The organism is Escherichia sp. KTE114 (genome assembly GCF_000407765.1).
Lineage (GTDB): Bacteria > Pseudomonadota > Gammaproteobacteria > Enterobacterales > Enterobacteriaceae > Escherichia > Escherichia ruysiae.
In genome coordinates, this window is the sequence record NZ_KE136626.1 from 3,442,090 (window position 1) to 3,557,432 (window position 115,343).

General features: G+C 48.8%; 114 protein-coding genes, 2 tRNA genes and 4 pseudogenes (1 of these 120 running past the window's edge). 35 read left to right on the forward strand and 85 right to left on the reverse strand.

Translation table 11 applies throughout. The features are described 5' to 3' along the window. Nucleotides 1-102 (forward strand): Hok/Gef family protein (locus WC5_RS24305; protein ID WP_032159900.1); only part of this gene is annotated, 102 nt, incomplete at its 5' end. 72 nt (nucleotides 103-174) lie between these two features. Here the strand turns inward: WC5_RS24305 and WC5_RS04890 are convergent. Together WC5_RS04890 and cybB are read right to left on the reverse strand one after the other, a co-directional pair. Continuing rightward, nucleotides 175-348, reverse strand: a complete 174-nt coding sequence (locus tag WC5_RS04890) for a YdcA family protein (RefSeq protein WP_000712683.1) — start codon at nucleotides 346-348, stop codon at nucleotides 175-177. A gap of 272 nt (nucleotides 349-620) precedes the next feature. Further along, entirely contained in the window at nucleotides 621-1,151 is a 531-nt protein-coding gene (gene cybB / locus WC5_RS04885) for a cytochrome b561 (protein WP_010349378.1), read from the reverse strand. Between the two features lie 188 nt (nucleotides 1,152-1,339). Between cybB and gap the strand changes: the two genes are divergently transcribed. Further along, nucleotides 1,340-2,341, forward strand: coding sequence for a type I glyceraldehyde-3-phosphate dehydrogenase (gene gap, locus WC5_RS04880; protein WP_000048678.1), 1,002 nt, complete (start codon nucleotides 1,340-1,342; stop codon nucleotides 2,339-2,341). Between the two features lie 95 nt (nucleotides 2,342-2,436). On the opposite strand, the pseudogene WC5_RS24960 reads toward gap, so the two are convergent. From WC5_RS24960 to hrpA, 6 genes and pseudogenes are all read right to left on the reverse strand, one after another. Then, nucleotides 2,437-2,659 (reverse strand): annotated as a pseudogene (locus WC5_RS24960) (aldehyde dehydrogenase family protein); the annotation flags it as partial. A gap of 90 nt (nucleotides 2,660-2,749) precedes the next feature. After that, nucleotides 2,750-3,436 (reverse strand): DUF2931 family protein, encoded by a 687-nt coding sequence (locus WC5_RS04875; protein WP_001253646.1) that lies wholly within the window; start codon nucleotides 3,434-3,436, stop codon nucleotides 2,750-2,752. Between the two features lie 10 nt (nucleotides 3,437-3,446). Next, complete coding sequence (locus tag WC5_RS25910; RefSeq protein ID WP_286132433.1) at nucleotides 3,447-4,061, reverse strand: hypothetical protein; 615 nt, start codon at nucleotides 4,059-4,061, stop codon at nucleotides 3,447-3,449. Between the two features lie 53 nt (nucleotides 4,062-4,114). Continuing rightward, the gene (locus tag WC5_RS25915; protein WP_016231712.1) at nucleotides 4,115-5,134 is read right to left on the reverse strand and encodes a T6SS phospholipase effector Tle1-like catalytic domain-containing protein; all 1,020 of its coding nucleotides are present in this window, start codon (nucleotides 5,132-5,134) and stop codon (nucleotides 4,115-4,117) included. A 526-nt stretch (nucleotides 5,135-5,660) separates the two neighbouring features. Further along, a complete protein-coding gene (gene ydcF, locus WC5_RS04870) occupies nucleotides 5,661-6,461 on the reverse strand; it encodes a DUF218 domain-containing protein YdcF (protein WP_001027915.1) in 801 nt (266 codons plus the stop codon). A 273-nt stretch (nucleotides 6,462-6,734) separates the two neighbouring features. Further along, nucleotides 6,735-10,637 (reverse strand): ATP-dependent RNA helicase HrpA, encoded by a 3,903-nt coding sequence (hrpA, locus tag WC5_RS04865; RefSeq protein ID WP_000139506.1) that lies wholly within the window; start codon nucleotides 10,635-10,637, stop codon nucleotides 6,735-6,737. Between the two features lie 200 nt (nucleotides 10,638-10,837). Here hrpA and azoR point away from each other — a divergent pair, with 200 nt between their 5' ends. Continuing rightward, nucleotides 10,838-11,443, forward strand: a complete 606-nt coding sequence (azoR, locus tag WC5_RS04860) for an FMN-dependent NADH-azoreductase (RefSeq protein ID WP_000048933.1) — start codon at nucleotides 10,838-10,840, stop codon at nucleotides 11,441-11,443. A 39-nt stretch (nucleotides 11,444-11,482) separates the two neighbouring features. Here the strand turns inward: azoR and WC5_RS04855 are convergent, their stop codons facing one another. From WC5_RS04855 to WC5_RS04835, 5 genes are all read right to left on the reverse strand, one after another. Further along, nucleotides 11,483-12,349: an aldo/keto reductase family oxidoreductase gene (locus WC5_RS04855; RefSeq protein ID WP_000097781.1), complete on the reverse strand. Its 867-nt coding sequence runs from the start codon at nucleotides 12,347-12,349 to the stop codon at nucleotides 11,483-11,485. Between the two features lie 210 nt (nucleotides 12,350-12,559). Next, entirely contained in the window at nucleotides 12,560-18,736 is a 6,177-nt protein-coding gene (locus tag WC5_RS25690; protein ID WP_016231714.1) for a pectate lyase-fold domain-containing protein, read from the reverse strand. Nucleotides 18,737-19,142: 406 nt separating this feature from the next. Further along, nucleotides 19,143-19,466 carry a YdbL family probable chaperone protein gene (locus tag WC5_RS04845; protein ID WP_000831644.1) on the reverse strand — a complete coding sequence of 108 codons (324 nt, stop codon included), beginning with the start codon at nucleotides 19,464-19,466 and terminating at the stop codon, nucleotides 19,143-19,145. 7 nt (nucleotides 19,467-19,473) lie between these two features. Continuing rightward, nucleotides 19,474-19,659 carry a YnbE family lipoprotein gene (locus WC5_RS04840; RefSeq protein ID WP_000706311.1) on the reverse strand — a complete coding sequence of 62 codons (186 nt, stop codon included), beginning with the start codon at nucleotides 19,657-19,659 and terminating at the stop codon, nucleotides 19,474-19,476. Then, nucleotides 19,656-22,295: a YdbH family protein gene (locus tag WC5_RS04835; protein WP_016231716.1), complete on the reverse strand. Its 2,640-nt coding sequence runs from the start codon at nucleotides 22,293-22,295 to the stop codon at nucleotides 19,656-19,658. Before WC5_RS04835 ends, WC5_RS04840 begins: the two co-directional genes overlap by 4 nt. A 207-nt stretch (nucleotides 22,296-22,502) precedes the next feature. Between WC5_RS04835 and ldhA the strand changes: the two genes are divergently transcribed. Beyond that, nucleotides 22,503-23,492: a D-lactate dehydrogenase gene (ldhA, locus tag WC5_RS04830; protein WP_000762228.1), complete on the forward strand. Its 990-nt coding sequence runs from the start codon at nucleotides 22,503-22,505 to the stop codon at nucleotides 23,490-23,492. A gap of 156 nt (nucleotides 23,493-23,648) precedes the next feature. Continuing rightward, the gene (gene hslJ, locus WC5_RS04825; protein WP_010349010.1) at nucleotides 23,649-24,071 is read left to right on the forward strand and encodes a heat shock protein HslJ; all 423 of its coding nucleotides are present in this window, start codon (nucleotides 23,649-23,651) and stop codon (nucleotides 24,069-24,071) included. On the opposite strand, the gene WC5_RS04820 is transcribed toward hslJ, so the two are convergent. Continuing rightward, nucleotides 24,068-24,334, reverse strand: coding sequence for a putative hemolysin (locus WC5_RS04820; protein ID WP_001203005.1), 267 nt, complete (start codon nucleotides 24,332-24,334; stop codon nucleotides 24,068-24,070). The two genes, hslJ and WC5_RS04820, sit on opposite strands and share 4 nt — an antisense overlap. 273 nt (nucleotides 24,335-24,607) lie before the next feature. Between WC5_RS04820 and nifJ the strand changes: the two genes are divergently transcribed. The 7 genes from nifJ to sitD all read left to right on the forward strand — a co-directional run bounded on the left by nifJ (nucleotide 24,608) and on the right by sitD (nucleotide 34,243). Beyond that, entirely contained in the window at nucleotides 24,608-28,132 is a 3,525-nt protein-coding gene (gene nifJ / locus WC5_RS04815) for a pyruvate:ferredoxin (flavodoxin) oxidoreductase (protein ID WP_000628218.1), read from the forward strand. Nucleotides 28,133-28,497: 365 nt separating this feature from the next. Next, on the forward strand, nucleotides 28,498-29,631 hold the full coding sequence (gene ompN / locus WC5_RS04810; RefSeq protein WP_000836967.1) for a porin OmpN: 1,134 nt from the start codon (nucleotides 28,498-28,500) through the stop codon (nucleotides 29,629-29,631). A 140-nt stretch (nucleotides 29,632-29,771) separates the two neighbouring features. Then, a complete protein-coding gene (gene uspF, locus WC5_RS04805; protein ID WP_001082294.1) occupies nucleotides 29,772-30,206 on the forward strand; it encodes a universal stress protein UspF in 435 nt (144 codons plus the stop codon). A gap of 587 nt (nucleotides 30,207-30,793) precedes the next feature. Beyond that, complete coding sequence (gene sitA, locus WC5_RS04800; protein WP_000286867.1) at nucleotides 30,794-31,708, forward strand: iron/manganese ABC transporter substrate-binding protein SitA; 915 nt, start codon at nucleotides 30,794-30,796, stop codon at nucleotides 31,706-31,708. After that, nucleotides 31,708-32,535: an iron/manganese ABC transporter ATP-binding protein SitB gene (sitB, locus tag WC5_RS04795; RefSeq protein WP_000983720.1), complete on the forward strand. Its 828-nt coding sequence runs from the start codon at nucleotides 31,708-31,710 to the stop codon at nucleotides 32,533-32,535. Before sitA ends, sitB begins: the two co-directional genes overlap by 1 nt. Next, nucleotides 32,532-33,389: an iron/manganese ABC transporter permease subunit SitC gene (gene sitC / locus WC5_RS04790; protein ID WP_001101728.1), complete on the forward strand. Its 858-nt coding sequence runs from the start codon at nucleotides 32,532-32,534 to the stop codon at nucleotides 33,387-33,389. The genes sitB and sitC overlap by 4 nt, the downstream gene beginning before the upstream one ends. Then, entirely contained in the window at nucleotides 33,386-34,243 is an 858-nt protein-coding gene (gene sitD / locus WC5_RS04785) for an iron/manganese ABC transporter permease subunit SitD (RefSeq protein WP_000968130.1), read from the forward strand. Before sitC ends, sitD begins: the two co-directional genes overlap by 4 nt. Before the next feature lie 212 nt (nucleotides 34,244-34,455). Here sitD and WC5_RS0122630 read toward each other — a convergent pair. From WC5_RS0122630 to ydaS, 48 genes and pseudogenes are all read right to left on the reverse strand, one after another. After that, nucleotides 34,456-34,575 (reverse strand): annotated as a pseudogene (locus WC5_RS0122630) (tail fiber assembly protein); the annotation flags it as partial. A gap of 19 nt (nucleotides 34,576-34,594) precedes the next feature. After that, on the reverse strand, nucleotides 34,595-34,888 hold the full coding sequence (locus tag WC5_RS04780; protein ID WP_000355609.1) for a hypothetical protein: 294 nt from the start codon (nucleotides 34,886-34,888) through the stop codon (nucleotides 34,595-34,597). 10 nt (nucleotides 34,889-34,898) lie between these two features. Then, nucleotides 34,899-35,603: a tail fiber domain-containing protein gene (locus WC5_RS04775; protein ID WP_016231717.1), complete on the reverse strand. Its 705-nt coding sequence runs from the start codon at nucleotides 35,601-35,603 to the stop codon at nucleotides 34,899-34,901. 9 nt (nucleotides 35,604-35,612) lie between these two features. Continuing rightward, on the reverse strand, nucleotides 35,613-35,894 hold the full coding sequence (locus tag WC5_RS04770; protein ID WP_016231718.1) for a hypothetical protein: 282 nt from the start codon (nucleotides 35,892-35,894) through the stop codon (nucleotides 35,613-35,615). Next, nucleotides 35,891-38,293: a prophage tail fiber N-terminal domain-containing protein gene (locus WC5_RS04765; RefSeq protein ID WP_016231719.1), complete on the reverse strand. Its 2,403-nt coding sequence runs from the start codon at nucleotides 38,291-38,293 to the stop codon at nucleotides 35,891-35,893. Before WC5_RS04765 ends, WC5_RS04770 begins: the two co-directional genes overlap by 4 nt. A 64-nt stretch (nucleotides 38,294-38,357) precedes the next feature. Continuing rightward, entirely contained in the window at nucleotides 38,358-38,957 is a 600-nt protein-coding gene (locus tag WC5_RS04760; protein ID WP_016231720.1) for an Ail/Lom family outer membrane beta-barrel protein, read from the reverse strand. Nucleotides 38,958-39,024: 67 nt separating this feature from the next. Then, entirely contained in the window at nucleotides 39,025-42,504 is a 3,480-nt protein-coding gene (gpJ, locus tag WC5_RS04755) for a phage attachment tail tip protein J (protein WP_001551065.1), read from the reverse strand. 60 nt (nucleotides 42,505-42,564) lie between these two features. Next, on the reverse strand, nucleotides 42,565-43,113 hold the full coding sequence (locus WC5_RS04750; RefSeq protein ID WP_001578257.1) for a tail assembly protein: 549 nt from the start codon (nucleotides 43,111-43,113) through the stop codon (nucleotides 42,565-42,567). Further along, nucleotides 43,110-43,853 (reverse strand): C40 family peptidase, encoded by a 744-nt coding sequence (locus WC5_RS04745; protein WP_024192234.1) that lies wholly within the window; start codon nucleotides 43,851-43,853, stop codon nucleotides 43,110-43,112. Before WC5_RS04745 ends, WC5_RS04750 begins: the two co-directional genes overlap by 4 nt. A 5-nt stretch (nucleotides 43,854-43,858) precedes the next feature. Further along, entirely contained in the window at nucleotides 43,859-44,557 is a 699-nt protein-coding gene (locus WC5_RS04740) for a phage minor tail protein L (protein WP_016231722.1), read from the reverse strand. Continuing rightward, on the reverse strand, nucleotides 44,557-44,895 hold the full coding sequence (locus WC5_RS04735) for a phage tail protein (RefSeq protein WP_000024051.1): 339 nt from the start codon (nucleotides 44,893-44,895) through the stop codon (nucleotides 44,557-44,559). The genes WC5_RS04740 and WC5_RS04735 overlap by 1 nt, the downstream gene beginning before the upstream one ends. After that, nucleotides 44,888-48,121 carry a phage tail tape measure protein gene (locus tag WC5_RS04730; protein ID WP_016231723.1) on the reverse strand — a complete coding sequence of 1,078 codons (3,234 nt, stop codon included), beginning with the start codon at nucleotides 48,119-48,121 and terminating at the stop codon, nucleotides 44,888-44,890. The genes WC5_RS04735 and WC5_RS04730 overlap by 8 nt, the downstream gene beginning before the upstream one ends. 163 nt (nucleotides 48,122-48,284) lie before the next feature. Then, entirely contained in the window at nucleotides 48,285-48,485 is a 201-nt protein-coding gene (locus WC5_RS25420; RefSeq protein WP_032284309.1) for a hypothetical protein, read from the reverse strand. A gap of 107 nt (nucleotides 48,486-48,592) precedes the next feature. Beyond that, nucleotides 48,593-48,952: a phage-derived protein YdaY family protein gene (locus WC5_RS04725; protein ID WP_122452218.1), complete on the reverse strand. Its 360-nt coding sequence runs from the start codon at nucleotides 48,950-48,952 to the stop codon at nucleotides 48,593-48,595. Nucleotides 48,953-49,102: 150 nt separating this feature from the next. Next, nucleotides 49,103-50,065, reverse strand: a complete 963-nt coding sequence (locus tag WC5_RS04720) for a phage tail tube protein (RefSeq protein ID WP_001551060.1) — start codon at nucleotides 50,063-50,065, stop codon at nucleotides 49,103-49,105. A gap of 26 nt (nucleotides 50,066-50,091) precedes the next feature. Beyond that, the gene (locus WC5_RS04715) at nucleotides 50,092-50,484 is read right to left on the reverse strand and encodes a phage tail terminator-like protein (RefSeq protein ID WP_000673077.1); all 393 of its coding nucleotides are present in this window, start codon (nucleotides 50,482-50,484) and stop codon (nucleotides 50,092-50,094) included. Beyond that, nucleotides 50,481-50,861, reverse strand: coding sequence for a hypothetical protein (locus WC5_RS04710; protein WP_016231724.1), 381 nt, complete (start codon nucleotides 50,859-50,861; stop codon nucleotides 50,481-50,483). Before WC5_RS04710 ends, WC5_RS04715 begins: the two co-directional genes overlap by 4 nt. After that, on the reverse strand, nucleotides 50,862-51,245 hold the full coding sequence (locus WC5_RS04705; RefSeq protein ID WP_016231725.1) for a hypothetical protein: 384 nt from the start codon (nucleotides 51,243-51,245) through the stop codon (nucleotides 50,862-50,864). After that, complete coding sequence (locus WC5_RS04700; protein WP_000634214.1) at nucleotides 51,245-51,640, reverse strand: hypothetical protein; 396 nt, start codon at nucleotides 51,638-51,640, stop codon at nucleotides 51,245-51,247. The genes WC5_RS04705 and WC5_RS04700 overlap by 1 nt, the downstream gene beginning before the upstream one ends. A 3-nt stretch (nucleotides 51,641-51,643) precedes the next feature. Continuing rightward, on the reverse strand, nucleotides 51,644-51,820 hold the full coding sequence (locus tag WC5_RS25580; RefSeq protein ID WP_000908084.1) for a hypothetical protein: 177 nt from the start codon (nucleotides 51,818-51,820) through the stop codon (nucleotides 51,644-51,646). 42 nt (nucleotides 51,821-51,862) lie between these two features. Beyond that, nucleotides 51,863-53,002 carry a major capsid protein gene (locus WC5_RS04695; RefSeq protein ID WP_000918487.1) on the reverse strand — a complete coding sequence of 380 codons (1,140 nt, stop codon included), beginning with the start codon at nucleotides 53,000-53,002 and terminating at the stop codon, nucleotides 51,863-51,865. A gap of 98 nt (nucleotides 53,003-53,100) precedes the next feature. Then, nucleotides 53,101-53,865 carry a DUF6651 domain-containing protein gene (locus tag WC5_RS04690; RefSeq protein ID WP_001551057.1) on the reverse strand — a complete coding sequence of 255 codons (765 nt, stop codon included), beginning with the start codon at nucleotides 53,863-53,865 and terminating at the stop codon, nucleotides 53,101-53,103. Nucleotides 53,866-53,969: 104 nt separating this feature from the next. Continuing rightward, complete coding sequence (locus WC5_RS04685; protein ID WP_001363932.1) at nucleotides 53,970-55,082, reverse strand: phage minor head protein; 1,113 nt, start codon at nucleotides 55,080-55,082, stop codon at nucleotides 53,970-53,972. Next, complete coding sequence (locus tag WC5_RS04680) at nucleotides 55,066-56,472, reverse strand: DUF4055 domain-containing protein (RefSeq protein ID WP_001551056.1); 1,407 nt, start codon at nucleotides 56,470-56,472, stop codon at nucleotides 55,066-55,068. Before WC5_RS04680 ends, WC5_RS04685 begins: the two co-directional genes overlap by 17 nt. A 2-nt stretch (nucleotides 56,473-56,474) precedes the next feature. Continuing rightward, the gene (locus WC5_RS04675) at nucleotides 56,475-57,776 is read right to left on the reverse strand and encodes a terminase large subunit domain-containing protein (protein WP_000625348.1); all 1,302 of its coding nucleotides are present in this window, start codon (nucleotides 57,774-57,776) and stop codon (nucleotides 56,475-56,477) included. Continuing rightward, nucleotides 57,757-58,851, reverse strand: coding sequence for a terminase small subunit (locus WC5_RS04670; RefSeq protein ID WP_000089448.1), 1,095 nt, complete (start codon nucleotides 58,849-58,851; stop codon nucleotides 57,757-57,759). The genes WC5_RS04675 and WC5_RS04670 overlap by 20 nt, the downstream gene beginning before the upstream one ends. A 3-nt stretch (nucleotides 58,852-58,854) precedes the next feature. Further along, on the reverse strand, nucleotides 58,855-59,064 hold the full coding sequence (locus WC5_RS04665) for a hypothetical protein (RefSeq protein ID WP_000126788.1): 210 nt from the start codon (nucleotides 59,062-59,064) through the stop codon (nucleotides 58,855-58,857). Further along, nucleotides 59,042-59,974: a GREB1-related protein gene (locus tag WC5_RS04660; RefSeq protein ID WP_001204037.1), complete on the reverse strand. Its 933-nt coding sequence runs from the start codon at nucleotides 59,972-59,974 to the stop codon at nucleotides 59,042-59,044. Before WC5_RS04660 ends, WC5_RS04665 begins: the two co-directional genes overlap by 23 nt. Beyond that, nucleotides 59,967-60,758, reverse strand: coding sequence for a ParB/Srx family N-terminal domain-containing protein (locus tag WC5_RS04655; RefSeq protein ID WP_001291094.1), 792 nt, complete (start codon nucleotides 60,756-60,758; stop codon nucleotides 59,967-59,969). Before WC5_RS04655 ends, WC5_RS04660 begins: the two co-directional genes overlap by 8 nt. 137 nt (nucleotides 60,759-60,895) lie before the next feature. Continuing rightward, nucleotides 60,896-62,353 (reverse strand): Trk system potassium transporter TrkG, encoded by a 1,458-nt coding sequence (gene trkG / locus WC5_RS04650; RefSeq protein ID WP_001097895.1) that lies wholly within the window; start codon nucleotides 62,351-62,353, stop codon nucleotides 60,896-60,898. A 137-nt stretch (nucleotides 62,354-62,490) separates the two neighbouring features. Next, entirely contained in the window at nucleotides 62,491-62,955 is a 465-nt protein-coding gene (locus WC5_RS26190) for a lysis protein (RefSeq protein WP_001551054.1), read from the reverse strand. Then, nucleotides 62,952-63,449, reverse strand: a complete 498-nt coding sequence (gene rrrD / locus WC5_RS04640; protein WP_001551053.1) for a lysozyme RrrD — start codon at nucleotides 63,447-63,449, stop codon at nucleotides 62,952-62,954. Before rrrD ends, WC5_RS26190 begins: the two co-directional genes overlap by 4 nt. After that, on the reverse strand, nucleotides 63,449-63,664 hold the full coding sequence (gene essD / locus WC5_RS04635) for a phage lysis protein EssD (RefSeq protein WP_000839599.1): 216 nt from the start codon (nucleotides 63,662-63,664) through the stop codon (nucleotides 63,449-63,451). Before essD ends, rrrD begins: the two co-directional genes overlap by 1 nt. A gap of 774 nt (nucleotides 63,665-64,438) precedes the next feature. Beyond that, nucleotides 64,439-64,513: transfer RNA gene (locus WC5_RS0122635), tRNA-Gly, on the reverse strand. Nucleotides 64,514-64,516: 3 nt separating this feature from the next. Then, nucleotides 64,517-64,592: transfer RNA gene (locus tag WC5_RS04630), tRNA-Thr, on the reverse strand. 353 nt (nucleotides 64,593-64,945) lie between these two features. Next, on the reverse strand, nucleotides 64,946-65,488 hold the full coding sequence (locus tag WC5_RS04625) for a DUF1133 family protein (protein WP_000640136.1): 543 nt from the start codon (nucleotides 65,486-65,488) through the stop codon (nucleotides 64,946-64,948). Then, nucleotides 65,485-65,775 carry a DUF1364 domain-containing protein gene (locus WC5_RS04620; protein ID WP_001551052.1) on the reverse strand — a complete coding sequence of 97 codons (291 nt, stop codon included), beginning with the start codon at nucleotides 65,773-65,775 and terminating at the stop codon, nucleotides 65,485-65,487. The genes WC5_RS04625 and WC5_RS04620 overlap by 4 nt, the downstream gene beginning before the upstream one ends. Next, nucleotides 65,775-66,374 (reverse strand): DUF1367 family protein, encoded by a 600-nt coding sequence (locus WC5_RS04615; protein ID WP_000940316.1) that lies wholly within the window; start codon nucleotides 66,372-66,374, stop codon nucleotides 65,775-65,777. Before WC5_RS04615 ends, WC5_RS04620 begins: the two co-directional genes overlap by 1 nt. A gap of 413 nt (nucleotides 66,375-66,787) precedes the next feature. Further along, nucleotides 66,788-68,416 (reverse strand): S8 family peptidase, encoded by a 1,629-nt coding sequence (locus WC5_RS04610; RefSeq protein ID WP_353602602.1) that lies wholly within the window; start codon nucleotides 68,414-68,416, stop codon nucleotides 66,788-66,790. Nucleotides 68,417-68,449: 33 nt separating this feature from the next. Then, complete coding sequence (locus WC5_RS04605) at nucleotides 68,450-69,418, reverse strand: IS5 family transposase (RefSeq protein WP_000654811.1); 969 nt, start codon at nucleotides 69,416-69,418, stop codon at nucleotides 68,450-68,452. A gap of 21 nt (nucleotides 69,419-69,439) precedes the next feature. After that, nucleotides 69,440-70,117: a hypothetical protein gene (locus WC5_RS04600; protein ID WP_016231727.1), complete on the reverse strand. Its 678-nt coding sequence runs from the start codon at nucleotides 70,115-70,117 to the stop codon at nucleotides 69,440-69,442. Then, a complete protein-coding gene (gene iteA, locus WC5_RS04595) occupies nucleotides 70,092-71,246 on the reverse strand; it encodes an anti-phage ATPase IteA (RefSeq protein ID WP_000385105.1) in 1,155 nt (384 codons plus the stop codon). Before iteA ends, WC5_RS04600 begins: the two co-directional genes overlap by 26 nt. Nucleotides 71,247-71,439: 193 nt before the next feature. After that, nucleotides 71,440-71,871 carry a DUF977 family protein gene (locus tag WC5_RS04590; protein ID WP_001403739.1) on the reverse strand — a complete coding sequence of 144 codons (432 nt, stop codon included), beginning with the start codon at nucleotides 71,869-71,871 and terminating at the stop codon, nucleotides 71,440-71,442. Between the two features lie 15 nt (nucleotides 71,872-71,886). Beyond that, nucleotides 71,887-72,648 carry a DUF1627 domain-containing protein gene (locus WC5_RS04585; protein WP_001551048.1) on the reverse strand — a complete coding sequence of 254 codons (762 nt, stop codon included), beginning with the start codon at nucleotides 72,646-72,648 and terminating at the stop codon, nucleotides 71,887-71,889. Nucleotides 72,649-72,670: 22 nt separating this feature from the next. Further along, nucleotides 72,671-73,417: an ATP-binding protein gene (locus tag WC5_RS04580; RefSeq protein ID WP_001551047.1), complete on the reverse strand. Its 747-nt coding sequence runs from the start codon at nucleotides 73,415-73,417 to the stop codon at nucleotides 72,671-72,673. A 6-nt stretch (nucleotides 73,418-73,423) separates the two neighbouring features. Beyond that, entirely contained in the window at nucleotides 73,424-74,281 is an 858-nt protein-coding gene (locus WC5_RS04575) for a YdaU family protein (RefSeq protein ID WP_001551046.1), read from the reverse strand. Between the two features lie 12 nt (nucleotides 74,282-74,293). Next, nucleotides 74,294-74,716 (reverse strand): toxin YdaT family protein, encoded by a 423-nt coding sequence (locus tag WC5_RS04570; RefSeq protein WP_001551045.1) that lies wholly within the window; start codon nucleotides 74,714-74,716, stop codon nucleotides 74,294-74,296. Nucleotides 74,717-74,738: 22 nt separating this feature from the next. Further along, nucleotides 74,739-75,035, reverse strand: coding sequence for a toxin YdaS (gene ydaS / locus WC5_RS04565; protein ID WP_001551044.1), 297 nt, complete (start codon nucleotides 75,033-75,035; stop codon nucleotides 74,739-74,741). 123 nt (nucleotides 75,036-75,158) lie between these two features. On the opposite strand from ydaS, the gene racR reads away from it, so the two are divergent. The 13 genes from racR (at nucleotide 75,159) to ttcA (ending at nucleotide 83,929) form a co-directional block, all read left to right on the forward strand. Beyond that, on the forward strand, nucleotides 75,159-75,635 hold the full coding sequence (gene racR / locus WC5_RS04560) for a DNA-binding transcriptional repressor RacR (RefSeq protein WP_001551043.1): 477 nt from the start codon (nucleotides 75,159-75,161) through the stop codon (nucleotides 75,633-75,635). A 308-nt stretch (nucleotides 75,636-75,943) separates the two neighbouring features. Next, entirely contained in the window at nucleotides 75,944-76,078 is a 135-nt protein-coding gene (locus WC5_RS25920) for a hypothetical protein (protein WP_000233813.1), read from the forward strand. Nucleotides 76,079-76,088: 10 nt separating this feature from the next. Then, the gene (locus WC5_RS23015) at nucleotides 76,089-76,241 is read left to right on the forward strand and encodes a DUF1391 family protein (RefSeq protein WP_001551042.1); all 153 of its coding nucleotides are present in this window, start codon (nucleotides 76,089-76,091) and stop codon (nucleotides 76,239-76,241) included. Between the two features lie 420 nt (nucleotides 76,242-76,661). Then, the gene (gene kilR / locus WC5_RS04555) at nucleotides 76,662-76,883 is read left to right on the forward strand and encodes a killing protein KilR (RefSeq protein WP_000560221.1); all 222 of its coding nucleotides are present in this window, start codon (nucleotides 76,662-76,664) and stop codon (nucleotides 76,881-76,883) included. Then, a complete protein-coding gene (locus tag WC5_RS04550; protein ID WP_001551041.1) occupies nucleotides 76,883-77,053 on the forward strand; it encodes a YdaE family protein in 171 nt (56 codons plus the stop codon). Before kilR ends, WC5_RS04550 begins: the two co-directional genes overlap by 1 nt. Before the next feature lie 74 nt (nucleotides 77,054-77,127). Next, a complete protein-coding gene (locus WC5_RS04545; protein ID WP_001314664.1) occupies nucleotides 77,128-77,403 on the forward strand; it encodes a hypothetical protein in 276 nt (91 codons plus the stop codon). Nucleotides 77,404-77,504: 101 nt separating this feature from the next. Further along, on the forward strand, nucleotides 77,505-80,156 hold the full coding sequence (gene recE, locus WC5_RS04540) for an exodeoxyribonuclease VIII (RefSeq protein WP_016231728.1): 2,652 nt from the start codon (nucleotides 77,505-77,507) through the stop codon (nucleotides 80,154-80,156). Beyond that, a complete protein-coding gene (gene recT, locus WC5_RS04535; protein WP_001551037.1) occupies nucleotides 80,149-80,958 on the forward strand; it encodes a recombination protein RecT in 810 nt (269 codons plus the stop codon). The genes recE and recT overlap by 8 nt, the downstream gene beginning before the upstream one ends. Before the next feature lie 56 nt (nucleotides 80,959-81,014). Next, complete coding sequence (ralR, locus tag WC5_RS0122640) at nucleotides 81,015-81,209, forward strand: type I toxin-antitoxin system endodeoxyribonuclease toxin RalR (RefSeq protein WP_001317028.1); 195 nt, start codon at nucleotides 81,015-81,017, stop codon at nucleotides 81,207-81,209. After that, nucleotides 81,202-81,390: a DUF1187 family protein gene (locus WC5_RS04530; protein WP_001551036.1), complete on the forward strand. Its 189-nt coding sequence runs from the start codon at nucleotides 81,202-81,204 to the stop codon at nucleotides 81,388-81,390. The genes ralR and WC5_RS04530 overlap by 8 nt, the downstream gene beginning before the upstream one ends. Nucleotides 81,391-81,489: 99 nt before the next feature. After that, nucleotides 81,490-81,705 carry an excisionase XisR gene (gene xisR / locus WC5_RS04525; RefSeq protein ID WP_000079604.1) on the forward strand — a complete coding sequence of 72 codons (216 nt, stop codon included), beginning with the start codon at nucleotides 81,490-81,492 and terminating at the stop codon, nucleotides 81,703-81,705. A 1-nt stretch (nucleotide 81,706) separates the two neighbouring features. Continuing rightward, entirely contained in the window at nucleotides 81,707-82,942 is a 1,236-nt protein-coding gene (locus tag WC5_RS24325; RefSeq protein WP_001551035.1) for a site-specific integrase, read from the forward strand. A gap of 51 nt (nucleotides 82,943-82,993) precedes the next feature. After that, nucleotides 82,994-83,929 carry a tRNA 2-thiocytidine(32) synthetase TtcA gene (gene ttcA / locus WC5_RS04520; RefSeq protein WP_016158372.1) on the forward strand — a complete coding sequence of 312 codons (936 nt, stop codon included), beginning with the start codon at nucleotides 82,994-82,996 and terminating at the stop codon, nucleotides 83,927-83,929. Nucleotides 83,930-84,023: 94 nt separating this feature from the next. Here ttcA and dbpA read toward each other — a convergent pair whose 3' ends face one another. The 3 genes from dbpA to zntB all read right to left on the reverse strand — a co-directional run bounded on the left by dbpA (nucleotide 84,024) and on the right by zntB (nucleotide 86,858). Continuing rightward, entirely contained in the window at nucleotides 84,024-85,397 is a 1,374-nt protein-coding gene (gene dbpA / locus WC5_RS04515; protein ID WP_000123716.1) for an ATP-dependent RNA helicase DbpA, read from the reverse strand. Nucleotides 85,398-85,426: 29 nt separating this feature from the next. Then, nucleotides 85,427-85,600 (reverse strand): proline-rich small protein YnaL, encoded by a 174-nt coding sequence (ynaL, locus tag WC5_RS25585; protein ID WP_001296046.1) that lies wholly within the window; start codon nucleotides 85,598-85,600, stop codon nucleotides 85,427-85,429. Between the two features lie 274 nt (nucleotides 85,601-85,874). After that, entirely contained in the window at nucleotides 85,875-86,858 is a 984-nt protein-coding gene (gene zntB, locus WC5_RS04505) for a zinc transporter ZntB (protein WP_016158374.1), read from the reverse strand. A gap of 257 nt (nucleotides 86,859-87,115) precedes the next feature. Between zntB and WC5_RS04500 the strand changes: the two genes are divergently transcribed. Continuing rightward, nucleotides 87,116-88,348, forward strand: a complete 1,233-nt coding sequence (locus WC5_RS04500; protein WP_000207189.1) for a sensor domain-containing diguanylate cyclase — start codon at nucleotides 87,116-87,118, stop codon at nucleotides 88,346-88,348. Nucleotides 88,349-88,368: 20 nt separating this feature from the next. Here WC5_RS04500 and smrA read toward each other — a convergent pair whose 3' ends face one another. Both smrA and WC5_RS26195 read right to left on the reverse strand, forming a co-directional pair. Then, entirely contained in the window at nucleotides 88,369-88,932 is a 564-nt protein-coding gene (smrA, locus tag WC5_RS04495) for a DNA endonuclease SmrA (protein WP_001046829.1), read from the reverse strand. Between the two features lie 442 nt (nucleotides 88,933-89,374). Then, nucleotides 89,375-89,506, reverse strand: a pseudogene (locus WC5_RS26195) (LysR family transcriptional regulator); the annotation flags it as partial. 78 nt (nucleotides 89,507-89,584) lie between these two features. Between WC5_RS26195 and WC5_RS0122655 the strand changes: the two are divergent. The 4 genes and pseudogenes from WC5_RS0122655 to uspE all read left to right on the forward strand — a co-directional run. Further along, nucleotides 89,585-89,722: pseudogene (locus WC5_RS0122655) on the forward strand (hypothetical protein); the annotation flags it as partial. Nucleotides 89,723-89,732: 10 nt separating this feature from the next. After that, nucleotides 89,733-90,248 carry a methylated-DNA--[protein]-cysteine S-methyltransferase gene (gene ogt / locus WC5_RS04490; RefSeq protein WP_000945003.1) on the forward strand — a complete coding sequence of 172 codons (516 nt, stop codon included), beginning with the start codon at nucleotides 89,733-89,735 and terminating at the stop codon, nucleotides 90,246-90,248. A 194-nt stretch (nucleotides 90,249-90,442) separates the two neighbouring features. Further along, nucleotides 90,443-91,195, forward strand: a complete 753-nt coding sequence (gene fnr, locus WC5_RS04485) for a fumarate/nitrate reduction transcriptional regulator Fnr (protein WP_000611910.1) — start codon at nucleotides 90,443-90,445, stop codon at nucleotides 91,193-91,195. Between the two features lie 151 nt (nucleotides 91,196-91,346). Beyond that, nucleotides 91,347-92,297, forward strand: a complete 951-nt coding sequence (uspE, locus tag WC5_RS04480) for a universal stress protein UspE (RefSeq protein WP_001262134.1) — start codon at nucleotides 91,347-91,349, stop codon at nucleotides 92,295-92,297. Nucleotides 92,298-92,346: 49 nt separating this feature from the next. On the opposite strand, the gene WC5_RS04475 is transcribed toward uspE, so the two are convergent. Beyond that, complete coding sequence (locus WC5_RS04475; RefSeq protein ID WP_000606103.1) at nucleotides 92,347-92,604, reverse strand: DUF2534 family protein; 258 nt, start codon at nucleotides 92,602-92,604, stop codon at nucleotides 92,347-92,349. Nucleotides 92,605-92,847: 243 nt separating this feature from the next. Between WC5_RS04475 and ynaI the strand changes: the two genes are divergently transcribed. Continuing rightward, a complete protein-coding gene (gene ynaI, locus WC5_RS04470) occupies nucleotides 92,848-93,879 on the forward strand; it encodes a low conductance mechanosensitive channel YnaI (protein WP_000559884.1) in 1,032 nt (343 codons plus the stop codon). Nucleotides 93,880-93,936: 57 nt separating this feature from the next. Here ynaI and WC5_RS04465 read toward each other — a convergent pair whose 3' ends face one another. The 3 genes from WC5_RS04465 to mppA form a co-directional block, all read right to left on the reverse strand. Further along, a complete protein-coding gene (locus WC5_RS04465) occupies nucleotides 93,937-95,862 on the reverse strand; it encodes a GH25 family lysozyme (RefSeq protein WP_016231729.1) in 1,926 nt (641 codons plus the stop codon). A 3-nt stretch (nucleotides 95,863-95,865) separates the two neighbouring features. After that, nucleotides 95,866-96,852 carry a glycoside hydrolase family 25 protein gene (locus WC5_RS04460; RefSeq protein ID WP_000710189.1) on the reverse strand — a complete coding sequence of 329 codons (987 nt, stop codon included), beginning with the start codon at nucleotides 96,850-96,852 and terminating at the stop codon, nucleotides 95,866-95,868. A gap of 282 nt (nucleotides 96,853-97,134) precedes the next feature. Then, nucleotides 97,135-98,748 (reverse strand): murein tripeptide ABC transporter substrate-binding protein MppA, encoded by a 1,614-nt coding sequence (mppA, locus tag WC5_RS04455; protein WP_001164864.1) that lies wholly within the window; start codon nucleotides 98,746-98,748, stop codon nucleotides 97,135-97,137. Between the two features lie 182 nt (nucleotides 98,749-98,930). Here mppA and mpaA point away from each other — a divergent pair, with 182 nt between their 5' ends. Then, nucleotides 98,931-99,659: a murein tripeptide amidase MpaA gene (gene mpaA / locus WC5_RS04450; protein WP_010344731.1), complete on the forward strand. Its 729-nt coding sequence runs from the start codon at nucleotides 98,931-98,933 to the stop codon at nucleotides 99,657-99,659. Here the strand turns inward: mpaA and ycjG are convergent. Beyond that, nucleotides 99,634-100,599 (reverse strand): L-Ala-D/L-Glu epimerase, encoded by a 966-nt coding sequence (gene ycjG / locus WC5_RS04445; RefSeq protein ID WP_010348996.1) that lies wholly within the window; start codon nucleotides 100,597-100,599, stop codon nucleotides 99,634-99,636. The two genes, mpaA and ycjG, sit on opposite strands and share 26 nt — an antisense overlap. 118 nt (nucleotides 100,600-100,717) lie before the next feature. On the opposite strand from ycjG, the gene tpx reads away from it, so the two are divergent. Further along, complete coding sequence (tpx, locus tag WC5_RS04440) at nucleotides 100,718-101,224, forward strand: thiol peroxidase (protein WP_000078459.1); 507 nt, start codon at nucleotides 100,718-100,720, stop codon at nucleotides 101,222-101,224. A 44-nt stretch (nucleotides 101,225-101,268) separates the two neighbouring features. On the opposite strand, the gene tyrR is transcribed toward tpx, so the two are convergent. The 8 genes from tyrR to pspA form a co-directional block, all read right to left on the reverse strand. After that, nucleotides 101,269-102,810, reverse strand: coding sequence for a transcriptional regulator TyrR (gene tyrR, locus WC5_RS04435; protein WP_010348994.1), 1,542 nt, complete (start codon nucleotides 102,808-102,810; stop codon nucleotides 101,269-101,271). A gap of 150 nt (nucleotides 102,811-102,960) precedes the next feature. Further along, nucleotides 102,961-104,019, reverse strand: a complete 1,059-nt coding sequence (locus tag WC5_RS04430) for a YcjF family protein (RefSeq protein WP_000138700.1) — start codon at nucleotides 104,017-104,019, stop codon at nucleotides 102,961-102,963. Next, entirely contained in the window at nucleotides 104,016-105,413 is a 1,398-nt protein-coding gene (locus WC5_RS04425) for a YcjX family GTP-binding protein (protein ID WP_000825802.1), read from the reverse strand. Before WC5_RS04425 ends, WC5_RS04430 begins: the two co-directional genes overlap by 4 nt. Nucleotides 105,414-105,531: 118 nt before the next feature. Next, nucleotides 105,532-105,846: a thiosulfate sulfurtransferase PspE gene (gene pspE / locus WC5_RS04420; RefSeq protein WP_000473120.1), complete on the reverse strand. Its 315-nt coding sequence runs from the start codon at nucleotides 105,844-105,846 to the stop codon at nucleotides 105,532-105,534. Between the two features lie 74 nt (nucleotides 105,847-105,920). Next, nucleotides 105,921-106,142, reverse strand: coding sequence for a phage shock protein PspD (pspD, locus tag WC5_RS04415; protein WP_001295585.1), 222 nt, complete (start codon nucleotides 106,140-106,142; stop codon nucleotides 105,921-105,923). A gap of 8 nt (nucleotides 106,143-106,150) precedes the next feature. Continuing rightward, on the reverse strand, nucleotides 106,151-106,510 hold the full coding sequence (gene pspC / locus WC5_RS04410) for an envelope stress response membrane protein PspC (protein ID WP_000907390.1): 360 nt from the start codon (nucleotides 106,508-106,510) through the stop codon (nucleotides 106,151-106,153). Further along, complete coding sequence (gene pspB, locus WC5_RS04405; RefSeq protein WP_001274965.1) at nucleotides 106,510-106,734, reverse strand: envelope stress response membrane protein PspB; 225 nt, start codon at nucleotides 106,732-106,734, stop codon at nucleotides 106,510-106,512. The genes pspC and pspB overlap by 1 nt, the downstream gene beginning before the upstream one ends. A gap of 53 nt (nucleotides 106,735-106,787) precedes the next feature. Further along, nucleotides 106,788-107,456, reverse strand: a complete 669-nt coding sequence (gene pspA / locus WC5_RS04400) for a phage shock protein PspA (RefSeq protein ID WP_000511032.1) — start codon at nucleotides 107,454-107,456, stop codon at nucleotides 106,788-106,790. Between the two features lie 166 nt (nucleotides 107,457-107,622). Between pspA and pspF the strand changes: the two genes are divergently transcribed. Further along, nucleotides 107,623-108,600: a phage shock protein operon transcriptional activator gene (gene pspF, locus WC5_RS04395; RefSeq protein ID WP_016231730.1), complete on the forward strand. Its 978-nt coding sequence runs from the start codon at nucleotides 107,623-107,625 to the stop codon at nucleotides 108,598-108,600. A 121-nt stretch (nucleotides 108,601-108,721) separates the two neighbouring features. Here pspF and puuE read toward each other — a convergent pair whose 3' ends face one another. The 5 genes from puuE to puuD form a co-directional block, all read right to left on the reverse strand. Then, nucleotides 108,722-109,987: a 4-aminobutyrate transaminase gene (gene puuE, locus WC5_RS04390; protein WP_000069263.1), complete on the reverse strand. Its 1,266-nt coding sequence runs from the start codon at nucleotides 109,985-109,987 to the stop codon at nucleotides 108,722-108,724. 37 nt (nucleotides 109,988-110,024) lie between these two features. Next, on the reverse strand, nucleotides 110,025-111,305 hold the full coding sequence (gene puuB, locus WC5_RS04385; RefSeq protein WP_000134879.1) for a gamma-glutamylputrescine oxidase: 1,281 nt from the start codon (nucleotides 111,303-111,305) through the stop codon (nucleotides 110,025-110,027). 1 nt (nucleotide 111,306) lies between these two features. Continuing rightward, on the reverse strand, nucleotides 111,307-112,785 hold the full coding sequence (puuC, locus tag WC5_RS04380) for an aldehyde dehydrogenase PuuC (protein WP_016231731.1): 1,479 nt from the start codon (nucleotides 112,783-112,785) through the stop codon (nucleotides 111,307-111,309). A gap of 149 nt (nucleotides 112,786-112,934) precedes the next feature. Continuing rightward, nucleotides 112,935-113,492, reverse strand: a complete 558-nt coding sequence (gene puuR, locus WC5_RS04375) for an HTH-type transcriptional regulator PuuR (RefSeq protein ID WP_001278727.1) — start codon at nucleotides 113,490-113,492, stop codon at nucleotides 112,935-112,937. Nucleotides 113,493-113,517: 25 nt separating this feature from the next. Continuing rightward, nucleotides 113,518-114,282 (reverse strand): gamma-glutamyl-gamma-aminobutyrate hydrolase, encoded by a 765-nt coding sequence (gene puuD / locus WC5_RS04370; RefSeq protein WP_010350587.1) that lies wholly within the window; start codon nucleotides 114,280-114,282, stop codon nucleotides 113,518-113,520. Nucleotides 114,283-114,494: 212 nt separating this feature from the next. Between puuD and puuA the strand changes: the two genes are divergently transcribed. Continuing rightward, on the forward strand, nucleotides 114,495-115,343 hold the 5' portion of the coding sequence (puuA, locus tag WC5_RS04365; protein WP_000449634.1) for a glutamate-putrescine ligase. It continues 570 nt past the right edge of the window; 849 of the gene's 1,419 nt are visible here — the first part of the coding sequence; the start codon lies at nucleotides 114,495-114,497; its stop codon lies beyond the right edge, outside the window.

Sequence of the window (115,343 nt, forward strand, 5' to 3'; positions counted from 1 at the left end):
ATACTGGCATTCACACTTCTGACCCGACAAACGCTCTACGAACTGCGGTTCCGGGACGGTAATAAGGAGGTGGCGGCTCTCATGGCCTGTAAGTCCAGGTAAGGGCCAGCGCGGGGAGTTTTCCCCGCGCATCTGGCGGCAGGTTCATTTTCTCATGGCACCCCTTTTTTCCTTTCAGTTAGTACATGTCTTTTTCGATGCGCTGATAGATCCATCGTTACAAACAAATTTGCCACCAGCAGTACAGTGGGATATTCCACCTTTTGCACCAGAACACGGCTTGCGCCCGGCATCGGCATAAAACGAAACAAGCATTCCCATAAACAAGATAAGTGCAAATTTTTTCATATAACCTCCATTGTTTACCAAATCTTATGTTCGGTATAAAAGTTATACGCTGGGTGGACTTGATTTCACTTAGCGAGATCAAAGATTGAGGAAAATGGATTTCAATCTTAACTGAAAGATAAATTGGTTAAATATGAACCAGATAAACACATAAAGGCTAATTATGGTTTTATTTGTCATACAAATAAATATAATAGATGCTTCCGATGTAGACCCGTATTCTTCGCCTGTACACGGGTCTGGTTTAGTACAGGCGCTTTCTTTTATTGTCGTCAGGAACGCTTACGCGGCATCATGCGCAGAAGCGTGTTGTCCTTCCAGAAATAGTGGTGTGCCAATGCAGCAGCAGCATGTAGCCCGATAACGAAATATCCCAAATTTGCCAGCGTTTCATGCCATGACTTTAAAATATCCACCAGATCGAAATTTGGCTCTGACGTGTAAGGCATCGTCACACCGAACGCAAACCAGGGATTGCCACGGTTATACATCATCACGATACCAATCAGCGGCAGCGCGATAAACAGCAGGTAAATGACCAGATGCCCGAGATGCGCGATCCCCGTTATCATCGGTTTCGGTTTAGGCACAATTGGCGGGGTTGGGTATTTCAGCCTTAGCACAAGACGAAGTACCATTAGTACGAGAATTGAAATGCCGCAGGAAACATGGATCATGTTGATGAGCGGCCGATCGCTACGTGGGAAAAAGCCACGAAACTCCATTGCACAATAGGCTGCAATAACCAGCAAAAAGACCAGCCAGTGAATGCCAATTTGTAACCTTGTGTATTTATTTTCCATAACATTTCCTGCTTTAAAACAATTTTCCGTTAACATAACCAGCTTTTCTTAAAATTTCATTAAATATTGTTCGCCCTTTTTCAGTACGTTACGTTTCGCTGCACGAATGTAGATTGCTCATCCCGCCATCCTGGTCTAAGCCTGGAAAGGATCAATTTTCACCCAAGAGTTCCTTACAGGAGAAAACCATGAGTAAAGTTGGCATTAACGGTTTTGGTCGTATCGGTCGACTGGTGTTGCGTCGATTACTTGAGGTCAAAAGCAACATAGACGTTGTCGCTATTAATGATCTCACATCCCCGAAAATTCTCGCCTATCTGCTGAAACATGATTCAAACTACGGCCCGTTCCCCTGGAGCGTTGATTTCACTGAAGATTCACTTATCGTCGATGGGAAAAGCATTGCGGTTTACGCCGAAAAAGAGGCGAAAAATATTCCGTGGAAAGCGAAAGGTGCAGAAATCATTGTCGAATGTACAGGCTTTTATACCTCTGCTGAAAAATCGCAGGCGCATCTGGATGCTGGCGCCAGGAAAGTACTGATTTCCGCCCCTGCCGGTGAGATGAAAACTATCGTTTATAACGTCAATGACGACACTCTGGATGGTAACGACACTATTGTTTCTGTAGCGTCATGTACCACAAACTGTCTTGCGCCGATGGCCAAAGCCTTGCACGACAGTTTTAGAATAGAAGTCGGCACGATGACGACCATTCATGCCTATACCGGCACCCAGTCACTGGTGGATGGTCCGCGTGGTAAAGATCTACGCGCTTCACGTGCGGCGGCAGAAAATATCATTCCCCACACCACTGGCGCGGCAAAAGCCATTGGCCTGGTGATCCCGGAACTGAGCGGCAAACTGAAAGGCCATGCGCAACGCGTACCCGTGAAAACAGGTTCGGTCACCGAACTGGTGTCTATTCTCGGGAAAAAAGTCACTGCCGAAGAGGTGAACAACGCGCTTAAAAAAGCGACAAACAATAACGAGTCATTTGGTTATACCGATGAAGAAATAGTCTCTTCCGATATCATTGGCAGCCATTTCGGTTCGGTGTTTGATGCCACGCAAACGGAAATTACCGCCGTGGGCGATTTACAACTGGTGAAAACAGTCGCCTGGTACGATAACGAATATGGGTTTGTTACCCAGCTTATTCGCACTCTCGAAAAATTCGCCAAACTCTGACAGATACAGGCGGAGAAAAATGCCTCCGCCTGTTTTACACATTATGACTGTAAATAGACTACCTGGGTTTGAAGGTACTCATGCAAGCCATGTTTACCGGTCACTAGAGCAGGCGACATTTTGTGGGCAATTAATAAAGAAGAACGGGAAGTTCCACGGCAGAATACCAGTGGTCACGCCAAGAGCACGTTTAAACAGAAGAATATGATCGCTTTGAATAATTTTTCCCTCATAACGCCGCGCCCACTTCGATTTCAGCCAATTGCTGGATTTTGCCCCTTACTCGACAATCAGCGCACTGATTTCACTGGCGCGTTCGCAGTATTGAAGTTTAACCCGTCAAAACAATCAGATTGATGCTCAAAAGGATCTCAAGAAGATCCTTTTGAGTTTTCTAATCGTTATGCCCTACCAGTTACCATACGGATAGGTTTTCCCTTTGATGAAATCTGGTGTCTTTCCGTAATAAACATACCCGTTAGGATGTTTCGTTACCCCTTTGCATATCAGCATATCATCCCCTGTCAGGGTAAGCTGCCGTGCTGGTTGCTGGAGTACGGATGGGTTCCCGTTATCCTCAAGCCAGATCCGTACAGTACCGCCTGGAGCAAGACCAACAGCCATTCGCTTCCGGTAGTAAGGTTTACCTGGATGATACGGATCAGGATATGCCGTAGCCATCTGCTGCCACGTCTCCCGGCTGAACCAGATCTCCGTTTCATACGCTTTCTTGTCAATAACCGAGTCCCAGCACACCGTCATTCGTACCGGCAGTGCTTTTCCCCGGTTAAAATACCCGCCATACCCCCCTATCAAATCATGCCAGTGCCCGACACTCAGATCACTGATGTCCATAGGATCTAACCGACGGAAGATACTTTCCCGAATATCCCCGTCCTCCAGGTACACCATCGTCACTAGTGCAGGCAGATTTTTCGGGTATATAAAGCTAAAATTCCAGTTATCGTAAGGCAGCTTCTTTCCCCACTGCTCCACGCCGTCTCCCAGCAGCGTCTTTACGCCTGCCCGGCGGTCATGGCAGCCTGAAAGCAGAATGCCCCCCAGCACGGCCACCATCAGCGGTAATCGTCTCATCCCTTCCTCCTCAGAACAGTTCGTCCAGCACGTCCACGTTCGCCCGCGCCCGGTCTTCCCACTGCTGCTGGTCATCCATCCTCCACACCGTCCGCACCCACCCTTTGCCCGGAGCCATCGGCCACACGAACGAGCGGTCGTCAGTCGGCGCATAGTGGTTTCGCAGAAAAACCTCTCCCGAGGACGGACTCACCCACAGGCTCAGGTCCGAGTCGATGTTCCAGTTCGCCGAACAGTGCAGATAACGCCCGATGGTTCGCATCTCCTCCGCCGTGAAGCCCTCCGGCTCTGCGCCACGCCGGATCGCACGCCCCTGGGCTGTTGCTTTGTCACACAGGGGAACCAGCTCAGCAGGAAGAGCTGTGTCAGGGTTTTGCGGGTCAATATCTCCAAATATTACCCCGGCGTCCTGTGCCGCATCGAGCATCACCCGCATACACACCTTTTCCCAGTCGTTCGGCACCGCCCTGCGCGTCATAAACACCGCCGCGCCGGCTTTCTTCTCAAAAATAAAAGCCCGAGCCTTGTCAAGGTTAACCAGCGGCCACGAAATCATTTTTGTCTCCACCTTATCGTGTGGCATCAGGTACTTCAGCGCCGGCAGTGAAAACAGCGCCTGACGCATCTTCTCCGCCTGACGGTACACCGCAGTCTGCGTCTCGTCCGCGCTCTCCGGTATCACATCAAAGTCCGCATCGTCAGCAGGGAAATCTCATCCTCACCCGCGTTGTAGCCCCCGCCAATGTCCGAATGCGCCCCCGGCAGTGCCAGCTCCGGCCACATCCCCGCGATGCTGTTCAGACTGAAGTTATAACGGCACTCGTGCATTGCGCTTATCTGAAACACCTTCTGCGCCACGGAAGGACGCAGCTCAAGGTTGACACCAGGATTACTGCGTCCGTTAATATCGTAGAAATTCAGCAGGCTCCCGATGGCTGCCACTGTGTCAAAAAGCCCCAGAAAGCGCACCTCTCCCGCAGGTTTTCCATGGTATCTGGACATATCCAGCCCGTTCTCTATTGCAGCCACTATCGCCGTATCCTGGTTCATCACCCGGTTGGCAAAGTGCCGTGCCGCTGCCGCGCCGCGACTGAACCCGAACACATCAAACTGCACCTTCGCGATCGCCGCTTTATCGCGGTTACGACTGATAAATATATTCAGTGCGGAAGCAATTTTCTCAAGAGCTTCATCGGTCTTGGTCACCACTCCCTCAAACCGCCGGATAAGGCTGCTGCCCAGCCCCATCCCCAGCAACGAGTCGCTTTTCCCATCTGCCGTCCCGATGCCGCTGACGTAGGCTTTCACCTGCGCCTCCATCTCATCTTCACCAAGGGCAGTATCAGATTTGTAAAGGTCATTGAGCCGGGAAATATTGGTGATGCCGCCCTGCCAGCTGGCGTTGCCTGCCCCCTCTCTGGCGTGTTCTTCATACTTCGCGCACGCCCTGGCTCGTTCCTCACCGACCAAACCGGCGCAGTGGGCATACGCCAACCGCAGATCGTCTGCGTTTGCCCGGTTATTCCCGGTACCATCAAAGAACACCCCCACCGTCAGCGTGATCCCTCTGACCGGCACCCGCCGGCACCGGATGACTTTTCCACTGCATAAAACATCGGTGTAGTGCGTGTTCTCCCCGGTAGTTTCATACCGGTGATAGCCGGTATTACCCGGCTCAGTATTCTCGCCTGCTGCCATAAAAAATCCATTTTGTCTGAAAGGTTAAATCAGGCACATCATACTCCCCCCTTCAGTTCTTAAATAAAATCAACGCTCTATCTTCTGCACAAGATGCAGTTGCCATATTCAAATGTATGGATTCCTGGTGTTCACCGACAGCAACGGAACCACTGATATGCTCTGTCACCCGGATTTAACGGGAGGATACAAGGTGCGGTGCCTGCCGTCCCTGAAGCGGAAGAGATACCGGAGTGCATCCGATCTGCTGAGCAATAGCATTCACAACAACTGAAGGTGTATTCAGGATAATGGCCCTGTATTGGTCATTCCAGCTAGCAGGGAAAGCTCGTCAGTAAGCAAACGCGACTCGTCCCGGTCAAAAAAGTCTGTTCCTGTGTAAACATCAATCATCGTAGATGACAGCATCGTGGAAAAACGATTCTGTGAAGGGCTTCATAAAAACAAGTGTGAAAGGAATAAAAGGCAGAAGTAAAAGTAAAGAGTCATGCCCGTTTGCCAACGGTATTTCACAAACGGGCAATTTTTAACGTAGTGAACGACTTTCCATCGCTTCAATAAGCACAGCGTCGTGTTTCAGCGTCTGCCAGGCCTGGGTGACTTCAGCGGCAAAGTCAACGTGAACGATAAAATCGCGCCCGCGTGGCCCATAGCCATTGCTATCATCACGCAAACGAGGTAGCTCGCCAGTAAGAAGCGATAAATAACGCTCAACTGGCCATAATCCTTCCAGTAGATTAGCAAATGCGACACTGTCTGCGTTATTCACTAATTGTGGTATAAATCCCGGATAACTTAACCAGCGTGGTGCATCGGGGTTGTCCCCGGTCATACGGCGGAACGTCGCCATCGTGCGCCGCTGCATGGTGGGGTCCTGCACGACAATAGCCGTGTGAACCCGTTCTTTGGCCTGATTCAGTAACGCGATACTGAAGCGGGCATTTTCTCCGCAGTTTGTTGACTGGTCTTCAATCAAGATTTTTTCATGTGGAATATGCCAGAACTGATGGGCAATATCTGCGAGGATGGTAGCTTCTGACCTGCCTGTTGTACGAATGGTGTTGTAATGCGGATGCTGGGCGATGGCACTGTATAAAAATGTTGTCGAGTGACCGATACCACCGCTAATCAGTAACGGAATTTGCTGATCTCGGGCAATCTTGCAAGCGGCGTCGATAGTAGGGATAACCGCATTACCTGCAAGGATCACGCAATCAGCCTGATACGGAGCAGCACCGGAGAAATCATCCTGCGCCAGCCATCGACCGATAACGTTTATGGCATCGATGGTTGCCGCCGAAAGCGTCGGAAACGGGGTAATATTCATGGTTCCTCCTTCTCGTTCCCTTAAGAATACTGCGTGAGATAATAATGAGAAGCGGAGCACTCTGAAAGGAGGAGGTCGTATTTCGTTAATCGCCTCTCCGCAAACCTGGCATATGTTTTACAGAAAAGCTGTAGATAAACATTATTCATTTTGCAGCAGAGAATTGTATTTCTCCTGAATCCCTGAACTTTTGCCCTTACCGTTTTCAGATTTAATAAAAAACCCGGCAGCATATGCTTACCGGGTTTTAGATTTATCAGGCAAATAGCAGCGTTATCCGCTAATTTGCTCCATCGCTTGCAGAATACGCTTATCTGAAATCGGATACGGCGTACCGAGTTGTTGGGCGAAGTAACTGACGCGCAGCTCTTCAATCATCCAGCGAATCTCTTTTACGTCTTCATCTTCACGACGTGCTGGCGGCAATTTGTTGATCCACTGCTGCCACGCCTGCTGGACGTTTTCGACTTTCAGCATCTGGGCGCGGTCGCGGTGTGGATCAACCGCCAGTTTCTCCAGGCGTTTTTCAATCGCCTGCAAATAACGCAGCGTATCACCCAGACGTTTGAAGCCGTTACCGGTGACAAAACCGCGATATACCAGCCCGCCCATCTGCGCTTTGATATCTGAAAGTCCCAGCGCCATCGTCATATCAACGCGCCCTTTCAGGCGTTTATTGATATTGAACACCGCTGTGAGGATTTGCTCGACCTGCTTCGCAATATCCACCACCGTGTCGTTCAGTTCGGCGCGCACTTTTTCATGCAGCGCAACAAAGCCTTCTTCCGTCCAGACTGGGCCACCGTTGGCATCGATCAATTTATCCACACCGCAGGAGATACAGTCGTCGATCAGCTCCAGTACTTTGCCATATGGGTTAAAGTACAGCCCTAACTTGGCTTTGTTTGGCAACTTTTCATGCAAGTATTTGATCGGCGATGGAATATTCAGCAGCAGCAAACGGCGAAGACCGTTCCACATCGCTTGCTTTTGTTCCAGCGGATTATCAAACAGTTTGATCGCTACGCTGTCGCGTTCATCCACCAGCGCCGGCCACGCTTTCACTTTGTAGTTGCCACGTTTCTGTTCATAGCTTTCCGGCAGTTGACCAAAACTCCAGATATGTAAGCCGCTCTGCTCAATACCGTCATCCGCCACTGCAGACAGCGTTTCCTGCACTTTGCCTTTCAGCGCGTCTTTCAAATCTTGTAATGAGCGCCCTTCTTTTAGCTTCTTGTTTTTGTCATCCACCACGCGGAATGTGATTTTCAGGTGATCGGGCACCTGATCCCAGTGCCAGTCCTCGCGGTCAACGGTAACGCCGGTCATCCGCCGCAGCTCGCGCTCAAGGCTGTCGAGCAACGGCAGCTCCAGTGGCGTGACGCGGCCTAAGAACGCTTCGGCGTAGTTTGGCGCGGGTACAAAATTACGCCGTACCGGTTTCGGCAACGATTTAATCAGAGCAATCACCAGTTCGCGGCGCAGACCGGGGATCTGCCACTCAAACCCACTCTCCTCAACCTGGTTAAGTAACGGCAGCGGGATATGCACAGTCACACCGTCAGCATCTGCCCCCGGCTCAAACTGATAACTCAAACGCAGCTTGAGATTGCCCTGATGCCAGAAGTTCGGGTAATCCAGCTTGCTGATTTTTTCCGCACCTTCTTTGATCAACATGCTCTTTTCAAAGTTGAGCAAATCAGGCGTTTCGCGGCTGACCTTTTTCCACCAGCTGTCGAAGTGGCGCGAGGAGATGACATCGTGACTGATGCGCTGGTCGTAAAACTCAAACAGCGTTTCGTCATCCACCAGAATATCGCGGCGACGTGATTTGTGTTCCAGCTCTTCCACTTCCGCCCGCAGTTTCAGGTTCTCGCGAAAGAATGCGTGGCGCGTCTGCCAGTCACCTTCCACCAGCGCGTGGCGAATAAAGAGTTCACGACATAACGCCGGATCAATCTGGCTGTAGTTGACCTTGCGCGCGGCAACAATCGGCAATCCATACACAGTGACTTTTTCCGTTGCCATCACCGCGCCCTGCGCCCGTTCCCAGTGCGGTTCGCTGTAGGTGCGTTTAATCAAATGCTGCGCAACGGGTTCCACCCATTCTGGATCGATACGCGCAGCAATGCGCCCCCACAGGCGGCTGGTTTCTACCAGTTCCGCCACCATTACCCATTTCGGTGGCTTTTTGAATAAACCAGAACCGGGGAAGATGGAGAAACGCGCGTTACGTGCACCGGTATATTCCTGTTTATCGGCATCTTTCATGCCGATATGCGAAAGCAAACCGGTCAGTAAGGCGATGTGAATTTCGCGATACTCCGCCGGTTCGCTGTTCACCGGAATGCCGAGTTCTTTCACTACCTGGCGCAACTGGGTGTAGATGTCCTGCCATTCGCGCACGCGCAGATAGTTGAGGTAATCGGTGCGGCACAGGCGACGGAAGGCATTCGAGGAGAGCGCCTTTTGCTGTTCGCCGAGATAATTCCACAGATTAACAAATGCCAGGAAGTCAGACTCTTTATCGTGGAAACGACGATGTTTCTCGTCCGATGCCTGCTGTTTGTCCATTGGACGCTCACGCGGATCCTGAATGGAGAGCGCGGAAGTGATAATCATCGCTTCACGCACGCAGCCATGTTTTTGCGCTTCCAGCACCATTCGCGCCAGACGAGGATCGACAGGCAGTTGCGAGAGTTGGCGACCGAGCGGCGTCAGTTTATAGGCGCAGGCCTGTTCATCAGTGGTGATCGCGCCCAGCTCTTCGAGCAGACGCACGCCATCCTGGATATTGCGTTTATCCGGCGCTTCGACAAACGGGAACGCGGCAATATCGCCCAGCCCCAGCGCAGTCATCTGCAAAATAACCGAGGCCAGGTTGGTACGCAGAATCTCCGGGTCGGTAAACTCCGGGCGCGAGAGGAAATCGTCTTCGGAATAGAGACGAATACAGATCCCTTCTGACACACGTCCGCAGCGACCTTTACGCTGATTAGCAGAAGCCTGCGAAATTGGCTCAATCGGCAAACGCTGCACTTTGGTGCGATAGCTGTAACGGCTGATACGCGCCGTACCGGGGTCGATCACGTATTTAATACCCGGTACGGTCAGCGACGTTTCCGCGACGTTGGTCGCCAGCACAATGCGCCGCCCGCTGTGCGACTGGAACACCCTATTTTGTTCGCTGTTCGACAGTCGTGCGTAAAGCGGCAAGATTTCGGTATGACGCAGATTCAGCTTGTTCAGCGCATCGGCGGTATCGCGAATTTCCCGCTCGCCGCTCATAAAGATCAGGATATCACCAGGAGTTTCCTGGCTTAGCTCTTCTACGGCATCGAAAATGGCCTGCAACTGGTCGCGTTCGGTGTCATCCGCTTCTTCAACAATCGGGCGATAGCGCACTTCCACCGGATAAGTGCGACCGGAGACTTCGATAATCGGCGCATTATTAAAGTGACGTGAGAAACGTTCAGGATCGATGGTCGCCGAGGTGATGATCACTTTCAGATCTGGACGACGCGGCAGCAACTCTTTCAGATAACCGAGCAGAAAATCAATGTTCAGGCTACGCTCGTGCGCTTCATCGATGATGATGGTGTCGTACTGCATCAGCAGGCGGTCTTGCTGGATCTCCGCCAGCAGGATACCGTCGGTCATCAGCTTGACCATCGTGTTATCACTTACGTGATCGCTGAAACGCACTTTGTAACCGATGCAACCACCCGGCTCGGTCTGCAACTCTTCGGCAATACGATTCGCGACGGTTCTTGCTGCCAGACGGCGCGGTTGGGTATGACCGATCAGCCCTTTAATTCCGCGCCCCAGTTCCATACAGATTTTCGGTAACTGAGTGGTTTTACCTGACCCCGTTTCCCCGGCAACGATGACGACCTGGTGGTCACGAATAGCTTCGAGAATGTCCTGTTTTTTCTGACTAACCGGCAAATTGTCCGGATAAGTAATCTCCGGACGTGCCGCTTCACGCAGCAGGACTTTCCCTGCCGCCTGGTCAATCTCTTTTGCCATTTCCTGGAAAATGGCCTGTTGTGCATCAGGATTTTTAACCTTTTTCACACCATGCAGACGGCGGGAAAAGCGCAGCCTGTCACGCAGCATTAGCGAATCCAGCCGCTGTTGCAAGACATTAAAGGTCAATTTTTGTTGTTCTGTCATAACGTTAGAGGGCAGTAGTCTGCCTGATTAATTTTCTTTTAAATGATAGATATAGAGTACCACATCGCGGCTTTCTATGCGTTGTTCAATAAATTCGAACATAGGCTTCGATTTATTGCGCTATCTCTGTGGCAGGATTGTGAATAAAGTGTCAACAAGCAACGGGGCATCGCCCATTCAAACATCTATAAGGAAACACCATGAGCAAGGTATTAGTTCTTAAATCCAGCATCCTGGCAGGGTACTCTCAGTCTAATTTGTTGTCCGATTATTTTGTTGAACAATGGCGCGAAAAGCACACTGCTGATGAAATCACCGTTCGTGACCTGGCAGCAAATCCGATTCCGGTGCTGGATGGCGAACTGGTTGGCGCTCTGCGTCCGAGCGATGCGCCGCTGCCCCCACGTCAACAGGAAGCTCTGGCGCTTTCCGATGAGCTGATTGCCGAGCTGAAAGCCCATGACGTTATCGTGATTGCGGCACCAATGTACAACTTTAACATCTCGACTCAGCTGAAAAACTATTTTGACCTGGTTGCGCGTGCAGGCGTTACTTTCCGCTACACCGAAAACGGTCCGGAAGGTCTGGTAACAGGTAAAAAAGCCATCGTGATTACCAGCCGTGGCGGTATCCATAAAGATGGGCCGACGGATCTGGTGACGCCGTATCTGTCTACGTTCCTGGGGTTTATCGGTATTACCGATGTGAAATTCGTCTTTGCGGAAGGTATTGCCTACGGTCCGGAAATGGCGGCGAAAGCGCAGGCAGACGCCAAAGCAGCAATTGACGCAGTTGTTGCAGCATAAGTTTTAAGAGGCCTCCTGCAAGTGCGGGAGGCTTTTTACTTAACCCGCCTTTTTCGCAATGCTGTCCAGTGTTGCCAACACATCATCAGATAACACTAATTTCCCTGCAGCCATATTCTCCCGCAAGTGCGCAATGGAAGATGTCCCGGGGATCAGCAAAATATTCGCTGAACGTTGCAACAGCCACGCCAGCGCCACCTGCATTGGTGTCACGCCCAGGCTTGCAGCAACATCCGAAAGTGTGGAGGATTGCAGCGGCGTAAAACCGCCGAGCGGGAAGAACGGCACGTACGCAATACCATCGCGAGCCAAAGTATCAATTAATGCGTCATCGGCACGGTGTGCAATGTTGTATTCGTTTTGCACACAAACGATTTCAGCGATTTTGCACGCTTCAGCGACTTGTGTCGGCGTGACATTGCTCAAACCGATATGTTTTACCAGTCCCTGCTGCTGCATCTCTGCCAGCTCGGTCAGGCTGGCTTCAATCGATCCTTCCGTCGGACCGTGACCATCCCCCAGCATTACGCGCAGGTTAACCACATCCAGCACATCAAGCCCCAGATTTCGCAGGTTGTCATGCACCGCCTTTTTCAGTTCTGCGGGAGAGAATGCGGGCAGCCAGGAGGCATCCTCACCACGGCGAGCGCCAATTTTGGTGACAATCGTCAGGTCGTCAGAATAGGGATGCAGTGCTTCACGGATGATCTGGTTGGTGATGTGCGGGCCATAAAAGTCGCTGGTATCAATGTGATTAACGCCCAAAGCAAGTGCCTCACGCAGCACGGTAATAGCAACATGGCGATCTTTCGGCGGACCGAAAACACCAGGCCCTGCCAGCTGCATCGCACCATAACCAAGACGGTTAATGGATTTTGTCCCGAGAATAAATGTGTTGCTGCTCATAACATCCTGCCCTTTAATAAAACGGATAAAGAAAAATCAGTATAGAAATGAAAAGAGATAAATGATGTGAAGGCATAAATAAGATTACTGGATGCGTAGCACTTATTTGACCTGAAAGACTGCCAAAACTCAGGCTGTATAAGATCGTATTCGGCAATAAAAAACCGCAACCAGTATCAGCGTTGCGGTTTTTGTGTCACATGCGAAAAATTAGAACGTTTTCTTAAAGTTCAGCATCACGCCTTTGTCGCTGATGCCGTCCTCTTTCCAGTGGTAAGCATCCAGATGCAGCGAACTTTCTTTGCTACTGTACTTCACGCCGACGCTTGCCAGGCTGTTAATACCGCCGCCCTTCTGCCCGTCGTCAACGTTAAACTGCTGACCACCTGTCCCGGCAAGGCTCGCCGTGCGCTGGCTCTTCGCATAACTCAGGTTCGGCCCGCCCTCCAGCGTGGCGTTCGCGCTCCAGCCGTCTTTCCCTGCGTAGTTCAGTTTCAGCCCGACGATGCTGTCCACCGCCGTTTCGCTGCCACTGTTCATATTCAGGTTAAAGTCACCGGCATTACGTTCCTGATAACCGCCTTCCAGCGTGTGGCGCAGTTTCACTCCGGCATACGGCGTGATTTTCAGCCCTTCGCGCGGTTCAAAGGTTTTCGCCCCTTCGCTGCGGAATTCCAGGTACTGCTGCTTCACGTCGGTATTGGCTGTTTTACTTACGTCGCCGTAAGCTACGGCACGGCTGCTGTCGAGGTTATGAACGTCATAACGCAGGGCGTTATTCCAGTTCACGCCATTCTCAAAGGTCATCTGATGTTGCAGGCCAAAGAACTGGCTGTAACCACCGGTCACGCCGTTGTCCCCGGCCTTGTCAGAACCGTTGCCATCCAGACGGGCGATGCCGTACTCCAGGCTCAGGCTCTGGCTGTCACTCAGGTCAAGCGTTTTACGCAGCGCCAGCATGTCGTATTGCGTGTCGTTGCCCAGTTCCGCGCGCGGATCGCCTTTTGCCACCACGTTGAACGCAAGACCATTGCCCACCTTCGGCGCGGCATCCGCCAGCATACTGAAGCGGTTGCTTAACACGCGGGCTTCGCGGAACACGGTGGTCGCCTGGCTGCCGCTGATTTGCTTCAGCGCACTGTTAAGCTCCGCCGTGGTGCCCACGTTCAGGCTGGTGTACAGCTCGTTATTGGTGTAGCCCGCGTCCAGCGCCTTCGCCACACCGTCAACGGAGGCATCCGTTGCGACATCGGTGTAGGTGTTTTTGGTCATCGTCACGTCTACGTTGCCGCTCGCATCCGTACTTCCTTGCGCATTCCACATCACAGTAGTGGACGTGATGGCGTTCGCGTCAGTGAGGTTGCTGCCCTGCACCACGTTATCAAAGTTAACGGTGGTCTCTGCTGTACCCGCAGCGAAGCCAGTGTTGATCTCCACGCCGTTCATGCTGGCGTTATTGACCATCAACCTGCCTGCGCTGCCGTCGGCGTTAGTGCCCACAACATAGCCGTTGAGGTTGTTGGTAGCGCCAGCTTCGCCACTTGAGTTATCAGCAAACGATGTCACCGTAGTATTTGGTACATCCGGCAATGTGTAATCGCCGTAATGGACTTCGGTGGTATTACCGTTGTTACCATTAACCCCTTCCACATTCACGCTGTCGCCCTGTTTAATCAAGCCAGATCCGGTTACGTCATCGGCGATAACTACCGTACCGTTGTTAACAACGTGGCCCTGTGCGCCCAGCTTACTGAAAGCAAAAGAGTTATTGGCATAGATATTAATGGTGCCGTTGTTCTCAATGACTGCGTCCGCCGTAGCGTTAGCATCCAGTTGCATACCAATCAGGCCGGTATCGGTCGTGCCTTCCGTTCCCAGGTTAATGATGCCTTCGTTGACCAGTTGCGCATTATTATTCCCTTCCATCGCCACGGCATTGTTGCCGCTGATGTTCATGGTGCCGTCATTCTGCGCGACATAGTTGTTATGGGTGAATTTCACCGCGCTGGCGTTATCACGGTCGAAATTAATCTCACCTTCGCTCATGTTCCAGAAGAACGCGTCGGTCGCCGCCGCGTTACTGGCGCTGACAACAATAGATTTGGCGGTTGAATCCACTTTACCGTTGTTGATAAAGCGCCCGTTATTCCCCCAAATATTAACAGCGCCGTTATTTGAGGAATCGATCAACGACATATGCCCGGTGTTGTACAACGTACCAGACTGATTCAGGTGAATAGCGTTTTTAGCATTATTAAGAATAAACTCACCGCTGTTATTAAATACGGCGTTATTGTTTATTTCTAACATGCCGGCATTGGTGCCACCACTGCTCTCGCCAAGAATCCATTCACCTTCGTTATTCACCACGGCTTTATTGGTTAACATAGCACCGTTTTTAACCGTGCCGCCCTGCTGGTTGTTGAAGGTGCCGTTTTGTTGAGTGATACGGCCGGTAATTACACCGCTGTTATTAACAGTACCGTCTTTCTGTACCAGTTTATTGATGGTCCCTGTATTGCTCACCAATGCATTACTGGCGCCAGCATATATCGTTACCTGGCCTGACACCGTACCGTCGTTATTCAGCGTGCCGCCGTTCACATCAATGTTGTTAATTTTACCTGCGTTATCAACTACGCCGCCGTCATTCAGTTTAATCATGTTACTGATATTTCCGGTTGCGGTATTATCCAGTTCACCGCTCAGAACTGTCAGCATCTGGCTGGTAACAGTTCCTGCGTTGGTAACGCTACCCGGCGTGGTATTGGTTATTACAACGGATTGAGTAAAGTTGGTTGACTGCCCTTCGGCGGTGATCGTATCTCCCCCGGTGTAGACAAGGCTAACTGCCGGATCGGTCGGGTTATACACACCGGCGGTTTGGCAATTGCCAAACGTACAGATAGTGCCGTAATTGATAATGGTGCCCAAACCGTCAGTATAAAAAGCCTGTCCGACATCGGTATCAATATTGATCACACCGGTTTTGTCATTAATCGCCACGCCGGTGCCAACAGCGCCCATTGCGAACAGTTGGTTATTCTGTTGCTTCGTGACGTTTTCATCCGTCGTCAGATTGATAGTGCCCTGGTTTACCGCTGTACCGCCGTTCAGCGCCAGCATACCAAAACCTTCATTGTTGACGTTGATTGTGCCTGTATTCAACCCGGTGGCATCTGCCCAGCCAGTCTCGGTCGACCCCACCAGCATACCGCCGCCCATTAGATACGGAGTATTCGTCTGCCAATAGGCTTCGCTGGTGATATTGCCATTATCATCCAGCGTCGGGATAAAACTATCGACGTTAATTTCTCCGGCATTAATGGCAGTACCTTTTGCTGAAGAAACGCCATAGGTTCCTGCGCCATGCAGATTAATCAGCGCATTAGCTTCGTTAGTGGCTTGCCCATAATTATCCGCCATTAAGGCGAAGAACACTCTGTTATACCAGGGAAGGGGGTAAGCCGCTTCGCCATCACCTCCTTGTGGCGTGGTGGCGGAAACTACGTTAATTGTACCGCCAGTCGCATTTGTCGCATTTGATCCCTCTCCGCTGGCGTGAACCATCGCAACCTTTGAGTCACTGGCCTGATTTTCTCCCGGCAACGCCGTTATGGTGCCGAAATTAGTGACGGTTCCGCCTGCGCGAGCCACCATCAACTCCTGTGAGGTAGCCGCATTAATGGTTCCGTAGTTATCAATATGCGTTCCGGAGTCATTTGCCATAAGAACGGCGTAAGGATAAATATATTGGGTATTGATTAAATTGCCGGTAACGTCAATAACGGAGTCTCTGTTGAGAGTGACCGTTGCACCATCCGAAGCTGCAACAAGCGTCACCTGGCCCCGCAGCGTGCTGGCATCCACGCTGGAGTGACCACTGACGTTAACCGTATTCACGCCAGAAACGTTAACACCGGTTACAACCTCCTCAGCGCCTGTTCCTGAAACGTTAATACCGCCCTGCAGATTAACGGTATTACCTTTACCAGTAACGTTGATCCCCCGCATATTGGCTTCCACCGTAGCCATCCCCTCATTGAATGAGAAGTTTATGCTGCCGTTTAAATCAATGGTGTTATTATCACCGCTAATATTTATCCCATCCAGCGGTGACGGTACGCGGGTACTTTCGGCCCCCATACTCGATATCAGGTTGATATTTCCGTCCAGGGTGATATCGCTACTATTACCCGTCATATTGATACCCGTTGCGCCCTGGAACAATCCGCTATCGTCTTTTTCCTGGATAACGTTGATATCTCCCCGCAACTCGACCTGCTCGCGATCGCCCGTAATAGCGACACCCGTACCATTTTTTGAGATGTCGATTTCGCCAACATTGGTAAACTGTACGTCATCGCCGTCGATCATGACGCCGTTCGAATTCTTATCCACAACGGTAATTTTGCCCGTGTTGCCGATGGTCGCGCGATCGCCGCTGACATCAATGCCGTGCGCTGCACCGCTAACAAACAGGTCGCCATTCTGGAGGACACGGGTATCATCGCCAGTTAACCGTGTACCCACCGCGTTCACCCCATCAACGGTCATATCCCCTGAAATTTCGAGGTTGTTTCCGTTGCCAGATAAACTTACGCCCGTTGCATTTTCACCTTCAATACTCAGCTCATAAGTTGTCAGCGTGATGCTGTTGCTGCTGCCGCTTACCTCCAGCCCGGTCGTGGCGTCGTTGACGGACATCTTGCCTGAAAGTGAAATACTGCCCTCATCACCGGCAACGTTAACGCCCGTACCACTATTTTTGGTGGTGATATCCCCCACGTTGACGAAGGTGGCGTTGTCGCCGTCGATCAGCACACCGAATGGATTGCCATCGTGCCCTGTCTCGCCAACCGTAATATCACCGATATTCATAAACGTGACATCACTGCCATCCAGCAATACGCCAATGGATTTATCATCCACTACGGTAATATTGCCTTTGTTACTGACAATGGTGCCGTTACCCTCGACGTCAATACCGTGTGCAGCGCCGCTGACGTAAAGATCGCCTTCCTGCTTGATAAGCGCGTCATCACCGATAATTTTGGTCGCCGCCGAGTTTTCACCATCGACGGTCATATTCCCTTTATTATCAATAACAGCATCGTCACCGTTAATCAGGCTACCTGTACCGCCGTTAGTAAATGTGGCGTCACCCTGGGTATTAATCGTCGCGTTGTCACCGTTGACAATAACGGCCGTACCGCCATCCACTTCGGTTTCACCATTGTTATTGATGGTGATGTTATCGCCCGTCAGGATACCGACAATGGAACCTTCGCCAATCGCAGTGGTTTTACCGTCATTGTTCAGAACAATATTATCGCCTTCCACGGTCATTACCGTACCGCCATTCAGCGCGGTGTTGCCGCCCTGGTCGGTAATAATGGCGTCACTGACTTTGATATCGTTGCCCGTGGTTCCATCAACTACCACACCAGCTTCTTTGGTGATGTGGATTTTGCCCTCGTCGTCGTAGCTCCAGGTGATTCCACCCGCTTTGTTAACACCTTCGAAGACTGCCGTGTTGCTGTCTTCATTTACCTTCCACTGTTTGACAATTGTCTGGCGACCGTCTTTTGCCGTCAGGGTATAGCTGCCATCCGCATTCTCGGTGTAGGTAAACGTTGCGTTACGGATTTGCAGCGTTTTTTCAGCTTGATCCCAGGTCACGTTGTTGTTGTATTTGATCGGGTCCGGTTTATCATCCGGTGGTACTGGCGTGTCTCCGCCATCGTCCGGCGGCACTGGCGTGTCACCACCATCATCTGGCGGTACTGGCGTGTCTCCGCCATCGTCCGGCGGTACTGGTGTATCACCGCCATCATCCGGTGGTACTGGTGTATCACCGCCATCGTCCGGCGGTACTGGTGTATCACCGCCATCGTCCGGCGGTACTGGCGGGTCACCACCATCATCTGGCGGTACTGGCGTGTCTCCGCCATCGTCCGGCGGTACTGGTGTATCACCGCCATCATCTGGCGGTACTGGTGTATCACCGCCATCGTCCGGCGGTACTGGCGTATTACCGCCATCATCCGGCGGTACTGGCGTATTACCGCCATCATCCGGCACCGGAGACCGATCGTCGTGATGGTGATTATTATCATCGTGTAGGGCATAGACCGCGACACCTGTTACTACCGCCGCCAGACCAGCGGCAGCCCAGGGTAAAACGGCACTGTCTTTAAGATCTCTACATTCTGCCGGTAAATTCTCAAGCTGTTCTTTATTTAATATGTGAATATTTGCCGGACAGGATATTTTGCTGGATTTCCGTGTTTCGTCGGCTGACTCGGTTGTAGTGGTATCCGCAGCCCATGTCTGGCTACTTAACGCCATCGCAACACAGACAGACAACAATTTTTTCCTTTGCATATATAACTCCTTAAAAATAGTTCTTGCATAACAAACTACACAAGACTTAAAGACAGAAAGCACTAAATGCTTGCAACGAAGCATTTAATAAACAAAATTTATTTTATTCATGCGGCGAATACTAAGATAGAACAGTTCAGAAATAACAATAAAACAATTATTAAATTATATTCTGCGAGAAAATCATTTTAAACAAATAATTAAAGACCGGAGAGAAAAAGACATTAATAATTCATTCATACAGAAAATAAAATATTAAATTTTATCTATTTTGATGATGAGTTGAAATTATTTACCGCTATAACAAGAGGATATATAAGAAATATTAATAACAATGACTTACACTCTAATAATGCTCAGTATTATAAAATAATGCCAATATAGATATTTTGTTTCTAATAGTGATTTATTTTCGCAACCATTTACCATTAATCCCCTGCACATATTCACCCGGCTTCGCGCGAGCGACAAGTTTTTGCCCTGCCAGTTTCGCTATCTCATCTGTGGATACATTATTCTGCTTTGCCAGTTGCTGGTAACTACGATTACGAGCTTCATTAATATCTCTTACCAATGCCTGTGTTTCGGCATCCGTTTCCAGCGCCACCAGGTAACCGTTAAGCGTTTCACCGACCCGCCCCTGACTTCTGGCTTCATTCAGGGTCAATGCCATCGCACTGCTGCTCATCAGGCCAATAATCCACACCATTATGAGTAATGTTCTTTTCATCATTACTTCAAAAAAGATCGCTACGGGTTTTAAGCAGGTCTTCAACATCTTTGTCCGCTTTGATGATGATCTCATGCTCAATTTTAACGTTCATATTAATGGTGATTGGCTCCTTCGGCGCAGCCACCTCTATGCGCGGAGTGCAACCAACCAACATAAAAGAAGACGCGAGCGCGGCTATCACTATTTTCATTGTTTTTCCTCACATTCTTTTCCTGACGGGCGGTCATTTTCCGGGATACGGGCATTCTGTTCCAGCCACGCCTGGAGATTATCGCCAAAGCGTAAACTGCGCCATAACGTAAAAATATTCTCTTCGTGACTGTAATTAAGATTCACAGTGCCTGTTTTGCCATCAACCCGACTATTACCGCTGATCGTTGCCTGCATGGTTAATACACCGAGATTATCTAAATTAATTTTTGTCGATGAACGGCTAATTTCCATATAGCGCAACCAGTTGATAGCAGTTCCGGCGGTCATATTGTCTTTTGCTACTGCATCCGCCGTGTCTTTATCCAGACGTAAAGTCATGGGGCCTGAGTTTGCCAGCCAACCATCTTTTACAATCCATTTTTCATTATTCAGCCATAATGGCAAAGCACCACTAAATGCCCCTGACATAGCGAATTGTTTCGGGTTGACGGCGCTAATCAGTTCACTGGATGAGAGATTATTCAGGCGCAATAGCGCCGGATCGTGCTGCGGCATACGTAATTGTTTCATCAGCACGTTACCGCCTAAAACATCAACACTCACATTGGTCAGTAGCAAGGGTTCGTCTTCGGTCCACGGATAACGCCCCTGAAGATCGGCAGTGATATTTTTTGCCGTCACAAGGTTAACCACTTCAGCAATACGTAATGATACAGGTCGCCGCGTCCCCAGGTGCCACGCACCGTCGCCAAAACGGAACGGTAGTACAAAGTCGACGCCGTTGACCTGGTTATCAGGCATCCAGGCGCTGCCACCTTTTAATACGCCATGCCCCCCCGCACGGAAGCCTTGATCAGGCGCAGCGGAAAAGGCTACCTGAGCATACAGCTCGCCATCGCGTAGGTTCATCTTCCAGTCAGGTGGCACCAGCGGCTGAAATACAGTGAGTGATTGTTTAGGCCACCAGGCGTTACCGCGCAGACGAATACCGTCCCAGCGGCCATTTACCCGTACCGGACCAATCTCGCCAGCATGTAAATCGCCTTTGAAGAGGAAATAAGTTGGTTCGCGCCCTTTAACACTAAATTTTAAGGTTGATGGCGGTAACACGCTGCCCCCCGTGAAAAGCGTTTGCCCTGCATCCAGCGAAAGCGCACCACTAAAAGACGGATTCTGAGCGTCGCGTACCCAGACAACGGGTTTATCAAGAATTAAGCGCGGCGTTTCCACCGTCATTGTGCCATATTGCAACTGGTCGAAACCGGTCGAAAGATCGGTAAGCGTAATCGTGCTGTCATGCCACTCACCTTTTCCTGCGACATCCCAGTTGGCATTCATCGGGGTAAAACTGCCTTTTCCCCAGTAACGCCACTGCCAGCGTCCTGCATCAGGGAGAAAATCGTTCGCCTGCCCATCCATATGCAGCACAAAGTCGCCCAGTTCATTTTCATGTGCCTGCAAAATAGCCTGCAAGCGCCCGTCAACACCACGTTGAGTGACTTTTACCCCCGCTAAAGGCCAGCGGATTTCATCGATGTCCAGTGAATCGATGACTCTCCCCTTTGAACGTAATAACGCGCCAGGCTCAAAGGCCAGCGTTGGGTCAGTCAGACTTCCGCTTAGCTGTGCCGGTAAACGGGCATATAAAATAAGATCCGCCTGTTTCGCTTCACCGGTCAGCTGCAGTGGCATCTGACTGTTATCCATGCTTAATTTTCCTGGGCCAAAATTAAGCACCGCATTGCCCTTACCCGCTTTTCCCTGGGTCAGCACACTCAGCCGACCACTGACTAATGCGTTCTCAAGCCCGGCCTGCCAGTTATCGACTTTGACACCCAACCGTCCACTAAGGGGAAAACCTGCATACGGCCAGCTCCAGCGACCATCACTTACCGTCAATTGCTGACGTGTAATTTCCCATGGTAAATCGAGCAATGGATCGCCGTTATCTCGTGCCATCACAATCAATTGCCCGCTATTTTCCTGCCACTCAAGTTCGGCATCCACCAGCGACGGTTCCTGCGGCAAATTCAACGTCGCAGTAGCATGGCCACTTACAGGAAGCCCATCCGGCACTAGCGGCAGGGTAAATTCTCCCACCAGTTTTACCGGCGGCTGATTTTCGAACGCGGCGACATCCAGCTCGCTGACTGTAAGTTGTTGCCCTTTAAGCTGGCCTTGAAATTTAACTTTTTCGCCCTGATAACGCAGTTGCTGGATATCAGAGGTTAACGCGAGAGAGAGTTTTCCCTGCCATTCCTGCCAGGGAGAAAAGATCAGTTTATCAATATTGATCCAGGTGTTAGGCAACATGGCTTGCCACTGCGCGAGGGTCTTCGGCGCGGCTGGAGAGGGTTCTTCCTGTGGTAATTTAGCCAGGCAATTAGAGTCAAGTTCTACGGCACCGACATTCAATAACCAGCGGCTGGGATGTGAAAGACTGGCGTTGGTGATATGTGCAAGCTGACAATCTCCCACCAGATAACGGAGATCGGGAATGATTAAACCTTTACGCGTAATGCGTGGGCTTTCATCTAATGCAATACGTGTACCGAGCGGTAGCCAGATGCCCGCCAGCGTGGGCACCCACAATCCGAGCGTCATCAGCAACGTCAACGGCACAAGAATAATCAGTAATAGCAGCGCGAGAACAGCTTTATATTTACCCAACATGGGTAGTTAATATCCTGATTTAGCGAAAAATTAAGCATTCAATACGGGTATTGTGGCATGTTTAACCGTTCAGTTGAAGGTTGCGCCTACACTAAGCATAGTTGTTAATGAATTTTTCAATATGGCTATAGCTTTCAATTATATTTTATATTTTGTAAAATATTTTTAGTAGCTTAAGCGTGATTCAACATCACTGGAGAAAGTCTTATGAAACTCGCCGTATATAGCACAAAACAGTACGACAAGAAGTACCTGCAACAGGTTAACGAGTCCTTTGGCTTTGAGCTGGAATTTTTTGACTTTCTGCTGACGGAAAAAACCGCCAAAACCGCCAATGGCTGCGAAGCGGTATGTATTTTCGTAAACGATGACGGCAGCCGCCCGGTGCTGGAAGAGCTGAAAAAGCACGGCGTTAAATATATCGCCCTGCGCTGTGCCGGTTTCAATAACGTCGATCTTGATGCGGCAAAAGAACTTGGGCTGAAAGTAGTCCGTGTTCCAGCCTACGATCCGGAAGCCGTCGCTGAACACGCTATCGGTATGATGATGACGCTGAACCGCCGTATTCACCGCGCGTATCAGCGTACCCGTGACGCCAACTTTTCTCTGGAAGGTCTGACTGGCTTTACCATGTATGGCAAAACAGCGGGCGTTATCGGCACCGGTAAGATCGGTGTGGCGATGCTGCGCATTCTGAAAGGTTTTGGTATGCGTCTGCTTGCGTTCGATCCGTACCCAAGTGCGGCGGCGCTGGAGCTCGGTGTGGAGTATGTCGATCTGCCGACCCTGTTCTCTGAATCAGACGTTATCTCCCTGCACTGCCCACTAACGCCGGAGAACTACCACCTGCTGAATGAGGCGGCGTTTGATCAGATGAAAAACGGCGTAATGATCGTCAACACCAGTCGTGGCGCATTGATTGATTCCCAGGCGGCAATTGAAGCTCTGAAAAACCAGAAAATTGGCTCGCTGGGGATGGACGTGTATGAAAACGAACGCGATCTGTTCTTTGAAGATAAATCCAACGACGTGATCCAGGATGACGTGTTCCGTCGTCTGTCTGCCTGCCATAACGTGCTGTTTACCGGACACCAGGCATTCCTGACGGCAGAAGCTCTGACCAGTATTTCCCAGACCACGCTGCAAAACTTAAGCAATCTGGAAAAAGGCGAATCCTGCCCGAACGAACTGGTTTAATCCTGCTGCTCCCCTGCAAACCAGGGGAGCTTATTCAGATAATCCCCAAAGATCTTTCATCCACTATTCTTAAAATATATTTTGTAGGACGGGTAAGGCGCGTCGCGTTGCATTCGGCAGTCAGCACCTGATTTATACCTTAAGTTGAGAACCAAAATGAAGAAAGTAGCCACGCTTGTTGCGTTAAGCCTGCTGATGGCGGGATGTGTAAGTAATGACAAAATTGCTGTGACGCCAGAACAATTACAGCATCACCGCTTTGTGCTGGAAAGTGTCAACGGTCAACCTGTTACCAGCGATAAAAACCCGCCAGAAATCAGCTTTGGTGAAAAGATGATGATTTCTGGCAACATGTGCAACCGCTTTAGCGGCGAGGGTAAACTTTCTGGCGGTGAACTGAAAGTTAAAGGACTGGCAATGACCCGCATGATGTGTGCCAACCCACAGCTTAACGAACTCGATCACACCATCAGCGAAATGCTGAAAGAAGGTGCGCAGGTAGATCTGACCGCCAACCAGTTGACGCTGGCAACCGCGAAACAGACATTAACTTATAAACTGGCAGATTTAATGAATTAATAGCTGCCACAGCTTCCGGCGGCAAGTGACTGTTCGCTACAGCGTTTGCCGTTGGGTAATGCACACATTCCAATAGCCGTTCCGTCAAGTTGACGGGCAACGGATAGCGAACCACCAATCATCGCGCAATTTGCTTCACCGCTACTGGACATGGACGCTTTTAAACCAGGCGCCACATGCGCCGCAGTTGCCTGCTGAACTGGTTCACTACTACACGCCGATAACAATAAAGCGGCACACCCGACCCACAACACTGCTCGCATCTTTACTTCCTCTAATCTTTAAACCAAACGACACAGCCGTAAATAATAGGCAGCACAGACGACTACGTCGAGAACAACTATGTGTGTTGCAACGCATTGTTACTTTTTTATGGCTATTTTTTTGTCCACTGTTTGATCAAAACATTCATTACGCTGATATGGGGGACACAAAAGCGAAAATGCAACAGAAAGCCATTTGCTAAAATTGAGAGATAACTACTGGGCACGCAGCTTTTTCGTGTGCCCCTCATTTGCGCAATGTAAGGGTGTCGTATGATCACAATTGATGGTAATGGCGCGGTAGCTTCGGTGGCATTTCGCACCAGTGAAGTTATCGCCATCTACCCTATTACCCCAAGTTCCACGATGGCGGAACAGGCCGATGCATGGGCCGGAAACGGCTTGAAAAACGTGTGGGGAGATACGCCCCGCGTGGTTGAAATGCAGTCAGAAGCTGGTGCTATCGCGACTGTGCACGGCGCTTTGCAAACGGGTGCTCTCTCGACATCATTTACATCATCGCAGGGTTTACTGCTGATGATTCCGACGTTGTACAAACTGGCGGGCGAACTGACGCCGTTTGTACTGCATGTAGCAGCGCGTACCGTCGCTACTCATGCGCTCTCTATTTTTGGCGATCATTCAGACGTGATGGCCGTGCGCCAAACCGGTTGCGCCATGTTGTGTGCAGCAAACGTTCAGGAAGCGCAGGACTTCGCTCTCATTTCACATATCGCAACACTAAAAAGCCGTGTGCCGTTTATTCATTTTTTTGATGGTTTCCGCACGTCCCACGAGATCAACAAAATCGTTCCACTGGCTGACGACACGATTCTTGAACTGATGCCGCAGGCAGAAATTGATGCCCACCGCGCCCGCGCGCTGAACCCGGAACATCCGGTAATTCGCGGCACCTCGGCTAACCCGGACACCTACTTCCAGTCACGTGAAGCCACCAACCCGTGGTACAACGCAGTTTACGACCATGTTGAACAGGCGATGAATGATTTCGCCGCCGCTACGGGTCGTCAGTATCAGCCTTTTGAATACTACGGGCATCCACAAGCAGAACGGGTGATTATCCTGATGGGATCTGCCATCGGTACTTGTGAAGAAGTGGTTGATGAGTTACTTACCCGTGGCGAAAAAGTCGGGGTGCTGAAAGTTCGACTATACCGCCCGTTCTCCGCCAAACACTTACTGCAAGCATTGCCAGACTCCGTGCGAACTGTCGCGGTGCTGGATCGTACCAAAGAGCCGGGCGCCCAGGCAGAGCCACTGTATCTGGACGTAATGACCGCGCTGGCGGAAGCCTTTAATAATGGTGAGCGTGAAACACTGCCACGCGTCATTGGCGGGCGCTATGGCTTATCATCCAAAGAGTTTGGCCCGGATTGTGTGCTGGCAGTATTTGCCGAACTTAACGCAGCCAAACCCAAACCCCGTTTTACCGTAGGTATTTACGATGATGTAACCAATCTGTCGCTACCATTGCCAGAAAATACCCTGCCAAACTCCGCGAAGCTGGAAGCCCTGTTTTATGGTCTGGGCAGTGATGGCAGCGTTTCCGCGACTAAAAACAATATCAAGATTATCGGTAACTCCACGCCGTGGTATGCGCAGGGTTATTTTGTTTACGACTCCAAAAAAGCCGGTGGTCTGACAGTTTCTCACCTGCGCGTAAGCGAACATCCCATTCGTTCTGCATATCTGATTCCCCAGGCTGATTTTGTTGGTTGCCACCAGTTGCAGTTTATCGACAAATATCAGATGGCAGAACGTCTGAAACCCGGCGGTATTTTCCTGCTTAACACGCCGTACAGTGCCGATGAAGTCTGGTCGCGGTTGCCGCAAGAAGTGCAGGCGGTGCTGAATCAGAAAAAAGCACGCTTTTATGTCATTAACGCAGCGAAAATCGCGCGTGAATGTGGACTGGCGGCTCGTATTAATACCGTAATGCAGATGGCGTTTTTCCACCTGACACAAATTCTGCCTGGCGACAGCGCCCTGGCTGAATTGCAGGGCGCGATTGCCAAAAGCTACAGCAGCAAAGGCCAGGATCTGGTGGAGCGCAACTGGCAGGCACTGGCGCTGGCGCGAGAATCCGTGGAAGAAGTCCCGTTACAGCCGGTCAATCCGCATAGTGCGAATCGTCCACCGGTGGTTTCCGATGCTGCACCTGATTTCGTTAAAACCGTTACCGCTGCGATGCTCGCCGGACTTGGCGATGCCCTCCCCGTTTCGGCGCTACCGCCAGACGGCACATGGCCAATGGGAACCACTCGCTGGGAAAAACGCAATATCGCCGAAGAGATCCCCATCTGGAAAGAGGAACTCTGTACCCAATGTAACCACTGCGTCGCTGCTTGCCCACACTCCGCTATTCGCGCAAAAGTGGTGCCACCCGAAGCAATGGAAAAAGCCCCTGCCAGCCTGCATTCGCTGGATGTAAAATCGCGCGATATGCGCGGGCAGAAATATGTGTTGCAGGTCGCACCGGAAGATTGCACCGGCTGTAATCTGTGTGTTGAAGTTTGCCCGGCGAAAGACCGACAGAATCCAGAGATCAAAGCCATCAATATGATGTCGCGTCTGGAACATGTGGAAGAAGAGAAAATCAATTACGATTTCTTCCTGAACTTACCAGAAATCGACCGCAGCAAACTGGAACGTATTGATATTCGGACTTCGCAGTTAATCACACCGCTGTTTGAATATTCTGGTGCTTGTTCCGGTTGTGGCGAAACGCCATATATCAAATTGCTTACTCAGCTCTATGGCGACCGGATGTTAATCGCTAACGCCACGGGCTGTTCGTCAATTTACGGCGGTAACCTGCCATCCACACCGTATACCACTGATGCCAATGGTCGTGGTCCTGCCTGGGCGAACTCACTGTTTGAAGATAACGCCGAATTTGGTCTGGGCTTCCGCCTGACGGTCGATCAGCATCGTGTCCGCGTGCTGCGTCTGCTGGATCAGTTTGCCGATAAAATCCCGGCGGAGTTACTGGCAGCGTTGAAATCAGACGCCACGCCAGACGTTCGTCGTGAACAGGTTGCCACGCTGCGCCAGCATCTCAAAGATGTGAGTGAAGCTCATGAACTGCTACGCGACGCTGATGCGTTGGTGGAAAAATCAATCTGGCTGATTGGTGGCGACGGCTGGGCTTACGATATCGGCTTCGGTGGTCTGGATCATGTATTGAGCCTGACGGAAAACGTCAACATTCTGGTACTGGATACGCAATGCTACTCCAATACCGGCGGTCAGGCGTCTAAAGCAACGCCGCTTGGCGCGGTGACTAAGTTTGGCGAACACGGTAAACGCAAAGCGCGTAAAGATCTCGGCGTCAGTATGATGATGTACGGTCATGTTTATGTGGCGCAGATTTCTCTCGGCGCGCAGTTGAACCAGACGGTAAAAGCGATTCAGGAAGCGGAAGCCTATCCGGGGCCGTCGCTGATCATTGCTTACAGCCCCTGTGAAGAGCATGGTTATGACCTTGCATTGAGCCACGACCAAATGCGCCAACTCACCGCAACCGGCTTCTGGCCGCTGTATCGCTTTGATCCACGTCGTGCCGATGAAGGCAAACTGCCACTGGCGCTGGATTCTCGTCCGCCGTCAGAGGCTCTGGAAGAGACATTGCTCCATGAGCAACGTTTCCGCCGTCTGAATTCGCAACAGCCAGAAGTGGCGGAACAGTTATGGAAAGATGCCGCAGCCGATCTGCAAAAACGCTATGACTTCCTCGCGCAAATGGCAGGAAAAACGGATAAAAGTGGCACCGAGTAGCATCGTCGGATAAGGATTATACGGAACGAAAAAAAGCCCGAATGAAAGTTCGGGCTTGTCTTTTTATTTGTTGGGAAAGAAATAACTATAGCAATGACCCAACGATAAATAATATCTGTGACAATAAAGGCATATAACCCACGCAGAATAACGCATCATTTTTTAAAAGTATAATTTTTATTTTGTATGTATAACCATCAAATCATTCACCAAACTAATCATCATTTCCCAGGAATTATTTGATTAAGGTTTTACTTAAGGCGTAACAAATGACATTTATCGGCTAATGGAACTTTTCCTTTAGGATGTTTTCACTTCCCAAACGGGGAGAGAAAGGCAAATAAAATAACTAAAGGATTTTTTCAATGAAAAGCAAAATACTGGCACTCTTAATCCCTGCCCTGCTCGCCGCAGGTGCTGTACATGCAGCAGAAATTTATAATAAAGACGGCAATAAATTAGATCTTTATGGCAAAGTTGATGGCCTGCATTATTTTTCTGATAGTTCTGCAAAAGATGGCGATCAGAGCTATGCACGTCTTGGATTTAAAGGCGAAACACAAATTAACGATCAACTCACTGGCTATGGTCAGTGGGAATACAATATTCAGGCAAACAATACTGAATCCTCAGAAAACCAATCCTGGACTCGTCTGGCATTCGCCGGATTGAAATTTGCAAATTACGGTTCTTTCGATTACGGACGTAATTACGGTGTAATGTACGACGTAGAGGGCTGGACCGATATGCTGCCAGAATTTGGCGGTGACTCCTACACCAATGCAGACAACTTTATGACCGGTCGTGCTAATGGCGTAGCGACATATCGTAATACTGATTTCTTCGACCTGGTTAATGGTCTGAACTTCGCAGTGCAGTATCAGGGTAATAACGAAGGTGCAAACAACGGTCAGGAAGGCACCAACAACGGACGTGATGTTCGTCATGAAAACGGCGACGGCTGGGGGCTTTCCACAACCTACGATTTAGGTATGGGCTTTAGCGCGGGCGCGGCATACACCTCCTCAGACCGCACCAATGACCAGGTTAACCATACTGCGGCGGGTGGCGATAAAGCCGATGCCTGGACTGCCGGGATTAAATATGATGCTAACAACATTTATCTGGCAACCATGTATTCCGAAACGCGTAATATGACACCATTTGGCAACAGCGATTACGCCGTTGCGAACAAGACCCAGAACTTTGAAGTCACTGCCCAATATCAGTTTGACTTTGGTCTGCGTCCGGCAGTGTCTTTCCTGATGTCTAAAGGGCGTGACCTGAACGCTGCTGGTGGTGCTGATAACCCGGCCGGTGTTGACGATAAAGATCTGGTCAAATACGCCGATGTTGGCGCAACATATTATTTCAACAAAAATATGTCTACCTATGTTGACTATAAAATTAACTTGTTGGATGAAGATGACAGCTTCTACGCCGCCAACGGTATCTCTACCGATGATATTGTCGCTTTAGGTCTGGTTTATCAGTTCTAATCCTGCCTGCCCGCCTCTCTGGCGGGCTTTTTCTACTTATTAAATCCTGCTTAATCTAAATTAAAAATGTGAACTCCGTCATTATACAAAAGACCTCATCTGGCGTTACACTTTATGCGGATACTAAAACAGGAGGTTTTATGAACAGAACGATTCTTGTCCCTATCGATATTTCCGATTCAGAATTAACTCAACGCGTGATTAGCCATGTTGAGGCCGAGGCAAAGATTGATGATGCAGAGGTTCATTTCCTGACGGTAATACCTTCGCTGCCCTACTATGCCTCTCTGGGTTTAGCGTATTCCGCAGAATTACCGGCAATGGATGACCTGAAAGCGGAAGCTAAATCGCAACTGGAAGAGATAATTAAAAAATTCAAGCTGCCGACTGACAGAGTGCATGTTCATGTTGAAGAAGGTTCGCCAAAAGACCGCATTCTGGAAATGGCGAAAAAGATCCCTGCTCATATGATCATCATTGCCTCCCATCGACCGGATATCACCACCTACCTGCTCGGCTCTAACGCCGCCGCCGTCGTGCGTCATGCAGAGTGCTCTGTGCTGGTCGTGCGCTAAAAACTAACGCCCGCACGTCGCTGCGGGCTTTTTGATTCATTTCGCAAATGTGCTGACATTTTCCCCTCTAATCCGTACCATACACGCCACAGTTTTTATATCAGATTTCTTATGCTGGACATTCCGGCATGACGCATACTCTTCTGATGCCATATAACGAATTGAGTCGCTTTTAAATGTCGCAAAATCAAGAAATTAGTAAGAAAGAACAATACAACCTGAACAAGTAAGGGCAAAAATCACAACTCTCTGACTCATAAGTATTTTACTTATTTTTCAATGTGTTAAATATCATCAGCGACAACAATAAGCTACGATAACCCACTCTTTTTTTGCCCCTTTTTTGCCCCTTTTGCAGCGCTTTGCCCCATTTTTGCCATCAACAATTTTCCTCATCAAGTCATTTCAAAGCCTACTAGCTGCCTTACTTTTTTCCTCAATAACGCGTCGCCAACAGGAAACAACCTAATCCCTGTTTTGGGCCCCAAAGCTGCTAATGATAATCATTTTCATTTTGTATAGGTTGTGCTATAAAACATAGCCGTTGCTATGTTTGTTCTAATTTTGCTCACTATAGGTACTAAATTATGTACTCAATAAAAAAAGTAACCATGCTCTTGGGGTGCCTCGCCCTCACCTGCTCGATCGCATTTCAGGCGAGTGCAACTGAAAAATTCAAGGTCATTACAACATTTACCATCATCGCAGATATGGCCAAAAACGTGGCTGGAGATGCTGCAGAAGTCTCATCCATAACCAAGCCCGGTGCAGAAATTCATGAGTATCAGCCTACCCCTGGCGATATTAAACGTGCGCAGGGGGCACAACTGATTCTCGCCAATGGTATGAATCTGGAATTGTGGTTCCAACGCTTTTACCAGCATCTTAATGGGGTTCCAGAAGTAATTGTCTCTTCGGGTGTGACGCCAGTAGGGATCACTGAAGGCCCCTATGAGGGCAAACCTAACCCCCATGCCTGGATGTCGCCAGATAATGCTCTGATTTACGTCGATAATATTCGTGATGCGTTGATAAAATACGATCCGGCAAATGCACAAACCTACCAACGTAATGCCGATACTTATAAAGCCAAGATTACCCAAACCCTTGCCCCCCTGCGTAAGCAGATTGCTGAACTCCCTGAGAATCAGCGATGGATGGTCACCAGTGAAGGGGCTTTTTCTTATCTCGCACGCGATTTGGGGCTAAAAGAGCTTTATCTGTGGCCGATTAATGCCGATCAACAAGGCACGCCGCAGCAGGTACGTAAGGTTGTTGATATGGTGAAGAAAAATCATATCCCGGCAGTCTTTAGCGAGAGTACGATTTCCGATAAACCAGCGCGTCAGGTTGCGCGTGAAACCGGCGCGCACTACGGCGGTGTACTCTATGTCGATTCCCTGAGCACAGAAAACGGCCCGGTACCTACGTATATCGACCTTCTGAAGGTTACTACCAGTACGCTGGTACAGGGAATTAAAGCCGGGAAAAGGGAGAAATAATGATGCAATCTGCGGGCATTGTCGTTAATGATGTTACTGTCACCTGGCGTAACGGGCACACAGCACTGCGCGATGCATCCTTCACAGTACCAAGTGGATCTATTGCCGCTCTGGTTGGGGTAAACGGTTCCGGAAAATCGACGTTGTTTAAAGCGATTATGGGATTTGTGCGTCTGACCAGCGGAAAGATATCTGTTCTGGGTATTCCCACGCGACAGGCGCTACAGAAAAACCTGGTTGCCTACGTCCCTCAGTCAGAAGAGGTTGACTGGTCATTTCCTGTACTAGTGGAAGATGTGGTGATGATGGGCCGCTATGGGCACATGGGTATGTTGCGTATAGCCAAAAAGAGGGATCGTCAGATTGTCACCGATGCGCTGGAACGTGTCGATATGGTGGATTTTCGCCATCGACAAATCGGCGAGCTTTCCGGTGGACAAAAGAAACGCGTCTTTCTGGCGAGAGCGATTGCACAGCAGGGTGATGTGATCCTGCTGGATGAACCTTTTACCGGCGTTGATGTGAAAACCGAAGCGAAAATCATCAGCCTGTTGAGGGAGTTACGCGCGGAAGGCAAGACGATGCTTGTCTCAACGCACAATCTCGGCTCAGTCACGACATTTTGCGATTATACGGTCATGGTCAAAGGCACCGTCCTGGCAAGCGGGCCGACAGACACCACTTTTACAGCCGAGAACCTGGAGCTGGCTTTTAGCGGCGTACTGCGCCATGTCACACTTAACGGCTCGGAAGAAAGCATTATTACTGACGATGAACACCCTTTTGTGGCACATCGACCGTCAGCGGTGCAGGGGGAAGCAAGATGAACGTGCTACTGGAACCCTTCAGCTATGAATATATGCTCAATGCGATGTGGGTCTCGGCGATGGTCGGCGGTCTCTGCGCTTTCCTGTCATGCTATCTGATGCTAAAAGGCTGGTCGCTGATTGGCGATGCGCTGTCGCACTCTATTGTCCCGGGTGTTGCGGGGGCATATATGCTGGGGCTTCCGTTTTCTCTGGGAGCCTTCTTTTCCGGCGGACTGGCAGCGGGCAGCATGCTGTTTCTTAACCAACGCACTCGCTTAAAAGAAGATGCCATCATCGGCCTGATCTTCTCCTCCTTTTTTGGCCTGGGGCTGTTTATGGTGTCATTGAACCCGACATCCGTGAACATTCAGACCATCGTCCTAGGCAATATTCTGGCAATCGATCCGGCGGATATCCTGCAACTCACTATCATTGGCATTCTCTCGATCATCGTGCTTTTTTTCAAATGGAAAGATCTTATGGTGACCTTTTTCGACGAGAATCACGCTCGTGCTATTGGATTGCATCCGGGCAGATTAAAAATCCTCTTCTTCACCCTGCTGTCGGTTTCGACCGTTGCGGCGCTGCAAACGGTTGGTGCCTTTCTGGTGATCTGTCTGGTGGTGACTCCCGGTGCAACAGCATGGTTGTTAACCGATCGTTTTCCCCGCCTGCTCATAATTGCTGTAACTATTGGCAGTGTAACCAGTTTCCTCGGCGCGTGGGTCAGTTACTTTCTGGACGGCGCGACAGGTGGAATCATCGTGGTGGCGCAGACACTGCTGTTTCTTTTAGCATTTGTATTTGCGCCCACCCATGGGCTTTTGGCAAATCGTCGGCGTGCGCATAAAGCGCTGGAGGATCGCTCATGATGGCATTATTACTGGAGCCACTGCAGTTCACCTTTATGAGTCACGCACTGCTGATTTCACTGGTAGTTTCCATACCCTGTGCGCTGCTGTCGGTCTTTCTGGTCCTGAAAGGTTGGGCACTGATGGGTGACGCGATGAGTCATGCGGTTTTTCCTGGCATCGTGCTTGCCTGGATTCTGGGGTTACCTCTGGCTACAGGGGCATTCGTCGCCGGAGTATTCTGCGCGGTGGCGACGGGATACCTGAAAGACAACAGCCGAATCAAGCAAGATACAGTGATGGGGATTGTTTTTTCTGGCATGTTTGCCGCAGGTCTGATCTTGTATATTGCAGTCAAACCAGACGTACATCTTGACCATATTCTTTTCGGCGACATGCTCGGGGTAACCATCGGCGATATAATCCAGACGGTGATTATTGCCGGGCTGGTTACACTTGTTATTAGCGTAAAATGGCGGGATTTTTTGCTGTTCAGCTTTGATTATCAACAGGCGCAGGTAAGCGGTTTGCATACGAGATGTCTGCATTATGGGCTGCTGTGCATGGTCTCTCTGACCATTGTGGCGACGCTGAAAGCGGTAGGTATCATTCTCTCCATTTCTCTGCTCATTGCGCCTGGCGCCATTGCGGTACTCCTGACACAACGCTTTCATATTGCGCTCCTACTGGCGATTGGCATATCGGTAATAGTGTCAATGACTGGTGTCTGGTTGTCCTTTTTTATCGACAGTGCACCAGCTCCGACGATTGTCGTCTTATTCGCGGTTGTGTTCATCATGACGTTCACCGTTACCAGCATCAACGCACGCACAAAGGGAAACACCCATACACAGGATTTGTCATCACCCAATTAGCACAACATCCGAGGGCAGCATCGTCCGCTGGCCCACAGAAGTCCGGAAAGTCATGGAAGGTCGTTGTTGGGAGGAGGTACAAATTCTCTCATGCAAAAAATACGTAAAATCGATAATAGCTGGAAATAATTCAATACATGCACTCTCGAAAGTGCATCAGCCAACCGCAGAACGTTATTGCATACAACGTTTCTGCGGCATAATCCCAATGATTACTCCCTGACAGGGTTCGTAGGCCACTCAATATCAGGTGCAGTTGATGTATCAACACGGTTCAGCAACACCCGATACTTCTTCAAGGCTTCCCGCAACGAGGTTTCTTCCTCCGTTGCATATACAGCTCACCTTTTTTCACCCACGATTAACCAACAGCCAGACCAGCAGACACGCCACCACCGGCACAGCAAAATCCATCAGGCTTGCCACATCCCACGCACGCGGATCAAAACCGCCCCACCACGGCATATTCATACGCTTGCCATGCCCGAACATTTCAATCCAGCGATATTCTGCCTGGGTATGTTCACGCGCAATGAAGAACGTACAACCAGCTATCGCCCCGTAAGCCCAGTTTCCGGTAAAAAGGCCAACCAGTACCTGCGCAGCCACAGCACAAAGCGCGTGAAGAAAAGGTGTTATATCCATTACTCCTCCTTTATCCGATATCGCTTCGGGAAACGGATAACAACTTTAATTCTGACTCAAGTTCATCAACTCTTTCAGTCAGCTTCTGGATATGGTGAATCAGTGGAACAACCAGACGTTCGTACATTACACCTTCGGCAACAAGGCCATTGCTGGAAATAGCTTCCGGTGCATCATCTTCGTTAGCTGGTCGCCAGTGTACAAACTGAGGGGCAATTTCTCCTACTTCCTCGGCAATCAATCCGTAGAATCCCCAGTCACGCCTGTCATTTTCGCATTGTGACCTGTACCATACAGGGCGCATCCTGAAAATGAGATCGGCGTGCTCTGAATCTATCGTCTCTACTGAATGCTTATAGCGGATAGACGATGTTGACCGCAGTACAGACGAAATTGCAGGGTCAGGATTAAGATAAAGGTTTGCCGCCGCTGTAGTCGTGGCCAAATTCCATAAATAAAACGCTTCACGACCTGTCAGTGGATAAAAATCTCCGCCATAATGACCACTTTCCAGATCGTTCACTTCCACTTTGTTTTTCAGCTTATTATCAACTTCAGTTTTTGTGTATCTGGTGCTGATATCCTGCTTTGCACTGGCCATATCAGTCTGAAGCGTTGATACTTTTCCGTTAATAGAGGAAATATCTTCCTTTGCTTTACTAACATCTCCCTTCAGCGTGGTGATGTCCCCCGGAATTACTGTCGATGTAGCCATTTGTCTCCCTCACATCCAGCCACGAAGTTGATGTTCAACTACAACCGCGTATTCATCGAATATTGACGATTTTTTTGCATCATTAATGATGCGCACGTTTACAAAATATCCGTCTTCCTTAACACATATCGGTTCGCCATCTTCAGTCAGTTCTCCGGTTTCTTTGTACACGTTACCTATCACGTCAATAAGAATATCATTCTGCATCGACTCGTCGTCATAATAGCCAGTGCTATCCATAAAGGCCGAAAAGTCGGCCCTGTCTGCAAATTTGAGTGTTAAATCTTTCATTTAATACTCGCCCCCATTTGTGCCTCAGTTAATTCTTTATGCCAAATGCGTAAATTTTTCACATGACCGAACAGGTGTCTGTTGCCACTGGAGGATTGTCCACCGATATTAATATTACCGGCAGTATAACGTTGCAATGTATGCAGAGACGGGGAGCTGCTACCTAAAATCCCATCAACAACAACCTGCAACTTTTTATCTTCTGTAAACTTAAAGCCAGTAACAAATTTCCTTTTCTCTCTATTCCCATATGCTTTATATTCTGTTTTTGTTCCTTTGCCATTGGTGATAATTAGCCTTTTACCACGAGTGGTAAAACCAAAATACATATAACTTTCATCAGAAACTTCAGTCGTCGCCCCTGTAATTGAGATATTAAGCAAACGCGCAGAGCCTTCTAAATTAGGCATTTCAGAATCCCAATTAACATTAACTTCCATGAGAACACTAACTGGTGGAGTTGCCCAGTTGAAAGGTATAGGTATGATTACCTGGTCACTTGCTCTCGTGGCACCGACCTCTGTTGTGATGATAAAAGATGAGGCGTTTAGTCCCTTTTCGAATTGAGGGGTTGTTAACATTAATTTATCGCCAGGCTTGATTGATCGTTGATGTGCTCCAAACTCAAAACGCCCATACATATTTTTTGCTTCTGGTGATTTGTAGGTAAACTCAACACGAATCCATCCATTAGACTCTCTGAATATGTTATAAGTTGCCGCCTCACCTCCAGAATAACTCAACATATCGCCAGTCTCGCAATCAATATATGCGCCAGCGGTCAGTGTGTTACTTGAGCCATCGTCGTTAACATATGATATTCTTGGACGCAACGTGATAATACCATCCCCACTTACTTTTTTAACTCTGCAGGATAAAGTAACTGATTCATTTGCCGAAACTGAAATAACCCTGGTATATCCAGTAGAAATTAATGTCGCCCTTTCAGTTGTGGATGTTTCTTTAACGCCAAACAAACCATAACTGAAACCATACTCATCAACTCCCGTGGTAATAGTTAAGTTAGCAGTGTCATAGTTCCACGATTCTGGTGTATTCGTATAAGAAAAAGTATTCGTTCTCTGACCTTCAATGAGCAGACCATCTTTTTCAAAACGAGGTTCATTTATCGCTGATTCAGCAAAACACCCAGACTTATCTATATACGTTGCAGTTGACGCCCTGGTAAATGAAACAACCTTTTCAGACGGCAATGTAATAACATCGTCACCAACTGTGATGCTCTTATATCCAGGAGCAAACCCGGTAATCATATCCAGTGAATCGTTAAACGGTATCCACACATCGGGAAGCGGCTGCAAAACTTGTTTATACGGCTCCGCAGCCTGGCTTGCATACTCTCTGGCTGCGTCTTCACTTGCTTTTGCAGCCGTCTGGCTTGCTGCCGATGCTTGCGCCGAGTTCGCCGCCGCAGTCTCGCTCGCCTTTGCGTTGGTTTCACTGGTTTTTGCTGCTTTTTGACTGTTAGCTGATGCAGTGGCAGAAGCAGCCGCCGCGCTTGCAGAACTGGCTGCGGCACTCTCGCTTTGGGCCGCTGCATCCTGACTGCTTTTCGCCGCAGTTTCACTGGCTTTGGCATTCGTTTCGCTGGTCTTCGCTGCCGTCTGGCTGGACTTTGCGTTAGTTTCACTCGTCTTCGCAGCTTTCTGGCTGTTAGCCGCAGCAGTTGCTGATCCAGCTGCTGAAGTCGCAGAACCGGCTGCCGCGCTCTCGCTTTGGGCTGCTGCAACCTGGCTGTTTTTTGCCGCAGTTTCACTGGCTTTGGCATTCGTTTCGCTGGTTTTCGCTGCCGTCTGGCTGGACTTTGCGTTGGTTTCGCTCGTCTTTGCGGCTGTCTCGCTATTTTTCGCGTTGGTTTCTGATTTTTTGGCTGCTGTCGCGGAGTTTGCCGATGCAGTCTTTGAGGTCGCTGCCGCCTGTGCACTATTAGCTGCATTCGTTTCTGAGGTTTTCGCCGCGTTCTTTGATGATGCCGCTGCAGTTTCGGATTTCTTTGCCGCCGCTGCGCTCTGAGAGGCGGCTTCGGCGTTGCGTGCCACTTCTTCCACCATTGCCTCAAAACGACGCAATGCCTCCGGCATGACATCATCTTCCGTCATGGCACCGAGAAAATCATTCAGCGTACCTGGTCTGGAGCCTTCATAGACGGTAATGGTCCCGGCATGTGAAGGCGGAAAACCTTCAACCAGCAGGGTGACGCTGTACTGGCCATACTCAACATCCATGCTGTAACGTCCGGCTTCATCCGGATTTTCAGAAGCCACCGTGTTCACCAGTACCGTGGTGCTGTTACGCTTTGCCTTCAGTTGAATAGTGCAGTTCTGTATTGGTTTTCCCGCACCATCTTTCAGCACACCTGAGATTTTTACTGCTGCCATATCCACTCCACAAAAAAGCCCGCCTGAACCGGCGGGCTGTCATAACACTGTGTTACCTGGCTAATCAGAATTTATAACCGACACCCACGATGAAACCGTCAGTGCGCCAGTCACCACTGCCGGAGCCTTCATAAGCAATATCAATGGCCACGGATTCGGTCGGGTTAAACTGCACGCCAGCTCCCCACGCCAGAGACGTGTTGCTGTGGCGACCGTCATCACTTCCGGTCAGCACATCGTGCGTTTTCCCCTTATTGTCAGTTACGCGGAGATAATCCCCGGAAAAAGTCGACACACGGCTGTAAGCCATACCCGCCATCGCATACGCGCTGAACCATTCATTCACGCGCACAGACGGCCCCACCATCACGCTGAACCAGCGGTTACGCACGGAATCTTCATGCCAGCGGGTATTGCTGTAACGGGTAAGCTGGCGATTCTTGTCTCCTGCATAGCTGAATGACGTCACCAGCCCCAGTGTGTCCGTAAACTCATAACGGTATTTCACGTTAATGCCCTTCAGGTCATCGTTGCCGGGCATATCAGTATGGGTCTGAAGATACCCGGCGCTTAGTGTGGACTGATGCTCTGCTGCGCTCGCTGGCGTACCAGCGGCGACCAGCCAGACTACTGTGGACAGAATAACAGCACATAATTTACGCATAATTACCTCTCGCTTTTCTGCAATAAAAAAGGCGCCATTTCTGGCGCCCGTATCTGGGTTATAAAATTCAGCTAATCGTGATGCCTGCAGTGGCTTTCTTCATCACAACAACCAGCAAATCGCTGATACTTGCTGTGGGATACCAGCCATTTACCCACCATGCTGATACAGAAAACTCCAGTGTCATTACGCCACTGCCTGCAGGCATATCAATAACACCCGTGTAAATCAGAGTATTATCCAGAGCCGTTCGGTTATAAATTTCAGCCCCGTTTTTCTTCACTATCAGGCGGCATGACGAATAAGTATCGCTATTCTCCCGTTCATGTCTGGCACCGCTGAAAGCCACCGCTGGAATAACAATTTGCCGGTCAAACGGCTGATCGTCATAAACCCTGACGGTAATGGTCCCTGATGGCCACCGCTCCGGTGCACGGGAGTCCCGGGGGAAAGCTTTGCCCACTGTTTTAACGAGATCGCCTTCAATCTGGTTCGCGGACAGTTTTCCCAGAACCCGACAGTTCTCGTTAATCGTGACGTTGTTGAGCGTCCCGGAGTTCGCATTCACGCTACCGCTGATATCGGCATTTTTCGCCGTCAGCCGCCCGTCCGGTGTCAGGGAAAATGCCGGAGGATTACCGCCGCTGGTAATGGTGGGAGCCGTCAGATATTTCAGGAACACTTCGTTCATGAATATCTGATCGCCCTGACCAACAAACATCGGCTTTGTGTTGCCATTCGCAGGATTAACCATCGCAATCCTGTCCGCCGCCAGCAGCACCTGACTCTGCATGCCGTCAGGGGTGTTCTCAATACCGGCACCAATACCCGCGATATAAAGGCGTCCGTCCTGCATCTGCTGCAGCTTCACAGCCCACATGCTGTTCAGGTTATTATTTGTATCAACCTGAACCTTCTGTATCTGCTGAATTGCCGCACTCTGGTCTTCCAGTTTCTTATTGACGGTCTGCGTGATTTCATTGCTGACATCCGTAATGGACGTCCTGATTTCAGCCAGGTCAGGCGCAAGCTGACCGTTATCAATCTGCGTCCACAGCTCCTGAGCCAGATGGCTTTTCCCTATCTCGCCTTTGAAAAAATCCAGATAGCCGGATGCATCATCACTCGGCTGGCCAACAGCCTCCACAAATGCCGATTTGCCAACGGTGTTCACACTGCGGATGTAAAAATAATAATCATGGCCCGGTTTGATATTGATACTGGCAGCTATCCAGTACAGCGCCGTGCCAAGATAGCGGGCTGTGGTTTCAACCTGCCTGATATCCGCAATCCGCTTTTCCGAGAACCAGAACTCAAACTGTACCGTCGGATCATAAACGGCAAGATGGGGCGTGGCGGTTATCTGAAAATAGCCCGGCGTCAGCTCAATCCGCGACGGCGCTGCCGGTGCGGCAATACGGAACGATACCGATGCCGGATCGCCCTGCTGCCCCCAGGCATTTGCCGCCCGGACTGTCAGCCTGTAGTTCCCTGGCGCCAGTTGCGTGAAGCGGTATGTGGTTTCCGTCGTCCGGGCCGTGCTGACCAGCCGCTCACTGCCGTCATCCGCTGCCACGGTCAGGCGAAGCATAAAGCTCACGCCCTTCACCACCTTCGGCGTATCCCAGCGCGCCAGCACCTGGTATTCCCCGCTGTCTGCGGTGACTTCGGCGGTCAGGTGCTGCACCGCTGGCGGCGTGACACCATTCACCGTGCCGCTCTGGTCGCCGTCAAAGTGCGCCCCGTTATCCACGATGGCTTCTTTTTCCGGTACATGCTGCACGGCAGTGATGGCATACGTGCCGTCATCGTTCTCACGGATACTCACACAGCGGAACAGGCGCTGACGCAACGTCGGCAACTTCAGCCCCCACACACTGTATTCTGCAACGCCGTCAGGAACCCGATTCACTTTCACCTTAAGTCCGTCGGTGACGGACTGAACCTCCACGCTGACCGGATTGCCACTTCCGTCAACCAGGCTTATCAGCGTGGTACCGGAGGATGGCAGCGTGATTTCACGGTCGAGCGTCAGCGTCCGGGTCTGGCTGTTCACCGCCAACACGCGACCACCGGTGCTGATACCGGCATAGTCATCATCGCAGATTTCAATAACATCGCCCGGCACATGGCGAAGCCCTTCTGCGCCCACGCTGAAATCCACGGTCTGCGTTTCCAGCAGTTCCGTTTTAATCAGCCACAGCCCGGCGCGGTGTGCCTGCCCCCGGCTGGTACAGCCAAAGGCATCCATCTTCGTGACATTACGACCGTAACGGGCAATGGCCTGCGTATCTTCAACAAGCTCTGTCGCCGTCTCCCAGCCGTTGTTCGGGTCAATCCAGTTCACCTCAACGGCATTATGGCGGTCCTTCAGGGCGCTGAAGCTGTAGCGGAACGGCGCGCCATCATCCGGCATCACCACATTACTGCGGTTATAGGTCCACACCTTATCCGACTGTCGGTCCTGCACGAACGTCAGCGTCTGCCCGTTCCATACCGGCATACAGCGCATCGCCGAGCAGAAATCACTGAGCACATCCCACGCCTTGCGCTGTGTGGTCAGGTACGCATTACAGGTGATGCGCGGCTCCGTGCCGCCAAAGCCGTCCGGCACTGACTGGTCGCAGTACTGGCCGATGACATACAGCGCCCATTTGTCCACATCCGCCGCACCAAGACGTTTCCCCATGCCGTAGCGCGGGTGGGTCAGCATATCCCACAGACACCAGGCCATGTTGTTGCTGTATGCTGGTTTTAACGTTCCGTCCCAGATACCGCTGTATTGTCGCGTCTGCGGGTTATAGTTCGACGGCACCTGCAGAATGCGCCCGCGAAGATGATAATTACGGCTCACCTGCTGGCTGCCGAACTGCTCCGAGTCCACCTGTACGCCGACCAGTGCCGTGTTCGGGTAGCACTGTTTCACATCGATGATCTCGGTGTATGACGACCAGAGCGTTTTGTTCTGCAGCTGGTCTGTGGTGCTGTCCGGCGTCATCCTGCGCATCCGGATATTGAACGGGCGCGGCGGCAGGTTATCCACCACCACCGAGGCCAGATACTGCGAGGTGGTTTTGCCCTTAATGGTGATGTCTTTTTCCGTCACCCAGCCACCGTTACGCTGTATCTGAACCAGCAGGCGGACTTCCGACGGATTCCTGTCTCCCTTTGAGGTGGTTTCCACCAGTGCCTGTACACCGAAGGTAAAGCGCAGACGGTCGATGTTTGCCGACGTGATGGTCCGGGTGATCGGCGTTTCATATTTCACTTCCGTACCCAGCACCGTCTCGGAACCGGAGGATTCAAATCCCTCCGGCGGTGACTGCTCCTGCTCACCTGCCCGGAACACCACCGTGACGCCGGAGATATTGGTATTCCCCTCACTGTCCAGCACCGGCGTACTGTTCAGCAGCACGCTTTTTAATCCATCCACCGGACCTTCAATCGGCCCTTCACTGATGGCGTCTATCACGCTCAGCATCTGGGATGATTTCAGGTTGTCCTTCGCTTCGCGCGGGATATGCCCCTTACTGCTGCCTTTACCCATTCCTCACGCTCCAGAAACGACAAAACCGCCCTGAGGCGGTTTCACACAAAACATTCTGCATCAACGACCAATCACCACAACCTGACCACCATCTCCTTCATCTGCCGTGCTGATCTCCTGCGAAATCACCCGTGACCCCACGCGCATTTCACCGTACAGAACCGGCAGAACATTGCCCTGGGCAACCATGTTATCCAGTGAGGAGAAATAGGTGTTCTGTTTGCCGTTATCCGTTGTCTGTGTACGGGGAGTTCTGGCTTTCGGTGCCAGCATCTGCGCCACACCACCGAGCACCATACTGGCCCCCGCACCATACATTCCTGTAATTGCGGCAGCCCCCAACCAACCTGCAGGGTTCCACCATGCCACCGCAATCAGCGCCGCCCCCAGCACAGCCTGAAAAAGACCGCCACTTTTGGCTCCCGCCAGACGCGGCACAATGTGGATCACGGCACCATTTGCCAGCGGTTCATTAAGACGGGCTGATAATTCAGTTTCACCTGCATCACGCCCGGCAATGCGTACCTGATACCAGCCGTCGCTCAGTTTCTGACGAAACGCCGGAAGCTGTGTGGTCAGCGCCCGGACTGCTTCGGCCCCCGTTTTCACACGCAGGTCGATGCGGCAGCCAAATCGTTGTAAATCCCCGTAAAGGCAGATTCGCGCCATGCCCGGTGACGCCAGAGGGAGTGTGTGCGTCGCTGCCATTTGTCGGTATACCTCTCTCGTTTACTCAGTTGTTCAGGAATATGGTGCAGCAGCTCGCCGTCACCACAGTAAATGGCGGCATGATTCGGCACCGATGAACCAAAACAGCACAGCAGCACATCACCCGGTTGTGCTGATGACAACGGCACCTGATACAGCCCTGTGGCCTCCAGATTATCCAGATAGAGATTCTGGTCGTTACGCCACCAGTCATCCTCACGATGAAAATCCGGCATCTCAATCCCCGCCAGATGGTAAGCGTCCCGGAACAGCGTGTAACAATCCGTCACCCCGTGCTCAAAGCGCCGCCCGGTAAGATGCGGCACACAGCGGAATTTATGAATCGCCCCCCGGCAGACCAGCCACCATGGCAAATCACTCTGCACCTGCAGCCGCCGGTCAGCCTCACTCAGCCAGGGCAGGCCACCGGGGTGGCTGTGGACCAGCGCCACAATCTCACCCTGCATCTCTGCCCGCAGCCAGTCCTCCGGCGACATCCGGAAATAATCCTCCGGCTCACCGGAGATATTCACGCAGGGAAAATATCTTTCCCCTTCCGACGTTCTCACCACGAAGCCGCACGACTCCGCTGGCGCACATCGCCGGGCGTGCGCCAGAATCGCTGATTCTGTCTCTGTCATGGGATTTACTGCGAAAATTTGTTAATGGAAAGGAAGCCGCCAAAGTTGCCGACATTATTGCGGAACTTACAGCCACTCAGGCATTTGCTGCATTTATCCTTCGTGATTTCGGATGTCGGCTGGTCATATTCATCCGCGACCGCCGGACCGTGATAACCGCACTCATCACCGCGATAGGTCCAGGTGCAGGTATTAGCAAGCATGATGCGCCCCGGAAAAACAGCGCCGTCCGTTTCCGTCGGCGTGGACAGTACAAAGGAGGCACTGACCGCGCTCAGTTCGCTGCACTGCTCAATACGCCAGCGGCTGATCACCTCCTGCTCCGGATCGGCGTCACTGTTTCCGTTGACGAAGTTCACCGCATCCAGAAAACGGGCGTAAACCTTACGCCTGACCACCGTTCCGCCGACCAGACTCTGCAGGTCTTCCGCCATCCCGGTGACCATGCCGTGCAGATTAGAGACTTTCAGCGTTGGCCTTGCACTGGCACCTTTGCCGTTCATCTCAAATCCACTCCCCTGAATGGGATAGGCCTGATACTGCCGACTCTGCCAGGTGACAGACTCTCCTTTCTCGTTCTGCTCATTGCAGAAAAAGTAGCGATCCCCGCCTACCTCGGTCAGGTCGATTTCCCAGAGCACCACGCTGGCCGACTGCTCCGCACGAATGCATTCATTCAGCGTTTCCTGTTGTATGTCCTGCATCAGATCACCACTTCGTCAAACTGACACGAAAAATCGGTATAGGTGATATGTTCTGTCGCTGACCACGTTCGACACACCACTCTGATTTTTCTGTTAATACCAGGCGGGCGCCAAAAAAAAGATTTATAGCCTTCATGCCGGGCTAAAAATTTTTCAAATGAATCACGTTCATTCGCCTCAACTTTGAAATCACAGGTGAAAACGCGCAGAGAATGATTAAGTCCATTTGGACTTCGTTGCTCATAACCATCGCCAAATCTTACAGTTTTTATCGATGGTTTATTTTCTGTTTTCATTCCATCCTCTGGTAACCAGTGAAATTCTTCCGTATTAGCCACTTAACATTCCCCCATCACGTCGCATATTTAACAGATTGCCCTGCACCCGCTGATCAACCATCCCCATAAGTGCTTTTATTGCCTGAGGGCCAATCTCTCCATTCTGGCCGTCATTTTGAATAGTGATTTGGTATACAGGGGCATAGGTAATATCTCCGCCTCCATTACCACTTTTACTATTAATAGCTCTGACACCAAGAGAACCATCGGATGTTCGTGTTAATGGCATAATGGCTTCCGGACCAGCCTCACCAAAAACACCAGCCCCTTTTGCAAAAGCAAAAAATTGCGGGGAATCATAAATACCGTTCGAATACGTGTTCAATGACGGAGACTCATAAACACCGCCCTTTGCATTCGGAATAAATTTACTAATAGCACTCCCGATAGTTCCTAAAATCCCCCCCGAAGAACTGTTACTAATGCTGTCGAAAATCCCAGTAATTGAAGCCTTTAATGCTATTCGACTAAGATCCGAAATCACGGAAGTAGCGAAAGAACGAAAATTTGCCTTGCCTGTCGTGACAAAATCACCCAGCGCATCGGTCATTCCATCAAACATCTGAGTCGTGGTTGATTTTATCTGCTCACTGATATCCTTAGTGTCATCCAGCCAGTTATTGAATCCCTGGGAGGCACCACTAACCCAGTCTCCTGCCTGAATATCGAGCTGCTCGTTTTTCTGTCTGACAATTTCTTTTTCTCGTTCCAGAGCATCATTCAGAGCCTGCATTTTCTCCTGAAAAACATGATTTGACATCCCACGGGATTTATCTGCATAGTCACGTTCAAGTTGCAGACGCTGATTGTTATATTCACGTTCAATCCGCAGTAATTCCTGCTGGCGTTGCTGATTTTTATCGCCAACCCCATAACCAGCAATCTGAATATCATATCCCTGTTGACGATTATCAATCGAAGCCTGCAATAAATCACGCCATGCAGCTATTTCGGCGGATTCCTTGATTAGCCTGTTATTTTTTTCAATCGCAACATTTTTCTCCATCAACGCGGTTATTTCTTCCCGGTGTAAGAGAAGCGATTTCTGATCCTGGGTTAATTTCGATGACGGTCGTGACTCCAGGTCGGCAATCTGCTGACGCCACTTAACCAGTTCCTGTTCAGAGGAACTTAATTTAACGGTTAATTCAGTTTGTGAACTTAGTAACGCATTCTGTTGATTCAGATGATCAATCATTCGTTGGGCAGCATCATCCGAATAACCTTTCGCCTTTGGTTGCTTTGGATCTTTATAACGCTCATTTATTTGAGCGATAAAATTATTATATTCTTCCTTTGAATACTGACTCTTTAGCTTTTCCAGTTTTGCAAGTTCACTAGCTCTCTGCTGCTCCCGGGTCTGATATTGTTTTGAAAAGGCATCTGCTCTCTGTCTGAGTTCAATTCCTTCCTGTTGTCGCTTGTTGTAATCGTTTATTGATGAATTTAGGACGTCCTGAGCAATTTTTTCTGCTTGAAGTACGCCCAATTGCTGCTTTAATCGTGCCAGCCTTTTATTTTGAGCTCCGCCATCTCCAATGCCACCTAACCCGAAAACTCCGGGTCGGGTATTTTTTTCTATTTCATCAATTTGACGGAGAACATCTGAGATTTTTTGATCAAGGGAGGCCTCACGGCCAATGTCCAGCATGGAATCCCATGCCCATTTTGCGGAGTCTGCGACAGCTTTCCATGCAGTCTCAAGATAACCAAGATTTTCTTTAATCTGGTTGGTGCGCTGGATCATTGAGGATGAGTATGCTTCTGTCGCAATGCGGGCGGCCTCCTGCTGGTTCCCTTCATCCTGTAGCGCCTTAATCTGGTTATAAGTCGCAATTGTCAGAAAATGGTACTGATCATTAAGTTTTGATATGGCACTGACAGGATCCTTTGCAATTTCATTGAAGTCATTAACCAGTTGTTCGGTTGATATTCCTGTTACTTCGCTCGTTTTTACTATCGCTGTCGTCACTTGCTCCAGCGAACTGCTCGCTACCTTTCCCGAACGCACAAGCTGGTTTAATACTGCCGCCGCAGCGCCAGTTGTCGAATCAGCCGCATTCCCGGCACGTTGAGCTATATCGGCCAATTGCCCGCTGGTTGTCCCCAACTGATTTCCGGTAAGAATAAGAGATTTATTAAATTCGTCCTGCTCCTGAGAGCCTTTATAGTAAGCCAGCCCTAAGACGCCAACGGCTGCTGCGGCCAGGGTAAAAGGATTAATTAATCCCAGCACATAAGAACCAACACCTTTGATCGCCGGGCCAATCCCACCGAACATATCTTTTAGCTGGCCGCCCTGCTGCATTAACACCATAAAAGGCGACTGACCAGTGGACAACCCAACAACAATATCCGTCATTTGTGCAGGCAACATGCGCATAGCAAAAGCCGTTTGTTTTGCCGACATTCCGGTTTTGCTTAATTGAGATTGAGTAACCTCAAGCTCACTCCGCATAGCACGAAGTTTTCCAGAAAGTTCCTCATACATTTCAGGAGAGAGCATCCCCTTAGCTTTTGCTTCATTGAGCTGTTTCTGTTGTTCTACCAGACGATTAAAAGCAGTTCCGACAGGGTCAAGTTGAGCAATCAGACGTTGCAAAGCAGCAACCTGTTCATCATGCGCTTTTGCTGCTTCTCGCTCTGCCTGAGCCTCTCCGGTAAGCTCTCGCCGTGTTTCCTGTATTTTTCGGCTATAATTCTCAAACTGAGAACCATTTATTTTCCCGGATGCAAACGCAGCATTAAGTTCATCCTGCTGTTGTTCAAGATTTCTTAGCGCCGCAGCCAGAGGGTCGATCTTGTCCAGCATTCTTTGAAAGGCCTGAGCCTGCGCTTCCTGCTGGGCGGCAGCAAGTTTTCCGGCCTTCTCGGCTTCTCTCTGCGCTTGCGCAACCCCGCTCAATTCCTCTGTGGTTTCATTAAGTTTACGGACAAGAAATTCATATTCTTCTTTATCAATAAGCCCTTTATCGAAAAATTTCTTTAATTCAGAATAGCGTCGACCGACAGTATCAATTGCGGCACCAACTGGATCAATAGCTGCTTTTAATTTTGCGAGCGCGTTCTTCTCATCTTCTGTTGCCTTAGTCACTTTCCCTGCGCTATTTGCAGCAGTTTCCCCGGCCTGCGTCATTTTGACTAATGAGGAGGTCAGATTGTCAGCATTATTTTTTGCTCCAGTGCTATCAATAATTATTGCGAGACGCGAGGTTTGCTCTGCCATTTATTAAAACTCCAGACAACAAAAAGCCCACCGAAGTGGGTTTCAGGCGACATAATAGTAGATATAGCGATTACGAGGCCACGCAATGCTTTTCTCCAGGAGCATCATCGATTTAATTAAAGACACCATCACATCTCTGTAACAGAGTGTACGTAATTAACAACTACACACACTGATCCTGAAAATACTGGTCATCCAGTGCAAAGATCACTGCTTCAAACTCATCGCGCTCAATCAATACCGGATGAGTGGCTAAATATTCATTTATCTCTGTCAGAGATAAAGGCAAAGGCACCCCGGTCATTCCAGCATAACGTCGGGCACGGGATATTACCGAATAGGCGTACAACAATTCCTTAAGCACCGGGTCTATTTCTGGTTCCGGTATCGGTGGCAACCTGAGTTTTTCTCGCTTCCATCTTGCCTTTTCCCCCCTTTCTCCCCCGAACTCCGATAACCACCGCTGGGCGGCTATGGCTTTTTTATCGTATCCTGCTTCTGCTGCTCTTTACCCTGGGCGATGCTGGCTGCTTCTGCAAGGATCTGCCAGTACAACTCTGGATTCTGCTTAAGCAGCGCGATCCCTCGTTCTGGCGTATATTCCAGTGCAACCTCAGCACCATTAACCAGTTCACCAACCCCTTTCCAGTCTTTCAGCAGATAACGAGCAGCATTATCAATGAGTAAATCATCAACAGAATCTACCTCGGAAACCTTTGAAATATCAAACTCCTTCGTTCCGACGTGCAAACTGGCATCCATTTTCTCAATGTGACGACGGATTAATGCATTACGGGAGCGATACTGATCGTTATCGCTGCTTGCCACCAACAGTTTTAACCCGTCTACAGGTTTTAAGTCCTTCATTGGCGTAAACCAGCGTTCTCCACCGATGATAATTTTCTGATTAAGAATAAACATCCATAACCTCATTCAATGCGTCCCCCTGTAGTGCAGTACCACAGGGGGAATAACGGAAAATCAACTAATCGCATCAGCACTGGCTTTTGCGATCACGGCAGTCGGGGAGCATTTTTTTCTGGTTATCGTAGGTGCTTCATCTGCTGCGGTAATGCTCAATTGAACCTGGATAATGTCAGTATTACCCCCATCAGGCCATTCACCTGACACCTGAACCTTCGGGAAACTGAAAGTGTATGCCCCCTCTCCATTCGAAAGCGTGAAGCTGAACGGAACTGTTTCTCCAGTCAGTGTTTTACTCCAGATTTCCCACGCGGCTTTAGACCATGAAAGCGTCACCGTACCGGACGGTGTAAAAGTAGTCGGAATATTTGCTCCTGCATAAGGCGAGCCAGTCCCGATACAACGCTGTGTCTGGAGTTTGTTATCGAACTGAATATCAAAACTGTCGATACAAAAACCGTTACCTCCGGCAACACCATTCAGGCTTACTGCTGAAACCTCCTTAAACGAATAGCGTAACTTTCCTGCACTATCCACAGGTTTGCCTTTGATAAAATTCGTATCATCGGCCTTTGTTTCCCAGCCCAGCCCGGCAAAGGTTACGGTCGCTGTAATATCGCCGTCGTTAGGGATCTGCATTTTCCATGAGCCAACCTGCGCTCCTCTGACGACAGAGGCAATTCCGACATCGGACGCATAGGTCGCCAGAGAAAATGTTATTCGCTCATTCCCCATTGTCAGAGAATCGCCTGACCATTCCGCGCCGAAACAGGATGCAAGAAAATCATCATGTTGACCCCAGCGAAATTTGGTACCAACATCACCGCCGACATCCACAGTGCCAGGCGTCGCCCCCTGAGCCATCCGGGAGCCACCAATCTCATTATTTTCGCCTTTATTCTGGGTGGGTTTTACTCCCCAGCTTGTGCGTTTTAATAAACTCCAGTCACCACTTGCTGGCGTAGTGCCTGCAACTGTCTCCCGGATAAATGCCGAGATAACCTTTGCACCTGAACTCACAGAAGCCTCCTATGTCATTAATTGCGCTAGAGCGCGCGATATGGAATTTGAAGATTAAGCTGGAACCAGCCATTCTTTTCGCCGACGGCTATTGAGGAAACAGCCTGGTAACTGAGACGATCGTCATCCTGAAACTCAAACAGTTCCCGCAATTTATCGGCTGTCTCAGTAATGAGTTTTGAACCAGAACCTGCGGGGACAAATAACTGAATAATGATTATCCCCGTGCGATAAACAACCGGCCCCGCGCCAATTTCATTAACCCCAGCCTGCCCGGGAATATTACTTAACCGCGCCCAGATTAACTTACCGGAAGGATCGAACGTTGGCCCGTTCGGATACAATACGTCTTTTCCATCAATAATCGTCTGTGCCGTCATTCTGGAAATAACCGTATTTCTGATTTCAGTAAACTTCATTTGTAAGCCTGTAAAACACCATAAAAAGCGTTGGCATACACGCCAGTTGGCGCTTGTTGTGAATGACCGTTTTCAAGAGCCTCTGCATAAGGAAGGTTATTCTGGATATAAATAACCCCGTAATTTGCAGCTTTCGAAATAACCCCGATCCCACGCTGAACAGCAATCGTACCGTTCGGATCCACGTTATCAGATATACCAAAATCGGGATGCTGTAACGACACCAGGTTGTTATTTCTGAAATGTCCGGTATCAACCGGAGCAGCAATATCAATAGCAGTAAGAATCTGCATAGCGATGTAGCGAATCTTCAGCCCTACATCTTCCTCAATCATCCCGGCAAATATTGACGGTTCTATATCCCATGCCTTTGCCATTTACGCTCTCCTTAACTGGATAGAGTAAACTGATGCGGAAGGATCTAAACTTGCTGTAATTACCTCGTATCGTTGTAACTGCCTTGATACAGGATCATAAATCTCAATAATATGGTCGACAGCTGGTTTATCCGTAACCTCGCATACCAGAGCGGTTAATTTAAGGTCACCATGCAAAATATTAATCCCATCAATTCTGCCCAGCTTATAACGTGTCAACACGCCTCGCCCGGTATAGATTGCGGTGGATTCGCCGCCAGTTTCCGTCACAGGATCCCAGTGCCGGTGCGTAACGTAAGAACCAGAAAAATCACTCACGGCGTCCGCTAAATCCTCATCAAAAGCAGCGGCAACCTCTGACTGAATCTCTTCACGAAGCCCCATTATCCCCCCCTCACAACCCTGACTTGTGAGCGACTAAGTCCGTACGGTTTCAGCAGTGCTATCGCAAGCTGTAAATCGGGTTCAAGCAATGCAGTGCTGTTTGCTGGCAACTCAGAAAATGATTTCGATACACTGACCCCGTCAGCCGACACGGCTTTACTGATAACAACGCCAGAATCATTTTTCTGCTGAAACAACTTACCGAATGAGGCAATTCTGGCTGCATATGCTCCCGCAAGTTTTACCTCTTCCGGAATACGGGATGGGTTAATTTTCAGGTTGAAGCCATTAAGCCAGGCATTAGCCATTAAAACAGCTTTATTTTTAGCGTTCTCACTCGTCCAGGCGTTCCCAAACGCATTATCAACGTCATCACAGGTCACGTAAGTGATCATGTGTTACTCCTGAGTTTTCCAGCCCATAGCCTTCCAGTTGTCAACTTCATCAGGATGAACATTAGCGATAGTTGGTGCGCCGGGAAACATCTGATAATCGGTCACCATAACCACTAACTCAATTTGCGTTTTTTGTGCGGCTTCACGCTGTGCTCTTTGCTCTTTAGTTAATCCGGCCATATGCCCCCCATTAAAAATGGGGCCGAAGCCCCGTTTGAATGTTTAACCAAGAATCAGACAACCATGTGCCGGCTTCACTGATGAAACACCCCATGCCAGTCCAACTTCATAGCGCACCTGGCGATACTGACGATACAGTGCAATCTGGAACGTAATCCCTGAAATCGGGTCCGTAACATTCATTACATCATCAGCATTATCGCCACCTTCCGGCATTGCCGGAGTACGGGATGCCAGCAGAAACGCGTTGCGATCAAACGCCATATTTGCAGTAAAGGCCCCAACAACTGTGATGGCAGTATCATCGGCCAGATCCTGACGCAGTCCGGGCGCTGCAAGAGTAATCAGATTGCTGGTCGCTGCTGCCACAACATACTGATTCGGATCACCAGCGAACGTAACAATCTGACCTGCAGAAATACTCCCCGAACCAGTATCAATGGAAATAAGAACATCGCCTTCTTTTTTCTCTCCATTCACGAGATAACCAGTTGCAGCAACCTTTGGCGCTCGTTTCACACCTGCCGAACTGTGAATATTGAATCCCTCCAGACGCCCCAACACGCCCTCACGCAGTAGCTGTTCAGTGCCGGATTCATTCACTTTAAACAATACAGACTGTTTTCCGCGCAAATTAGCAATGGCAGTGGAGCCAAGCACCATCTGCAGATCGGTTGTCGGTGCGCCGTTATCCTCCAGAACCTGACGAGCCAGAGCAGCATCAGAAAGATCATCTTTAACACCAAACGGCGTTGTCCCTGCGGTTCCCACGGCGCGGGAAGCACCGAAATACAACGCACCAAGATCAGCCTCAACCTCGTTTGCAAGGGCGCGAAAAGCCTGCTTGAACTGATCAGCCAGAATGGTGTTGTAAGTCCCTGAAGGACCAAGAGCCAGTTGTTCTTCACCATTCCATTTAACCGGTGCCATTTTGGATTTAGTAATTTTTACATCAACAGTGCCAATATTTTGATCACCGGTATTCGGAGCTGACGGCCCCGGTACGATATCTTCGGTTTTCGCCTCAGGCGCAACTGGCGCGGTTACCGTCTGATCTTTTGCTGCGGCGTCAGCTTTTGCGTTTTTTGCTACCGCAGGGATAAAACCTACCTGCTCACGGGATACAACATCCAGGGCGGTATAAATAGTCGGGATCAACCCGGTCAGGGTATTTCCAGCCATAATTAAATATTCCTTAAAAATTTGCGTAATTGTGAATAGATGGAGTAATGAGCTATCCAGCCCTGACACCAGCTCCCATCCGGAAGCTGACAAATGTGTTAATCAACGATTGTGATACCGTCTTTCAATGCGTTTTGCTTACCTGCAACATCCAGTGCATCAAAAGCAGAGCGTTTCATCGTTTTCTGACCAATATCATGCTGTGTCGGACGGGAGCCGCCGCCATTGTTGCCACTGGCTTTCAGGATGTAGTCTTTCTGAGGGTAATTTTCGACAAGGAACTCCAGCGCCTCATCAAACTGCGCCAGTTCGCCAGGCTTCGCGCGGGAATAAATTTTGTTGCCGGAAGCGTCATAAGCAACGATCCTCCCTTCTTCCACTTTGAATGCCTGCCCGAAGCGTGATTGTAATAAATCTGCCGGGATCGCAATTTTATCGGCAATATATTTTGAACCCGCAAAACTACCGCCAATCATAGAATCGTAAAGCTGCTTCTCCAGCATCTGAGAGCGTTGCTTTTCTTCATCTAATTGCTGCTGAAAATTTTTCGTAATTTCTGCCTTAACCTGGTCAACCTGTCCCGCATCGAGCAGCTTTTTCTGGTCGATTTTTGACAGCATTTCCAGTGCCTCGATCGCCTTCTTCGGGTCTTCGATAGCGGCAAACTTAGCCAGTTTTTCCTCTGCAGCTTCTTTAGCCAGGCGATGATTTTTTGCCTCGCTATTAAGCTCTGTAATTTTTTTTGTCGCCAGCGGTGCATCGAAGCCAATTTCTTTACCATCGTCGTGCACATAAACTGGCAGGCCAGCAGTATCAATTTCTGCGTATTGTTTTCCGTTAATCTCGACCGTTTTCAGTTTCATATTAGTACCTGGTTTAAGTCTTCCGACAGTTACGCTGCTCACCATCCGGATCGCAGCAATAAAAAAGGCCACCCGAAGGTAGCCTGTTGTAATAAATGATTTATTTAAATCCCTGCTTTTCTGAATACCTGTGCATCACGCTCACGGAGCTGCTTCAGCGTCAGCCATTCGCCTTTATCGGTGTAAAATTCATCTGGCGACATACCACCATCCCGAATCAGCTTTGCTCGGGTTTCCCCCACAATCTGTTTTTGTCTGGTGTAAGGCTGACGCAAAAACCATTCCCTGTAGGTTGTATCTCCGGCCACCACGCCATCCATGCTGGCCCGCTCAGCCGGGGAAATATCGCGAACATCAATACCCAGTTCCTTCGCTGATTTCAGAATGAACGTTTCCGTTGAGCGGCAGCAGAAATGAATTTTTCCCGGCCCCTGCAAATAAGGCACGCTGTGACCTACAGGTTTATTATTCAGCGTATATTTGAGGCGATCCCTGATTCGACATTGTGGCGTAGTACGATTATCAAGCGTTGATAACCATTGCTTACCCTTAATCAAATCATTATTCGCGCTGGCAAAACTCTCACGGGCAGTAGCAGCAAGATGTCCAACCGCTGTTTTTGCAATGCTGGCCGCATTAGCCCGGCTCATCTGCAATGCACCATCCTGAAATCCCTTACTGACATGTCCCCGAATTTTTCTTGCGATCTGCTCATTGGTATCCCCCAGCAAAAAACCCTGACGCACTGTATTTGTTATGCGTCTGAGCCGATCCGCCTCAAGATCTGAGGCCCACTCACTGAGCAGTCGTCCCTGAAATGGTCGCGCCATTGCAGCGGCATAAAGTGCATCAGGAGAGATACCAACCAGAGGGTGAACATCAGCAACAAAATCAGGTAGCATAGAATCAAACAGACTTAACTGATAACCAGCCTCATAAATTGCCAGCTCGTTCAGCTCTCCGGAGAGACTGGTAAACATGCTGTTAATAGCAGTGCGGTTAACCTCTCTGACGCTCGCCAGAAGTGACTCCAGGCGCTTAACGGTAAAACTACCTGGATCGAGGCTGTCCAGTGCTATCAGCAGGCGAGCAGTAAGTTCCGCATCGCTGTCATTCAGTATTTTCACCATTCTGGCAGCCACGCCAGTGCTATAGCGGGATATCCAGACTGCATGAGCAATTGATTCATCACGCAGCCGTTCATTCACGGTTTGCATCATTGATTTCCATCAGCATTACACTCTGATTTTTTAATTCATCGATCACTTCCTCTGGACGGGAATCCTGATCGATAAATTTCAACGCCTGCAACACCCGAATCGCATCAATCTGACGTATATCACCGCCCTGACGCAATGACTGAACAGCCAGCGCGGAGGATGAGTCAAACACCTGGGCAGATACATCCAGTTCAGTGCGCACATCCACATTGCCACCGCAACTCTCTCCGATCCATTCCGCCATTATCTGGAGAATATTATCGAGGGCATCTTCGAGGGAGTTCGCCATTGTATAAAGCGGCGAGTTTTCCTGCATTCGCTCTTCATTAGTCTGATCAACAGATTTGGTGGATGTATTTTCAGCACGCAGAAGTTTAGCGCCGGCATGACGCATCTGATTTTCCAGCTTCTCAAGTGATGTTTCGCCAGATTCTATCGCTGCGCCACTATGTTCAACATATTCGAGGCCATTTTTTGTTCTGTCCTCAAAAATCGTAGCGGTGGATGCACCAACCGTCAGTTCTTCATTCCTGTCCAGCCCGTAGGCCACCAGCAATGGAACGCGGGCAACATGAAGAATATTGTCCTGCTCGCTCTGGCTTTGCCAGTGCTTGATATTCAGCAAGCCAAGATTAAGCAATGGCGGTGTACCACGCATAAATCCTGTTTTCTTCGTGTACAGTGTTACCAGAGGAATATCATCACGGCTGGTATTCCATGACTCATGAAGCGTCCAGACAGATTCGCCATTAGTGCCTTCGCTACGTCGATAAATTTCAACTCGACGGGGCATAATATGGCGGATCTGCTCCACCTTCTTCTGCCCGAAATCATCACCATCAATAATGATGACCTCTTTTATACGCAAATCAGTGAGAACAACTTTCCCTTTTTCAACTTTCGATTTCCATCCAATAACCTGGCGTGGATTCAGCATCGTAACGTACGGACGACTACCGGCCGCGTTTTCATCGGCTTTTGTCCGAATCTCTTTCATATCCGTTCGTGGATAGTCCACCAGCGCATGTGCCACACCATACTGAAATGCGAGGCTGAAAAATTGCTGCGCCCACACATCCAGTCGGCTTCCCTCCATGTCGATATTTTCTGCATATTCTCTGATTTTTGCCGGCGTTTCCTCACTCAATACTGTCGGCTCTGCAAATATGCGCCCAATATTTTGCTTGATGCTTTCTTCATACACAGGAAGTAGCGTAGCCACAGACAGGCGTTTTTTATAAGCGTCTTCATCTTCGTTAGGCCATTTTGGGAGATAATTTTCCCCCTGCCTGCGCATTTCAAGCGTACCGCCCATCAGTGCGTCGTTAATATCCCACGCCTCCAGCATATCGTTATAGTCGAGGTTGGGTGTTGATATATCAGCCATAATTAAATCCGAAGTGATGTGACTCTTCCGGTCGGTTTGACAATAGGGAATTGCTTAACGATGAAATAACCTCCGGCATCATTCGGGTGATCATTGCCAGATTTTTTATCAGGCTCCCCCTTCTCATCCCAGACCTGTTGCTCCAGAGATTCGGCATATAACGGGCAACGCTTCACATTAACTTTATAGCGACGCTCACCATTGGCATTGCAGAACATTGCATTCATTGAGTTAACGCGATCTTTTACTGGCGGGTTCGAGCTGTTCACCACAACGTTAAAACCAGCCTGCTTAAGCTGGGCTATATCCGTCGTACTTGCGTTACTTGATTTTCTGGAATCCCCGGAAGCATCTGGATAAATATAAATTTCCCTCACTTTCCGGTAATCATTCCCATCATACAGCCAGAAGCGTTCTTTAATGATGCGGATCATATCCGGCGTATCGTAGGCATTGATGATTTCAGTTACCGCACATGGAAGCCCCAAACGCAGCACATGGACGATTCCCGCCATCTTTCCAACGTTAAAATCCATCCCAATATAAATCGGCTCCCCTGGCTGCTCCACTTCTTCGCAATTATTCAGTTTCCGGTCAAACTGATGGTAAACAGTACCACTTGTCAGGTTAGTAAACTGTCCTCGCAGATAGGCTTTAATCAGCTCTGGAGGGTATGATTCAAGAAGCGAAGGAATGTAATCTGCTGGCAGGTTCTTTTCATTATCGAAAGTAGATGCCTGCACCAGACCATACAGTGAGGCCAGCTCTGTTTTTTCACGCACGGCTTTAACAAACTGCTCGTAGACAAATTTGAATCCTTCCGGCGTGGTTGTAACGTCAATACCGTTGCGAAGTCCATCAATCTTATAACGCATACGCGCAATTATCTTGCGCCACGCCGTTCTGGCTTTTTCCTTCGGCAAAATGTCCAGTTCATCCACCAACGCATTACCAATTTTGAAACCGACGATCGTTTGTGGCTTCTCCATCGATCTGCAGATAGTGGTTCCCCGATACTGGCGTCCGTAATAAAAGTGAACCTCTTTATTTCCCTCATTAATTTTTACGTTCAATCCCCAGTCAGCAGCAACTTCTTCCACTGTAGGGTAAAAAATATCGCGAATTTGGGGATACGTTGGCGCAAAATATCCCTGATTTATACCTGGATGCTCCCAAATCCCCTTGCATATGCCGCCACACCCAACCCATGTTTTGCCCGAGCCAAAACCAGCAATATAGGCTTTAAATTTATGGGGCATTGAAAGAAATCGCGCCTGAGGCACATTAAGCGTCGGAGAGATCATCTTCATCACTCCTTACTCTGGCATCAACCACATTAATATTGATCGCCACAGGCTGGGGATGTTCATTATCTTCCACCGTTTCGATCTCTTTGCGCAGCTTCTGGTTTTCCATTCTGCGCCGTTCAATTTCCAGTTCCTGTAGCCGCTTATCTGCACATAAAGCCCCGCCAGCAGAAAGCAAACGCAACAATTCACGCCGGGCGGCAGCCTTATCCTCCAGCAGGATCTCAACGCCGAATTTTCCGAATTTTGCCCCTGCATATAATTGCCGCGCATCCCCATCAAGCAGAGTGGTATCAGCCATATAAAGCTGTCCCGTTCCCTCACCGCAGCACTTCGGGCAGTCCGGATTGGGTATGGCGTTATCAACAAAGCCGAGGCCTCCATATTCCGGTTCGGGTTTGCCATCTCTGGAAGCCTGCGCCGCTGCCTTGTCGAATTCTGCTATATCGCGCCACTGGTAGAGATGATTCTCGCCCCAGCAATAACGGCAGTTAACACGGCGAAATTGTGCAAGCTGATTGGGGTCGGCCAGGACAATAGCCATCAACTGACTCACTAGTAAATCCAGGTCTGCGGTATAGCGTTTCTGGTACTGATTGCGGAAGTAGCTGATAGCGCGAAAAACCCTGGCATTTCTAAGCATACGACTGGCGTTGCTGTTAGCTGTCGCACCTTGCCCCTCATAACCGGCTAGTCGGTACGCCTCTGTCGGCTTTTTACCCTGAGCAACAAGCATCGCAAACTTAGCCTGCTGGTCAGAAATGCCGAATTCATCGGGACAGAACGAAAATTCCTCCGCGTCGCCCTCATTCAGGCCCGCATCGAATACTGGCTTTTTTTCCTGAGATTTTTCGTTCCGCTTTTGTGCAGTCTGCGCAGATTTTTTCTGCGCACTTTTTTGCGCAGTTTTGCACATTTCTGTCTGCGCATTTTTCGGAGTTTTTTTGATGTAACGACGGGCTGTTGCGTAATTCAGTCCCCTTGCTTCACACCATGCCACCGGAGATATACCGGAGCGGGTGTATTCAGCAATATACTCCTGCTGCAACGCCCCCCAGTCCGGTCTGCTCATCAGTTAGTCCTGATTTTTATCCACCCTGAGTAGTTCGCGCAGAGCAAAGGCATCCCCTTTTCTGGCAAGCTTAAACAATGCCGCTCGTAACTCGGCTTCACCTTTCGCTCTGCCCTTACGGATGGCCGCATAAAAATCTGTCATTGCTTCCCGATTTTCTTTCAGTCGGTTCAGATCAACATCCAGAACGTCAGCGATTTGTTGTGCAGTCATCCGGCACGCTGCCAGAGACTCGACTTTCGAATACGGAATCATTTGTCACCCCCATTGATATGCAGGGTGTCTTCTTCCTGTATTTTTCGTGAAGGATTTTTACTGCAGCGTTGTTCCAGGTGACCTGATGGTGAATGCGTTTATGGCTGGCACCCATCAGTGAGATTTTTACGCACGACGGCGCATACATGACGGAGTAAAAACTTTTAACGTAGGTTCCGGAATCCAGATACAGCTCGGTCATTCCGCCGCTGTTTTTCTGCGTCTGTTTCTGCCCTAACTGGACAGCACCGATCGTCATAAACAATTCACCACAGCGACCGAGATTCGTGTACGTATTCACATCCTCGTTAATGCGCCCCATGAATGAGAACGGTCGATCAACCGAACAGATAAAGCTGTTCATTGCCTTGCGTTTCACCCACGAAGCATGGCCGCCATTGTCACCAAGAAAATCCCCGCCCTGCGACATAGCGATGGAAAGAGCAGGTATTGATTCGTAGTACGCCAGCATTTCAGAAAGGATCGCATCCAGTTTCCTTATCGGAAAATAGGCCTGGTCATAGTTGCGATCCACCCGAAACTGGAACTCGTGATAATCATCATCGAGCTGAATGAAGTATTTACACCCGACCAGTTTTGCCAGGTCGAAACAGGCATTACGGGCGTAAAAAATTGAGCGGCGGTCACAGAAATTATCGGCTTCGTCAAAACGACTGGCGATATCGGCTTTGGAAAACACCAGCACCTGTTCACCAAATTCAGCCATGTACTGATTCCGTGTCTTATCTTCATCATCAACAACGATAAAAATTTTCCCGGTATAGCCAGCACGACGCAACGTCCGGTAAGTCAGAACTTTGTCCGGTCGCCCGTGAGTCAGAATAAAGGCGCAAAAATCATCACGCATATTCCTCCTCCTCACCACCATGCATGATCTCCACCATGCGCTGCGTCATCCGGACAAATCCATTTTCAATAGCCTGCTGATAATCAATGATCACCAGCGCCGACTCCTCGAAAAAACACTGAATTTCAGAGGGGGCGTGAGCGTAATAGTCCGCAATTCTGCTGAAATTAAACACCGTGTGACGTTCTGCCGCACACAGGAGGAATTTCTCAATATCAGGCTCAAGGGACGCCGAACGTATCCGGCTGATCAGCTCCTGAGTTTTCGTATCGTCGTACAGTTCACTGATATCCGGTTTACCGCCCGACGGCTCATAAACAGGCGTATCAATTTTCGTCGTATACGGCTCCTCCTCATTTCCTGTACCGGGCAAAACATCCGTCAACAGTTCATCAATTTCTGTCGGGATGAAGCCTGTCAGGGAGACATCAAAATCAGCATTGATTAGGTCCGACAGCTCCATCCGCAACAGATCTTCATCCCAGCCAGCATTCATCGGCAGGCGATTATCTGCCAGGCGGTACGCCTTTTTCTGCTCATCCGTCAGGCCAGACAGAACAATGACCGGAACAGAATCCATTTTGAGCATTTCAGCCGCCATAACACGACCGTGACCCGCAATAATTTCGCCCTTTTCGTCAATCAGCACCGGATTAGTCCAGCCGAATTGCTTAATACTTTCTACCAGTTGTGCCACCTGCTCAGGGCTGTGCGTCCTGGCGTTGTGCGCATACGGTGACAATTCTTGTAATGGGCGATAGACTATCTTTAATTTCTCGCTCATACAGCCTTGCTTTATGAATAAAACGCACCCCAGCAGCCAGTGCTACTGGGGACGGAGGGGTTGCTGGTAAAGTTAGGTATTGGATCAATGAGTGAGTCAACATAATATTAAACTCACAATTATAAATCAGCCATATATTAGGAGCGCCAAAAAAAACCTGAAAACAATATAATAACAGGATAAATTTCAAGGCGACCAAGAATCATAGCTATGCACATTAAACATTTTGCAATGTCATTAAGCACTCCGAATGACGATGCAGTAGCCCCAAAACCTAATCCCATATTATTAATACATGCAGCCACTGTTGCAAATGATGTAAGAAAATCATATCCCATACCATTTAACACCAGTATAAAAAACACCGTGAAGAGAGTATAAAGAAAAAAGAAACTCCATACAGACCTCATTACACGATCTGTAACTATCTTCCCTCCTACATTTACACTCAACAACGCTCTGGGATGAGAAAGCTGATTTATCTCGTGTTTGCTTTGTTTGAAAAGTATAAGAAATCGAAGTGACTTAATTCCACCACAAGTTGAACCTATACATCCCCCAAAGAAACTTGACAACAGCAAAAACACTATCGTGTGCGTGGGCCAACTTGCATAATCCTGCGTAGCTAAACCATTATCAGTGAGCATGGAGCTGGCAAGAAAAAACGAATGAATAAAACTTCCATGCAAGTCATACATACCTATATGCCAGACCTGGAAAGAGGTAACAATGATCACCCCTAAGGCTATTAACAGAAAGAAACGAAGTTCAATATCTCTGATTAAAGGTTTTATCGTTTTCCTGCTAATAACAATATACCAAAGAGTGAAGTTGAAAGCCGATAGCAGGGAAAAAGAACCAGCCACCAGCTCAACCAAATAGTTATTAAAATATCCGATACTCTCGCTATGAGTTGAGAAACCACCAAGCGAAACTGTGGAAATCCCGTGACAAATAGCATCAAACAAAGGCATTCCTGCAAGTCTATAACAGACAATACAAGCAATACCTAATAAAGAATAAGTTATCCACAGTGTCCGTGACGTATCGGCCAGGCGGGGAGTGAGTTTGTCATCCTTAAATGGCCCCGGCATTTCTGACTGATAAAGCTTTGCACCACCAATACCCAATAATGGCAATACAGCAACCGCCAGAACAATAACTCCTAAACCACCTATAAAATTTAACTGTGACCGATAGTACAAATATGCCCGAGGTAATGAACTAACATCATCAATTACAGTTGCTCCTGTTGTTGTTATTCCAGAAACCCCTTCAAACAGAGCATCAATGAACGTTAAATTAAGTTCTGAGTCAATCCATAAAGGGAATGCACTAATAACAGAAAACAAAATCCAAAACATTACAATTATAATAAACCCATCACGGGTACGTAATTGAATGCCAGATTTCTTAGTTGTATACCACGCTCCGCCACCAATGCAAAAAAATATAACGAAAGTTATAAAGAAAACGAACAGGCTTTTTTCTTTATAAAACAATGCTACAACCATTGGTGGCAACATTGAAAGACTATAGAGCCAAACCAGGAACCCACACATATGAGTAACAACTCTTACATGAGATGTATTCATATCTAAATATTCTTTCAATTATAACCACCTTGCTGCAATATTATGATTATACTGTATAAAATTTAACTCCTCTTAGATCTTACTTCACTGTTCCTTATGAAACAATCATCAAAATGAATCATATTGTAGTTAAGATTTTACTTTAAACACTGCTCGGTTATGTATTGCTGAGCACCTTCAAGTTGGGCCTGCATCATTACCAGTCGTTCCCGGAGGGTGAAATAATCCCGTTCAGCGGTGTCTGCCAGTCGGGGGGAGGCTGCATTATCCACGCCGGAGGCGGTGGTGGCTTCACGCACTGACTGACAGACTGCTTTGATGTGCAACCGACGACGACCAGCGGCAACATCATCACGCAGAACATCATTTTCAGCTTTCGCATCAGCTAACTCCTTCGTGTATTTTGCATCGAGCGCAGCAACATCACGCTGACGCATCTGCATGTCAGTAATTGCCGCGTTCGCCAGCTTCAGTTCTCTGGCATTTTTGTCGCGCTGTTCTTTGTAGGCGATGGCGTTATCACGGTAATGATTAACAGCCCATGACAGGCAGACGACGATGCAGATAACCAGAGCGGAGATAATCGCGGTTACTCTGTTCATTGCTGACCCCACAAACAGATTTCACGCTCAATCTCACGACGAGTCATGAGACCTTTCCATTGCTTACCGCCAGCATATGTCCAGCGACGTAGCTGATCACATGCGCCTTTGATATCGCCCTGGTTTATTTTGCGAAGAAGCGTCGATGTTCTGAAATTGCCAGCACCCACGTTGTAAACGAATGAGTAAAGAGCGCCGCGCGTTGTTTCCGGTATATCGACTTTGATGTACGGGTTAATTTGTCTGGCGACCGTGGCAAGGTCTTTATTCAGGAGGGCTTTGCATTCTGCTTCGGTATACGTTTTACCGGGAATGATGTCTTTTCCGGTGTGTCCGTGACATACAGTCCATACACCAACGATATCTTTATATGGTATGTAGCTGACACCTTCCAGACCATCGTTACCACTTGGGCCAGTGATTAACACTGATGCTATAGCAATTGCTCCGCCACCAATAGCAGCAGCAACGGCTTTTCGTAATGATGGAGGCATTATTCACCTCTCGCAGCCTTGCGCTTATCTTCTTTAATCTTGAAATAAAGGTTTGTCAGGTACGTCAGCAGGCCAAATACCAGACTACCCAGCACACCGATTGCAGCCCACTGTGACGGAGTTACTCTATCGAGCAACTGTAAAAACCAGTAGCCAGCACTGCCTGCGGAGGTGCCATAGGCGACACCCGTTGTTAACTTATCCATGGATTTCATAACCCCCACCTCGCAGATGCGGGCGCTGTGTAATGGAAACAAAAAATGGCCACCAGCGGCCCGTAAAAAACACCCCGTCAAAAGCACCGGCATCCGCAGATGCCCTTTGCGTGGCGTTATTTGATGCGCGCCAGATGTGGCGCAAAGAAATGAAATAAGACTTATCGAAAATTAAGGTCAATTTGATGATTTAAACCACTTCTGAAGCTTAGTAGTATGAACATGTCCCCAGAAGGGGGCCAATACTTATTATTCTTCATGGACTTTGTCCCGCGGTCTTAATCCGACGACCGCGCTACTTTTTCACCCTCTCGCAAATTGCTATCTAAAGGACTTTGTCCCACGAGTATTCCAGGATGCTCGTGTCTTTTTTTGTCCTGAGGAAGGAATAAAAAAAACCGCCAAATATGGCGGTTGGTCACTGCATGAGATAAATCATTTTATTGTAATAAGAATCGAGGTGTCGGGTGCCTCCCGAAATATCCATCTCTACAACAGATATTGTGATTCCCCGCCAAACCACTATCTAAACCACCCTCGCACTGAGGAACACCTCTGCGGTGCTTTTACAACACCAGAATGATGCATCACCGACCCTGCCAGGAAATACAAAATCTCCACCGATAATGCACCATTCTGCTGCCGTAAAAAAATTAGCACTGTGACTACAACCGACCTCCAATCATAGTCAGAGAACGGATTGTCTTTTTAAAACAACCCACCCCACGTAATAAAAAATACGCCAGTGCCACGATACAATAAGGCTTGTTTCTCTGGAGCGGGTAGCGGGAATCGAACCCGCATCATCAGCTTGGAAGGCTGAGATAATAGCCATTATACGATACCCGCATATGGTGCCGACTACCGGAATCGAACTGGTGACCTACTGATTACAAGTCAGTTGCTCTACCTACTGAGCTAAGTCGGCATTGGTTCTTCAGGGGAGCGATATCACCGAGCAAAGAAGAGTTCCCCCTCAGAACCGTTTTCGATAATACGATTTAATATTCCAATCGCAACAACACGTTGCGTCAAGTTATGTAAATTTATTTATATGTTTTTATTTTATGTGAATAATTCACTTTCACTTAAAATATATACAACAACATATAAATAAATTTATTTTGAAGGCGATGATTAAATGTCGTTTCTGATATCACACCACAGAAACAACAAAACCCGCTCGATGGCGGGTTCTATTAAAGTTTAATTGCGCTTGATTCGCCTCGCGATACAGCTTTGCGAAGCGTAGCAAAATTGAAGCAGTTTATGCGTAAAAAATCAAGCCGTTTTTTGAGCGAATGATTCTCGCATGGGAATGTATAGCGCATACTCAGCAACGGCCAACCAATTAGCAATTCGCTTTTCGCATGTGCTAAAACACCACTCTGGGTGTGCATCATTTAGCAATTCAGCCATTTTGCGTTTGGTCATCCCCCGCCCCTCATACCGTTGCCGAAGGACGCTAATCAATCCTGGATGCTCTGCCAGCACCTCACTTATGACCCGATCAATACATAACGCCTCTGCATCAGTACAATGCGCCAGCCAGCTCTTTTGCTTACCGTTAATCATATCCCGCAAAAAAGCCTCAAGTTCAGACTTGTTCAGACCTGCTTTTTTCATCCTCCGGAGCGCCTCGTTAATTGCCGTTTTTGTCAGCTTTTTAGAGGCCAACAACTGGTTGAACATATTCCCCGTCTTACCGCCGCCAATATACGACCAGCGCCCCCACATGCGCAGTTTTCCCTGAATCCAGACACTTTCCAGCGTGGTGAGACGAAGGTGTTCCCCGCTTTTGCCTGTATTTGTTGGGTAAATCATAAATAACCTTCCTTTCTCCAGATTTCTTGCGTGCGAAAAACACCTTCTGCATGCATCAGGCGTAAATCTTCTTTGGTGTAATCGCTTGTTTTTACCCGCCCGTCGATTAAATCGTGGCATGAGCTACAGGCAATCGCCGCCTGCATATCGTGTGGTTTTGTCGCTGTTCCGCACGTTCCCGCCAGTCGGTAATGCGCCAGCACAGACGTTTCCGGATCGTGATTGCAGTAGCCAAGAATTCTGACGGTGCACATCCGCCCCCGCGCCGCTTTACGTAAATCCACCATTACGCAAACTCCAGCAGCTGCGCGGCCACATTTTCGACTTGTTCCGGAGAGGAAAATTTACGGAACAGAATCCAGTTCCACAGCACATTCAGAACAGATTTATAAACCTGCTGAAACTCGGTTTCGTCCATATTCGCAAAAGCGATAGATTTTGCCCGACGCCCGCGGCTACCGTCCGGATAAAAATGTTCGGTGTAAAATCCAGCCTGAATGGTTACCCACTCGCGAAAAGCCTCAAACGACTTTAGCAATGCCGTATCCCGGGTTCTGCGTGTCGCAACTGTATTCAGATATTGCTCTGCGGCATCACTCAGGGCTGGCGTGTGTTCCCGACCAACTGATTCGCACAGGTAATCAACGAAACCAGACAGCAGTTCTCGTTCGCGAGGCGTGATCGCCCCACCGACCGGAGTCCAGTAATCGAATCCCAGTTGCAGGAGTTTGAAAAAACGCTTGTGGAATGCGTAGTTACGCACACGCTTAAAGTCTGCGTGTATCCACTCGCCTATTTTGATTTGATGCAGAAAATCACAACTCTCCGGCGTCGCCGGGAGAAGTAATCCGGAAGAGGTTTGTTTGACCAGTTGTATATGCGCCATTTCTTAATCTCTCGATGGCGCAGCGCAGCAGATGCCAGTTGTTCAGGCTGACATATGAAGTATAAATAAACTGGCTCCAGTGTAAAGCCCCACCTTAATGGAATAAAAACCAAAAAACAGATTGCTGGGATACAAACAACGCTTATTATTAAAAGCGGTTAAACAAATTAAATTTTAATGTTATGCAAATCTGCCAGATCACCATAATATCTCATTTGAAAACCGCTGAAATAACAACCCTATCAGGGTTAATCATATTAAGGTGAGTAAATATGGAAAACAACAAATCTGCACATTACGTTCCTTTTTTATCTATAATACTTTTTGTATTTTGTTGTGTATGGGCGGTATTTTTATAAAACACACCCACAAATAAATCAAACCCGCTACAGCGGGTTTGATTTATATAGTTGTTATACGGAAACTGGCACACGAGCAGGCAATGGATAGTGAGCCCAGTTATTAGCATTTAAAGCTCTTACGCCATCAGCATAAACTTGTGTGTTTCCATCTAATGATTTTAAAGTTACTACAATAGTTACAGGTAAAGGCTCCATTAAGGCCGGTTCATTCGCTCTCAACGTTGTTTTAGCCTGAAGAGCCCAGTTACCCGAAGTAATTCCTTTATTAAATGCCTTGCGATGAATTTTTACTGGTAACCACTTTCCACCATGCTCAATTTGAGCTCTCTCATATCCAGATTGACCGTTTTCTCCTTCCATAGGCACTTTTCCTTTTATAGTATTATTCTCAATTAAGCCAAAACTTAGCTCTACGTTCGCGCGAACATATTCACTGCCGGCATTAGGGTTCAGTGGTGGTGCATATGCAGCAGTAATTACAATCTCACCTTTAAATTTTCCATTTTGAATAAGTGCCGATGGTATGGGATAGTTATCCTTTCTCCACCTCACCCCAGGAACCAAGAATGTTTGGAAAATCAGAGTAAACCTATCATCACTATCATATAAGGTCTCAATAACTTCATTAGGAATTCCCGCTCCCAAATAGCGTCTTTCACTTGGCGAGTAATCAGGAGAAGATAATTGAGCGGAATGAATTAATAATGCTTTAATCAATGATGGTGAAACATTAAAGTCTGTATTAGTGGCTATTCTCTGCCATGTATGCGCAGCTAAACTTGCCACAATTGGAGCAGCAAAACTAGTACCAAAATTAGAGCAAAGCCTATTATCTGGCCCTACGACCTTTAAACTGCTTGCTCCTACATTCCAAGGTCTATGAACCCCACCGCCAGCATGGATTATATCTGGCTTTGGAGTAAATACAGGCCCAGGGCCACGACGAGTATATGGTGTCGGTGTTCCAATTTCACTTAAAGCATCATTAGCTTCCATATGAGAAACTGAACCAACTGTTAGTGCTCGGACTGACTCTCCAGGAGAGGAAATTAAATCAGCACCTCCAAGCGGATCAGGATTTGGCCATGTACGTATAGGTTCATCTACATAATTACCTGCAGCAACTACAAACAAAATACCAAATTTATCGCTGAGCCGATCTAACTCCATCGCAAAATCACTAAACGTCTGCTCATTACATGGTCCGCCTCCCAAAGACAAATTCCAGACTTTTATATCTGGTCTTTTATTTACAGCATCTGCTAGCCTCAGAATTAAATCTGATATATAAGATCCATTTTCATCTAAGGCACAAACATCATGGATTTTAGATTTTGTATCAGGAATCCATGGATGATTGTCATTTAAAAAATGAGCGCCTGATATCAATGAAGACACCATAGTCCCATGTTCATAACTCGTATCAGGAGGAATTACGTATGTTTCCCTACTCACTACCCAAGGAGTAATTGTTGCCGCGATGGGGCTTACCCCAGTGTCAAATACAGCAACAATGGGTAATTCTTCTGATGGTACGGGAAAGCTATTTGTTTCAATGCCAACAGAATCACTTACACTAACCGGGAATGCTGAATATTTTGGTTCAGGAATTAACGTTCTTATACCCGGGTAATCAATGAGAATGTCTAATATATATCGGCTTTGTTGAATAAATAAGATTTCGTGCGAACGACCCTGTAGCTGGCTGGATTTTCAGGCAATACGCACGCTTTCTGGCATCCCAGCCTTTGTCATCCTGTTCAACGCACGCACCATGGCCATAGCTTCCGCTACCTGACCATCGTAGTCACGCAGCGTCAGTGAATCTCCCAACAACTGCTTCATTCTGTACATTGCCGTTTCCGCTATCGAGCGACGGTTATATTCCGTTGTCCATTTCCACCGTGCATTGCTTCCGCTCAGCCGCTGATTAGCAACGGCACGGTTGCGGTCTGCGTACTCACCGGGCCAGTAACCTGCTCCTTTTCGGGGAGGAATAAGCGCGCTGATTTTTTTGCGGCGCAGTTCATCGTGACAGAGCCGGGTATCGTAAGCCCCGTCTGCCGCGGCTGCCCTGATTTTTCTGTGAGTCTGCCGGATAAGGCCCGGGAAGGCTTCTGAGTCCGTGACGTTATTCAGCGACAGGTCTGCACAGACAACTTCATGTGTGTTGCTGTCAACAGCAAGATGCAACTTTCGCCAGATACGACGGCGCTCTTTGCCGTGCTTTCTGACTTTCCATTCGCCTTCACCAAAGACCTTCAGCCCGGTGGAATCAATCACCAGGTGTGCGATTTCACCCCGGGTGGACGTTTTGAAACTGACATTAACCGACTTTGCCCGCTTACTGACACTGGTGTAATCCGGGCAGCGCAACGGAACGTTCATCAGGGCAAAAATGGAATCAATAAAACCCTGCGCAGCCCGCAGGGTCAGCCGGAATACGCGTTTAATCACCAGAACGGTGGTGATGGCGAGATCAGAATAGCGCTGGGGCCTTCCTCGTGATGAAGGCGTTGCCGACTCATACCAGGCCTGAATCGCTTCATCATCCAGCCAGAAAGTGAGGGAGCCACGGTTGATGAGAGCTTTGTTGTAGGTGGACCAGTTGGTGATTCTGAACTTTTGCTTTGCCACGGAATGGTCTGTGTTGTCGGGAGGATGCGTGATCTGATCCTTCAACTCAGCAAAAGTTCGATTTATTCAACAAAGCCATATATATCTATCATTTGGGGATAAATCCATTATCCTTAATAAGGGAAGACCACATTTTTGTCTAATCTCATCATATTTAACTCCGTGTTGTTCTAATATAGAAATAACGTTTTCATAGTTGTTGTAAGTTGCATCTTCACCTGTGTACTCAAATAGTCGTACAAGGATGTTTGATGATTCAAACAAACCATCAGTGCCTCCTGGAACCTTCCTATTCTCATCCCAAGGTTCAATGCGCTCAATCGCGCTTAGATTAGCCAAAATCGCTTTAATATTCCGATGTAAAATGACTGACTCTAATACGTCAAAACAGCCGGCATGAGCAGCAACCAACATTTCATCTATTTTGGCATGACCGGCATTTTGCAATCCAGCCTCTTGAGCAATTTTGTTCGGCCTATGCGTTTTGGCTATTCCCTGGTCTCTTAATTTGAAAACCAAAGTACCCAAGCTTCCAGGGTACTCTGAAAGTTTGGATTCTAAATAATGTTTACTGGTTGTTAAATTTCTTACTAGCCCTTGTCTATATTCGGCTGTTACATCAACCAATACCTTTGCCCCACCGCCAGCGTTTACTATTGCACCCAAGTCACTACTGGAAAAAGGGATTCTTAACATTGGGTTTGTAACTTTTGCGTTACTAAACTGTGTACCCCTTCTGCTCATATGCTCCTGACTCCTTCAGAATGTTTGAAATTACTCTTGATGTAAGTTTGTACAAATTAGCAAGAACTCTGATAGAAAATAATTTTTTATCTTTAGAACGTAACCAACGAATTTCATCTTCGTAAGTGCTTAAATTTACACCTTCCATAAGCGATTGAGCAAGATACAAACGCCTATACAATTTATGGTGATTTATCACACTTGCACCTTCAATAACTGCATCCCTACGTGCATCCAAGCTCACCTGTTCAATTATTGCTCCGGATAATCCTTCCGATTTTCTTGATAAATCACTTAAATCTAGATCGCTACATATCATATTCTTTAAACGATTTTTCCAAATTAACTCTCTCTGATGTATGTCAGGCAGAGGCATTGGAATTCTGAAGCTAAATCGCCTCCAGATTGCAGGATCCAGAAGTTGCTCATGGTTAGTTGAGGCAATAATTACCGTATCCTCTGATGCCGCATCCATATTCTGCAATAGTGAAATGACAACTCGCTGAAGCTCACCTATATCTCTCTCATTACCTCTTGCTCCAGCTAAAGCATCAAATTCGTCTAAAAAAAGCACTGATGGCCTCTGCATTACATAATCGAAAACCTGTCTAAGATTTTTGCTGGTTTGTCCCAATAAACTACTAATCAAAGTATCGCAACGCACTGTAAGAAGTGGAAAATCTAAGCGGGTAGCGATGTACTTAGATAACATAGTCTTACCTGTTCCTGGCTTTCCATACACGAGCATACGACTCGGCAATGCTGCATCAGCTTTAACAAACTCATCATAACGTTGAACATTAGTGATAAACTCTTCAACACGGGTACTGATTGCTGCAGGCAGAAAAATCTCTGAACTGTCTAATTTAGGATAACTGACATCAACAGTGTTGAGTCGACTATCAATATCTACCGGTAATGAGCCCAGAGATATCCCACCTCCAGCCCTTTGAGCTCCTGCCAACGCCTGGGGAGCTCTAAGCAACCTTTCTCTTATCATTCTGGCTTGCTTGACCTCCCCTTTTTGTTCGAGCTTATCTGCCAGCAACCCAGCATAATTACTAGCCATCGAAGCATTTGCCTTTGTTGCACCTTCAATGATTTTTAACACTTCTGATAAATAATCCATTCAACACTCCCACAACAAAAAGCCACAGCAATCAAAAAATGAGCACGCAGAATCAAAATACTCTCTAATCGTAACGCATTTTGAGATTTTTGATACGTTTTTTTGGGATTATGTAACGCCAAATGGTCATTTTGTGTCAGAAAAATAAATCTTAGTACCGAGAATATGTAGCTTCCATCCTTCATCGTTCTATTCATCCCTGATCTCCAAGCCTCTCTCGAAAACCATTCTGATAAAACGCCAGCACACGCTGCATAACTTCACTCTTCCGGCACTCGCGACAGATTATGTTCAGACGCCTGTCGTAGCGGCGTATTTCTCCGTCTGGTAATGACCAGATAAGGTCCGGATCAACCACAGATGGTTTCTTCACCTTTGCCCTGGATAGTTTTTTGCGGGCATTTTGCCAGTCCTTACGAGCCTGTTCAGACGGGAATAACCCGTAACCAGAGTTGTATACATCGCCACTGGCAACCAGCTCTCTGGCGAGAACGCTCATCAGATATCTTGTCGCACCTGTCTTGGCCTCCAGTTGTCGTAACGTCTCGCGTCCACTCCGGCGTACTAGCTCAACAACCTGCCCTTTAATTTTTTCCCGCTCTTCTTGTGTAAATACTTTTGCCATAAGCGCCTCCGGCAATCACTTTTCCGATACAACACGGCGGGAAGAATCAGCAATCTGTCGAACAATATCCCGGTGCTTGTTCAGCTCCCGCAGCGCGGCGCAGACTCGCTCCCACTTCTGGACATGATTTTTCGCCCGACGCAGTTCGCGGTTTGCCATATGCAGCGATGGCAAAATCAGGTCATCAGCTCGCGTTTCAGTAAACGATGGCAGCGACTGCACAATGTCCGCCACAGTTTCTGTTTTAATATCTTCCTGTGTTGCAGCTTCCTGTACTGGTAACGCAACATCTGCTGGCTGAGGAAAGGCTTTAAAATCAGTTTCCGTTACCGATGCAGCTTTCGGCTTTGCTGGTAAATTATCGCCCGGTATGCAGTAACGAAATTTACCGTTCTGATTAACGCGAATCAGACGACCTTTGCTGATTGCCATTGCCAGCGTTGAAGCCACTTTGCGTGATGTGGTACCGAACCATGTAGCCAACTCATCCGCCGTTTGTGGTCCACGTTGTTCAATCGTCGCAGTTAAATCGCACTCCGAAATTTTCGCGACTGTTGCCGTGGTGGTTTCTTCCGGCGGTTCTGCCTGCTCTGGCTGTTCCTGCTGAACGTTGTTATCAGCCACACGCCAGGTGTATACGCTTTTATCAACGAAACCAGCCTTTTTCAGCTCCCACAGCTCGTTCAGTACCTCTTCACGACTGATATCAAGTCGCGCAGCCAGTTCTACCGACGTGGCTTTTCCCATTGCTTTCAGTGCGTCAAAAACAGTCTCCATTAAAATTTCCTCCCGGTAAAAATCACTTCGCAATTCCTGGCTGGACGACATTCGGACGCCAGCTCTCCCAGTTAAAATTCACCCAGCGTCCGCCGTTCATGGTCATGCGATCCATAATCCGCTCGCCGAGCAATGTTTTCATGGCCTCATAGTTCAGGTTTGTCAGCATCCCCACGCTGCGCATCGACGCTGTCCGGCGATCAACAATCTGGTGCAGCACCACCTGCTCGTTTTTTGTCTCGCGCTGAATGCCAATTTCATCAAGAACCAGCAGATCCACTTCGCACAGTTCCCGCAAAAATTTTTCGCCTGACTGCCCATCGTCATAGCTGGCGTGCAGGGCACTCATAACATCAGCCACGGTAACCACAATCACTGTCTGACCGTCTTTCAGCAGGCGATTCCCGATAGCTGCCGCTAAGTGGTTCTTCCCGGTACCAGGTTTTCCGCTGAACGCAAAATTTGTACACCCGGTCATCAGTTCATCAGCGATGGATTTCGCCTGACTCAACGCGTATCGCTGCGCTTCGTTCTGCACCTGGTAATTCGAAAACGAGCATTTGCGGTGCAATGGCTGGATGCCAGAGCGATTCAGAATTTTTTCCACCCGCAACTGACGATTCTGACGGTTGATCTCCTCACAACGTTTCTGGCCTTCGGAAAGTTGCCACTCGCGCCACTCCGCTACCGTCTTGAATGGCGCGGTTACATGTGACGGGGCCAGTCTGCGGATACGTTCAAGAACGTCGCCTGTCGCAATATTTTTCATGGACAGTTACCCCCTGAAGCCTGGCGGGATCGCACTATCCGGTAACGAGACGGTGTTAACCTGTCGGAGTAACGTCTCAGGTCGAACACCTTTCGGCGCGAACAAGCCCTGGTATTCATTGGCGATGCTGTGTCTAATCACCTGCTCAGGTGAAAAACCCTGCTGGCGGAATTTTTCCAGCTCCCGTATCGCCCCGTTAGCGCCCTGCTCCGTTCGAATCGGTTTTCGCAATGCCTGGCGAAATTCAACCCACTCACGCCAAAGCGAGACAGAAATCCAGTTCGGCAAAGCAATATCCAGAGGGTCAAACTTTTTGACACCTCGATTCCCCCGGGGGGGATTTAGGGGGGGATCTGTTTTTAGATCTTTATCTGTATCTTTATTAGTTGCCTTTGTGTTGACATCATGTTCAAACACCACTTCAACATCTGTTTGAACACCTGTTAAATTTCTCTCTTGTTTTGTTTGAACATCTGCTTCCTTTCTGCTTCTTCTGGCCTGAACAGATGCTTTTCCTGCGGCTGATTTTTTGGTTAATTTTTCCCTAACTGATGCCAGATCTTCCGCAATCCGAAGATGCACCCATTCCTCGCCGTTATCGCAAAAAAACTCCTGCAAGGATGGTTCAACATCAGCCCATCGCTCGTTAGTCAGACGGGCAATTTTTGCCAGCCTGTTTTTAGGTATTGGCTTTCCTGTTTGCCAGTAATTGAACATCAGCAACAAATACGCACCATGCTCCTCTGCTGACAAATGCATGGTGTCAGCCAGGTAATCAGCTATGTACAGTTGCATGTATGGTAATGCGGCCATAATTGCCCCGTATGATGCTGCCCGGTGGCTTAGAATAAGCACAAACAGCATGAAAACTTTTGCTTAATGAACAATGACAGAATCGTCGGAAGACCCGCCGCCGCTGAAATGCGCTTTCCGGTAAACGGCTTGGACTGCATCATCATGCGCATCAATTGCCGTACTTAACGCTTCCTGCGCCGCCAGTAATGCACGGCGTTCCAGGGTATCGAAGATGCAGAGTCGGTGACGCAGCTCGCGCGGAAGGATTGCCAGAATTGCTGGGATCAGCTTCTGAATTTTTTCCCTTTGCGCATTCGTTTCACCTTTCAACCAACGGTGATAGATATTCTGCTGATTGTTCCAGTCCTTGCCTGGAACCAGGGGCAATTCGCCGCCCCCCTGGCGCAGATATTCTTCAGTAATTGCATTGGCTACCCATGCCTGCCCTTTTTCGGCTGCCAGGGCAAACAACACCGATTCGATGTGCTCATGCTTGATTTTCATGAATCATTTGCCTCTTGATGTTTCAGGTATGATCAAATGAGGATTTGTTACTGTCATTTAGTTGCTTCACTGACATATTCTGCGAACAACATGCCGAACGTCGTAAATATGACCAGTCAATATCAGGACGAAGTTCTTCGCACAGCACCTCACCTCTTGTTGCACGTTCAATTGCTGGACATCTCTCGGCAGGCAATTGACGTACCCCTTTGATCCATTGATTTACGCTTGGAGGTGATACACCTAAAAGCCTAGCCATTGCTGTTTGCCCACCGACAACAGCACAAGCTTGCTTGAATGAATAGTTCTCTTTTTTCATCGAATGAACTCCAAAAACACACAGAGATATTAGGCGACGCCTAATACAAATGTCAATAGGCTATGCCTAATACAATGAGAGTAGGGATTGCCTAATGCAATGAGCATAGGAGAATATTAAGCAATGCTTAGTGGTAAAGACTTAGGCCGAGCGATAGAGCAGGCCATTAACAAAAAAATCGCATCGGGATCCGTCAAATCAAAGGCGGAGGTCGCACGCCACTTCAAAGTCCAACCACCATCAATCTATGACTGGATTAAGAAAGGCTCCATAAGTAAAGATAAACTTCCAGAATTATGGCGTTTCTTTGCTGATGTTGTTGGTCCAGAGCATTGGGGGCTTAACGAATACCCCATACCAACCCCCACCAATCCAGATACAAAAAGTGAACTTTTAGATATAAACAACCTTTATCAAGCAGCCTCTGATGAAATAAGAGCGATTGTAGCTTTCCTGTTATCTGGAAATGCTACAGAACCAGATTGGGTTGACCACGATGTTCGCGCCTACATAGCAGCGATGGAAATGAAAGTGGGTAAGTATCTGAAAGCTCTAGAATCTGAACGGAAAAGCCAGAACATCACAAAAACTGGAACTTAAACTTATATGGTCTGACGGAAAACTCCTGGATTCCGTTATTTAACCCCCCCATCACTTTCTCCAGTCGCCATCACCTATTAGGTTACGCTTAAAACATTAGGCATAGCCTATTGACAATCAATTAGGCATTACCTATAGTTCCAGCATACCACCCACCCCGCCCCACAGAACGCCAGGCAATACTTCGAGTTACCAGGCAGTGGTCAGGGGTTAAGTAGCCAGCCCGAGGCGTATGAACATGACGGCGGGATTCAAATTTTGCAGTGCAGCAGTTAGTTCCGCCACCCGGCGTTAAGGGGAGAGATAAGATGGTGCATTACGAAGTAGTTCAGTATTTGATGGATTGTTGCGGTATCACTTACAGCCAGGCTGTGCAGGCTTTACGTAGCAACGACTGGGATCTCTGGCAAGCAGAAGCCTCTATCCGCAACAACAAGATGTGAGGTGCGAAAAATGCAAAAAATCGACCTCGGCAATAACGAATCCATGGTGTGCGGCGTGTTCCCTAACCAAGATGGAACGTTCACTGCTATGACGTATACCAAAAGCAAAACATTTAAAACAGAAACAGGCGCACGTCGCTGGCTTGCCAGAAATACTTGCTAATCCATTATTTGGATTAATTCAATATTCTCGCTGTAGGGGTATAGCAGAAACCACCAAAGCCCGGAGGTGGTGAAATAAAACCGGGCACAACACGAAGGCGCATTTCCGATATCCATAAAGAGTCGGTCTTGTCTGTTAAATTTAAATGGTGGGAGTGCGCCTCCGGTTGTGGATAACAACACTGCTATGTGTAGTCTTGGCGGCATCAGTTTTTTCTTGAAGTTCGACTGATGCCCGCCCTTTTTAAAGTGAATTTTGTGATGCGGTGAATGCGGCTAAGCGCACGCGGCACAGTTAAAAGTCATGTTAGTCCTTATTGGTTTGGGTGGGAAAGCCGACTGTAATTGTTAACTGGTTGCAGTCACCTGGAGGCACCAGGCACCGCATCAACAAAGTTCATTTGTAAAAATGGAGATAATTATGATTGCACATCACTTCGGAACTGATGAAATACCACGTCAGTGTGTGACTCCTGGTGACTATGTTCTTCATGAAGGCCGGACATATATTGCCTCGGCAAACAATATTAAAAAGCGAAAACTTTATATTCGTAACCTGACCACAAAAACATGCATTACTGACTGCATGATTAAAGTCTTCCTCGGTCGTAATGGTTTACCTGTAAAGGCGGAGTCATGGTGATGACTAAGAAAATAAAATGTGCTTACCACCTTTGCAATAAAGAAATTGAAGAAAGCAAAAGTATCAAAAGACCACTTCATTTCATGCGTGGAGTTATCCAAACGACGGAAATGAAAAAATATTGTAGTGAAAGTTGTGCCGAAAAAGACCAGATGGCACACGAACTTTAATTAACTGACTATGCGAAACTGAATTTATGCCAGCAATGGCAGGGATTCGCTCAACCTTAATTAAGGAGAAAAACATGATTACCAGTTATGAAGCCACTGTTGTAACTACTGATGACATTGTTCACGAGGTTAATCTGGAAGGAAAGCGTATTGGCTACGTGATTAAAACAGAAAATAAAGAAACCCCATTCACTGTGGTTGATATCGACGGTCCATCAGGCAACGTTAAAACACTTCACGAAGGTGTCAAAAAAATGTGCCTGGTGCATACCGGAAAGAATCTGCCCGCAGAAAAAAAAGCCGAATTTCTGGCAACTCTAATTGCAATGAAATTAAAAGGTGAAATCTGAAAGAAATAGCCTGCGTATGGCGCAGGCTATGAACAGTGTGTATCCGGCAAGATCATTCACTGAACAAAACGAATTTTAATCTGAGTTGAGGTTAAAAAACAATGAGCACAAAACCACTCTTCCTGTTACGGAAAGCGAAAAAATCATCCGGTGAACCTGACGTCGTCCTGTGGGCAAGCGACGATTTTGAATCGACCTGTGCCACTCTGGACTACCTGATCGTTAAGTCAGGTAAAAAACTGAGCAACTATTTTAAAGCTGTTGCCACAAATTTTCCTGTCGTTAATGACCTTCCCCCTGAAGGTGAGATCGATTTTACCTGGAGTGAACGCTATCAACTCAGCAAAGACTCCATGACATGGGAACTAAAACCGGGAGCAGCGCCAGACGACGTTCACCACCAGGATAATGCTCAAGAAACCAACGAACTGGCGGGAGGCCAGGAAGAAAACGCGCAGGCAGACGCCCACGAGGATTGCCAGGATTGCGAAGTCTCTGTAGCCACTTTGCGGTTCACACAGCGTCTTCTGCACATTTTTACGTATGCGGCCGGGGATCGGAAATACCTGCATCATGCCACCCGAGAACAACGCGAACACATTACTGCTCTTGAGATGGATCAGGAAAACAGCTATGTCCAGAATCTGCTGTTGGCCATACGCGGCATGGCAGAACCGACAACTCTGGATAATGCCGCCCTGCTCCGCCTGACTGATGCAATTAAGGCAGTTTTCTCTATCACTAAAAAACATCAGCCCTATGAATTTAAGAATTTCATTTCAGCCTGGCTGGATACCGAACACATTGATCGCGGTCTTCTGACAAAAGAATGGCGAAAAGGGAATCGTGTTTCACGCATCACTCGCACGGCTTCCGGTGCTAATGCTGGCGGCGGGAACCTCACAGATCGCGGCGAAGGTTTCGTCCACGATCTGACGTCACTGGCGCGCGATATAGCCACTGGCGTACTGGCCCGTTCAATGGACGTGGACATCTATAACCTTCATCCGGCACACGCTAAACGCATTGAGGAAATTATCGCTGAAAATAAACCGCCCTTTTCTGTTTTCCGCGACAAATTCATCACCATGCCTGGCGGGCTGGATTATTCCCGCGCCATCGTGGTTGCGTCCGTGAAAGAAGCACCAATTGGGATCGAGGTCATCCCCGCTCACGTCACTGCATATCTGAACAAAGTACTGACTGAAACCGATCATGCCAACCCTGATCCGGAAATCGTGGATATTGCCTGCGGTCGCTCCTCTGCCCCGATGCCGCAGCGAGTAACAGAAGAAGGAAAACAGGATGATGAAGAAAAACTGCAACCATCTGGAACAACGGCAGATGAACAGGGAGAGGCTGAAACAATGGAACCGGACGCAACTAAACATCATCAGGACACGCAGCCGCTGGATGCTCAGTCACAGGTAAATTCTGTTGATGCGAAATATCAGGAACTGCGGGCAGAACTCCATGAAGCTCGGAAAAACATTCCATCAAAAAATCCTGTCGATGCCGATAAATTGCTTGCTGCATCACGTGGTGAATTTGTTGACGGAATTAGCGACCCGAACGATCCGAAATGGGTTAAGGGGATCCAGACTCGCGATTCTGTGTACCAGAACCAGCCAGAAACGGAAAAAACCAGCCCGGATATGAAACAACCTGAGCCAGTAGTGCAACAGGAACCGGAAATAGCCTGCAATGCCTGCGGCCAGACTGGCGGGGATAACTGCCCTGACTGTGGTGCGGTGATGGGCGACGCAACAAACCAGGAAACATTCGATGAAGAGAATCAGGTTGAAGCTAAGGAAAATGATCCGGAGGAAATGGAAGGCGCTGAACATCCGCACAATGAGAATGCTGGCAGCGATCCGCATCGCGATTGCAGTGATGAAACTGGCGAAGTCGCAGATCCCGTAATCGTAGAAGACATAGAGCCAGGTATTTATTACGGAATTTCGAATGAGAATTACCACGCAGGTCCCGGTGTCAGTAAGTCTCAGCTCGATGACATTGCTGATACTCCGGCACTGTATTTGTGGCGTAAAAATGCCCCCGTGGACACCACAAAGACAAAAACGCTCGATTTAGGAACCGCTTTCCACTGCCGGGTACTTGAACCGGAAGAATTCAGTAACCGCTTTATCGTAGCACCTGAATTTAACCGCCGTACAAACGCCGGAAAAGAAGAAGAGAAAGCGTTTCTGATGGAATGCGCAAGCACAGGAAAAATGGTTATCACTGCGGAAGAAGGCCGGAAAATTGAACTGATGTATCAAAGCGTTATTGCTTTGCCGCTGGGGCAATGGCTTGTTGAAAGCGCCGGACACGCTGAATCATCAATTTACTGGGAAGATCCTGAAACAGGAATTTTGTGTCGGTGCCGTCCGGACAAAATTATCCCTGAATTTCACTGGATCATGGACGTGAAAACTACGGCGGATATTCAACGATTCAAAACCGCTTATTACGACTACCGCTATCACGTTCAGGATGCATTCTACAGTGACGGTTATGAAGCACAGTTTGGAGTGCAGCCAACTTTCGTTTTTCTGGTTGCCAGCACAACTATTGAATGCGGACGTTATCCGGTTGAAATTTTCATGATGGGCGAAGAAGCAAAACTAGCAGGTCAGCTGGAATATCACCGCAATCTGCGAACCCTGGCTGACTGCCTCAATACCGATGAATGGCCAGCTATTAAGACGTTATCACTGCCCCGCTGGGCTAAGGAATATGCAAATGACTAAGCAACCACCAATCGCAAAAGCCGATCTGCAAAAAACTCAGGAAAACCGTGCACCAGCAGCAATTAAAAATAACGACGTGATTAGTTTTATTAACCAGCCATCAATGAAAGAGCAACTGGCAGCAGCTCTTCCACGCCATATGACGGCTGAACGTATGATCCGTATCGCCACCACAGAAATTCGTAAAGTTCCGGCGTTAGGAAACTGTGACACTATGAGTTTTGTCAGTGCAATCGTACAGTGTTCACAGCTCGGACTTGAGCCAGGTAGCGCCCTCGGTCATGCATATTTACTGCCTTTTGGTAATAAAAACGAAAAGAGCGGTAAAAAAAACGTTCAGCTAATCATTGGCTATCGCGGCATGATTGATCTGGCTCGCCGTTCAGGTCAAATCGCCAGTCTGTCAGCCCGTGTTGTCCGTGAAGGTGACGAATTTAATTTCGAATTTGGCCTTGATGAAAAGTTAATACACCGCCCAGGAGAAAACGAAGATGCCCCGGTTACCCACGTCTATGCTGTCGCAAGACTGAAAGACGGAGGTACTCAGTTTGAAGTTATGACGCGCAGACAGATTGAGCTGGTGCGCAGCCAGAGTAAAGCTGGTAATAACGGGCCGTGGGTAACTCACTGGGAAGAAATGGCAAAGAAAACAGCTATTCGTCGCCTGTTCAAATATCTGCCCGTATCAATTGAGATCCAGCGTGCAGTATCAATGGATGAAAAGGAACCACTGACAATCGATCCTGCAGATTCCTCTGTATTAACCGGGGAATACAGTGTAATCGATAATTCAGAGGAATAATTCAGTCTGGCGGTGTAATGCACCGCCAACTTGAAATATTTTTTATGAGAAAAATTATGAGATATGACAATGTTAAACCATGTCCATTTTGTGGTTGTCCATCAGTAACGGTGAAAGCCATTTCAGGATATTACCGAGCGAAGTGTAACGGATGCGAATCCCGAACCGGTTATGGTGGAAGTGAAAAAGAAGCACTCGAAAGATGGAATAAACGAACCACTGGAAATAATAATGGAGGTGTTCATGTATAAAATTACCGCCACTATTGAAAAGGAAGGTGGCACTCCTACTAACTGGACAAGATATTCAAAATCTAAACTAACGAAATCAGAATGCGAAAAAATGCTCTCAGGTAAAAAAGAAGCAGCCGTTTCCAGAGAGCAGAAAGTAAAACTGATAAATTTTAATTGCGAGAGACTTCAGTCCTCGTGAATTGCATTGTATTCAAATTAAAACTTCATAGCTGATTATTAATAATCAACATCGGGCGTCAATTTCAGTCTAACATTGGCGCCTGCCAGAGGTGATGCGATGGCACAAGTAATCTTTAATGAAGAGTGGATGGTTGAATACGGCCTGATGCTTCGCACTGGTCTGGGGGCCAGACAAATTGAAGCATACCGCCAGAACTGTTGGGTGGAAGGCTTCCACTTCAAACGAGTATCTCCTTTAGGGAAGCCAGACAGTAAGCGAGGGATTATCTGGTACAACTATCCAAAGATAAATCAGTTTATCAAAGACTCATGATATGTCTAAATTACCAACAGGTGTCGAGATTAGAGGTAGATACATTCGCATCTGGTTCATGTTTCGAGGAAAACGATGTCGGGAAACATTAAAAGGCTGGGAGATTACAAACAGTAATATTAAAAAGGCCGGAAATTTAAGATCGCTGATAGTTCATGAAATAAACTCCGGTGAATTTGAGTATTTAAGACGTTTTCCCCAGTCCAGCACTGGGGCAAAAATGGTGACAACGAGAGTCATAAAAACGTTCGGAGAACTTTGTGATATCTGGACAAAAATTAAAGAGACAGAGTTAACAACAAACACAATGAAGAAAACGAAATCACAATTAAAAACACTCAGAATAATAATTTGTGAAAGTACCCCGATATCACATATTCGTTATAGCGATATCTTAATCTACCGGAATGAACTGCTGCATGGAGAAACGCTTTACCTGGATAATCCAAGATCCAACAAAAAAGGAAGAACCGTGCGCACAGTTGATAACTATATCGCCCTGCTCTGTTCGCTGTTGCGTTTTGCGTATCAGTCGGGATTTATATCAACCAAACCATTTGAAGGAGTAAAAAAATTACAGCGAAACAGAATAAAGCCTGATCCGTTATCTAAAACAGAATTCAATGCATTAATGGAAAGTGAAAAAGGACAGAGCCAGAACTTGTGGAAATTTGCCGTTTACTCAGGACTTCGTCACGGGGAACTGGCAGCTCTGGCGTGGGAGGATGTGGATCTCGAAAAGGGAATAGTGAATGTCAGAAGAAACCTGACGATACTTGATATGTTCGGTCCCCCAAAAACAAATGCCGGGATCCGGACAGTAACACTACTGCAGCCTGCTCTTGAAGCACTGAAGGAGCAATACAAACTGACCGGGCATCATCGCAAAAGCGAAATCACTTTTTATCATCGGGAGTACGGCAGAACCGAAAAGCAAAAACTGCATTTTGTTTTCATGCCCAGAGTGTGTAACGGAAAACAGAAACCTTATTACTCGGTAAGCAGTTTGGGTGCGAGATGGAATGCAGCAGTAAAACGTGCTGGTATTCGCCGCCGTAATCCGTACCATACGCGGCATACTTTTGCCTGCTGGCTGTTGACGGCAGGAGCGAACCCGGCGTTTATAGCCAGCCAGATGGGGCATGAAACTGCGCAGATGGTGTATGAAATTTACGGTATGTGGATTGATGACATGAACGACGAACAGGTAGCCATGTTGAATGCGCGGTTATCGTAGTTGCAAAGTTTGCCCCCAATTTGCCCCATTTAGTACCAGAGAACTGAAATAATGAAAGAAAATCAACAAATTACAAAGAAAGAACAATACAACCTGAACAAATTGCAAAAACGTCTGCGTCGTAACGTAGGCGAAGCCATTGCTGACTTCAATATGATTGAAGATGGCGATCGCATTATGGTTTGCCTCTCCGGGGGTAAAGACAGCTATACCATGCTGGAGATTCTGCGTAATTTGCAGCAAAGTGCGCCAATCAGTTTTTCGCTGGTTGCCGTTAACCTCGACCAGAAACAACCTGGTTTCCCGGAACATGTTCTGCCGGAGTATCTCGAAAAGCTGGGCGTTGAGTACAAGATTGTTGAAGAGAACACTTACGGTATCGTGAAAGAGAAGATTCCTGAGGGCAAAACTACCTGCTCACTGTGCTCTCGTCTGCGTCGCGGTATCCTTTACCGCACCGCAACGGAACTGGGTGCGACGAAGATCGCGCTGGGTCACCATCGTGACGATATCCTGCAAACGTTGTTCCTGAATATGTTCTACGGCGGCAAGATGAAAGGTATGCCGCCGAAGCTGATGAGCGATGATGGCAAGCACATCGTTATTCGCCCGTTGGCCTACTGCCGCGAAAAAGATATTCAACGCTTTGCCGATGCGAAAGCATTCCCGATTATTCCGTGCAACCTGTGCGGTTCACAGCCTAACCTGCAACGTCAGGTGATTGCCGATATGCTGCGTGACTGGGATAAGCGTTATCCGGGGCGAATTGAGACGATGTTCAGCGCGATGCAGAATGTGGTGCCGTCTCATTTGTGCGATACCAGTCTTTTCGATTTCAAAGGCATTACCCACGGTTCCGAAGTGGTTAACGGCGGTGATCTGGCGTTCGATCGCGAAGAGATCCCACTACAGCCTGCGGGCTGGCAGCCTGAAGAAGATGAGAATCAGCTGGATGAATTACGGCTGAATGTGGTTGAAGTGAAATAACCAGGATAACGCCCGATGCGCAAACTTATCGGGCTACTCTTGCATAGGCCGGATAAGACGCAACCAGCGTCGCATCCGGCAATTCAACATTTCGTTATTTTAATAATCGCACCCGGCACGTTTTCCCTTTAATCTTCCCGCCCTGTAACTGCTTCCATGCCTTATGGGCGACACTCTGACGCACTGCGACATAGACATGCGCCGGATGCACAGCGATTTTGCCAATATCTGCGCCATCAAGACCAATATCGCCCGTCAATGCACCTAACACATCGCCCGGTCGCATTTTGGCTTTTTTCCCGCCATCAATGCACAACGTCGCCATCTCTGCTTCCAGCGGCACAATGGAACTACTGGCTGGCGGCGTTTGCCAGTTAAGTTTTATCTGCAACATGTCAGAAATGATATTGGCGCGCTGTGCTTCTTCCGGGGCACAGAAACTGATCGCCAGTCCGCTATTTCCTGCACGCGCTGTACGCCCGATGCGATGTACATGAACTTCAGGATCCCACGCCAGTTCAAAGTTCACTACCAGCTCAAGAGATTTGATATCCAGACCGCGCGCTGCGACATCGGTCGCTACCAGTACACGGGCGCTACCGTTAGCAAAACGTACCAGGGTCTGATCGCGGTCACGTTGCTCCAGATCGCCATGTAACGACAATGCACTTTGCCCTACTTCATTCAGCGCGTCACACACAGCCTGACAATCTTTTTTAGTATTACAAAACACAACACAAGACGAGGGTTGATGCAAACTTAATAACCGTTGTAATAACGGAATTTTAGCCTTGCTGGATGTTTCATAAAATTGTTGTTCAATAGGCGGTAAAGCATCTGTCGAATCAATTTCTATCGCCAAAGGATCGCGTTGTACACGACCGCTAATCGCAGCAATTGCGTCTGGCCAGGTCGCCGAAAACAAAAGCGTCTGACGAGAAGCAGGTGCAAAACGGATCACATCATCAATGGCATCACTAAATCCCATATCCAACATGCGGTCGGCTTCATCCATCACCAGCGTATTCAACGCATCCAGCGATACCGTGCCTTTTTGCAGGTGATCGAGCAAACGACCCGGCGTTGCCACGATAATATGCGGCGCATGTTGCAGCGAATCACGCTGAATACCGAACGGTTGACCACCGCACAAGGTCAAAATTTTGGTATTTGGCAGAAAACGCGCCAACCGACGCAATTCCCCGGCAACCTGATCCGCCAGCTCACGCGTAGGACACAGTACCAAAGCCTGGGTCTGAAACAGCGACGCATCAATCTGCTGTAACAACCCGAGGCCAAATGCCGCCGTTTTGCCGCTGCCGGTTTTCGCCTGCACGCGAACGTCTTTTCCGGCAAGGATCGCAGGAAGCGCGGCGGCCTGCACCGGCGTCATGGTTAAATAACCCAACTCATTAAGGTTAGTGAGCTGGGCGGGAGGCAAAACGTTCAGGGTAGAAAAAGCGGTCACAATCTATTCTCGTGGTCATCGACGCAAAATTAGCAGGCGCGTATCCTCGCAGATCTACGCTCACGATGCGACAATTTAATCGGTTCTTCATCTGGCGGCGGATCGGGCATAGGTTGCGGACGAGGAATCGGATCAGGCACTGGAACAGGATCGCCAGGAATCGGTTCAGGGACAGGAATTTGCAAATAAATGAGTGTCGTCATATTTCCCTCCGGTCATTGGGTGGACTCTTAAAGGGTAGACGCTGACAAATAACAGGCAAAAAAAAGCCGACTCATCTAAGTCGGCGTCGTACGAATCAATTGTGCTATGCAGTAATTCAAAAAAGGAAGTAAGACAATATGGAGCGCAACGCCCATCGCTTGACGTTGCATTCACCTGCGAGGAAGATATTGCCCTGAATGGGTAGAGAGTTTATTGACTTCGCTCAAACTTTACGGCGTTTTTGTATACAGGAAGTAGACAAATTTTCTTTTGTTACAACCATTTACTACGATGCAACCATAAAGCAACACCACCAATAAGAACAACTAACAGAATACAAAAAAGCGAAAAGCCGAATTGCCATCCCCCACCAGGAATACCACCAAGGTTGACGCCAAATAATCCCGTTAAAAACGTACTGGGTAAAAAGACCATTGCCATCAAGGACATTGTATACGTGCGACGCGCTAAATTTTCCTGCATGACCTGGGCGATTTCATCTGCCATCACGCCAGTTCGGGCAATACAGGCGTCAATCTCATCCAGACCACGTCCGAGACGATCGGCAATATCCTGCATTCGACGGCGTTGGTCGTCATTCATCCACGGCAGGCGCTCGCTGGCAAGACGAGCATAAACATCACGTTGCGGCGCCATATAGCGACGCATAACAATTAATTGTTTACGTAGTAGCGCCAGGAAACCGCGCGGAGGAATTTGTTGATCGAGTAGATTATCTTCCAGGTCGATAATTTTATCGTGCAGTTGTTCTATAAACTCACTGGAATGATCGGTCAACGCATCACACACATCCACCAACCAGCCGCCGCAATCGGTTGGACCAGTGCCCTCTTCCAGATCGCTAACCACATCATCCAACGCCAACACTTTACGTTGTCGGGTCGAGACAATTAACCGTCCGTCCATATAAACACGCATGGCCACCAGCTGGTCGGGACGTTCATCAGTACTGCCATTAATGCAGCGCAAAGTAATCAGCGTCCCTTCGCCAAGACGACTGACTCTGGGCCGTGTACTCTCTCCCGCCAGCGCATCGCGCACATTATTTGGCAGCAGTGGTGTCGTCGCCAGCCACTGGGCGCTGTCATGGTGCACATAATTGAGGTGGAGCCAGCAAGGATGCGCTTCATCTATCTCATCTGTATTTTCCAGCGGTTTAACGCCACCTTTGCCATCCAGAATCCAGGCAAATACTGCATCCGGGACATTTACGTCCGCTCCCTTAATCACTTCCACAGTGCCTCCCATCATCAACGGATTATTTTGTAGTCTAGTCTTCTGGTCATGTTACGCAAAATCTCATCACCCCATTACCCTGAAATGATTAATAAAATCCTGTCAAAATTAAATACAGAAAGCAAAATACTTTTCCTGATTTGAAAACGTGTGAAGCGTTAAATAGCGTCTATCATTATCAGAATTATCTGATCATTTGTCGTGGCATTTTTGCGATCAGGTAGCAACAAAAGATTGATAAAAATAACGGGATTTCAATGACTACGCACAACTTCAATACCCTGGACTTATTAACCAGTCCTGTCTGGATCGTTTCACCCTTCGAGGAACAATTAATTTATGCCAATAGTGCTGCGCGACTGTTGATGCAAGAACTCACTTTTAGTCAGCTACGTACCGGCCTCTATTCCATCTCCTCGCAAAACGAACTGCCTAAATACCTTACAGACCTGCATAACCAGCTTGATATTGTAGAAATCCTCACTGTCCAGCGTAATGGTGAAGATACAGCATTAAGCTGTCGGTTGACCCTCAAAGAGATTAATGACATAGAGAAAGTAATTATATTTGAAGGAATGGAAACACCCGCAACTCTGGGTTTAAAAGCCAGCCGCTCTGCGAATTATCAACGTAAAAAACAAGGGTTTTATGCGCGTTTTTTTCTGACTAACTCCGCGCCAATGTTGTTGATAGATCCCTCGCGTGATGGCCAAATCGTCGATGCCAATCTGGCCGCGCTTAATTTCTATGGCTATAACCATGAAACAATGTGTCAGAAACACACCTGGGAAATTAATATGCTTGGGCGTCGCGTTATGCCTGTCATGCATGAAATTTCACGTTTACCCGGCGGGCATAAGCCCCTCAATTTTGTCCATAAACTGGCAGATGGTTCCGTTCGACACGTACAAACTTATGCTGGACCAATTGAGATTTACGGTGACAGGTTAATGTTATGCATCGTACATGATATTACTGAGCAAAAAAGGCTCGAGGAACAGCTGGAACATGCGGCCCACCATGATGCGCTAACGGGATTACTTAACCGTCGACAGTTTTACTACATAACTGAACCAGGACAGATGCAGCACCTGGCAATCGCTCAGGACTACAGTTTGCTGCTCATCGACACCGATCGTTTTAAACATATCAATGACTTATACGGTCATCAGAAAGGGGATGAAGTGTTATACGCACTTGCCCGTACACTCGAAAGCTGCGCCCGCAAAGGTGATTTGGTGTTTCGCTGGGGTGGTGAAGAGTTCGTCTTATTATTGCCCAGAACCCCTCTGGATACTGCACTTTCGTTGGCTGAAACTATCCGCTTGAGCGTGGCAAAAGTGAGCATTTCGGGCTTGCCGCGCTTCACCGTCAGTATTGGCGTGGCGCATAACGAAGGAAATGAAAGTATTGATGAACTGTTTAAACGGGTCGATGATGCGTTGTATCGGGCAAAAAATGATGGACGCAACCGCGTGCTGGCAGCATAAGCCACGGAAGCGTCCCGTGATCAACGGCTGCGTTTAGCGTGGCGCTCCCAGTTTTCCTGCTTCGCCTGCGCCGTTTTACGGAGTGCGACGTAACACGCCCCGCTGCCGCCATGATGCGGTAGCGCGGTACAATATGCCTGAACATCATCAAACTCGGTCAGCCAGCGCGCCACATAGCTGCGAACAATGTTGGCGTGCGATTTATCGTCCCGCCCTTTGCCATGAATAATCAGCACGTTACGCAAACCATCCGCCAATGCCTGTTGAATAAAACTAAACACCATTTTGCGGCACTCTTCCACCGGCTGACGTAGAAGATTCAGGCTGGCCTGCTGCGGATATTTACCGCTGCGTAACTTATCCAGCACCCCATGTTGTAGCCCTTCCCGCCGAAACTCCAGCGGCTGGCTTAGTGGGATGATGTCGAGAAATCCAGTGGTAAGGAAATTATCAAGTTGCAGCGTGTCGATACGCTGCGGCGCACGTTGGTTACGCGTTGGATGCCAGTGGACATCTGTAGCGCGCTTCAGTGGCTGGACATCTTCCATGGCGTCAAGAAACAGCGATTTGTCGTCAAGGTTCATGTAACCTCCTATGCACCTTCACACATCTGATATTTGCTGCATCGTTCACTTCGCAGATTGAAACAATACTTTGCTCCATACCTGCTGGTGTCTGCACAGGCGGGGCATTTTATACTAGCCTGGTGACAGTATCGAACAGTTTAGGCCGGGTTTAATTCAGGCATCCGATCAGGGTGATTTATTCATAGCAGGAACTAACAAAAATGCGATGAAGAGCAGAACGCAGATTAGCGATGCATGATTATGCAATCACGAGACGAATGATTTAACTTATATTTTCGTGAAATCTGTCACTGAAGAAAATTGGCAACGGATGGGCAAAACCGTTATAACACTGTCACCGGTCACGAGGAACCCAGGCCGGATTTAAGACGCGGATGCACTGCTGTGTGTACTGTAGAGTCTGGCGGATGTCGACAGGCTCTATTTTTTTATTCATTTTTTAGCTCTGTAAATAACTACATTCTCGCCGGGATTGAGTGATGAATGGCGAGTTCAGTGGTACCAGGCGGCTATCACGCTGCTGAATCAAATAACAGGTCGCCTTCGGTAAAATTTCGCTGACTGGAATTATTCCAGCCTCGATCCAGGTGATGGAATACCCCCATTTATTCAGGCAGAAAAATCAAAAAATCGCTTTATGCGACCAGATCGCGACAAACCAGACGCGAAACCAGGTACTTACTCTTTGTTAGTCTTAATCTTTTTGGTGGTATGGCTGCTAATGTTGCTGGCGTGGTATCTTATCGGTCAGCCTATTGGTTCGGGGATTTACCCACGTTTGTCTTAAGAGAGAACGGATGCTGAGATTACTTGAAGAAAAAATTGCCACACCACTGGGACCTCTGTGGGTGATTTGCGATGAACAATTTCGTCTGCGGGCGGTTGAATGGGAAGAGTACAGCGAACGCATGGTGCAGCTGCTGGACATCCATTATCGCAAAGAAGGTTATGAGCGCATTTCTGCCACCAATCCAGGGGGCTTAAGCGACAAACTTCGTGACTATTTTGCCGGGAATCTTAGCATTATTGATACCCTTCCTACCGCCACAGGAGGCACGCCATTTCAGCGCGAGGTCTGGAAAACACTGCGCACTATCCCCTGCGGGCAGGTAATGCATTACGGTCAACTGGCTGAACATCTGGGTCGACCAGGCGCAGCGCGTGCCGTTGGCGCAGCAAATGGCTCTAATCCGATCAGCATTGTCGTCCCTTGCCACCGTGTTATTGGACGAAACGGCACGATGACAGGATATGCAGGCGGAGTGCAGCGAAAAGAGTGGTTATTGCGCCATGAAGGCTATCTGCTGCTATAAACCTTAAACAATTTGTGCCGATTTGTTCACAGTTTTATGTAAAGTTACCCTTAACAATTTAAAGGTTTTCAAAGGGATAGACATAAATTTACATCTATTATCGGAATTCTCCGCTGTTAAGGTTTGCTTAGACTTACTTGCTCCCTAAAAAGATGTTAAAATTGACAAATATCAATTACGGCTTGAGCAGACCTATGATCCCGGAAAAGCGAATTATACGGCGCATTCAGTCTGGCGGTTGTGCTATCCATTGCCAGGATTGCAGCATCAGTCAGCTTTGCATCCCGTTCACACTCAACGAACATGAGCTTGATCAGCTTGATAATATCATCGAGCGAAAGAAGCCTATTCAGAAAGGCCAGACGCTGTTTAAGGCTGGTGATGAACTTAAATCGCTTTATGCCATCCGCTCCGGTACGATTAAAAGTTATACCATCACAGAGCAAGGCGACGAGCAAATCACTGGCTTCCATTTAGCAGGCGATCTGGTAGGTTTTGACGCTATTGGTAGCGGCCATCACCCAAGTTTCGCCCAGGCGCTGGAAACCTCAATGGTATGTGAAATCCCGTTCGAAACCCTGGACGATCTGTCTGGTAAAATGCCGAATCTGCGTCAGCAGATGATGCGTCTGATGAGCGGTGAAATCAAAGGCGATCAGGACATGATCCTGCTGTTGTCGAAGAAAAATGCAGAAGAACGCCTGGCTGCTTTTATCTACAACCTGTCCCGTCGTTTTGCCCAACGCGGCTTCTCCCCTCGTGAATTCCGCCTGACGATGACTCGTGGCGATATCGGTAACTATCTTGGCCTGACGGTAGAAACCATCAGTCGTCTGCTGGGTCGTTTCCAGAAAAGCGGCATGTTGGCAGTCAAAGGTAAATACATTACCATCGAAAATAACGATGCGCTGGCCTTGCTTGCTGGTCATACGCGTAACGTTGCCTGATTTTTCCGCATAATCAACTATCCTTCTGTCATATCATTAAATTTTTCTGATTTATTGATCTGGCAGAAGGTTCATCACTGTTTCATTCACCAGATATGGGTTAATCTTTTAATTACAAACTGCGTTGACAGTTGTTGTAAGGAGACCCTGTATGGCTATGTATCAGAACATGCTCGTTGTTATCGACCCTAACCAGGACGATCAACCGGCATTACGGCGAGCTGTTTATTTACATCAACGGATTGGTGGCAAAATTAAAGCCTTTTTGCCGATTTATGACTTCTCATACGAAATGACTACCCTGCTCTCTCCCGACGAGCGTACCGCTATGCGTCAGGGGGTGATCAGCCAGCGTACTGCCTGGATCCATGAGCAGGCAAAGTATTATCTCAACGCTGGCGTCCCGATTGAAATTAAAGTGGTATGGCATAACCGTCCTTTCGAAGCCATCATTCAGGAAGTGGTTAGCAGTGGGCACGATTTGGTGCTAAAAATGGCGCACCAACATGACCGTCTGGAAGCGGTTATTTTCACCCCTACCGACTGGCACCTGTTACGCAAATGCCCAAGCCCGGTGTGGATGGTGAAAGACCAGCCGTGGCCGGAAGGTGGTAAGGCGCTGGTGGCGGTGAATCTCGCCAGTGAAGAGCCGTATCATAATGCGCTCAATGAAAAACTGGTGAAAGAAACGATCGAGCTGGCGGAACAGGTAAATCACACCGAAGTCCATCTGGTTGGCGCCTACCCCGTAACACCTATCAATATTGCCATTGAACTGCCGGAATTTGATCCAAGCGTTTATAACGATGCCATTCGTGGACAACATTTGCTGGCGATGAAAGCCCTGCGGCAGAAATTCGGCATTAATGAAAACATGACGCACGTTGAAAAAGGTTTGCCTGAAGAAGTGATTCCAGATCTGGCCGAACATTTGCAGGCAGGGATTGTCGTTCTTGGCACTGTGGGACGCACCGGTATCTCTGCGGCATTCCTTGGTAATACGGCAGAACAGGTGATTGATCATCTCCGCTGCGATTTGCTGGTGATTAAACCTGACCAGTACCAGACGCCTGTCGAACTGGATGACGAAGAAGACGATTAATTGTTTATCAATTAATTGCAAGGCCCGATATCTCGGGCCTTTCTTTTATTTACTTCTCATCACCACCGAGGAAATAAATTCCCAGCGGGATTGCCAGCAATACAGTAAAGACCAGACTATAAACAAGAATCATCGATGACTGAATCACATACATTGATGTCGTCCAGTCAGAAAGCGGAATATTATATTGTTCGATAACACCGCCGATAGTCGCGCGAGTCACAACTGACGCCGCAATAATGAAAACCGCCAACAGACCAAAGAGAAACTTCTTCCCCTTTGCTGACTTCAGCTTCGTCATGATCATGATGTAATCCTTATGCAGACAAACTCTTTGTTACTTGTGCGTAACAATATCATGACATTTCCTCGTTGTCTGCCCCGAAAGCATGAGATTGTTGCCGTTCAAATCATCAACCCATTGATAAATTCGCTAATGTTGCTACTTCCTTCCCTGTCTATTGATGATATGAATGAATTATCGCGATAAAATACCCCCGCCAGGGGTTTCCGGCATGACATCAATTATCTGGAGGAGCCTGATAAAACAATGATCGCTGAACTGTTTACAAATAATGCGCTTAATCTGGTCATTATTTTCGGTAGCTGCGCAGCATTGATTCTGATGAGCTTTTGGTTTCGTCGTGGAAATCGTAAAAGAAAAGGATTCTTATTCCATGCGGTTCAATTTTTGATCTACACCATAATTATCAGTGCTGTCGGCAGCATCATTAATTATGTTATTGAAAATTACAAACTCAAATTTATCACCCCAGGCGTTATCGATTTTATCTGTACGTCACTGATTGCGCTTATTCTGACGGTTAAGTTATTTCTCCTGATTAATCAGTTTGAAAGGCAACAGATAAAAAAAGGTCGAGACATCACCAGCGCGCGGATTATGTCGCGCATCATCAAAATCAGCATTATCGTGGTGATTGTTCTGCTTTATGGCGAACATTTCGGCATGAGCCTTTCTGGTTTGTTGACCTTTGGTGGTATTGGTGGTCTGGCTGTCGGTATGGCCGGTAAAGATATTCTGAGTAACTTCTTTTCCGGGATTATGCTCTATTTCGATCGCCCCTTTAGTATTGGCGACTGGATCCGTTCACCGGACAGGAATATCGAAGGCACAGTAGCAGAAATTGGCTGGCGTATCACAAAAATCACCACCTTTGATAATCGTCCACTGTACGTACCAAACTCGCTTTTTTCGTCCATTAGCGTAGAAAACCCAGGGCGGATGACCAACCGGCGTATTACCACTACCATTGGTTTACGTTATGAAGATGCCGCAAAAGTTGGGGCTATTGTCGAAGCCGTACGTGAGATGCTGAAAAATCACCCTGCTATCGACCAGCGACAAACCTTACTGGTTTATTTCAACCAGTTTGCCGATTCGTCATTAAATATTATGGTCTATTGCTTTACTAAAACCACGGTCTGGGCCGAATGGCTGGCCGCCCAGCAGGATGTTTATTTGAAGATTATTGATATTGTGCAGTCACACGGCGCGGACTTTGCCTTCCCCAGCCAGACGCTGTATATGGATAATATTACCCCCCCCGAACAGCTTAAATAACACTCAACAAAACCGGATGACGATAATAATATTCGACATCCGGTTTTATTTATTACCTCAATTTACCGCAGCCAGAGCGACATTATTCTCACCCGCTTTAAACTGGGCATACTGTTCTTCAGTACCAAAGAAAACTTCTGACTCTGTGCTGTGACCAATGCCCGGCACCTTTTCGTTTCCTGAATATTGCCAAAGCGTCCAGGGATTACGCCCCTCGAGTTTCACACCAGCTTGTCCCCAATACCCCATCCACACCATATACTGGTCGAACCGACTGTCCATGAAATGGGACAAATTATTATGATTGCCATAAAATATTGGTATTTTATGGTAATTTTTATACATCAGGGCAGCAAAACGTAAAATATCATTCCGTGCATTCACCATTCCCGATTTTTTAAAACAAGCCAGTTGGGTTGTATCTTCACCTTCTGGATTCACCAGTAAAATACCGGGAGGCAACATTTTCGGGTCTTCAGGCAGCAGGCTTTTTGCTGTTTCCAGTTGCGCCTCAGGAGTGTGGCAAAAATCAAATTTAAAATAGCCTCCGCGATCAAATTTTGAATCTGCTAATTGCTTCCAGTGAGCCTTAAACGACGAGTCTGGCCCTCTCCAGCCAACCACTCTCACGTAGACAAAACGCGCAGGTGATTTCTCCTGAAACAATTTCCAGTCGATTTCGCCATCGTTAGACGAAATATCATGACCACTGATCGGGTAAATATCCGGTGTTTTGAAGATACGGATATCAGGTCGGTTGGGAATTGCACTTACGGGGCCATAAGGAATTTCAATAGGTGTTATATCTTTGTTCTTTGGTTCATCTGGCGCAGTAGGCGGTTCTTTAATAGAATATGCGGTCTTATCAACATTCGTAAATTCATCTGCATTCCCGGCTGATAATTGTGTTTTTTTATCCAGACGACTGGCCGCAGGATCGTTAATAAAGAAGAATCCCCCCGGTCCGGCTGGTTTTTCTGTTGCTCCTATCCAGGCATCACTGAGATGTATTCCTTTCCCTTCCTCGTCCAGTTTTTCATTGATTTTTATATATTGGTCGTTCACATAGATAAACAAACTTAATATTCGGGTAATGCCCGCGTAGTATTCCTTTTTACCATCAATTTTTACCATATACGATTTCCCGAAGCGTTCGTCGGCAACGCCATCAGCAACGCCTTTTATAAGGGTATCAAAAAATACACTGCCTTTATCTTTTTCCAGGGAATAAACTTCTGTTTTATCATCACCAGCGGCTATCGCATACGCACCTGGTTTACTATACGCGTTTGAATTCCCTGCGCCATCTGTCATGCCAAAAAGACCTGAACCAAAACAAGCATTAACTAAAGTCAAAACATGGAAATAACGCTTTGCCAGAATGTTGAGTTGAGCATTCAAAGCTGGCATTTCATACATGCCTTTTGAACCATCGATATCTGTAGCATTACTCAAAACAAATGCCGGTGCCTTATCAGAATTACCATTTTGAGTGCCAAAACGCCCATGACCTGAATAAGCAATTAACAAGCGAGCTTTCTTATCAAACATCATCCCTCTGGCAGGGAGATATTCTTTCAGAAAATAATTAATGTTATCCAGTGACGCATCCTGATCTTTCAGTAAAATAACCTCATCAAACTTTTGCCCATTAATAAGAAAATCAGCCATTCTTTGACCGTCTACTGCAGCTGCTGGAATATCTGCATGTAACAGTGGATATTTTGAAATTGAAATAATCAGCCCAATCGCGCGAGTTTTCGCTGCATCCTGATCTGGTATTTTTAATGCATCACTGATACGGATATCCAGTTTACCAGGAGCCTCAGGCCCATAATGGATAAAAAAATGACAATACTCATCAGGAACCATTGCACCATTTTTACAAATATCATCTGCACGTGCATCTGATATTCCATGTGATATTCCGGCAACAAATAGCCCCAGAACCGATATACATAAAGTAAGCCATCGTCTGTTCATAAGTTAAAATTCCTGCACGCCCAAAGTGGTATAAAATTCAGCAATTGGACCTTTATAAATACTGGCATCAAACTTCTTACTCGATCCTAAATTAAGCTGTGCTGCGTCGGTGAACTGCCAGATCGCCCATTTTGTCTGGTTGATTGAACGCGGTGTTTCACTGGCCTGAGCCTGATTAGAGTAATCAGCCAGCCACAGTTTGTGATCCGCAACCTGGGCAAAACTATTTTCCCCACCAACGGCATCTTTCCACCAGGCTCGCGCAGTGTAGATAACCGGTTTACGCCCTAAATCGGCTTCGACCTGTGCGGTAAACGCCTTGATCATCGTTATAATTTCAGCTGGTTTACGCTTTTGCCAACGATCCTTACCCGTTGATGAGTCCACATCCCACTCCACATCCACTGCCGGTGGCATATCCGTTGCGCGTAATCCCCCGTTAGCTTTAATAATTTTAACAAACGTCATCGCCTGCTTGCGTCCCCATGTTTCAGCGTCGTCTGCCGGTGTACCGCTGGAAAGAAAATGATATGCTCCACGGTGTAATTTTACCCCCCGTTCCGTATCCCCGGCCCGTTGCCAGAAACCGGAAAATTCGGGATCGACATAACGCGTTCCTTGACTGGACTTCATATACAGAAACACAGACTTATTTTTTGCCAACAGTTCGATTGGAAAACTCTTACCATTATGATGGCTGATATCCACTCCAAATAAAGAACTTGGTCGCGGTTGATTTAATACCGAGTCATAAGAGACATCGGCCGGAAATTTAAAATATTTTTTTACAGAAAAGGAATCAAACTCTTTATCACGTGAAGGATCCGATTCCAGAATCTTTACAAATAACTGCTGTCGTGAGAGATCATTAGTTAAGTTTTCCAGTCCCAGTGATGCGGCATCGGGAAGCGGCTCTGCGGCCAGACTAAAAGAAGAATAATGAGAGAGGAATAGAGAGATAACTAACGGAATAGCGGAGGCTTTTTTCATTTTACCACCCCATTTTTAGCTGTGTGTTTATTTTCATATGAAGATGTTTTACAAGTGATGAAATACACTTCACGTTATAAAAAAAGTAAAGCACAGCTTATATTTGGAGTATGTAATACAGCAGATAAATAAAATTTATGATTAGAGTTTGTACTTAATATAAACTGTAAATTTCACAGTCTCATCTTGAGAGCAATCTTTTATAGGGTAAATTTAAAAAAGAGAGGGATTTTATCGGGGTTGTAAAATCTGGCGCAACTTTTGCGCCAGATGACATCATAATCAATGTTTTACAATATACATAGTCCGGCTATAAGCCACATCTTCCGGGTTATTAATGGGATAACCTTTCAGCCACGGCTTGATTAGCCGTCCATTGGTATATTGATAAATTGGCGCAATCGGTGCTTGCTCCATGAGGATTTTCTCTGCCGTGTTGTAATCGGCGTTGCGTGCTTTAACGGTGTTTTCAGTCGATGCCTGGGCCAGCACTTTGTCGTATGCCGGATTGTTAAAGCGGGAAATATTTCCTGAGTGTGTTGACGTTAACAGTGTCAGGAAGGTTGATGGTTCATTATAATCCCCAACCCACGAGGCGCGGATAACATCAAAATTGCCGGTATTACGACTATCAATATAGGTTTTCCATTCCTGATTTTGCAGTTTGACATCTACGCCAAGATTCTTTTTCCACATCGACGCCACAGCGATAGCAATTTTCTGGTGATTTTCCGAAGTGTTATATAACAGTGTAAGTTTCAACGGTTTCTGTGGGCCATACCCGGCGGCGCTCAACAATGTTTTCGCCTGAGCATTCAGTTCTTCCTGACTCATTTGTTCAAACGGCGAAGGTTCTGGCGTAAATCCGGCAGTAACATCTGGCGTGAAATGCCATGCTGGTTTTTCACCCGTGCCCAGCACTTTTTCCGTCATCAGACGGCGATCAATTGTCATACTTAATGCCAGCCGCACTCGTTGATCTGCCGTCGGTCCTTTTTGCGTGTTAAATGCATAATAATACGTCCCCAACTGTGGCGGCGTGTAAACCTGCCCTGGAATATCCTTCAACAGCTTTTGATACATATTTTTCGGGAAGGATTCAGTGATATCAATATCACCTGCGAGATAGCGTTTAGTGGCAGCAGATTCCTGGTTAATCGGCAAGAAAGTGACTTTTTGCAGCACAGTTTTGGCGTTATCCCAATAATGAGTATTCGGCACAACGACCAGCTTTTCATTAACCACGCGCTCTTTAAGTACATAAGCGCCATTGCCGATCAGATTCCCTGGTTTCGTCCACTCTTTACCACTTTCAACGTTGGCTTTTTGCACCGGGAAGAAAGCAAAGTTAGCCGTTAAATTCACAAACCAGGGCAATGGTTTATCAAGCTGAATTTTCAGGGTATGAGCATCAACAGCGGTGACGCCTAGTTGGTCAGGCGTAGCCTTACCATCAATAATCGCCTGAGCGTTATTGATCCCTGCCAGCGCGGCAAACCAGGCAAACGGAGACAACGTTTTCGGGTTCACCTGACGCTGCCAGCTATAGACAAAATCTTGCGCCGTTACCGGCGTACCATCGGCCCATTTGGCGTTCTCGCGCAGGGTAAAAGTCCAGATACGATTGTCATTACTTTTCCACTGCGTGGCGACACCAGGCACAATCTCCCCTTTCTCGTTTTGATTCACCAGACCTTCAAACAAATCGCGAATGACCTGAATCTCTGGCAAACCCACGGCTTTCGCGGGATCTAACGAAGCTGGCTCATCTTTAATGTGGCGTACCAGCTCTTGCTTCTCTGCCAGTACTGTGCCGCCCGGAACTTCTGCAGCATACGACAGGGAAATGCTGCTGACTAACAGCGCACAACAAGTAACTGAAACAGAGTGCTGCATAAGATACCCTCAAAATGATGTTAAGATTGATGCGTAATTATTTGTTTCTCCTTGAAGAAATGCAAATAACTTCCGGCAAAAAAGTGATAAAGGATCGATAACATATCGTTGTCGAAAAGGATTTGATAATCCGCAAAATTTGCACAACACTGCCTGTAATACTTCTTATATTCGAGACGATTATGACCGTGACCCGCCCGCGCGCCGAACGGGGCGCTTTTCCGCCAGGAACCGAACATTACGGACGTTCATTATTAGGTGCGCCGTTGATCTGGTTTCCGGCTTCTGCTGCCAGCAGCGAAAGTGGTTTAATCCTGGCTGGCACCCACGGCGACGAAAATTCTTCCGTCGTCACCCTCTCCTGCGCATTACGCACGTTAACACCGTCTCTGCGCCGCCATCATGTCGTGCTCTGTGTGAATCCTGACGGTTGCCAGCTTGGTCTGCGGGCTAATGCCAATGGTGTGGATCTAAACAGAAACTTTCCGGCGGCGAACTGGAAGGAAGGTGAAACGGTGTATCGCTGGAACAGTGCCGCCGAAGAGCGCGACGTGGTCTTGCTGACCGGCGATAAACCCGGCTCCGAACCTGAAACTCAGGCGTTGTGCCAGCTCATTCATCGTATCCACCCCGCCTGGATTGTCTCTTTTCACGATCCTCTGGCTTGTATTGAAGATCCCCGACACAGTGAATTAGGTGAGTGGCTGGCTCAGGCATTTGAATTGCCGCTGGTGACCAGCGTCGGATACGAAACCCCCGGCTCCTTCGGCAGTTGGTGTGCGGATCTGAACCTGCACTGTATTACCGCCGAGTTTCCGCCCATCTCCTCCGATGAAGCCAGTGAAAAGTATCTCTTTGCAATGGCGAATTTACTGCGCTGGCATCCTAAAGATGCAATTCGCCGGTCGTAAACTGTAGCGCCGGCTCCACATCCACCGCCAGCCAGGTCGGTCCATCAAGATCGGCAAAACTGACCTGTGGCACCAATGGTAAAGCGGCGCTAATGGCGCGCGAGGTGCACAACATGCAGCCCAACATCAGGCTGAAACCCTGGGCGCGCGCTTCGGTCGCCAATGCCAGGGCTTCGGTCAGCCCCCCCGTTTTATCGAGTTTGATATTAACCATCTCATAGCGCCCTTTCAGCGCCTTCAGATTGCTACGGGTATGACAACTTTCATCAGCACAAATGGGTAACGGATGAATAAAATTCTCCAGCGCCGCATCGTCCTGTGCGGGAAGCGGTTGTTCCAGCATCGCGACGCCTAAATCAGCCAGCAACTGACATCGCGCTGCCAATCCCTCTGCGCGCCAGGATTCATTCGCATCAACAATCAACGTTGCATCGGGTACAGCCGAGCGAATTGCCACCATCCGCTCGCTAATAAGATGGTTATCCAGTTTCACTTTCAGCAATTTCGCCCCTCCTTGCCATAGTGCCACAGCACTGCTGGCCATTTGATCAGGCGTACCGATGACAACCGTCTGTGCAGTGGTAATGGTGTCGGGAAGCGTTATACCGATAAATTCAGCCAGAGTCTGCTGCTGTTTACGTGCACTGAGATCCCACAATGCGCAATCCAGCGCATTACGCGCCGCGCCCGCAGGCAGAATTTTTTGTAATTCTTCACGTGTCAGCCCTTTTTCCAGTTGCGGTACAACACTCATAATTTGCGCCATTACTGAAGCGTCACTTTCACCATAGCGCGGATAGGGAGTGCATTCCCCGGCACCTTTAACGCCATCTTCTTCCAGTTCAACAACTACCACACGCGCTTCACTGCGGCTGCCACGAGCAATTACAAACGGGGTATGTAACGGCCAGGCTTCCTCAAATACCTTTACGGTTCTCATCTTTACTCCTTGTTGCCGCGATGGACTGCGGATTAAGCGCAAATAGCGATTGCTGTGTTATTGACAGTTAGCATAAACTAGGTGTGACGTTAACTATATGTAAACAGGAAAGATAATCATGTCACAAATCGTTCATTTCCAGGGCAACCCGGTTACAGTCGCCAATTCCATCCCGCAAGTGGGTAGCAAAGCGCAGACTTTTACTCTCGTGGCAAAAGATCTGTCTGACGTCACCCTCGGTCAGTTTGCGGGTAAACGCAAAGTGCTGAACATTTTCCCGAGTATTGATACCGGTGTTTGCGCCGCATCAGTACGTAAGTTTAACCAACTGGCGACAGAAATCGACAACACCGTTGTACTGTGTATTTCCGCCGATCTGCCGTTCGCCCAGTCTCGTTTCTGCGGTGCGGAAGGTCTGAACAACGTCATCACCCTTTCCACTTTCCGTAATAGCGAATTTCTGCAAGCTTACGGCGTTGAGATCGCTGAAGGCCCACTGAAAGGTCTGGCTGCGCGCGCAGTTGTCGTAATTGATGAAAATGACAATGTGATTTTCAGCCAGCTGGTGAATGAAATCACCACTGAGCCGGATTACGAAGCAGCTCTGGCGGTACTGAAGGCGTAATTTATTATGCCTGATGGTATTGCGCCATCAGGCATTTTACGTGTTTACTCTTCGCTCTTCTTCTGGCTCAGGCCGTATTCACGCAATTTGTTGGCAATCGCGGTATGTGAAACGCCCAGACGTTTTGCCAGTTTGCGCGTGCTGGGATAATTGCGATAAAGCTGGGTTAACACCGAACGCTCAAATCGACTGGTGATTTCATCCAGCGAACCTTCCATCGCATCTTCACCCACGGCAACGGTTGTCGCGTCATAATCTGGCAGCAAAATGTCTTGTGGACGCAGTTCGTAGCCGTCCAGTTGCGTGAGTGCACGATAGATAGCATTTTTCAACTGCCTCACGTTACCCGGCCAGCCATAACGCGTCAGCACAGTATTCAGATCGGCAGCCAATTTCGGCCGGGGTACTCCCTGCTCGTCAGCAAAGCGGGCGACGAACAATTCGGTTAACGGCATGATATCCTGCGGACAGTCGCGCAGCGGTGGCAGATTCAGCGTCAACACGTTTAGACGATAATAGAGATCTTCCCGAAATACGCCTTTTTGCACCAGCTCAACCAGATTCTTTTGCGTCGCGCAAATCACCCGCACATCGACATGCACTTCGTGATCTTCGCCAACCCGACGGAAAGTGCCGTCATTAAGGAAACGCAGCAATTTAGCCTGCATCCGTGGAGACATCTCACCAATCTCATCCAGCAGCACCGAGCCGCCGTTCGCCTGCTCAAAGAACCCTTTCTTCCCTTCCGGGGCATGTCCAAACAGTTCGCTCTCAACGGCATCTTCCGGGATAGACGCGCAGTTCAGCGCCAGATAAGGTTTACCGGCGCGAGGGCTGGCCTGATGACAGGCATAAGCAAAGAGATCTTTACCAGTACCAGTGTCACCCGTGATCAGCAGTGGCGCGCTTAACATCGCCAGTTTCTGCGCCTGCTCGACAACGTGTTTCATTTTCGGGCTAACAGCGACAATCTGATTAAAGGCGCTGACATCCTGCGCAGCCACATTTTGCAACTGACGCCCCATACGAATCGTTGAGCGCAGCATCACTACCGCACCGGTCAGGACGTGTTGGTCGTGTTCATCCTGCAAATAAACCGGTGTTATCTCCATCAAGAAATTTTGCCCGTTAATCACCACATGTTCGTTATGCGAATCCTGCGGGTCACTCTCCAGCCAGCGTAAAAAATTAAATCCGTTAATCAATTGCGCAGCGGTATGATTGCGTAAACGATCAAGTTTTTGACCAAATAGCTGACAGCTCGCCGGATTCGCCATATCCACTTTGCTTTTCATATCGACAGAAAGCACGGGTTCAGGCAACGCCTCAAGCAATGCGCTCAACGCCAGATGTTCGCGCTCGGAAGGCATCCATGACACAGTGCGCACATCGGTAACACCTGCAATACGGCGAATTTCCGCCATCAGGCTGCTGAAACTGTCAAAATCCAGTTCGGCAAAATTGAGGTAAATCCGCCCGATTGGGTCAATCTCAATACCGCGTAAATCGATGCCTCTTAGAACCAGTAGATCGAGTAATTCGCGGGTCAGACCGAGTCGGTCTTCACAAAAGACTTCCAGACGCATGGGAACCTTCACCTGAGAAAAGAACAATTAATATGATGATATGACACTATTCGAGTGGCAGGAAGATTTCTGTCAACAAAGATTGACACAAAGACGGATTATCGGGCACTTCGGCGTAAAGATATCCGATCAGCACCCGATATTGCGTTATTATTCGCTGGTCGTTTTGCCTTTTTGCAGCGTCTCCTTTACCTGACCGATAAGCTGGCGACGAAAATCTCCCAGGCGAGGTTTGTCATCGTCGATCCACGGCAACGGACGGCAAAGTTCCATAGCTTTTATTCCCAGTCGCGCGGTCAGGAGTCCGGCGCCAATCCCCTGGGCAGCACGTGTCGACAAACGAGCGGCGAGATCTTGTGACATCCAGTCCATCCCCACTTCGCGCACCAGTTCGCTGGCACCGGCAAAAGCGATATTCAGCAATACCAGTTTGAACAGGCGCAAACGGCTGTAATAACCCAGTTCAATGCCATAGAGCGTGGCGATACGATTAATCAACCGCAGATTGCGCCAGGCAATAAATGCCATATCCACCAGCGCCAGCGGGCTGACAGCAATCATCAGGGTAGATTCTGCCGCCGAACGGCTGATTTCTCTACGCGCCTGCGCATCCAGCACTGGCTGAACCAGATGTGCGTACAGACTGACGACTTCACGATCGTTCTGCGTTTCATGGATTGAGGCATACCAGCGTTGCAGCGCCGGATGCGACTGATCGATGCCGGCCTGCTGTGCCAGTTTCTCGCAAAATACGCGCCCCTTACCCGTGCCGTGACTATGCAACAAATCGCGCGCTTCATCGCGTTCGTGCGCGCGCTGGCGCAAGCGCCATAAGCGCCGCCACTCTGTTACCACAGAGCCAACGCCAGCCCCGATAATCAATGCACCAGCCGCACAACCGCCCAGCGCCACCCAGTCCTGAGTTTGCCAGGCATTCATCGTCCACTGCACACCCTGACCAACAACGCTCACACCAAACAGCGCCAGCCCGCCTATGACCATTTTGCGCCACAAACTGCGCTTCGGACGCAGCGCCGCATCCATTACCGCTTCGACTTGCCCATCTTCTTCCGGCGCTTCGTCGAGCGTCGCCGGGGCAAAATTTTGCGCCTGATTTTCATCAAAGGTCTGCTGCGCCTTAAATTTAGGGTTCTGATCGACCTCCAGCGGACCGTCGAAATCAATACGTGGTTTTAACGGTTCGGTCATCGCAATTTATCTCCTATTAAAAATTCCAGCGCGGCATCAAGGCGAATATGCGGCAGCGGTTTATCGACATCCATCACCTGCGGGCGAAACGCTTCAAACTGGAAGCCTTGTTTATCCCAGAACGCCTGACTGGGCAAACGTGCGGGAACTTCACCTGGGTAAACGGTAAGCGGTGCGCCATCGCTCAGTCGATTACCGCGCAGAGCCGGGATTTTCTCACCGTTGACGTCGATGATGCCGCTGGTGGTCGCCTGTACTGAGGCCAGCCCCAGGCAGTCCATGCTGATCCCTTCAAATGCCGCATTTTGCCAGGCATCCTGAATTAGTTGTTGCAGTAATGAAACCATATTGGCGTGCTGATCGATGGTCACATGGTCCGCTTTAGTCGCGGCAAACAGCAATTTGTCGATAACTGGCGAGAATAAGCGCCGGAAAAGTGTACGTTGCCCGTAGTGGAAACTTTGCATCAACTGTGTCAGCGCCAGACGCATGTCATTAAATGCCTGCGGTCCACTGTTGAGCGGTTGCAGGCAATCCACCAGCACAATCTGGCGGTCAAAACGCAGAAAGTGGTTTTTATAGAACCCCTTCACCACTTTCTCGCAGTAATAATTAAACCGCTCGCGCAGCATTCCGGCGTTGGTATGCTTATCGGCCTGTGCCAGTTTAGACTCGCCCCAGGCATCGACATCCGGCCACGGGAAGAATTGCAGCGCGGGCGCGCCTGCCATATCTCCCGGCAGAACAAAGCGGCCTGGCTGGATAAAGTGCAGCCCCTGCTGTTTGCAGTGGTGAAGATAATCGGTCCACGCGGCGGCGATATCGGCAAGACGGTTTTCGTCGGCAGGCGCTAACGGATCAAGCCCTTCGCACATCATCCGCCATTTTGCCGACCACTCGCCGCGCTGACCATTAAGCAGGCCCGTCATCTGCCGTGACCAGCTTAAATAGTCCTGCGCCAGCATTGGCAGATCGAGTAGCCACTCGCCGGGATAATCCACAATCTCCAGATACAGCGTGGAGGTGTCTTTGAAGTGACGCAGTAGCGAATCGTTCGATTTATAACGCAATGCCAGGCGGATTTCACTGACGCCACGCGTTGGCGTCGGCCAGGCGGGAGGGTCGCCGTACAGCTGCGCTAACCCTTCATCGTAAGTAAAACGCGGAATGCCAAAATCGCGCTGTGGAATACGCTTCACACCCAGCAGGCGCTCTTCACGCACCGCGCTTAATAGCGGCAAGCGTGCTCCTGCATGAATATTGAGCAACTGATTGACCATCGCGGTGATAAACGCCGTTTTGCCGCTGCGGCTAAGTCCGGTTACCGCCAGTCGCAGGTGCCTGTCGACGCCACGATTCACCAGCGCGTTAAGTTCATTTTTGAGTCGCTTCATTGCTGTCCTGTGCCAGAAAGCTGTAGAAAGGATGAGATGCTGGAGATAATAATGTGGGTTAATTTTGATTTATCAAATGAATAAGCGGCGTTATTTACACCGCTCAATAAGTAATTTGTTAACCTTTGACCTTCGGCATCGCAATGTCTTTAAGACCACCGGCGTTCTCAACGTGGGTATATCCCATTTCGTTGAGGATCTCTTTTGCCTGCCCGGACTGGCGTCCGGCGTTGCAATACACTTTCACGGTGTCGTTTTTATCCGGAACGGCGGTGGCAATGCGCTCTTTCACTTCCTTCAGAGGAATATTGATGGCTCCCTGAACGTGTTCTTGCTGATACTGTTCTGGAATGCGAACATCGATCCAATGTTCAGCGGCAAAAACAGGCAGTGAAAACACCAGCGTCAGCGCAAGTAAGCCTTTTTTAAACATGTAAGCGTCCTTCTATGAATGAAAATTGCCATCCATTATACGCCTGAGATTTAACAATTTTTGCGAAACTCCCCTCACCTTTTATAACGCTGCGCCAGTTTATTGGCAGCCCGACTTAACAGCGGTTCCAGCGCCACAGCCAGCAACATTTTCAGCGGGCGGCGAGCAACAGATTTTATCGCCCAGCCAGCCACACCCGCCGGGCCGTAGCGCAGTGCGGTAAGAAGTACCAGCTTGCCTGCTAATTTAAAACCAGGCTTCACCTTTTGCCCGGCCTGTTGCCAGCGAGTATTCATAACTTTCCTCACAATTGACGGAAACGGCTACGCAGCGTGAAGGTATCGGAAGTGACATAACGTTCCATCTCGCGTAAACGCGTTTCACTGGCCGCCAGTTCACGGTCGACTTCATCCAGCAATTCGCTGCTGGAAGGTTGTTGTTCACCATACGCCATGTTGTCCGGCATCGGGTCAAGGGCAAATGACAAAATGATGTAAGCAACCAGGGTAAATAGCGCCAGGCCGAAGAAAATCGACAGTACCACGAGGATACGCACCAGTTTTACCGGTACATCAAAATAATTAGCAATCCCCGCGCAGACGCCGCGCACCATGCCTTGCTGTGGAATACGCCATAATTTTTTATTGAGATTAATGCCCGCCATTAGCGATCCCTCCAGTTCGGATGTTCTGCATCAAGAATGGATTCCAGCGCCTGAATACGCTCGCGCATCCGTTTTGCTTCATCAGCCAGTTGCGCTAATCGCTGCTGTTCGCTTTGCGACAATTCACCGCGACTGGAGCGGTTGCTGTAATGCAGCCACAACCAGATAGGTAAAACAAACAGCACAAAAATGGTTAACGGAATAGCCAGAAATAGCGCGCTCATAAGTACTCCTTAAAGAATGAGCGGCGGCGCGTTCAGACGCCGCCTGGGTGTTATTATTGATTATCTTGCTTCATTTTGGCTTTTAATTGTGCCAGTTGCTCGCTGATTGCATCATCGGCTTTCAGTTCGGCAAACTGATCGTCCAGCGATTTTTGTTTGCCGAAGCTGTGGCTTTCTGCTTCCGCTTCCATCTGGTCGATACGACGCTCGAAAGATTCGAAACGCGCCATCGCCTCATCCAGTTTGCCACTGTCCAGTTGACGACGCACGTCACGCGACGAGTTTGCAGCCTGATGACGCAACATCAATGCCTGCTGGCGAGCGCGAGTTTCGCTCAATTTGTTTTCCAGCTCGCCAATCTCTTTCTTCATACGCTCCAGCGTATCGTCCACCAGCGTCACTTCATGTTCCAGGCTCTTAATCAGATCGGTCAGTTTCTGTTTTTCAATTAGTGCCGCACGCGCCAGATCTTCTCTCTCTTTCAGCAGCGCCAGTTCGGCTTTTTCCTGCCACTCAACTTCACGCGCCGACGCTTGTTCAATACGGCGAGTCAGCTGTTTCTTTTCTGCCAGCGCACGCGCCGAGGTAGAACGCACTTCAACTAATGTATCTTCCATTTCCTGGATCATCAGACGCACCAGTTTCTGCGGATCTTCCGCTTTCTCTAACAGAGCGTTGATGTTGGCATTCACGATGTCGGCAAAGCGAGAAAAAATACCCATAATGTTGTCCTCTTGATTTCTTCGTTCAGGATTGTCCTGCTGAACTGTTAATACAATTTGCGTGCCAATTTTTTATCTTTTTGATTTATAAAGATCTGATTGAAGATTCAACAGCAACATGCCAGGATAAATTAGCGAATTACACTAACAAGTGGCGAATTTCATCATGGCAGAATACAAAGATAACTTACTCGGTGAGGCGAACAGCTTTCTTGAAGTGCTGGAACAGGTTTCGCATCTCGCGCCGCTGGACAAACCGGTTTTGATTATTGGCGAGCGCGGCACTGGTAAAGAGCTGATCGCCAGCCGTTTGCATTATCTCTCCTCCCGCTGGCAAGGGCCGTTTATTTCCCTTAACTGCGCGGCGTTAAATGAAAATCTGCTGGATTCCGAATTGTTTGGGCACGAGGCGGGCGCGTTTACCGGGGCGCAAAAACGCCATCCGGGACGATTTGAACGTGCCGACGGCGGAACGCTGTTTCTTGATGAACTCGCTACGGCACCAATGATGGTGCAGGAAAAATTATTACGCGTAATTGAGTACGGTGAACTGGAGCGCGTTGGCGGCAGCCAGCCATTACAGGTCAATGTGCGGCTGGTATGTGCGACAAATGCCGATCTTCCGGCGATGGTCGATGAAGGCACTTTTCGCGCTGACCTGCTGGACCGCCTGGCTTTCGACGTGGTGCAACTGCCGCCCCTGCGCGAGCGTGAAGGCGACATTATGCTGATGGCGGAACACTTTGCCATCCAGATGTGTCGGGAAATCAAGCTGCCTCTGTTCCCGGGTTTTACCGAGCGCGCCAGAGAAACGTTACTGAGCTATCGCTGGCCGGGAAATATCCGTGAATTGAAAAACGTGGTGGAACGTTCGGTGTATCGCCACGGCAACAGCGATTATCCGCTTGATGAGATCATTATTGATCCCTTTAAACGGCGTCCGCCTGAAGACGCTATCGCCGTTTCAGAAACCACCTCTCTTCCGGCATTGCCGCTGGATTTACGTGAGTTTCAGATGCAGCAGGAAAAAGAGTTGCTGCAACTCAGTTTGCAACAGGGGAAATATAACCAGAAGCGCGCAGCTGAGTTGCTGGGGTTAACCTATCATCAGTTCCGCGCATTGCTTAAAAAGCACCAGATTTAGCGGAGTTGGGCAATGTAGCTTGCCGGATAAGGCGATCAAACCTACAAAATCAAGACGCCGTTTGCAGGCCTGATAAACGCAGCGCATCAGGCATTATTGCGTTGGCCTCCGCTTCTGCGTATTAATCCCTCAGCGCATCCTGCAAAATTTTCATGGCCGCATCGAACTGCGTATCCGGGATGGTCAGCGGATACAAGAAACGAATCACGTTACCGTAGGTGCCGCAGGTCAGCAGTAACAATCCCTGTGCCAGCGCGCGTTGCTGGATTTTCTGCGCAATCGCCGCCGACGGCTCACCCGTTTGCGGGTCGTTAAACTCTGCCGCAATCATTGACCCCAGACCGCGTACCGCAGCAATTGCCGGAACGCTTTCTTTAGCCTCAATCAGCGTTTGCGTCAGGCGCTGACCAAGTTGATTCGCACGGTCGCAAAGGGATTCTTTGTCGATAATGTTGAGCACTGCGTGCGCGGCGGCAACTGCCAGCGGGTTACCAGCGTAGGTACCACCAAGCCCGCCCGGCGCGGGCGCGTCCATAATGTTTGCGTTGCCGACCACGCCCGAAAGTGGCATCCCACCCGCAAGGCTTTTCGCCATCGTCATTAAATCGGGCTTGTCAGCATAATGATCCATGGCAAACAGTTTACCTGTACGCGCAAAACCGCTTTGCACTTCATCAGCAATCATCACAATGCCGTGCTCATCGCACAGGCGGCGAATGGCAGAAACCAACTCTTTTGGCGCCACGTTGAAACCGCCCTCGCCCTGCACCGGTTCGAAAATAATCGCCGCGACTTGTTTCGCTTCGATGTCTGATTTAAACAAGCGTTCGATGGCGTCGAGGGAATCTTGCGTCGAAACGCTATGCAAATCTGACGGATACGGCACGTGATAAACCGAACCGGGGAACGGGCCAAAGCCAATTTTGTACGGTGCGACTTTTCCGGTTAACGCCATGGTCATATACGTGCGACCGTGGAAGCCGCCGCTAAACGCAATCACGCCAGGGCGTCCGGTATGGGCGCGAGCAATTTTCACCGCGTTTTCCACCGCTTCCGCGCCGGTAGTGAAGAACGCGGTTTTGGCCTGCCCGCTCACCGGGGCAAGGGCGTTGATTTTCTCCGCCAGGGTGACGTAGCTTTCGTATGGCACAATCTGGTACGCCGTGTGGGTAAACTGTTGCAGTTGCTGTTCCACCGCTGCCACCAGTTCAGGATGGCGATGTCCGGTGTTCAGCACCGCAATGCCTGCTGCGAAATCGATGTACTCGTTGCCCTCAACATCCTTCAGCGTGGCGTTTTCTGCCGACTGGGCGAAGAAGTTACACATTACGCCAACCCCGCGCGGAGTGGCAGAGAGACGACGCTGATGGAATTCATTGTTGCTCATGTTTCACACCTTTTGACTCTTCACTGTTAATCGGAAATTAAACGCCCAGACGATCGCGCAGGCTGTAATAGGCTGCGCCCATCGCGGTAAACGGCACGCGCAGCGTGCGCCCGCCGGGGAACGGGTAATGCGGCAGATTGGCGAACGCGTCGAAACGCTCGGCATCTCCGCGAAGCAGTTCAGCAATTAAACGCCCGGCGAGATGGGTACAGGTCACGCCGTGGCCGCTGTAGCCCTGCATGTAGTAAATGTTTTTATCGAGGCGGCCAAACTGTGGCATACGCGACAGGGTCAGCAGGAAGTTGCCCGTCCAGCGGTAATCAATTTTCACTCCCTGCAACTGCGGGAAGGTTTTCAGCAGTTTCGGCACCACAAGGCGCTCAACGTCATCCGGGTCACGCGCACCGTACACCACGCCGCCGCCGTACAGCAGGCGGTTGTCAGCAGTGAGACGATAGTAATCAAGCAGATAGTTACAGTCTTCGACACAGTAGTTTTTCGGGATCAGCGAACGAGCTAAATCATCCGAAAGTCGCTCAGTGGTGATCACCTGCGTGCCGCACGGCATACTGCGTTTCGCCAGTTCCGGCTCCACTTTATCGCCCAGGTACGCATTCCCGGCGACAATCACATACTTCGCCGTCACCTGGCCTTTGGCAGTGCGCACAACAGCGGGCGTGGTGTGCTGGATCTGCGTCACCGCAGAAAGCTCATACACGCGTCCGCCGTTCAGACGAATTGCGTCCGCTTCGCCAATGGCGAGGTTCAGCGGGTGAATATGCCCACCGCTGTGATCCAGCAGCGCACCGGTGTAGCGATCGCTGGCAACTTCGCGGCGAATGGCACTGGCGTCCAGCAGTTCCAGTTGTTTATTACCGTAGCGTTCCCAGTTCTCTTTCTGCTCTTCGAGCGTGGCGAGCTGTTTATCATTCATCGCTACAAACAGGCCGCCGGGGCGGTAATCGCAGTCAATCTGATAACGTTTGATACGTTCGCGGATGATCTCTCCGCCTTCGAACATCATGCTGCCGAGCATACGGGCGGTGTCCATGCCGTAGCTTTTTTCAATAACGTCGATGTCACGGCTGTAGGAGTTCACAAGCTGGCCGCCGTTGCGTCCGCTGGCGCCAAAGCCAATGCGTGAGGCTTCCAGCACCACCACATCAAAGCCCGCTTCCGCCAGATGCAGCGCGGAGGAAAGCCCGGTATAGCCGCCGCCGACCACGCAAACATCACAGGTGATTGACTCATTCAGCGTGTCGAAAGGCGCATATTTATTCGCACTGGCGGCGTAATAACTACTGGTATGTTCGGTCATTTCAGGCCTCCAGGCTTATCCAGATGGTTTTCAGTTCGGTGAATTTTTCAAGGGCGTGCAGGGATTTATCGCGACCGTTGCCGCTCTGCTTATAACCGCCAAACGGTACGGTCATATCGCCATCGTTGTAGTTGTTGACGAAGACGGAACCAGCTTTCAAACGGCGGCTCATGCGGTGCGCGCGGGAGAGATCGCGCGTCCATACCGCCGCACCGAGGCCGTACTGGCTGTCGTTGGCAAGCTGTAGCGCCTGGTCTTCTGAGGTGAAACGGGTGACCACCAGCACTGGGCCGAAAATCTCTTCGCGACTTAAGGACGCATTCGGGTCCACATCCACAAAGATGGTCGGGCCGATGGCCGCAGCCAGTTCAGCGTTGCGACCATCCAGCAGCAGTTGCCCTTGGCCTTCACGAATAAAGGTGTGTACCGAGTCAGCGTGAGCGCAGTCGATTAATGTGCCCATCGTGGTTGCAGGATCAAGCGGATGCCCTGGCTGCCAGTTTTGCGCCTGCTGTTTTAACAGGGCTAAGAATTCATCGGCGATACTCTCTTCCAGCAATAAACGGGTTCCGGCGATGCACACCTGGCCCTGGTTGTAGAAGATGCCTGCGGCGGTGGCGCTTGCAGCCTGTTGCAAATCCGGGCAGTCGGCGAAAACGATGTTGGCGCTTTTACCACCTGCTTCCAGCCAGACGCGTTTCATGTTGCTGTCGCCTGCGTCTTTCAGCAGTTGTTTCCCGGTGCGGGTTGAACCAGTAAAGGCGATGGCATCGATATCGTTATGACGCGACAGCGCCTGCCCGGCTTCATGACCAAAACCAGTTACCACGTTCAACACGCCCGGCAGACCGGCTTCTTTCGCCAGCCCGGCAAGGCGAATCGCACTGAGCGGCGATTTTTCGGACGGTTTCAGGACAACACTGTTACCTGCTGCCAGCGCCGGGCCGAGTTTCCAGCAGGTCAGCAGCAGCGGGAAGTTCCACGGTACAATGGCGGCAATTACGCCGACCGGTTCGCGCACAATCATCGCCAGCTCATGGCAACTGGTGGTAGCGACTTCGCCGTAAACTTTATCGATAGCTTCGGCGTACCAGCGAATGGCGCGCGCCGCGCCGGGAATATCATCACGCAGGCTGTGACGAATCGGTTTACCGGTGTCGAGGGTTTCCAGCAGCGCCAGTTCTTCCGCGTTGGCTTCCATTAAATCGGCGAGTTTATTCAGTACCACTTTGCGTTTAGCCGGAGAAGAGAGCGACCAGTCGCCGCGTTCAAATACGTTGCGTGCCGCGCTCACCGCGCGGTCAATATCGGCGCTTTTACCGCGCGCAATATTCGCCAGCGGTGCCTGGGTGACCGGATCAATAGTTTCAAAGGTTTCGTTTTCCGCCGCAGCGGTATATTCACCGTTAATAAATAAGCGGGTTTCAATGGCGAGACTTAACGCTTTATCCTGCCAGTAAGCCAGATGATGAAAATTCATTATGACTCCTGTTTCACGTCTATCAGATATATGCAGTTTGTGAACGTCAGGGCGCAGAGATCCCCGGGCCGTATGCCCGTTTATTTCTGGCGACATTCTTTATAGATTGCCGGGCGCATTGCGCTTACCCGGCTTACAGAACAAAAAGATTAAAACGTGGTGGGGGTATGGGCGCTGATAATCCGGCAAATACCTGCCGACGTATTGCTGAAACTGTGCGGGATGCCGGTATTAATGGCATAACTTTGCCCCGCGACGAGGTGATAATCCTGTCCATTAATGGTCAGAACAATTTCACCTTCCAGTACAGTGCCTATTTCCTCACCCTGATGCTTAATTCTTTCCCCAGTGGTTGTGCCCGGCTGGTACGTTTCAAAGATCATCGCCAACGTGCGATTCGGGTTACCGTTATGCACCAGCTTCATTGACACACCCTGACTGCCCATTTCAATTAAGTCGTCCTGATTAATGACGACCTGCGGCTCATCAGGTTTCTCCGGCTCGGAAAAGAATTCCGAGAGTGACAGTCCATACACTTTCAGCAGCTTTTGCAGCGTACTGATGGCAGGGCTGACTTTATCCTGTTCTATCGTACTTATAGCACTGTGAGTCAGCCCGGAGAGTTCGGCGGCACGACGTTGTGAAAGCCCCTGCTGCTGGCGGATTTCCGACAAGCGTTTTCCTGGCGCCAGTCCCTCATCACTCATATTTGCATTTCCTTAACTGTAGTGGTCAGAGTCGCTGTTTTTCAGCGATATGGTTCTGACAAGCGGTGATAAAGCCCTCGAACAATATACGCGAAAGCGCATACTCGCTACTGTTCCATTCCGGGTGCCACTGTACGCCCAGCGCGAAAGGATGATTGATGACGCTAACCGCCTCAACTAAGCCATCCGGCGAGCGAGCTTCCACACGTAACCGTGGGCTAACAACCTTCGCCCCTTGTCCATGCAGAGAGTTTACCCAAAAGTTGCTACATTCAGGTAACAACGCAGACAGTAATCCCCCCTCTTCAACCTGAACTTCATGCGACGGCGCATATTGCTGTTCCACCGGCAGTTCGGGATCTTCCCGATGTTCCAGCAATTCAGGCTGTTCGCACAGCTTGCGATGCAACGAACCACCGGTTGCCACCACCAGTTCCTGTAAACCCCGGCAGATGGCGAAAATGGGGATGCGCCTTTCGAGTGCGGCATTAATTAACGCCATGCTCAGAAGATCACGCCCGGGATCGGCGTCAGGCTCATCGCCGTTTTCACCATATAGGTGCGGCTGCACATTGCTGGGACTACCAGGAAGATAAATGCCATCGAGTTTCGGCAAAAGTTGTTCAAGTAACGACGGTTCCGCCAGCGCATGTGGTAGCGCAATTGGCAAGCCGCCTGCGTGGATGATGGCATTCAGGTACTTTTCTTGCAGAGTCTGGGTCTCATGACCCTTAAGCCTGTTCCTGCACATTACGACACCGATAACAGGATTGTTCATTATATTTTCCATGCTCAATCTCACAAAGTGGACTAAATTATCGCCATTACTGCGGTTTAAATGACCTTTCTGTTCAATATTTTTTCAATCTAGCAGTGAGTTTTCTTTTTTGCAAACTCAATTTAACATTTGACAAACATTTAGTTTGCATACAGATTCGAAGAGTGGTCATTATATTTTACGCTCTGATAACGAGTGGAAAACAAAACCAAAGGCGAAGAATCATGGAAACCAATATCGTTGAAGTAGAGAACTTTGTTCAGCAGTCAGAAGAGAGGCGGGGTAGCGCCTTTACGCAGGAAGTGAAACGCTACCTGGAACGCTACCCTAATACGCAATATGTTGATGTTTTACTTACCGATCTTAATGGCTGTTTTCGTGGAAAACGCGTCCCCTTCTCCAGCCTGAAAAAGCTGGAGAAAGGATGCTACTTCCCGGCTTCGGTGTTTGCGATGGATATTCTGGGCAATGTGGTAGAAGAAGCTGGGCTAGGACAAGAAATGGGCGAACCCGATCGTACCTGTGTCCCCATTCTCGGTTCTTTGACCCCTTCCGCTGCTGATCCTGAGTTTATTGGTCAAATGCTTCTGACCATGGTCGATGAAGATGGCGCTCCCTTTGACGTTGAGCCGAGGAATGTACTCAACCGCCTGTGGCAGCAGCTACGCCAGCGCGGATTGTTCCCGGTCGTAGCGGTAGAGCTGGAGTTCTATTTACTGGATCGCCAGCGCGACGCCGAAGGGTATCTGCAACCGCCCTGCGCGCCAGGCACCGATGACCGCAATACCCAAAGCCAGGTCTACTCTGTCGATAACCTCAACCACTTCGCCGATGTGCTCAATGATATTGATGAACTGGCGCAATTACAGTTGATTCCGGCAGATGGTGCGGTCGCCGAGGCTTCGCCAGGTCAGTTTGAAATCAACCTCTACCATACCGATAACGTGCTGGAAGCCTGCGATGATGCATTAGCCCTTAAACGCCTGGTGCGCTTGATGGCGGAAAAGCATAAGATGCACGCCACTTTTATGGCGAAGCCGTATGAAGAGCACGCGGGCAGCGGGATGCATATC

Excerpts from the sequence above, each read along its gene's own strand:
- WC5_RS04465 (WP_016231729.1), bottom strand. The coding sequence starts at position 95,862 with ATGAACAGACGATGGCTTACTTTATGTATATCGGTTCTGGGGCTATTT.
- WC5_RS04705 (WP_016231725.1), bottom strand. The coding sequence starts at position 51,245 with ATGGGGCTTCGTGAAGAGATTCAGTCAGAGGTTGCCGCTGCTTTTGAT.
- WC5_RS04475 (WP_000606103.1), bottom strand. The coding sequence starts at position 92,604 with ATGATCATGACGAAGCTGAAGTCAGCAAAGGGGAAGAAGTTTCTCTTT.
- WC5_RS04670 (WP_000089448.1), bottom strand. The coding sequence starts at position 58,851 with ATGAGCAGACCGGACTGGGGGGCGTTGCAGCAGGAGTATATTGCTGAA.
- WC5_RS04460 (WP_000710189.1), bottom strand. The coding sequence starts at position 96,852 with ATGAAAAAAGCCTCCGCTATTCCGTTAGTTATCTCTCTATTCCTCTCT.
- WC5_RS04500 (WP_000207189.1), top strand. The coding sequence starts at position 87,116 with ATGACTACGCACAACTTCAATACCCTGGACTTATTAACCAGTCCTGTC.
- WC5_RS04695 (WP_000918487.1), bottom strand. The coding sequence starts at position 53,002 with ATGGCTGGAAATACCCTGACCGGGTTGATCCCGACTATTTATACCGCC.
- hrpA (WP_000139506.1), bottom strand. The coding sequence starts at position 10,637 with ATGACAGAACAACAAAAATTGACCTTTAATGTCTTGCAACAGCGGCTG.
- ogt (WP_000945003.1), top strand. The coding sequence starts at position 89,733 with ATGCTGAGATTACTTGAAGAAAAAATTGCCACACCACTGGGACCTCTG.
- WC5_RS25920 (WP_000233813.1), top strand. The coding sequence starts at position 75,944 with ATGGTGCATTACGAAGTAGTTCAGTATTTGATGGATTGTTGCGGTATC.
- ldhA (WP_000762228.1), top strand. The coding sequence starts at position 22,503 with ATGAAACTCGCCGTATATAGCACAAAACAGTACGACAAGAAGTACCTG.
- gpJ (WP_001551065.1), bottom strand. The coding sequence starts at position 42,504 with ATGGGTAAAGGCAGCAGTAAGGGGCATATCCCGCGCGAAGCGAAGGAC.
- WC5_RS04710 (WP_016231724.1), bottom strand. The coding sequence starts at position 50,861 with ATGGCAAAGGCATGGGATATAGAACCGTCAATATTTGCCGGGATGATT.
- WC5_RS04545 (WP_001314664.1), top strand. The coding sequence starts at position 77,128 with ATGATTACCAGTTATGAAGCCACTGTTGTAACTACTGATGACATTGTT.
- WC5_RS04760 (WP_016231720.1), bottom strand. The coding sequence starts at position 38,957 with ATGCGTAAATTATGTGCTGTTATTCTGTCCACAGTAGTCTGGCTGGTC.
- WC5_RS24325 (WP_001551035.1), top strand. The coding sequence starts at position 81,707 with ATGTCTAAATTACCAACAGGTGTCGAGATTAGAGGTAGATACATTCGC.
- WC5_RS04775 (WP_016231717.1), bottom strand. The coding sequence starts at position 35,603 with ATGGCTACATCGACAGTAATTCCGGGGGACATCACCACGCTGAAGGGA.
- WC5_RS04660 (WP_001204037.1), bottom strand. The coding sequence starts at position 59,974 with ATGCGTGATGATTTTTGCGCCTTTATTCTGACTCACGGGCGACCGGAC.
- WC5_RS04715 (WP_000673077.1), bottom strand. The coding sequence starts at position 50,484 with ATGAAGTTTACTGAAATCAGAAATACGGTTATTTCCAGAATGACGGCA.
- WC5_RS04430 (WP_000138700.1), bottom strand. The coding sequence starts at position 104,019 with ATGACCGAACCGTTAAAACCACGTATTGATTTCGACGGTCCGCTGGAG.
- WC5_RS04690 (WP_001551057.1), bottom strand. The coding sequence starts at position 53,865 with ATGAAACTGAAAACGGTCGAGATTAACGGAAAACAATACGCAGAAATT.
- WC5_RS25690 (WP_016231714.1), bottom strand. The coding sequence starts at position 18,736 with ATGCAAAGGAAAAAATTGTTGTCTGTCTGTGTTGCGATGGCGTTAAGT.
- WC5_RS04835 (WP_016231716.1), bottom strand. The coding sequence starts at position 22,295 with ATGTTGGGTAAATATAAAGCTGTTCTCGCGCTGCTATTACTGATTATT.
- gap (WP_000048678.1), top strand. The coding sequence starts at position 1,340 with ATGAGTAAAGTTGGCATTAACGGTTTTGGTCGTATCGGTCGACTGGTG.
- fnr (WP_000611910.1), top strand. The coding sequence starts at position 90,443 with ATGATCCCGGAAAAGCGAATTATACGGCGCATTCAGTCTGGCGGTTGT.
- uspE (WP_001262134.1), top strand. The coding sequence starts at position 91,347 with ATGGCTATGTATCAGAACATGCTCGTTGTTATCGACCCTAACCAGGAC.
- ydcF (WP_001027915.1), bottom strand. The coding sequence starts at position 6,461 with ATGAATATTACCCCGTTTCCGACGCTTTCGGCGGCAACCATCGATGCC.
- iteA (WP_000385105.1), bottom strand. The coding sequence starts at position 71,246 with ATGGATTATTTATCAGAAGTGTTAAAAATCATTGAAGGTGCAACAAAG.
- WC5_RS04675 (WP_000625348.1), bottom strand. The coding sequence starts at position 57,776 with ATGATCTCTCCGACGCTTAATGTGCCTCAGGCGCGATTTCTTTCAATG.
- ycjG (WP_010348996.1), bottom strand. The coding sequence starts at position 100,599 with ATGAGAACCGTAAAGGTATTTGAGGAAGCCTGGCCGTTACATACCCCG.
- pspD (WP_001295585.1), bottom strand. The coding sequence starts at position 106,142 with ATGAATACTCGCTGGCAACAGGCCGGGCAAAAGGTGAAGCCTGGTTTT.
- WC5_RS04655 (WP_001291094.1), bottom strand. The coding sequence starts at position 60,758 with ATGAGCGAGAAATTAAAGATAGTCTATCGCCCATTACAAGAATTGTCA.
- azoR (WP_000048933.1), top strand. The coding sequence starts at position 10,838 with ATGAGCAAGGTATTAGTTCTTAAATCCAGCATCCTGGCAGGGTACTCT.
- WC5_RS04585 (WP_001551048.1), bottom strand. The coding sequence starts at position 72,648 with ATGGAGACTGTTTTTGACGCACTGAAAGCAATGGGAAAAGCCACGTCG.
- WC5_RS04840 (WP_000706311.1), bottom strand. The coding sequence starts at position 19,659 with ATGAAAATAGTGATAGCCGCGCTCGCGTCTTCTTTTATGTTGGTTGGT.
- hslJ (WP_010349010.1), top strand. The coding sequence starts at position 23,649 with ATGAAGAAAGTAGCCACGCTTGTTGCGTTAAGCCTGCTGATGGCGGGA.
- WC5_RS04890 (WP_000712683.1), bottom strand. The coding sequence starts at position 348 with ATGAAAAAATTTGCACTTATCTTGTTTATGGGAATGCTTGTTTCGTTT.
- WC5_RS04745 (WP_024192234.1), bottom strand. The coding sequence starts at position 43,853 with ATGACAGAGACAGAATCAGCGATTCTGGCGCACGCCCGGCGATGTGCG.
- ttcA (WP_016158372.1), top strand. The coding sequence starts at position 82,994 with ATGAAAGAAAATCAACAAATTACAAAGAAAGAACAATACAACCTGAAC.
- WC5_RS04570 (WP_001551045.1), bottom strand. The coding sequence starts at position 74,716 with ATGAAAATCAAGCATGAGCACATCGAATCGGTGTTGTTTGCCCTGGCA.
- WC5_RS04820 (WP_001203005.1), bottom strand. The coding sequence starts at position 24,334 with ATGCGAGCAGTGTTGTGGGTCGGGTGTGCCGCTTTATTGTTATCGGCG.
- racR (WP_001551043.1), top strand. The coding sequence starts at position 75,159 with ATGCTTAGTGGTAAAGACTTAGGCCGAGCGATAGAGCAGGCCATTAAC.
- ralR (WP_001317028.1), top strand. The coding sequence starts at position 81,015 with ATGAGATATGACAATGTTAAACCATGTCCATTTTGTGGTTGTCCATCA.
- pspC (WP_000907390.1), bottom strand. The coding sequence starts at position 106,510 with ATGGCGGGCATTAATCTCAATAAAAAATTATGGCGTATTCCACAGCAA.
- rrrD (WP_001551053.1), bottom strand. The coding sequence starts at position 63,449 with ATGCCTCCATCATTACGAAAAGCCGTTGCTGCTGCTATTGGTGGCGGA.
- smrA (WP_001046829.1), bottom strand. The coding sequence starts at position 88,932 with ATGAACCTTGACGACAAATCGCTGTTTCTTGACGCCATGGAAGATGTC.
- WC5_RS04575 (WP_001551046.1), bottom strand. The coding sequence starts at position 74,281 with ATGCTGTTTGTGCTTATTCTAAGCCACCGGGCAGCATCATACGGGGCA.
- cybB (WP_010349378.1), bottom strand. The coding sequence starts at position 1,151 with ATGGAAAATAAATACACAAGGTTACAAATTGGCATTCACTGGCTGGTC.
- pspB (WP_001274965.1), bottom strand. The coding sequence starts at position 106,734 with ATGAGCGCGCTATTTCTGGCTATTCCGTTAACCATTTTTGTGCTGTTT.
- WC5_RS04600 (WP_016231727.1), bottom strand. The coding sequence starts at position 70,117 with ATGAGCAGAAGGGGTACACAGTTTAGTAACGCAAAAGTTACAAACCCA.
- WC5_RS04685 (WP_001363932.1), bottom strand. The coding sequence starts at position 55,082 with ATGCAAACCGTGAATGAACGGCTGCGTGATGAATCAATTGCTCATGCA.
- tpx (WP_000078459.1), top strand. The coding sequence starts at position 100,718 with ATGTCACAAATCGTTCATTTCCAGGGCAACCCGGTTACAGTCGCCAAT.
- WC5_RS04740 (WP_016231722.1), bottom strand. The coding sequence starts at position 44,557 with ATGCAGGACATACAACAGGAAACGCTGAATGAATGCATTCGTGCGGAG.
- WC5_RS04625 (WP_000640136.1), bottom strand. The coding sequence starts at position 65,488 with ATGATTTACCCAACAAATACAGGCAAAAGCGGGGAACACCTTCGTCTC.
- WC5_RS04730 (WP_016231723.1), bottom strand. The coding sequence starts at position 48,121 with ATGGCAGAGCAAACCTCGCGTCTCGCAATAATTATTGATAGCACTGGA.
- WC5_RS04680 (WP_001551056.1), bottom strand. The coding sequence starts at position 56,472 with ATGGCTGATATATCAACACCCAACCTCGACTATAACGATATGCTGGAG.
- pspE (WP_000473120.1), bottom strand. The coding sequence starts at position 105,846 with ATGTTTAAAAAAGGCTTACTTGCGCTGACGCTGGTGTTTTCACTGCCT.
- WC5_RS04665 (WP_000126788.1), bottom strand. The coding sequence starts at position 59,064 with ATGACTGCACAACAAATCGCTGACGTTCTGGATGTTGATCTGAACCGA.
- WC5_RS04700 (WP_000634214.1), bottom strand. The coding sequence starts at position 51,640 with ATGATCACTTACGTGACCTGTGATGACGTTGATAATGCGTTTGGGAAC.
- ompN (WP_000836967.1), top strand. The coding sequence starts at position 28,498 with ATGAAAAGCAAAATACTGGCACTCTTAATCCCTGCCCTGCTCGCCGCA.
- trkG (WP_001097895.1), bottom strand. The coding sequence starts at position 62,353 with ATGAATACATCTCATGTAAGAGTTGTTACTCATATGTGTGGGTTCCTG.
- essD (WP_000839599.1), bottom strand. The coding sequence starts at position 63,664 with ATGAAATCCATGGATAAGTTAACAACGGGTGTCGCCTATGGCACCTCC.
- ynaI (WP_000559884.1), top strand. The coding sequence starts at position 92,848 with ATGATCGCTGAACTGTTTACAAATAATGCGCTTAATCTGGTCATTATT.
- puuC (WP_016231731.1), bottom strand. The coding sequence starts at position 112,785 with ATGAATTTTCATCATCTGGCTTACTGGCAGGATAAAGCGTTAAGTCTC.
- tyrR (WP_010348994.1), bottom strand. The coding sequence starts at position 102,810 with ATGCGTCTGGAAGTCTTTTGTGAAGACCGACTCGGTCTGACCCGCGAA.
- recT (WP_001551037.1), top strand. The coding sequence starts at position 80,149 with ATGACTAAGCAACCACCAATCGCAAAAGCCGATCTGCAAAAAACTCAG.
- sitD (WP_000968130.1), top strand. The coding sequence starts at position 33,386 with ATGATGGCATTATTACTGGAGCCACTGCAGTTCACCTTTATGAGTCAC.
- WC5_RS04620 (WP_001551052.1), bottom strand. The coding sequence starts at position 65,775 with ATGGTGGATTTACGTAAAGCGGCGCGGGGGCGGATGTGCACCGTCAGA.
- mpaA (WP_010344731.1), top strand. The coding sequence starts at position 98,931 with ATGACCGTGACCCGCCCGCGCGCCGAACGGGGCGCTTTTCCGCCAGGA.
- puuD (WP_010350587.1), bottom strand. The coding sequence starts at position 114,282 with ATGGAAAATATAATGAACAATCCTGTTATCGGTGTCGTAATGTGCAGG.
- WC5_RS25580 (WP_000908084.1), bottom strand. The coding sequence starts at position 51,820 with ATGGCCGGATTAACTAAAGAGCAAAGAGCACAGCGTGAAGCCGCACAA.
- WC5_RS04780 (WP_000355609.1), bottom strand. The coding sequence starts at position 34,888 with ATGGATATAACACCTTTTCTTCACGCGCTTTGTGCTGTGGCTGCGCAG.
- puuB (WP_000134879.1), bottom strand. The coding sequence starts at position 111,305 with ATGACCGAACATACCAGTAGTTATTACGCCGCCAGTGCGAATAAATAT.
- WC5_RS04425 (WP_000825802.1), bottom strand. The coding sequence starts at position 105,413 with ATGAAGCGACTCAAAAATGAACTTAACGCGCTGGTGAATCGTGGCGTC.
- ydaS (WP_001551044.1), bottom strand. The coding sequence starts at position 75,035 with ATGAAAAAAGAGAACTATTCATTCAAGCAAGCTTGTGCTGTTGTCGGT.
- recE (WP_016231728.1), top strand. The coding sequence starts at position 77,505 with ATGAGCACAAAACCACTCTTCCTGTTACGGAAAGCGAAAAAATCATCC.
- puuR (WP_001278727.1), bottom strand. The coding sequence starts at position 113,492 with ATGAGTGATGAGGGACTGGCGCCAGGAAAACGCTTGTCGGAAATCCGC.
- WC5_RS04590 (WP_001403739.1), bottom strand. The coding sequence starts at position 71,871 with ATGGCAAAAGTATTTACACAAGAAGAGCGGGAAAAAATTAAAGGGCAG.
- WC5_RS25915 (WP_016231712.1), bottom strand. The coding sequence starts at position 5,134 with ATGGCAGCAGGCGAGAATACTGAGCCGGGTAATACCGGCTATCACCGG.
- WC5_RS04765 (WP_016231719.1), bottom strand. The coding sequence starts at position 38,293 with ATGGCAGCAGTAAAAATCTCAGGTGTGCTGAAAGATGGTGCGGGAAAA.
- WC5_RS04550 (WP_001551041.1), top strand. The coding sequence starts at position 76,883 with ATGACTAAGAAAATAAAATGTGCTTACCACCTTTGCAATAAAGAAATT.
- WC5_RS04580 (WP_001551047.1), bottom strand. The coding sequence starts at position 73,417 with ATGAAAAATATTGCGACAGGCGACGTTCTTGAACGTATCCGCAGACTG.
- nifJ (WP_000628218.1), top strand. The coding sequence starts at position 24,608 with ATGATCACAATTGATGGTAATGGCGCGGTAGCTTCGGTGGCATTTCGC.
- pspF (WP_016231730.1), top strand. The coding sequence starts at position 107,623 with ATGGCAGAATACAAAGATAACTTACTCGGTGAGGCGAACAGCTTTCTT.
- WC5_RS04530 (WP_001551036.1), top strand. The coding sequence starts at position 81,202 with ATGTATAAAATTACCGCCACTATTGAAAAGGAAGGTGGCACTCCTACT.
- WC5_RS04845 (WP_000831644.1), bottom strand. The coding sequence starts at position 19,466 with ATGAAAAGAACATTACTCATAATGGTGTGGATTATTGGCCTGATGAGC.
- WC5_RS25910 (WP_286132433.1), bottom strand. The coding sequence starts at position 4,061 with ATGCGTCAGGCGCTGTTTTCACTGCCGGCGCTGAAGTACCTGATGCCA.
- WC5_RS23015 (WP_001551042.1), top strand. The coding sequence starts at position 76,089 with ATGCAAAAAATCGACCTCGGCAATAACGAATCCATGGTGTGCGGCGTG.
- sitC (WP_001101728.1), top strand. The coding sequence starts at position 32,532 with ATGAACGTGCTACTGGAACCCTTCAGCTATGAATATATGCTCAATGCG.
- mppA (WP_001164864.1), bottom strand. The coding sequence starts at position 98,748 with ATGCAGCACTCTGTTTCAGTTACTTGTTGTGCGCTGTTAGTCAGCAGC.
- WC5_RS04770 (WP_016231718.1), bottom strand. The coding sequence starts at position 35,894 with ATGAAAGATTTAACACTCAAATTTGCAGACAGGGCCGACTTTTCGGCC.
- uspF (WP_001082294.1), top strand. The coding sequence starts at position 29,772 with ATGAACAGAACGATTCTTGTCCCTATCGATATTTCCGATTCAGAATTA.
- WC5_RS04855 (WP_000097781.1), bottom strand. The coding sequence starts at position 12,349 with ATGAGCAGCAACACATTTATTCTCGGGACAAAATCCATTAACCGTCTT.
- kilR (WP_000560221.1), top strand. The coding sequence starts at position 76,662 with ATGATTGCACATCACTTCGGAACTGATGAAATACCACGTCAGTGTGTG.
- ynaL (WP_001296046.1), bottom strand. The coding sequence starts at position 85,600 with ATGACGACACTCATTTATTTGCAAATTCCTGTCCCTGAACCGATTCCT.
- puuE (WP_000069263.1), bottom strand. The coding sequence starts at position 109,987 with ATGAGCAACAATGAATTCCATCAGCGTCGTCTCTCTGCCACTCCGCGC.
- WC5_RS04615 (WP_000940316.1), bottom strand. The coding sequence starts at position 66,374 with ATGGCGCATATACAACTGGTCAAACAAACCTCTTCCGGATTACTTCTC.
- xisR (WP_000079604.1), top strand. The coding sequence starts at position 81,490 with ATGGCACAAGTAATCTTTAATGAAGAGTGGATGGTTGAATACGGCCTG.
- WC5_RS26190 (WP_001551054.1), bottom strand. The coding sequence starts at position 62,955 with ATGAACAGAGTAACCGCGATTATCTCCGCTCTGGTTATCTGCATCGTC.
- sitA (WP_000286867.1), top strand. The coding sequence starts at position 30,794 with ATGTACTCAATAAAAAAAGTAACCATGCTCTTGGGGTGCCTCGCCCTC.
- pspA (WP_000511032.1), bottom strand. The coding sequence starts at position 107,456 with ATGGGTATTTTTTCTCGCTTTGCCGACATCGTGAATGCCAACATCAAC.
- sitB (WP_000983720.1), top strand. The coding sequence starts at position 31,708 with ATGATGCAATCTGCGGGCATTGTCGTTAATGATGTTACTGTCACCTGG.
- WC5_RS04875 (WP_001253646.1), bottom strand. The coding sequence starts at position 3,436 with ATGAGACGATTACCGCTGATGGTGGCCGTGCTGGGGGGCATTCTGCTT.